The organism is Robertmurraya sp. FSL W8-0741 (assembly GCF_038004005.1).
Classification (GTDB): Bacteria; Bacillota; Bacilli; order Bacillales; family Cytobacillaceae; genus Robertmurraya; species Robertmurraya siralis.
Map to the genome: position 1 here is coordinate 1,573,772 of NZ_JBBOQG010000001.1, position 115,343 is coordinate 1,689,114.

Annotated in this window: 107 protein-coding genes, 1 pseudogene and 2 other annotated features (2 of these 110 running past the window's edge); of the genes and pseudogenes, 78 read left to right on the forward strand and 30 right to left on the reverse strand. The window is 38.5% G+C overall.

What is annotated here, in order from left to right; all coding sequences use genetic code 11:
- From NST02_RS07650 to NST02_RS07675, 6 genes are all read left to right on the forward strand, one after another.
- Positions 1–896, forward strand: the 3' portion of a protein-coding gene (locus NST02_RS07650) for an MDR family MFS transporter (protein WP_137744287.1). 307 nt of this gene lie to the left of the window's left edge; the window shows 896 of its 1,203 coding nt (coding positions 308–1,203); the start codon falls outside the window, past its left edge; it ends in the stop codon at positions 894–896.
- Positions 897–1,188: 292 nt separating this feature from the next.
- Positions 1,189–1,409 (forward strand) — a binding site (T-box leader).
- Positions 1,410–1,583: 174 nt separating this feature from the next.
- On the forward strand, positions 1,584–3,998 hold the full coding sequence (leuS, locus tag NST02_RS07655; RefSeq protein ID WP_137744288.1) for a leucine--tRNA ligase: 2,415 nt from the start codon (positions 1,584–1,586) through the stop codon (positions 3,996–3,998).
- A gap of 467 nt (positions 3,999–4,465) precedes the next feature.
- The gene (locus NST02_RS07660; protein WP_212933089.1) at positions 4,466–5,365 is read left to right on the forward strand and encodes an ABC transporter ATP-binding protein; all 900 of its coding nucleotides are present in this window, start codon (positions 4,466–4,468) and stop codon (positions 5,363–5,365) included.
- Complete coding sequence (locus NST02_RS07665) at positions 5,366–6,106, forward strand: ABC transporter permease (RefSeq protein WP_095312701.1); 741 nt, start codon at positions 5,366–5,368, stop codon at positions 6,104–6,106.
- 6 nt (positions 6,107–6,112) lie between these two features.
- On the forward strand, positions 6,113–7,252 hold the full coding sequence (locus tag NST02_RS07670; RefSeq protein ID WP_095312702.1) for a sensor histidine kinase: 1,140 nt from the start codon (positions 6,113–6,115) through the stop codon (positions 7,250–7,252).
- On the forward strand, positions 7,249–7,851 hold the full coding sequence (locus NST02_RS07675; protein WP_095312704.1) for a response regulator transcription factor: 603 nt from the start codon (positions 7,249–7,251) through the stop codon (positions 7,849–7,851). Before NST02_RS07670 ends, NST02_RS07675 begins: the two co-directional genes overlap by 4 nt.
- A gap of 221 nt (positions 7,852–8,072) precedes the next feature.
- Here the strand turns inward: NST02_RS07675 and NST02_RS07680 are convergent, their stop codons facing one another.
- Complete coding sequence (locus tag NST02_RS07680) at positions 8,073–8,477, reverse strand: hypothetical protein (protein WP_095312706.1); 405 nt, start codon at positions 8,475–8,477, stop codon at positions 8,073–8,075.
- A 418-nt stretch (positions 8,478–8,895) separates the two neighbouring features.
- Between NST02_RS07680 and NST02_RS07685 the strand changes: the two genes are divergently transcribed.
- Complete coding sequence (locus NST02_RS07685; protein ID WP_095312708.1) at positions 8,896–9,204, forward strand: rhodanese-like domain-containing protein; 309 nt, start codon at positions 8,896–8,898, stop codon at positions 9,202–9,204.
- Positions 9,205–9,264: 60 nt separating this feature from the next.
- Entirely contained in the window at positions 9,265–9,453 is a 189-nt protein-coding gene (locus NST02_RS07690; RefSeq protein WP_095312709.1) for a sporulation protein Cse60, read from the forward strand.
- 26 nt (positions 9,454–9,479) lie between these two features.
- On the opposite strand, the gene NST02_RS07695 is transcribed toward NST02_RS07690, so the two are convergent.
- The gene (locus NST02_RS07695; RefSeq protein WP_095312710.1) at positions 9,480–10,754 is read right to left on the reverse strand and encodes a BaiN/RdsA family NAD(P)/FAD-dependent oxidoreductase; all 1,275 of its coding nucleotides are present in this window, start codon (positions 10,752–10,754) and stop codon (positions 9,480–9,482) included.
- A gap of 215 nt (positions 10,755–10,969) precedes the next feature.
- On the opposite strand from NST02_RS07695, the gene NST02_RS07700 reads away from it, so the two are divergent.
- Both NST02_RS07700 and NST02_RS07705 read left to right on the forward strand, forming a co-directional pair.
- Positions 10,970–12,589 (forward strand): putative polysaccharide biosynthesis protein, encoded by a 1,620-nt coding sequence (locus NST02_RS07700; RefSeq protein WP_095312712.1) that lies wholly within the window; start codon positions 10,970–10,972, stop codon positions 12,587–12,589.
- Positions 12,590–12,827: 238 nt separating this feature from the next.
- Positions 12,828–13,547 carry a pseudouridine synthase gene (locus tag NST02_RS07705; protein WP_137744291.1) on the forward strand — a complete coding sequence of 240 codons (720 nt, stop codon included), beginning with the start codon at positions 12,828–12,830 and terminating at the stop codon, positions 13,545–13,547.
- Positions 13,548–13,612: 65 nt separating this feature from the next.
- Here the strand turns inward: NST02_RS07705 and NST02_RS07710 are convergent, their stop codons facing one another.
- The gene (locus tag NST02_RS07710; RefSeq protein ID WP_095312716.1) at positions 13,613–13,834 is read right to left on the reverse strand and encodes a DeoR family transcriptional regulator; all 222 of its coding nucleotides are present in this window, start codon (positions 13,832–13,834) and stop codon (positions 13,613–13,615) included.
- A gap of 621 nt (positions 13,835–14,455) precedes the next feature.
- Here NST02_RS07710 and NST02_RS07715 point away from each other — a divergent pair.
- The 4 genes from NST02_RS07715 (at position 14,456) to pepV (ending at position 19,247) form a co-directional block, all read left to right on the forward strand.
- Positions 14,456–15,730 carry a M48 family metallopeptidase gene (locus tag NST02_RS07715; protein ID WP_095312718.1) on the forward strand — a complete coding sequence of 425 codons (1,275 nt, stop codon included), beginning with the start codon at positions 14,456–14,458 and terminating at the stop codon, positions 15,728–15,730.
- Between the two features lie 224 nt (positions 15,731–15,954).
- A complete protein-coding gene (locus NST02_RS07720) occupies positions 15,955–16,662 on the forward strand; it encodes an ABC transporter ATP-binding protein (RefSeq protein WP_095312720.1) in 708 nt (235 codons plus the stop codon).
- Complete coding sequence (locus NST02_RS07725) at positions 16,659–17,831, forward strand: ABC transporter permease (RefSeq protein ID WP_095312722.1); 1,173 nt, start codon at positions 16,659–16,661, stop codon at positions 17,829–17,831. The genes NST02_RS07720 and NST02_RS07725 overlap by 4 nt, the downstream gene beginning before the upstream one ends.
- A gap of 21 nt (positions 17,832–17,852) precedes the next feature.
- Positions 17,853–19,247 carry a dipeptidase PepV gene (gene pepV, locus NST02_RS07730; protein WP_095312795.1) on the forward strand — a complete coding sequence of 465 codons (1,395 nt, stop codon included), beginning with the start codon at positions 17,853–17,855 and terminating at the stop codon, positions 19,245–19,247.
- A 368-nt stretch (positions 19,248–19,615) separates the two neighbouring features.
- Here pepV and cysK read toward each other — a convergent pair whose 3' ends face one another.
- The gene (gene cysK, locus NST02_RS07735) at positions 19,616–20,551 is read right to left on the reverse strand and encodes a cysteine synthase A (protein WP_095312797.1); all 936 of its coding nucleotides are present in this window, start codon (positions 20,549–20,551) and stop codon (positions 19,616–19,618) included.
- Between the two features lie 176 nt (positions 20,552–20,727).
- Between cysK and thpR the strand changes: the two genes are divergently transcribed.
- From thpR to NST02_RS07755, 4 genes are all read left to right on the forward strand, one after another.
- Complete coding sequence (gene thpR, locus NST02_RS07740) at positions 20,728–21,288, forward strand: RNA 2',3'-cyclic phosphodiesterase (RefSeq protein ID WP_095312798.1); 561 nt, start codon at positions 20,728–20,730, stop codon at positions 21,286–21,288.
- A gap of 147 nt (positions 21,289–21,435) precedes the next feature.
- The gene (locus NST02_RS07745) at positions 21,436–22,395 is read left to right on the forward strand and encodes a nuclease-related domain-containing protein (RefSeq protein ID WP_095312724.1); all 960 of its coding nucleotides are present in this window, start codon (positions 21,436–21,438) and stop codon (positions 22,393–22,395) included.
- 23 nt (positions 22,396–22,418) lie between these two features.
- Positions 22,419–23,363, forward strand: coding sequence for a diacylglycerol/lipid kinase family protein (locus NST02_RS07750; RefSeq protein ID WP_095312726.1), 945 nt, complete (start codon positions 22,419–22,421; stop codon positions 23,361–23,363).
- A 324-nt stretch (positions 23,364–23,687) separates the two neighbouring features.
- On the forward strand, positions 23,688–24,473 hold the full coding sequence (locus NST02_RS07755; protein ID WP_095312729.1) for a phosphotransferase family protein: 786 nt from the start codon (positions 23,688–23,690) through the stop codon (positions 24,471–24,473).
- A 360-nt stretch (positions 24,474–24,833) separates the two neighbouring features.
- Here NST02_RS07755 and NST02_RS07760 read toward each other — a convergent pair whose 3' ends face one another.
- A complete protein-coding gene (locus NST02_RS07760) occupies positions 24,834–25,103 on the reverse strand; it encodes a YtzH-like family protein (protein ID WP_095312731.1) in 270 nt (89 codons plus the stop codon).
- Between the two features lie 175 nt (positions 25,104–25,278).
- Here NST02_RS07760 and trmB point away from each other — a divergent pair, with 175 nt between their 5' ends.
- Entirely contained in the window at positions 25,279–25,917 is a 639-nt protein-coding gene (trmB, locus tag NST02_RS07765; protein WP_095312733.1) for a tRNA (guanosine(46)-N7)-methyltransferase TrmB, read from the forward strand.
- A 404-nt stretch (positions 25,918–26,321) separates the two neighbouring features.
- Complete coding sequence (locus NST02_RS07770; RefSeq protein WP_095312735.1) at positions 26,322–27,161, forward strand: YtnP family quorum-quenching lactonase; 840 nt, start codon at positions 26,322–26,324, stop codon at positions 27,159–27,161.
- A 155-nt stretch (positions 27,162–27,316) separates the two neighbouring features.
- On the opposite strand, the gene NST02_RS07775 is transcribed toward NST02_RS07770, so the two are convergent.
- Complete coding sequence (locus tag NST02_RS07775) at positions 27,317–27,631, reverse strand: PepSY domain-containing protein (protein ID WP_095312737.1); 315 nt, start codon at positions 27,629–27,631, stop codon at positions 27,317–27,319.
- Between the two features lie 242 nt (positions 27,632–27,873).
- On the opposite strand from NST02_RS07775, the gene NST02_RS07780 reads away from it, so the two are divergent.
- The 8 genes from NST02_RS07780 (at position 27,874) to murC (ending at position 37,165) form a co-directional block, all read left to right on the forward strand.
- A complete protein-coding gene (locus tag NST02_RS07780) occupies positions 27,874–28,941 on the forward strand; it encodes a M42 family metallopeptidase (protein ID WP_137744292.1) in 1,068 nt (355 codons plus the stop codon).
- A 44-nt stretch (positions 28,942–28,985) separates the two neighbouring features.
- The gene (locus tag NST02_RS07785; RefSeq protein ID WP_095312800.1) at positions 28,986–29,504 is read left to right on the forward strand and encodes a DUF84 family protein; all 519 of its coding nucleotides are present in this window, start codon (positions 28,986–28,988) and stop codon (positions 29,502–29,504) included.
- A 67-nt stretch (positions 29,505–29,571) separates the two neighbouring features.
- Positions 29,572–30,081 (forward strand): hypothetical protein, encoded by a 510-nt coding sequence (locus tag NST02_RS07790; RefSeq protein ID WP_340948623.1) that lies wholly within the window; start codon positions 29,572–29,574, stop codon positions 30,079–30,081.
- 251 nt (positions 30,082–30,332) lie between these two features.
- A complete protein-coding gene (locus NST02_RS07795; protein ID WP_137744293.1) occupies positions 30,333–31,358 on the forward strand; it encodes a PTS transporter subunit IIC in 1,026 nt (341 codons plus the stop codon).
- Entirely contained in the window at positions 31,355–31,669 is a 315-nt protein-coding gene (locus NST02_RS07800) for a thioredoxin family protein (RefSeq protein ID WP_095312745.1), read from the forward strand. The genes NST02_RS07795 and NST02_RS07800 overlap by 4 nt, the downstream gene beginning before the upstream one ends.
- Before the next feature lie 122 nt (positions 31,670–31,791).
- A complete protein-coding gene (locus NST02_RS07805; protein ID WP_137744316.1) occupies positions 31,792–32,589 on the forward strand; it encodes a DUF1444 domain-containing protein in 798 nt (265 codons plus the stop codon).
- 271 nt (positions 32,590–32,860) lie between these two features.
- Positions 32,861–35,275, forward strand: coding sequence for a DNA translocase FtsK (locus NST02_RS07810; RefSeq protein WP_137744294.1), 2,415 nt, complete (start codon positions 32,861–32,863; stop codon positions 35,273–35,275).
- A 591-nt stretch (positions 35,276–35,866) separates the two neighbouring features.
- The gene (murC, locus tag NST02_RS07815; protein WP_137744295.1) at positions 35,867–37,165 is read left to right on the forward strand and encodes a UDP-N-acetylmuramate--L-alanine ligase; all 1,299 of its coding nucleotides are present in this window, start codon (positions 35,867–35,869) and stop codon (positions 37,163–37,165) included.
- 240 nt (positions 37,166–37,405) lie between these two features.
- Here murC and NST02_RS07820 read toward each other — a convergent pair whose 3' ends face one another.
- On the reverse strand, positions 37,406–38,521 hold the full coding sequence (locus NST02_RS07820) for an aminopeptidase (RefSeq protein WP_095312751.1): 1,116 nt from the start codon (positions 38,519–38,521) through the stop codon (positions 37,406–37,408).
- A gap of 225 nt (positions 38,522–38,746) precedes the next feature.
- Here NST02_RS07820 and NST02_RS07825 point away from each other — a divergent pair, with 225 nt between their 5' ends.
- The 3 genes from NST02_RS07825 to ytxJ are packed head-to-tail and all read left to right on the forward strand — an operon-like array spanning position 38,747 to position 40,036.
- Positions 38,747–39,214 (forward strand): DUF948 domain-containing protein, encoded by a 468-nt coding sequence (locus NST02_RS07825; protein ID WP_095312753.1) that lies wholly within the window; start codon positions 38,747–38,749, stop codon positions 39,212–39,214.
- 17 nt (positions 39,215–39,231) lie between these two features.
- Complete coding sequence (locus NST02_RS07830; protein WP_328592010.1) at positions 39,232–39,678, forward strand: YtxH domain-containing protein; 447 nt, start codon at positions 39,232–39,234, stop codon at positions 39,676–39,678.
- A gap of 28 nt (positions 39,679–39,706) precedes the next feature.
- On the forward strand, positions 39,707–40,036 hold the full coding sequence (ytxJ, locus tag NST02_RS07835; RefSeq protein WP_095312755.1) for a bacillithiol system redox-active protein YtxJ: 330 nt from the start codon (positions 39,707–39,709) through the stop codon (positions 40,034–40,036).
- A 273-nt stretch (positions 40,037–40,309) separates the two neighbouring features.
- On the opposite strand, the gene NST02_RS07840 is transcribed toward ytxJ, so the two are convergent.
- On the reverse strand, positions 40,310–42,472 hold the full coding sequence (locus tag NST02_RS07840; RefSeq protein ID WP_340948628.1) for a cell division protein FtsA: 2,163 nt from the start codon (positions 42,470–42,472) through the stop codon (positions 40,310–40,312).
- A gap of 228 nt (positions 42,473–42,700) precedes the next feature.
- On the opposite strand from NST02_RS07840, the gene NST02_RS07845 reads away from it, so the two are divergent.
- Together NST02_RS07845 and ccpA are read left to right on the forward strand one after the other, a co-directional pair.
- Positions 42,701–43,777, forward strand: coding sequence for a bifunctional 3-deoxy-7-phosphoheptulonate synthase/chorismate mutase (locus tag NST02_RS07845; RefSeq protein WP_095312757.1), 1,077 nt, complete (start codon positions 42,701–42,703; stop codon positions 43,775–43,777).
- A 506-nt stretch (positions 43,778–44,283) separates the two neighbouring features.
- Positions 44,284–45,282 carry a catabolite control protein A gene (ccpA, locus tag NST02_RS07850; RefSeq protein WP_095312759.1) on the forward strand — a complete coding sequence of 333 codons (999 nt, stop codon included), beginning with the start codon at positions 44,284–44,286 and terminating at the stop codon, positions 45,280–45,282.
- 104 nt (positions 45,283–45,386) lie between these two features.
- Here the strand turns inward: ccpA and acsA are convergent, their stop codons facing one another.
- Positions 45,387–47,105 carry an acetate--CoA ligase gene (acsA, locus tag NST02_RS07855; RefSeq protein ID WP_095312761.1) on the reverse strand — a complete coding sequence of 573 codons (1,719 nt, stop codon included), beginning with the start codon at positions 47,103–47,105 and terminating at the stop codon, positions 45,387–45,389.
- A gap of 287 nt (positions 47,106–47,392) precedes the next feature.
- Between acsA and NST02_RS07860 the strand changes: the two genes are divergently transcribed.
- The 3 genes from NST02_RS07860 to NST02_RS07870 are packed head-to-tail and all read left to right on the forward strand — an operon-like array spanning position 47,393 to position 49,891.
- Positions 47,393–48,025: a GNAT family N-acetyltransferase gene (locus NST02_RS07860; protein WP_095312763.1), complete on the forward strand. Its 633-nt coding sequence runs from the start codon at positions 47,393–47,395 to the stop codon at positions 48,023–48,025.
- A gap of 49 nt (positions 48,026–48,074) precedes the next feature.
- Positions 48,075–48,722, forward strand: a complete 648-nt coding sequence (locus NST02_RS07865; protein ID WP_137744297.1) for an acetoin utilization AcuB family protein — start codon at positions 48,075–48,077, stop codon at positions 48,720–48,722.
- Positions 48,719–49,891 (forward strand): acetoin utilization protein AcuC, encoded by a 1,173-nt coding sequence (locus NST02_RS07870; RefSeq protein ID WP_137744298.1) that lies wholly within the window; start codon positions 48,719–48,721, stop codon positions 49,889–49,891. Before NST02_RS07865 ends, NST02_RS07870 begins: the two co-directional genes overlap by 4 nt.
- Before the next feature lie 121 nt (positions 49,892–50,012).
- On the opposite strand, the gene NST02_RS07875 is transcribed toward NST02_RS07870, so the two are convergent.
- Both NST02_RS07875 and NST02_RS07880 read right to left on the reverse strand, forming a co-directional pair.
- On the reverse strand, positions 50,013–52,118 hold the full coding sequence (locus tag NST02_RS07875) for a methyl-accepting chemotaxis protein (RefSeq protein ID WP_340948632.1): 2,106 nt from the start codon (positions 52,116–52,118) through the stop codon (positions 50,013–50,015).
- Positions 52,119–52,522: 404 nt separating this feature from the next.
- Complete coding sequence (locus NST02_RS07880; RefSeq protein WP_340948634.1) at positions 52,523–55,432, reverse strand: transglycosylase domain-containing protein; 2,910 nt, start codon at positions 55,430–55,432, stop codon at positions 52,523–52,525.
- 216 nt (positions 55,433–55,648) lie between these two features.
- Positions 55,649–55,867: a binding site (T-box leader), on the forward strand.
- A 136-nt stretch (positions 55,868–56,003) separates the two neighbouring features.
- Here NST02_RS07880 and tyrS point away from each other — a divergent pair.
- From tyrS to NST02_RS07905, 5 genes are all read left to right on the forward strand, one after another.
- Entirely contained in the window at positions 56,004–57,260 is a 1,257-nt protein-coding gene (tyrS, locus tag NST02_RS07885; RefSeq protein WP_095312769.1) for a tyrosine--tRNA ligase, read from the forward strand.
- 418 nt (positions 57,261–57,678) lie between these two features.
- Positions 57,679–58,218: an NfeD family protein gene (locus NST02_RS07890; RefSeq protein WP_137744300.1), complete on the forward strand. Its 540-nt coding sequence runs from the start codon at positions 57,679–57,681 to the stop codon at positions 58,216–58,218.
- Positions 58,219–58,237: 19 nt separating this feature from the next.
- Positions 58,238–59,764: a flotillin family protein gene (locus NST02_RS07895; RefSeq protein ID WP_095312773.1), complete on the forward strand. Its 1,527-nt coding sequence runs from the start codon at positions 58,238–58,240 to the stop codon at positions 59,762–59,764.
- Between the two features lie 155 nt (positions 59,765–59,919).
- Complete coding sequence (locus tag NST02_RS07900; protein WP_340948636.1) at positions 59,920–60,810, forward strand: helix-turn-helix domain-containing protein; 891 nt, start codon at positions 59,920–59,922, stop codon at positions 60,808–60,810.
- Positions 60,811–60,846: 36 nt separating this feature from the next.
- A complete protein-coding gene (locus NST02_RS07905; protein ID WP_340948637.1) occupies positions 60,847–61,092 on the forward strand; it encodes a hypothetical protein in 246 nt (81 codons plus the stop codon).
- A gap of 296 nt (positions 61,093–61,388) precedes the next feature.
- On the opposite strand, the gene NST02_RS07910 is transcribed toward NST02_RS07905, so the two are convergent.
- The 5 genes from NST02_RS07910 to rpsD form a co-directional block, all read right to left on the reverse strand.
- Positions 61,389–61,637 (reverse strand): hypothetical protein, encoded by a 249-nt coding sequence (locus tag NST02_RS07910; RefSeq protein ID WP_137744303.1) that lies wholly within the window; start codon positions 61,635–61,637, stop codon positions 61,389–61,391.
- 235 nt (positions 61,638–61,872) lie between these two features.
- On the reverse strand, positions 61,873–62,076 hold the full coding sequence (locus tag NST02_RS07915) for a hypothetical protein (RefSeq protein ID WP_137744304.1): 204 nt from the start codon (positions 62,074–62,076) through the stop codon (positions 61,873–61,875).
- A 358-nt stretch (positions 62,077–62,434) separates the two neighbouring features.
- Entirely contained in the window at positions 62,435–62,647 is a 213-nt protein-coding gene (locus tag NST02_RS07920) for a hypothetical protein (RefSeq protein ID WP_137744305.1), read from the reverse strand.
- Positions 62,648–62,763: 116 nt separating this feature from the next.
- A complete protein-coding gene (locus tag NST02_RS07925; protein WP_212933098.1) occupies positions 62,764–63,369 on the reverse strand; it encodes a hypothetical protein in 606 nt (201 codons plus the stop codon).
- Positions 63,370–63,672: 303 nt separating this feature from the next.
- Positions 63,673–64,275, reverse strand: coding sequence for a 30S ribosomal protein S4 (gene rpsD / locus NST02_RS07930; RefSeq protein ID WP_095314731.1), 603 nt, complete (start codon positions 64,273–64,275; stop codon positions 63,673–63,675).
- Positions 64,276–64,851: 576 nt separating this feature from the next.
- Between rpsD and NST02_RS07935 the strand changes: the two genes are divergently transcribed.
- From NST02_RS07935 to NST02_RS07945, 3 genes are all read left to right on the forward strand, one after another.
- Positions 64,852–66,729 carry a sensor domain-containing diguanylate cyclase gene (locus tag NST02_RS07935; RefSeq protein WP_095314730.1) on the forward strand — a complete coding sequence of 626 codons (1,878 nt, stop codon included), beginning with the start codon at positions 64,852–64,854 and terminating at the stop codon, positions 66,727–66,729.
- Positions 66,730–66,822: 93 nt separating this feature from the next.
- Positions 66,823–67,008 (forward strand): hypothetical protein, encoded by a 186-nt coding sequence (locus NST02_RS07940; protein ID WP_095314729.1) that lies wholly within the window; start codon positions 66,823–66,825, stop codon positions 67,006–67,008.
- Between the two features lie 137 nt (positions 67,009–67,145).
- Positions 67,146–67,535, forward strand: a complete 390-nt coding sequence (locus NST02_RS07945) for a hypothetical protein (RefSeq protein ID WP_235879534.1) — start codon at positions 67,146–67,148, stop codon at positions 67,533–67,535.
- A 70-nt stretch (positions 67,536–67,605) separates the two neighbouring features.
- Here the strand turns inward: NST02_RS07945 and NST02_RS07950 are convergent, their stop codons facing one another.
- A complete protein-coding gene (locus NST02_RS07950) occupies positions 67,606–68,085 on the reverse strand; it encodes a GAF domain-containing protein (protein WP_095314727.1) in 480 nt (159 codons plus the stop codon).
- 221 nt (positions 68,086–68,306) lie between these two features.
- Between NST02_RS07950 and refZ the strand changes: the two genes are divergently transcribed.
- Positions 68,307–68,942: a forespore capture DNA-binding protein RefZ gene (gene refZ / locus NST02_RS07955; RefSeq protein ID WP_095314726.1), complete on the forward strand. Its 636-nt coding sequence runs from the start codon at positions 68,307–68,309 to the stop codon at positions 68,940–68,942.
- A 251-nt stretch (positions 68,943–69,193) separates the two neighbouring features.
- Here the strand turns inward: refZ and NST02_RS07960 are convergent, their stop codons facing one another.
- A complete protein-coding gene (locus tag NST02_RS07960; protein WP_095314725.1) occupies positions 69,194–69,391 on the reverse strand; it encodes a hypothetical protein in 198 nt (65 codons plus the stop codon).
- 196 nt (positions 69,392–69,587) lie between these two features.
- A complete protein-coding gene (gene hisJ / locus NST02_RS07965) occupies positions 69,588–70,388 on the reverse strand; it encodes a histidinol-phosphatase HisJ (protein ID WP_095314724.1) in 801 nt (266 codons plus the stop codon).
- A 285-nt stretch (positions 70,389–70,673) separates the two neighbouring features.
- On the opposite strand from hisJ, the gene ezrA reads away from it, so the two are divergent.
- The 7 genes from ezrA to rarD all read left to right on the forward strand — a co-directional run bounded on the left by ezrA (position 70,674) and on the right by rarD (position 80,544).
- Entirely contained in the window at positions 70,674–72,368 is a 1,695-nt protein-coding gene (ezrA, locus tag NST02_RS07970; RefSeq protein ID WP_137744308.1) for a septation ring formation regulator EzrA, read from the forward strand.
- Positions 72,369–72,599: 231 nt separating this feature from the next.
- Positions 72,600–73,742: a cysteine desulfurase family protein gene (locus NST02_RS07975; protein WP_137744309.1), complete on the forward strand. Its 1,143-nt coding sequence runs from the start codon at positions 72,600–72,602 to the stop codon at positions 73,740–73,742.
- A 1-nt stretch (position 73,743) separates the two neighbouring features.
- Positions 73,744–74,946 (forward strand): tRNA uracil 4-sulfurtransferase ThiI, encoded by a 1,203-nt coding sequence (gene thiI / locus NST02_RS07980; protein ID WP_137744310.1) that lies wholly within the window; start codon positions 73,744–73,746, stop codon positions 74,944–74,946.
- A 223-nt stretch (positions 74,947–75,169) separates the two neighbouring features.
- Positions 75,170–75,373, forward strand: coding sequence for an alpha/beta-type small acid-soluble spore protein (locus NST02_RS07985; RefSeq protein WP_095314720.1), 204 nt, complete (start codon positions 75,170–75,172; stop codon positions 75,371–75,373).
- A 284-nt stretch (positions 75,374–75,657) separates the two neighbouring features.
- Positions 75,658–77,244: an acyl-CoA synthetase MbcS gene (mbcS, locus tag NST02_RS07990; protein ID WP_137744311.1), complete on the forward strand. Its 1,587-nt coding sequence runs from the start codon at positions 75,658–75,660 to the stop codon at positions 77,242–77,244.
- Positions 77,245–77,898: 654 nt separating this feature from the next.
- Positions 77,899–79,500: an amidohydrolase gene (locus NST02_RS07995; RefSeq protein WP_095314718.1), complete on the forward strand. Its 1,602-nt coding sequence runs from the start codon at positions 77,899–77,901 to the stop codon at positions 79,498–79,500.
- 114 nt (positions 79,501–79,614) lie between these two features.
- On the forward strand, positions 79,615–80,544 hold the full coding sequence (gene rarD, locus NST02_RS08000; RefSeq protein WP_340948650.1) for an EamA family transporter RarD: 930 nt from the start codon (positions 79,615–79,617) through the stop codon (positions 80,542–80,544).
- 55 nt (positions 80,545–80,599) lie between these two features.
- On the opposite strand, the gene NST02_RS08005 is transcribed toward rarD, so the two are convergent.
- Complete coding sequence (locus NST02_RS08005) at positions 80,600–81,400, reverse strand: NAD kinase (protein WP_095314716.1); 801 nt, start codon at positions 81,398–81,400, stop codon at positions 80,600–80,602.
- Between the two features lie 269 nt (positions 81,401–81,669).
- On the opposite strand from NST02_RS08005, the gene sppA reads away from it, so the two are divergent.
- The 7 genes from sppA to NST02_RS08040 all read left to right on the forward strand — a co-directional run bounded on the left by sppA (position 81,670) and on the right by NST02_RS08040 (position 88,088).
- A complete protein-coding gene (gene sppA / locus NST02_RS08010) occupies positions 81,670–82,680 on the forward strand; it encodes a signal peptide peptidase SppA (protein WP_095314715.1) in 1,011 nt (336 codons plus the stop codon).
- A gap of 46 nt (positions 82,681–82,726) precedes the next feature.
- Entirely contained in the window at positions 82,727–83,191 is a 465-nt protein-coding gene (locus NST02_RS08015; protein WP_235879535.1) for an RDD family protein, read from the forward strand.
- Positions 83,192–83,281: 90 nt separating this feature from the next.
- Positions 83,282–83,977 carry a DUF2953 domain-containing protein gene (locus tag NST02_RS08020; RefSeq protein ID WP_095314714.1) on the forward strand — a complete coding sequence of 232 codons (696 nt, stop codon included), beginning with the start codon at positions 83,282–83,284 and terminating at the stop codon, positions 83,975–83,977.
- A 15-nt stretch (positions 83,978–83,992) separates the two neighbouring features.
- A complete protein-coding gene (gene ytfJ / locus NST02_RS08025; RefSeq protein WP_340948653.1) occupies positions 83,993–84,460 on the forward strand; it encodes a GerW family sporulation protein in 468 nt (155 codons plus the stop codon).
- Between the two features lie 319 nt (positions 84,461–84,779).
- Entirely contained in the window at positions 84,780–85,280 is a 501-nt protein-coding gene (gene tpx / locus NST02_RS08030; protein ID WP_095314712.1) for a thiol peroxidase, read from the forward strand.
- 149 nt (positions 85,281–85,429) lie between these two features.
- On the forward strand, positions 85,430–86,413 hold the full coding sequence (locus NST02_RS08035) for a class I SAM-dependent methyltransferase (RefSeq protein WP_095314710.1): 984 nt from the start codon (positions 85,430–85,432) through the stop codon (positions 86,411–86,413).
- 487 nt (positions 86,414–86,900) lie between these two features.
- Positions 86,901–88,088, forward strand: coding sequence for an acetate kinase (locus NST02_RS08040; protein ID WP_095314709.1), 1,188 nt, complete (start codon positions 86,901–86,903; stop codon positions 88,086–88,088).
- Positions 88,089–88,116: 28 nt separating this feature from the next.
- Here NST02_RS08040 and NST02_RS08045 read toward each other — a convergent pair whose 3' ends face one another.
- From NST02_RS08045 to modA, 3 genes are all read right to left on the reverse strand, one after another.
- Positions 88,117–88,758: an ATP-binding cassette domain-containing protein gene (locus tag NST02_RS08045; protein ID WP_137744313.1), complete on the reverse strand. Its 642-nt coding sequence runs from the start codon at positions 88,756–88,758 to the stop codon at positions 88,117–88,119.
- Between the two features lie 5 nt (positions 88,759–88,763).
- Complete coding sequence (gene modB, locus NST02_RS08050) at positions 88,764–89,450, reverse strand: molybdate ABC transporter permease subunit (RefSeq protein WP_095314707.1); 687 nt, start codon at positions 89,448–89,450, stop codon at positions 88,764–88,766.
- An 83-nt stretch (positions 89,451–89,533) separates the two neighbouring features.
- Positions 89,534–90,343, reverse strand: coding sequence for a molybdate ABC transporter substrate-binding protein (modA, locus tag NST02_RS08055; RefSeq protein ID WP_095314706.1), 810 nt, complete (start codon positions 90,341–90,343; stop codon positions 89,534–89,536).
- 196 nt (positions 90,344–90,539) lie between these two features.
- Between modA and NST02_RS08060 the strand changes: the two genes are divergently transcribed.
- The 3 genes from NST02_RS08060 (at position 90,540) to NST02_RS08070 (ending at position 92,882) form a co-directional block, all read left to right on the forward strand.
- A complete protein-coding gene (locus NST02_RS08060; RefSeq protein ID WP_095314705.1) occupies positions 90,540–91,472 on the forward strand; it encodes a helix-turn-helix transcriptional regulator in 933 nt (310 codons plus the stop codon).
- A gap of 64 nt (positions 91,473–91,536) precedes the next feature.
- Positions 91,537–92,373, forward strand: coding sequence for an EcsC family protein (locus NST02_RS08065; RefSeq protein WP_137744314.1), 837 nt, complete (start codon positions 91,537–91,539; stop codon positions 92,371–92,373).
- Positions 92,370–92,882 carry a MogA/MoaB family molybdenum cofactor biosynthesis protein gene (locus NST02_RS08070; RefSeq protein ID WP_095314703.1) on the forward strand — a complete coding sequence of 171 codons (513 nt, stop codon included), beginning with the start codon at positions 92,370–92,372 and terminating at the stop codon, positions 92,880–92,882. Before NST02_RS08065 ends, NST02_RS08070 begins: the two co-directional genes overlap by 4 nt.
- 253 nt (positions 92,883–93,135) lie before the next feature.
- Here NST02_RS08070 and NST02_RS08075 read toward each other — a convergent pair whose 3' ends face one another.
- Both NST02_RS08075 and NST02_RS08080 read right to left on the reverse strand, forming a co-directional pair.
- A complete protein-coding gene (locus tag NST02_RS08075) occupies positions 93,136–93,612 on the reverse strand; it encodes a GNAT family N-acetyltransferase (protein WP_340948657.1) in 477 nt (158 codons plus the stop codon).
- A gap of 29 nt (positions 93,613–93,641) precedes the next feature.
- Positions 93,642–93,956: a hypothetical protein gene (locus NST02_RS08080; RefSeq protein WP_095307943.1), complete on the reverse strand. Its 315-nt coding sequence runs from the start codon at positions 93,954–93,956 to the stop codon at positions 93,642–93,644.
- Positions 93,957–94,200: 244 nt separating this feature from the next.
- On the opposite strand from NST02_RS08080, the gene NST02_RS08085 reads away from it, so the two are divergent.
- Positions 94,201–95,406, forward strand: a complete 1,206-nt coding sequence (locus NST02_RS08085) for an argininosuccinate synthase (RefSeq protein ID WP_095307942.1) — start codon at positions 94,201–94,203, stop codon at positions 95,404–95,406.
- A complete protein-coding gene (argH, locus tag NST02_RS08090) occupies positions 95,403–96,782 on the forward strand; it encodes an argininosuccinate lyase (RefSeq protein WP_095307941.1) in 1,380 nt (459 codons plus the stop codon). Before NST02_RS08085 ends, argH begins: the two co-directional genes overlap by 4 nt.
- Before the next feature lie 110 nt (positions 96,783–96,892).
- On the opposite strand, the gene NST02_RS08095 is transcribed toward argH, so the two are convergent.
- Positions 96,893–97,342 (reverse strand): universal stress protein, encoded by a 450-nt coding sequence (locus NST02_RS08095; protein WP_095307940.1) that lies wholly within the window; start codon positions 97,340–97,342, stop codon positions 96,893–96,895.
- Between the two features lie 110 nt (positions 97,343–97,452).
- On the opposite strand from NST02_RS08095, the gene NST02_RS08100 reads away from it, so the two are divergent.
- The 3 genes from NST02_RS08100 (at position 97,453) to NST02_RS08110 (ending at position 99,632) form a co-directional block, all read left to right on the forward strand.
- The gene (locus NST02_RS08100; protein WP_170211313.1) at positions 97,453–97,620 is read left to right on the forward strand and encodes a hypothetical protein; all 168 of its coding nucleotides are present in this window, start codon (positions 97,453–97,455) and stop codon (positions 97,618–97,620) included.
- A 319-nt stretch (positions 97,621–97,939) separates the two neighbouring features.
- The gene (gene ald / locus NST02_RS08105; protein WP_095307939.1) at positions 97,940–99,058 is read left to right on the forward strand and encodes an alanine dehydrogenase; all 1,119 of its coding nucleotides are present in this window, start codon (positions 97,940–97,942) and stop codon (positions 99,056–99,058) included.
- Between the two features lie 19 nt (positions 99,059–99,077).
- Positions 99,078–99,632 (forward strand): GNAT family N-acetyltransferase, encoded by a 555-nt coding sequence (locus NST02_RS08110; RefSeq protein WP_340948659.1) that lies wholly within the window; start codon positions 99,078–99,080, stop codon positions 99,630–99,632.
- Positions 99,633–99,891: 259 nt separating this feature from the next.
- On the opposite strand, the gene NST02_RS08115 is transcribed toward NST02_RS08110, so the two are convergent.
- Positions 99,892–100,986 (reverse strand): M24 family metallopeptidase, encoded by a 1,095-nt coding sequence (locus tag NST02_RS08115; protein ID WP_340948661.1) that lies wholly within the window; start codon positions 100,984–100,986, stop codon positions 99,892–99,894.
- Between the two features lie 318 nt (positions 100,987–101,304).
- On the opposite strand from NST02_RS08115, the pseudogene NST02_RS08120 reads away from it, so the two are divergent.
- The 4 genes and pseudogenes from NST02_RS08120 to NST02_RS08135 form a co-directional block, all read left to right on the forward strand.
- Positions 101,305–101,552 (forward strand): annotated as a pseudogene (locus NST02_RS08120) (transposase); the annotation flags it as partial.
- Positions 101,553–101,905: 353 nt separating this feature from the next.
- Complete coding sequence (locus NST02_RS08125) at positions 101,906–102,586, forward strand: metal-dependent hydrolase (RefSeq protein ID WP_095307936.1); 681 nt, start codon at positions 101,906–101,908, stop codon at positions 102,584–102,586.
- A 188-nt stretch (positions 102,587–102,774) separates the two neighbouring features.
- The gene (locus tag NST02_RS08130; RefSeq protein ID WP_095307935.1) at positions 102,775–103,017 is read left to right on the forward strand and encodes a hypothetical protein; all 243 of its coding nucleotides are present in this window, start codon (positions 102,775–102,777) and stop codon (positions 103,015–103,017) included.
- A 128-nt stretch (positions 103,018–103,145) separates the two neighbouring features.
- The gene (locus tag NST02_RS08135) at positions 103,146–104,465 is read left to right on the forward strand and encodes a CBS domain-containing protein (protein WP_095307933.1); all 1,320 of its coding nucleotides are present in this window, start codon (positions 103,146–103,148) and stop codon (positions 104,463–104,465) included.
- A gap of 245 nt (positions 104,466–104,710) precedes the next feature.
- Here NST02_RS08135 and NST02_RS08140 read toward each other — a convergent pair whose 3' ends face one another.
- Positions 104,711–105,013 carry a YtpI family protein gene (locus tag NST02_RS08140; protein ID WP_095307931.1) on the reverse strand — a complete coding sequence of 101 codons (303 nt, stop codon included), beginning with the start codon at positions 105,011–105,013 and terminating at the stop codon, positions 104,711–104,713.
- Positions 105,014–105,225: 212 nt separating this feature from the next.
- Between NST02_RS08140 and NST02_RS08145 the strand changes: the two genes are divergently transcribed.
- Positions 105,226–106,176 carry a DHH family phosphoesterase gene (locus NST02_RS08145; protein ID WP_095307929.1) on the forward strand — a complete coding sequence of 317 codons (951 nt, stop codon included), beginning with the start codon at positions 105,226–105,228 and terminating at the stop codon, positions 106,174–106,176.
- A gap of 41 nt (positions 106,177–106,217) precedes the next feature.
- Here NST02_RS08145 and ytrI read toward each other — a convergent pair whose 3' ends face one another.
- Together ytrI and NST02_RS08155 are read right to left on the reverse strand one after the other, a co-directional pair.
- A complete protein-coding gene (gene ytrI, locus NST02_RS08150) occupies positions 106,218–106,721 on the reverse strand; it encodes a sporulation membrane protein YtrI (RefSeq protein WP_095307927.1) in 504 nt (167 codons plus the stop codon).
- On the reverse strand, positions 106,718–107,056 hold the full coding sequence (locus NST02_RS08155; protein ID WP_095307925.1) for a YtrH family sporulation protein: 339 nt from the start codon (positions 107,054–107,056) through the stop codon (positions 106,718–106,720). Before NST02_RS08155 ends, ytrI begins: the two co-directional genes overlap by 4 nt.
- Positions 107,057–107,450: 394 nt before the next feature.
- On the opposite strand from NST02_RS08155, the gene dnaE reads away from it, so the two are divergent.
- From dnaE to pfkA, 6 genes are all read left to right on the forward strand, one after another.
- Positions 107,451–110,822, forward strand: a complete 3,372-nt coding sequence (gene dnaE / locus NST02_RS08160) for a DNA polymerase III subunit alpha (RefSeq protein ID WP_095307922.1) — start codon at positions 107,451–107,453, stop codon at positions 110,820–110,822.
- A gap of 137 nt (positions 110,823–110,959) precedes the next feature.
- Positions 110,960–112,198, forward strand: a complete 1,239-nt coding sequence (locus NST02_RS08165; RefSeq protein ID WP_095307920.1) for an NAD(P)-dependent malic enzyme — start codon at positions 110,960–110,962, stop codon at positions 112,196–112,198.
- 9 nt (positions 112,199–112,207) lie between these two features.
- A complete protein-coding gene (locus NST02_RS08170; protein ID WP_137743975.1) occupies positions 112,208–112,828 on the forward strand; it encodes a FadR/GntR family transcriptional regulator in 621 nt (206 codons plus the stop codon).
- A gap of 276 nt (positions 112,829–113,104) precedes the next feature.
- Positions 113,105–113,983 carry an acetyl-CoA carboxylase, carboxyltransferase subunit beta gene (accD, locus tag NST02_RS08175; protein WP_095307917.1) on the forward strand — a complete coding sequence of 293 codons (879 nt, stop codon included), beginning with the start codon at positions 113,105–113,107 and terminating at the stop codon, positions 113,981–113,983.
- Positions 113,968–114,957, forward strand: a complete 990-nt coding sequence (gene accA / locus NST02_RS08180) for an acetyl-CoA carboxylase carboxyl transferase subunit alpha (RefSeq protein WP_137743974.1) — start codon at positions 113,968–113,970, stop codon at positions 114,955–114,957. Before accD ends, accA begins: the two co-directional genes overlap by 16 nt.
- A 314-nt stretch (positions 114,958–115,271) precedes the next feature.
- Positions 115,272–115,343, forward strand: partial view of a 6-phosphofructokinase gene (gene pfkA / locus NST02_RS08185; protein ID WP_095307951.1) — the 5' end (the start) only. Its footprint extends 891 nt past the window's final position; 72 of the gene's 963 nt are visible here — the first part of the coding sequence; it begins with the start codon at positions 115,272–115,274; its stop codon lies beyond the right edge, outside the window.

Consider the following 115,343-nt stretch of genomic DNA (forward strand, 5'->3'; position numbering starts at 1 on the left):
GTTTTGGTTCAGGAATCATTTTTCCATCCATGTATGCAATGGCTGGCGCTGTTTGGAAAGAAGGGGGCAGAAGAGCCTTTAATGCCATATATGTCGCGCAAAATCTCGGAGTGGCGATCGGTGCCTCATTGGGTGGAATTGTTGCTTCTTATTCATTCCAATTTATTTTCATTGCAAACACATTGATGTATGTTATCTTTTTAGCTATTGCTTTAATGGGGTATCGTACGATTCAAACGACAACAAATTTGCAATCAGTGGCACGATTAGAACCAAAACCTGATAAAGATTATACAAAATTATATGCACTGCTGATTTTATGTATCGGCTATCTTCTCTGTTGGGTAGGCTATGTACAGTGGCAGGCGACAATCTCCACTTATACACAGCAATTAAATATATCATTAAAGCAATACAGTTTTTTGTGGACAATTAACGGTGCGTTAATTGTGTTAGGGCAGCCATTTTTAAATAGAGCACTGAGAATAAAAGCAATTGAAAAAAATGTTAAGACGCAAATTGTTATCGGAATGTTGATCTTTATTATTTCTTTTTTAATTGCAGCAAAGGCGGAGGCATTTTTTGGCTTTTTAACCGCGATGATTATTTTAACCGTGGGAGAAATGCTAGTTTGGCCAGCAGTGCCAACGATTGCTGATAAGCTTGCTCCGAAAGGAAGAGAAGGCTTTTATCAAGGGATTGTCAACAGTACAGCAACTGGCGGAAGAATGATTGGACCCATTCTCGGAGGTTTATTGGTTGATTTATATGGGATGTCGATGCTTTTTACCGTTTTGATTTTCTTATTTGTGATCGCCATCTTCACAACGATTTTCTATGATCGGAAATTGGCAATGAAAGCTGAGCAAAAGGTTGTTTCGGAAGTTAGTCATTAAATCACCATGTATAAATTTTGAAAAAAGATGGTAAAATCGAATATGAGATGGTACATTTTAAGAAGATGAACGTATACTAGTTATTACTTTTTCGCCATTTTAACAACTTGCAACTCGTTCGGAAATTTTATACAATGTTTGTATCTATAAAGCTTTGTTGTATGTCGATTCGCTCATGGAATCAGAAAACCTTTCAGTTATCGTAAAAAGACGTGTCGAATCAAGTTTTCACATGAAATGGGCCCAAAATCGCTTTTATCAGTAATTTTTTTTAACAAAGCCATTTATAAAAATAATGACTGGGATAAGGAATAGTAATGATGTTCACCCGTATTTAGAGAGTTGACGGCAGGTGAAAGTCAACCGGGATCATCACGAACTCGCCTTTGAGTCGCAAGCGTGAAAATAAGTAGCGTTTGCCGTTAACCGCGTTACGGATGGTTGAGCGAGTGACTTTGTCACTAATGTGGGTGGTACCGCGGGAGAGTTAATGATAATCCTCTCGTCCCTTTTCGGGATGAGGGGTTTTTTATTATGTTCTCGCAACTGCTATTTGTTTTGATAGAGCCTTCTAACCCTTTCGTATGTATGCTGCTAGCTAATGAATTATCATTGAAAAGAGTGCCCCAAAATATCGCAATAATCAACTACATATTCACACAATATTTTTATTAGGAGGAAAGAAAGATGAGCTATAATCATCAGGAAATTGAAAAAAAGTGGCAAAGCTACTGGGAAAAAAATAAAACATATAAAACGAGTGAGAATAAAGGGAAAAGAAAATTTTATGCTCTTGATATGTTCCCATACCCATCAGGTGCAGGACTTCATGTAGGGCATCCTGAAGGCTATACAGCAACAGACATCCTTTCAAGAATGAAACGTGCGCAAGGCTATAACGTTCTTCATCCAATGGGATGGGATGCTTTTGGTCTTCCTGCTGAGCAATACGCGTTGGATACAGGAAATGATCCAGCAGAGTTCACAAAGCATAATGTCGAAACATTTAAACGCCAAATCAAGGCACTAGGGTTTTCCTATGATTGGGATAGAGAAATTAACACGACAGATCCGAGCTACTATAAGTGGACGCAATGGATCTTTTTAAAGCTATATGAAAAAGGCTTGGCATATATTGATGAGGTAGCAGTTAACTGGTGTCCTGCACTTGGAACGGTACTTGCAAATGAAGAGGTTATCGATGGCAAAAGTGAGCGTGGAGGGCATCCGGTTGAGCGCCGTCCGATGAAGCAATGGATGTTAAAAATTACAGCTTATGCTGATCGTCTTCTTGAAGATTTAGAGGAATTGGATTGGCCGGAGAGCCTTAAAGAAATGCAGCGGAACTGGATTGGACGCTCAGAAGGTGCGGAAGTGACATTTGCCATTGATGGGCATGATGAAACGTTTACTGTCTTTACGACACGCCCGGATACGCTGTTTGGCGCAAGCTATGCGGTATTGGCTCCTGAACACGCCCTTGTAGAAAAAATCACGACCTTTGAACAAAAAGAGGCAGTAACCGCTTATTTAGAGCAGGTAAAAACAAAAAGCGACCTAGAACGTACCGATTTAGCAAAAGAGAAAACAGGTGTATTTACTGGTGCATATGCGATTAATCCAGTCAATAATGAAAAAATGCCTATTTGGATTGCTGACTATGTACTTGTCAGCTATGGTACCGGCGCAATAATGGCTGTTCCTGCACATGATGAAAGAGACTTTGAATTTGCGCAAAAATTTGCCTTGCCAATCCGCGAGGTTGTTGCTGGCGGGGATGTTTCGAAAGAAGCATATACAGGTGATGGTGAGCATGTGAATTCTGGATTCTTGAACGGGATGGGCAAAGAAGAAGCCATTGCAAAAATGATTGCTTGGCTTGAAGAGAAAGGGATCGGAACAAAAAAAGTTACTTATCGTCTTCGCGATTGGTTGTTTAGCCGCCAACGCTACTGGGGTGAACCTATCCCAATTATTCATTGGGAAGATGGGACGATGACAGCAGTACCTGAGGAAGAACTTCCATTAATTCTTCCTGTTACAAAGGAGATTAAACCTTCTGGAACGGGAGAATCTCCGTTAGCGAACATTGAAGATTGGGTCAATGTTGTCGATCCAGTAACAGGGAAGAAAGGCCGTAGAGAAACGAATACAATGCCGCAATGGGCAGGGAGCTGCTGGTATTTCTTGCGTTACATCGATCCAAATAATGATAAGGCATTAGCGGATAAAGAAAAATTAGCAGAATGGCTGCCAGTGGATATTTATATTGGAGGGGCAGAGCACGCGGTACTTCATTTGCTTTATGCCCGCTTCTGGCACAAATTCCTTTATGATATCGGCGTTGTTACGACAAAAGAGCCATTCCAAAAGCTATTCAATCAAGGGATGATTCTTGGAGAAGGCAATGAAAAAATGAGTAAATCAAAAGGAAATGTTGTAAATCCAGATGATATTATTGCTAGTCATGGTGCAGATACACTGCGTATGTATGAGATGTTCATGGGACCACTTGATGCATCGATCGCCTGGTCAACAAATGGTTTAGATGGCTCTCGCCGCTTCTTAGATCGAATTTGGCGTCTGTTCGTTGAAGAGGACGGTACGTTAAGTCCGAAGGTGAAGGATCGTGAAGATATTCAATTAGAAAAGGTATATCACCAAACGGTCAAAAAAGTAACAGAGGATTTTGAAGGCTTGCGTTTTAATACGGCGATTTCTCAGCTTATGGTATTCATTAATGAAGCATATAAAGTGGAAGTATTGCCAATTCGCTATGTGGAAGGTTTTGTGAAGATGTTAGCACCTATAGCTCCGCATATAGCAGAAGAGCTGTGGGAAAAGCTAGGACACGATGGAACGATTACGTATGAGGCATGGCCGGCATATGATGAAGCGAAGCTTGTAGATGATGAGGTTGAGATTGTCGTGCAAATTAACGGCAAGGTCAAGGCGAAGCTAATGGTACCGGCTGATGCAAATAGAGAGGTGCTTGAAGAAATTGCTATGAGAGATGTAAAGGTAAAGGAACAAATTGACGGCAAAACTGTACGGAAAGTCATTGCTGTTCCAGGTAAGCTAGTGAACATTGTTGCTAACTAAATAAAAGGATTGAATGAATTTTTGATATGCTCCCCATTAAGTGGCCAGATTAATATGTAATCTGCTATTTAATGGGGAGTTTTTTATATAAAAAATTAAGTGTGATTGGGCCGGAACAAACCCAAAGCCTAACAAACTTCAGATCCCAGTTAAACTCGGTATTTGGATTTTTACAACGAACGATAAGTCAACCGGAGTTGCCAGCACCGTAGGCTTCTTATATTGAAAAAACGGACCCTTTTATGTTTGTGCAGCGATGAGCACTAAGGAATATTTCTGGAATAGCACGCAGGAACTATCTGCTTTCTGATTGTTCCGAAGGCGTCCTGCGCTTGTGTTTTGCAAATTTTAGCTTATGGAAAAGGAACAATTATGACAAATGTCATCACATATTGATGACACAATCCACTAATCTCAACATTTGTTCCGACGTTATACTGAATATAGAAACGATGGAGGTGGATGAGGTGGAAGAAGTGGTTTCAATCGAAAAAGCAACAAAGAAATTTAAAGATAAAACAGCTGTCGATGAACTCTCCTGCTCGATTCAGAGAGGTGAGGTAGTCGCTATTTTAGGTCCCAATGGTGCTGGGAAATCGACGACCATCCTGATGATGTTAGGATTATTAGAGCCAACAGAGGGGAAAGTTGAAATTTTTCGAATGGACCCAAAGGAAAAGGCCGTGCGTGAAAAGATTGGGGCCATGCTTCAGGAAGTAAGCGTAATTGATACCTTAACAGTGAAAGAAATAATTCAATTATTTAGGAGCTACTATGCAACACCGATGGATTTTGAGGAGCTTGTGGCATTAACAGGCCTGAAGAAAGAAGAGATGAAAAAAAGGGCTGATAAGCTTTCAGGTGGGCAAAAAAGAAGGCTGGGGTTTGCACTAGCACTCGCCGGTGATCCGGATCTATTATTTTTTGATGAGCCAACAGTTGGAATGGATATTACAGCCCGAAAACGATTTTGGGATACTGTTAAAGCATTAAAAGAAAAGGGAAAAACGATTATCTTCACGACTCATTATTTGCAGGAGGCAGATGATGTTGCAGAGAGAATTCTCCTTTTCCATAAGGGCAAGGTTGTCGCAGATGGAACTCCACATGCGATAAAAAACAGGCTTACAAAACAGTCTGTTTCCTTTATTGAAAATAGTGAAGTGCCGTTGGATGAAATTAGAAGCTTAGCGATCGTCTCTGATGTTTATGTAAAGAATAATCGCGTCATTGTTGTAACCGAGCAAACGGATGACGTACTTGCTTACTTATTTGAAAAAAGGCTTGGAGTCAAAGGGATTGAGATTGAAAAGGGAAGACTGGATGAAGCGTTTGAGCAACTAACGAAAAATAAGGAGGCCATATAAATGAAAGGGTTATTGATGCAGTGTAGAATGGAAATAATCAAGATTTTGCGAAACCCCTATTATGTTTTTTGGTCTCTGCTTATGCCAATTGTCTTTTATGTGATTTTTACAAGAATTTTTAATAATGCTTTCGACAATGATCAGGAATGGCAAGCCCATTATTTGATGTCTATGACGACCTTTAGTGTAATGGGTTCTGCTATTATGACGCTCGGGATTCGACTTGTCGAGGAGAGAACGCAAGGCTGGTCACTGTTCATGAGAATTACACCGATATCAACTAGCGCTTACTTTTTCGCAAAAATGGTTGGCCAAACGGTCATTCATATTCTCTCGATCATCGTTATTTTTACGGCAGGAGGCTTTATAAATCGTGTTACTTTATCACCTCTAGAATGGTTGCTCAGTGGGCTATGGATTTTGCTCGCATCTGCTCCTTTTTTAGCTCTCGGCGTACTATTTGGGACTATGAAACGGGTCGACACGGTTTCAGGTGTCAGCAATCTCGTTTATCTATTATTAGCTCTATCCGGAGGGATGTGGATGCCATTGGAAATTATGCCAACGATCGTTCAAAAAATTGCCCAGTGGCTCCCTTCCTATAATTTCGGAAATGGAGCATGGCAAATTGTCCGTGGAAATGGGCCAGACGTTTCGAATGTTCTTGTTTTAATCGGATATCTCATCATTTTCATGGTATTATCAAGCTATATCAGGAGAAAACAAGAAGCGGCGGTGTAAGATTTTATGAGTGAGAAAAAAAGATTTGCGCTCTTTCCTAGACAGTATGGTCTGTTCCCATATATTTTTTTAGTGTATTTATTAATGCCAGGCTATTATGTGAGTCAGGAGAGCAGCTTTAAACAAATATTTGGATACTTATTGCTATTTCTTTTTCTTTTCACGTACCGACAGCTTTATGTGTCAAGTGAAGCCAAAAACATGTTTAGTTTTTGGCTCTTCATGCAAATTGGGATTATTTTGATTCTTTCTCTTTTTTATAATGTAAATAATGTATTTCTTGGCTTTTTTTCTGCTCATTTTATTGGCTGGTATCAACAGAAAAAAATATTTTTTTATATGTTGATGTTTCTTGCAGGTGCGATTATTTTGCCATTGCTCATTCATATGGCAGCGCATGACTTTGAGAGGAGCATTTTTTATTTTACCCCTTTTATTATTATTATGCTTGTGGCGCCATTTGGAATACGCTCCATGGTCAGCAGGATGGAGCTTGAAAGAAAATTGGATGAAGCAAACGAACAAATTAAAGAACTTGTAAAGCGAGAGGAAAGAATGAGAATTGCCCGTGATCTTCATGATACCCTCGGTCATACATTATCGTTGTTGGCGCTAAAAAGCCAGCTTGTAGGTAAGCTGGCAGTTAAGGACCCGGAAAGAGCGCATAAAGAGGCGCAGGAGATGGAAAGAACGGCTAGATCTGCATTATCTCAGGTCCGCGAACTTGTATCAGATATGAGAACCATTACGGTGGCGGAAGAAATTATAGAAGTCCAAGCATTGCTCCAAACAGCAGGAATTGCCTTACATTTAAATGGTGATTCGGATGTAAGCGATATCCCATACTTGACTCAAAATATTTTAAGCTTGTGCTTAAAAGAAGCAGTTACTAATGTGGTTAAACATAGTGAAGCAAAAAATTGTTATGTTTCCATCTGCTCTCTTGAAGGAGAGGTCGTGATCGCAATCGAAGATGATGGTGTGGGGATTTCGGATCCTACTAGGTTGGGGAATGGCTTAAAAGGAATGGAAGAACGGTTAGAGCTTATTGATGGAGCCCTGCAATTAACATCTAAACAAGGAACAAGACTGGAAATAACAGTCCCGATTATTATCAAGGAAAGGGAGGCTGAAGATGTATCATGATTCGCATTATTATAGCTGAAGATCAGCGGATGTTAAGAGGTGCATTAGGTTCTCTTTTAAATATGGAAGATGATATCGAAGTGATAGAAGAAGTGGGAAATGGGGAGGAAGCTTATAACACTGTTATCAATCTGGAACCAGATGTCTGTCTTCTCGATATAGAAATGCCGATTAAATCCGGATTAGAGGTGGCTGAGGATTTGATGAGAATAGGTTCTCCTAGTAAAATCATTATCCTCACGACCTTTGCCCGGCCAGGCTATTTTAAAAGAGCCGTAAATGCAGGAGTTCATGGCTATGTATTAAAGGATGGCTCCAGTGATGAATTGGCGGAAGCGATTCGAAATGTGATGAAGGGAAAAAGAGAATATGCGCCAGAGTTGGTATTCGGAAGCTTACAGGGAGATAATCCACTAACAGAAAGAGAAAAAGAAGTATTAAGATTAGTGGCAGAGGGAAAGACGGCAAAGGAAATATCGCAGGAGCTGTACTTGTCTTCTGGCACCGTAAGAAACTATATTTCTGAAGCAATTAATAAGTTAAACGTTAAAAATAGAATTGAGGCCATTGCTGTGGCTAAAGAAAAAGGGTGGATGTAAAAATCCGATAAAGGAAGAAAAATTGAAAAACTCCTCCTGAAACTTTACAGGAAAATTGAAAGGGAGTGTTATTCGACTTGGTATTTATTGACCGGTTCGAAGAGCTTTAGGCATTGCTTCCGGCCAATCAGTCTCCGGCAGGAGCGGCTGCTCAGAGGATGCTCACCGCCTTCCCTCAGAAAAGCAAGTGCCTGCGCAAAATTTAGAACTACCATTTTCGGTTAGTTCTCATTTGCTTTCATTAGCTCTTGGATTTTTTGTGTAGCTTCTGAAGAAAGCGTATAAAGAGATTCAGTGTTATCTATTTCAGAAATTGCACTTGTTTCTTCCTTATTTCCTACCCATAGATGATATTTATCCTCTCGATTGTCCTTATAAATAGCAGATACGATATAATCTGGAGCAGTCATATTAATGATTCCCTCCATTTTCTTGTTACTGTTCAAAAATGCTTGGAGTTTATATACGTCTGGCTTGTTCACGGTGACTTCGTGGCTTTTATCTGAAAAAGAAGTTAAAATAATTTTATCAATTTCTTTATTTTCATTTTGAGTAGATGAACTTGCACAACCATTTAATACCGGAAATATTAAAAGCATAGCGAAAAGGATTTCCCATTTCCTCATTTGTGAAAAACCTCCTGTAAAACGATTTAATATATACAACGAGTTTAAAACTTATAAAATTACAGTGATAAATAGTTTATCCACTTAAAAGTAAAGGAAATAAAGATAAACTTATTTATAAACAGATAATAAGGAATGTAGTTCCGTTGTTTCATATCCAAATATGCTGGTGGTTGGGAGAGTAATTATAGCTACGAAAGATTTTAAATCTGAAAAGTAATATTTTGAAGCAAAGCTTAAATAATATATGCTGGTCTCTTTTCGAAAAAAATCTCCTGCTTTATTGAAACAGTGAATGAACATCACTTATAACAAGCGTAAAAAACCTATAGCATGACAACTGGAGCCTTTTTCATTTATAGTATTATAATAAAATGTTTTTACTGTTTAAATAGTGATAAATGTGAGGTGTTGTGTGATGGAAGCGATTAAGACCATAACAACGGAAGAATTAGAGCAGAAAATTGAAAATGGTGAAGAATTACTTCTTATTGATGTGAGAGAAGATGAGGAAGTCGCACAAGGGATGATTCAAGGAGCGAAACATATTCCAATGGGACAGATCCCCAATCATTTAGATGAGCTTGATAAGGACAAGGAATATATTTTTATTTGCCGTTCGGGTAGAAGAAGTGAAAATGTGTGTTATTATTTACAGGATCAAGGCTATAAAGTGCGGAATATGGTCGGCGGAATGCTGGAATGGAACGGTGAAGTAATCGTCTAATCGTTATAAAATCCTTCCAATTTGTCAATAATGGATAAAAAAGATTGGGAGAGAAGAACGGTGATCCAGGTTAAGTTATTTGATCAGGAGCATGAAAAAGATTTAGAAAGAGAAATGAATCGTTTTTTGGAACGATTGGATGAAAAAAAGCTACTTGATATTAAATACAATATTGCTGCATTTCCAGAGGATGAAGAAGAGCAGGAACAGGTTTATTGTTTTTCTGCAATGATTGTTTACCGTAAATAAAAAGTGAAGCCCTTAACAAGGAGGCTTCACTTTTTATTTTCTTGAACGAAGAGCGCTGCATTCATTCCTGCCAGTCTCCCTGTTACGAGAGCAGAGGTAATGTTATAGCCACCAGTGTAGCCATGGATATCGAGAATTTCCCCACAGAAGTAGAGTCCATTCTTTTTCTTTGAGGCCATTGTCTGCGGCTCGATTTCTTTTACGGAAACACCTCCGCCAGTAACGAAGGCTTTTTCTAAAGAAAGCGTCCCGTTTACTTTAAATTGAAATTGTTTGCAGCTATGTGTGAATGCACGGAGCTTATCAGAAGAAAGATTGGCTCCTTGGATGGCTGGATCAATTTCATTATAGGCGAGAAGGAAAAGTAAATAACGTTCAGGGAGCAATCCTTTTAAAATATTTTTCACACTTTTTTTCGGTTCCGTTTTGATTAATTTATGTAATTCTTGAAAAAGAGGCTCTTCTTTTTTATCAGGAAGTGCATCTAAGCTCATCGTTACCTCGGGGAGATTCCACTTTTTCATTGCTTTCACTACAAACTGGCTGCATCTAAGAACAGCAGGACCGCTGATGCCAAAGTGGGTAAAGATCATATCCATCTGATGTGTAATGATCGCTTTGCCTTTAGGATTAAGTACGCTTAACGAAACGTCTCGTAAAGATAACCCTTGTAGCTCCTTTTGTTTAATAAACGGCTCTGTTGAAGTTAATGGGACTTCAGTCGGGTAAAGCTCGGTGATTGTATGGCCGACCTTTTCAGCCCATGCATAGCCATCACCCGTTGAACCGGTGTGAGGAACTGATTTACCGCCAACCGCAATAATGACTGCTGCAGTGGTGTAGCTCTGTCCATTTTCCGAATGAACAGTAATGGGACCTTCCTCATTAAAGTCAATATCAGAGACAGGCGAGTTGGTTTTTATTTGTACATGCAAATGTTCCAACCTGCTTAAAAGAGCATTCACAACGGATTGTGCCTTATTTGAGGCAGGGAACATTCTCCCGTGATCTTCCTCTTTTAATTCAATGCCAAGTTTTTCGAAAAAGTTGATAATATCTTCATTATTAAAAATTGAAAATGCGCTGTACAAAAAGCGCCCATTCCCCGGGATATGCTTAATGATTTCATCAATCGGAAGACGATTCGTCACATTGCATCTTCCGCCGCCTGAAATCGCTAATTTTCTCCCAAGCCTGTCCCCTTTGTCGATTAATAAAACATTTGCTCCTTGTTCACCAGCAGCTATGGCTGCCATCAGACCAGATGGACCACCACCGATGACAATTACATCATTTTGCATCCATTCATTCTCCTTAACGGCTCCATGTAATTGGAGGATATTTATTCTAAAAACGGGGCTTTTACTTTTGAAAAGTATCTAATCAGTATATTATAGAACATGAACGATTGTCATGAAAAGGATACATATAAAGGTAGAAGTTATTTTTAAAGAAGTGTAAACTGTTAAATTGGAAGATTTTTTTGCTCGCTGATTTTTGATTAGGATGGGATGTTATGTCTTCAAAGCTGTTAAGAGGGACATTTGTGTTAACCTCTGGTACGTTTATTTCGAAATTTCTTGGCTTGTTTTATGTCATTCCTTTTTTTGCCTTAGTAGGGAATGAAGGAACGGTTCTTTACAATTATGCCTATGTTCCCTATACGATTTTCATCAGTATTGCGACGGCAGGGATTCCTGCATCTGTTTCTAAATTTATTTCAAAATATAATGCCATAGAAGAATATGCCGTAGGAAGGAAATTATTTAAGACAGGTCTCGTGTTAATGGCGATTACAGGAATTATTTCCTTTCTGATTTTATATATGGCTGCCCCTACTTTAGCAGCTATGGTTATTACCGATCCAGATTTTATCGATCATATGGCAGATGTCACAACTGTTATTCGAGCAGTTAGTTTTGCTTTAATCATTATTCCATTTATGTCTATTATAAGAGGTTTTTTCCAAGGCCATCAATCAATGGAACCGACAGCGGTTTCTCAAGTAGTCGAACAAATTGTCCGGATTGCCTTCGTATTAGCCGGTGCCTTTATTGTTTTGGAGGTAATGAAAGGGAGCTTAGTAACGGCAGTTAGCTTTTCTGTTTTTGCGGCTTTTATCGGTGGTCTTGGAGGACTTGCGGTTCTATTTTGGTATTGGGTTAAGAAAAAGCCGATGTTTGATGAACTGCTGCTTCGTGATCGAAAAACGATAGATATTTCTGTTAAAGACATTTACAAGGAAATCCTTCTTTATTCCATTCCCTTTGTATTAGTCGGAATTGCCAATCCATTGTTTCAGTTTATTGATCAGCTAACTTTTAATCCAACGATGGTCTCGATGGGTTATGCTTTCAATGATGCTGAGCATGCTTTTTCAATTCTTAATTTCCAGGCGCAAAAGCTTGTCATTATTCCAGTTTCACTGGCAACAGCTTTTTCGTTAACATTAGTCCCAGCAGTCACTAAATCCTATACAGAGCAAGATCAGCTCGGATTAAATCGTCAATTGAATCAAACGTTTCAAGTGCTTACCTATTTAACATTACCAGCCGCTCTTGGTTTATCCCTATTAGCAGAGCCTTTTTATACGGTGTTTTATGAGCCAGATGCTCTGGGAGCAGAAGTATTAGAAGCGTATGCGCCAATAGGGATGCTCTTTGCCCTTTATGCCGTGACAGCAGCTATTTTACAAGGAATTGATGCGCAGAAATTTAATATTCTTAGTTTATTGGTGGGCATTTTAATTAAGCTCAGCTTGAATATCCCGTTGATAAAATTGATGGAAACAAAGGGCGCGATTCTAGCAACGGCACTTGGTTATAGTGTGGCAATTTTAATCAATTTATTTGTGATTAAAGCATTCTCTAAATATCGCTTTCGTCTTGTTTTTAGAAGAGGGATCTTAATCGTGATCTTTACGGCGATTATGTATTTCGTTACAAAGCTTGTGTATTATTTACTGACGATGTTCCTTTCACCAGACGTCAAGCTTGAAGCGCTTATCATTGTCGCGATTTGTGCAATAGCAGGTGCGGGAGTGTATTTCTATTTAGGTTTAAAATCGAAACTTGTTAATTTTCTTTTTGGTGCTAGGGTTGACAGCATTAAAGAAAAACTGAGGCTAAAAATTTAACGATATGGAAATTGCGGATTCCCGTATACGTGAAATAGAGGCACAGCTGTTCAAATTATACATCACCCTTGTTGATGCAAGGGTGTTTGTGTTAGAACAGAGTAGCAGCAAGAAAAGCAAAATACAGGTTACCATTTGCTGCGTCTTGTTTATTATCCATAAATTTAGTCGTTGTAGCTGCTTAGTCTGTTTTCGATGCGATTTGCCCAGTGAGTAATGTGGAAATGAGGATAGGAAAATGAGAATTGATAAAATGCTTGCAAATCTTGGCTATGGCAGCCGTAAAGATGTAAAAAAACTGCTGAAAGACGGAGTCGTTAAGGTAAATGATAAATTGGTTAAAGACGCAAAGGAACATGTTAATCCTGAAGAGGATGTTGTGACTCTTTTTGGTGAGGTAGTGGAGTATAAAGAATTTATCTATTTAATGATGAATAAGCCGCCTGGCGTTGTTTCTGCAACGGAGGATCATTACGAAAAAACCGTTGTTGACCTGTTAGAAATGGAAGATGCTATTTTCTCTCCATTTCCAGTTGGAAGATTGGATAAGGATACAGAAGGGCTTTTACTTTTAACGAATGACGGACAGCTTTCCCATCGTTTATTATCCCCTAAGAAGCATGTGCCAAAGACCTACTTTGCGGTTATCGATCAGGAAGTATCAGAAGAGGATGTGACCGCTTTTAAAAAGGGTGTTATGTTAGATGATGGTTATGTTACGAAGCCAGGGGAGCTGACAATTTTAAAAACAGGACTACGTTCGGACATTGAATTAACGATTACTGAAGGTAAATTTCATCAAGTAAAAAGAATGTTTGAGGCAGTAGGGAAAAAAGTGCTCTATTTGAAACGAATATCGATGGGGCCGTTGGAACTCGATGAAACGCTTGAACTCGGAGAGTATAGAGAGTTAACGGAACAGGAAATAAAGAGTTTGCTTGAATATGAAGTAAAGTGAAATATCTGCATAAAGAAGTCGCCCCAATTGAGGCGACTTCTAATTTCTTAAAGTTAATTTTTCAGTTACGAGGTCATTTTTACTTTTTTTTGTGTTGTTGTCCACTTACCGCGACTTGGGCTTTCAACTAAGTCGTTATAAGCTAGAACATTTAAATCTCGTTGGATCGTCCGAGGAGTTGTACCAAATTCTTCTACAAGCTCTTGAGTTGTTACAGTTCCTTGTTGATTAATAAACATGTAGACGGATTTGATTCGGTTTATCATCCGGTTAGTCGAAGGTTTCAAAAAACCACTCCCTATCCTTTTTTCAAACCTGTGGCATAATCCTACAACTGACAGCTTCTATGAGAATCTTCTCATACATATGTACGCTTCTTTTCCCAAGACAACCCCTTTATCGATTTCTTTCAAATATATTTTCATATTAAACCTTATAACATAATTCTAAACTTATTTTTTAATAATTTCTACTTTAATGAATTAATTTGTTGATATTCTTCTCCCCTTTCTTGTCTTACTCAGTAATACATATGGGAAAAGACAAGCTATTTATGTACGAAATTTGAAAATTCTTATAACTTATCATACAGTTCTTTTTAGTTATGTAGATAAGAGCGGACGCTGACTCTAGATTGACTGACCGTGTTTGACACTTCATAATCGAGTTTTTACAGAATGACTAGTAGTATTGCTAGCTTTTAACATCCTGTAGTTGACTTCAACAATTGCTTGATTTGAATTTGGCAATGACTCTCGGAATGAGGCAAAACAATAAGTATTGAGCATCTATATGGAGGGAACGGGATGCTCATTCTTTGGTCGAGGAAACTAAAATTTCCCTCTATTCGATTTTTTCTCAATCGGTTATAATTCATAACAGACTATCAAGAAAGGAAGATTTTGTTTTTGGATACAACAATTGAAAATCAACTGGTTCATCGAAAGGAAAACATTTATTTTGGGCTTGTTCTCATTTTTAGTATTTTGATTTACATTCTTTTGACTTTTTCTATCTTTGGAGTGTTTGTCATCGCATTTATTTTACTTCTTTCTCTTGTTCTCAATGGTCTTTATGTTGGTGGAATTCGTCGCAATGGGGTAAAGCTAAGTGAAGAACAATTTCCTGAGATTTATGAAAAAGCCGTGATGGTAGCTAAAGATATGGGTTTATCGAAAATACCCGATCTTTATGTCGTCGAATCTGAAGGAATGTTAAACGCTTTTGCAACGCGTTTTTTTCAAAAAGATATGGTTGTTCTTTATTCAGGTATCTTTGATCTGATTGAAAAAGAAGGAGAAAAGGAAGTCCTGTTTGTTTTAGCGCATGAGTTTGCCCATTTAAAAAGAAAGCATGTGTTAATAAGCTTGTTGATTTTGCCGGCAATGTGGGTACCTTTCCTTGGCAATGCATACTTGCGGGCATGTGAGTATACATGTGATCGTTATGCAACCTACTATATTCAATCATTAGAAGCATCTACAAATGCATTGCTGATGCTTGCAATTGGAAAAGAGCTTTACGCGAAAGTAAATCATGAAATTTATATGAGGCAGCTTCAAACAGAATCAGGATTTTTTGTTTGGTTGAATGAAAAACTCTCGACACATCCTCATTTACCTAAGAGAATTTATGAATTATCAGCCTGCTATGAGCCTGAAGCGACAGAACCATTAAAAGAACCGAAGGGACGCGTTTGGATAGGGCTGATCATTGCAATATTTTCTATTACCATTGTGATTTCAGGCATTACTTATACTATTATTGCCCTTGGAAAAACAGATTTCTTTTCGGAGGTTATTTCAGAAATCGATGATACAACTCCTTTAATAAATGCTGCGATTGAAAATGATGTGGCAAAAATAGAATCTCTTCTTGATGAAGGAATGGATATCAATGAAATGGATTTCGAAGGGTCTACCGCTCTTCATTGGGCCGTGTATTATTCTTCTTACGAAGCAGCAAAGGCTCTTCTAAAGGCTGGAGCAGATCCAAATACGGTTGATGAATACGAGACAACGCCATTATTTTCAGCAGTGCTTGCGGAAGACATTGAGATGGTCAAACTTCTATTGGAATATGGAGTTGATGTTGACTACAAGGATTCTACAGGCTCAACAGCATATGATTATGCTGTCGATTACGAGTATAATGAACTTGCTACATTGCTAAGTGAAAATTAAAAATGAGAGAATGGATTGAAGCATCAGAGAGCAAGTGAAGACAATGGCCTTGCTCTTTCGTTGATAAGAGGGAATCTGTAAACTAGTGAGGAAGTCAAAAGATTACTAATTTCGGTTATTGGAAAGTGAACAGGGCTCCGTTGTCAGCTTTGCTTTCTTAATTTCTTAATTCATGCAAACTTTTTCAAGACTCATTCGTATGTATTGATAGGAGGTGCAGCATTTTGAGTCTATTGACTGTTGATATTGTTCAAGCTGGATACGAAAAAGAGCAAGCAATTATTAAAGATATTAAATTTTCACTGGAAAAAGGTGAGCTAATCGGGCTCATCGGTCCGAATGGAGCTGGAAAAAGCACTACGATAAAGTCGATTCTTGGCCTTATGGAATACTTGCAAGGGGAAGCGACCTTTCAACTACCAGAAAAATATTCCTATATTCCCGAGCGACCGATTTTTTATGATGAAATGACTTTGTGGGAGCATCTGGATTTTGTTGCAGCAGTTGAAGAACTAGCTGAGCAAGAATATCAAATGAAAGTGAACGAGCTCCTTCGTTTGTATAAATTACATGAGGCCGCCCATCAATTGCCGGCAACTTTTTCAAAAGGAATGCAGCAAAAAGCGATGCTTATTCTCGCTCAAGTTACGAAGCCTGCTGTTTACATAATCGATGAACCATTTATTGGTTTAGATCCAAGTGCAGTGAAGCTCCTCCTCGCCTCTCTTGAGGAAGAAAGACAACGTGGGGCTGGGATTATAATGTCTACACATGTATTGGACACGGCGGAAAAGGTTTGTGATCGCTTTCTCCTCATTAATAACGGGAGACTCGAAGCATCAGGGACATTAGTGGAAATACAGGAGCAGTGCGGACTTGTAGGTGGCTCACTATTTGACTGCTTTCATAAAATTGCAGAGGAAACAGAATGATGAACAGCTTCAAAATTTTCCGTCACCGCTTATTTCAAAATTGGTATTATCAGATTAAAATCTTTCGTCAAATAGCTGATTGGACAATTTGGCTCTATCTCATCATTCCTGCTATTGTCGCGTTCATCGTTATTTATCGCTCTTGGTGGATAGAAGGAGCCCCTACGTGGATTCAATGGATGCCAATAGAGTTATTTTTTGTAGCAGGTTATTTATTTACTTGGCTAGGTACATACCGAACTTATGTTGATGGTGCAGATAAGGTTTTTTTAGTAAAGAAAAGGGAATTGTTTTACGGATTAAAAAAATGGGGATTTCGTTATTCAGTGCTGTTTCAGGCACTTTCTACTTTACTTACAATTGCTCTTTTGCTTCCTTTTATCATTCAACATTATCAGTTAACATCGATTCATGTCGGTTCATATTTTTTGTTTTTATTATCGATCAAGTACATGATCATGTATATTAAGTTTCATATTAAAAAGATTGAAGGAAAATGGGTTAGAATCTTTTTAACAATTGGATTTTTTATCGTTGTAAGTTGGGGAGCTCAGGCACTTTCTCGCCTTTGGGAAAATCATTCATTAATGATGATGTTGTTCGCTGTTGTGATTGGGAGTGCGGCCCTTCTTCTTTACTTTCCGTTATTAAAGAAGAATTCCGCGTTGGAAGCCGAATTATTAATTGAAAATGAAGAGAAGCAGAAGCTTGTTAATATGATCTTTCAAATGTCCTATGATATTGAAAAAACGAAGGTGATCACAAGAAAACGACCATGGTTGTTTCGAAATTCACGACGTATTTTTAAGAACAGAACGGCAGTTAATGGGTTTGTTGAATTGTTTGTCAAAGTGTTTATCCGCAATAGCTCCCATATTATGACTTATTTTCAAATTTGTTCAGTTACGATAGCGGCTGTTCTAATTATTCCACCATTATGGATTAAGTGTATCATCTTAGGTGGATTTTTATTGATGATGTGGAGTTGGTTGGCTGGTCTTTGGGAGAGAATTATTTTATCTCATCCCTTTACAAAAAAATATCAAGAGCATGATGCGTATTTTGCTGCTAGAAAGCGAACAATTACGGTATTGTATGTAGTAGCGATCATAATCGTTGCGATTCCCATTACTATAGGCTTGCTCGCATTTAACTTTTTAGGAACTTGAGGAGGGATTAAATTGGATTGGATGAAAGAAGTGCAAGCACGAAAACAGTCACTTATTGAGGATACACAAAATTTATTGAAAATCAAAAGTTTATTAGATGAGGACAGTGCAACGGAAGATGCACCGCTTGGTCAAGGGGTTAAGGAAGCATTGCAGTTCATGCTTGAGCTTGGGGAGAAAGATGGGTTCATTGCTAAAAATGTGGATAATTTAGCAGGACATCTTGAGTTTGGACAGGGGGATGAGCTAATCGGAATCCTTTGCCATGTCGATGTTGTTCCAGAAGGAGACGGATGGACGAGTGATCCATTTGGTGCTGACATTCGAGATGGAAAGATTTTCGCCCGTGGAGCAATTGACGATAAAGGCCCAACAATGGCTGCTTACTATGCCATGAAAATTGTGAAAGAATTAAAATTGCCGCTAACCAAAAGGATACGTATGATTATTGGAACTGATGAAGAAAGCAATTGGCGCTGTGTTGATCATTATTTTAAGCATGAGGAAATGCCGACATGTGGATTTGCTCCAGATGCTGATTTTCCAATCATTTATGCTGAGAAAGGAATTGCTGACTATGATCTCGTACAAAAGCCACTCTCAACAAATGAGAAAGTAGGAAATGAATTGCTTTCTTTTGAATCAGGGAGACGATACAATATGGTTCCTGATTATGCCAAAGCGGTTATTACTATTTCTGGAAATCCTGCACCAATAATCAGTTCCTTTGAAGATTTTTTAAAGGACAACGATGTGACAGGTAAGCATACGAATACAAAGGAAGGTTTGCTGTTTGAATTGGAAGGAATTTCTGCTCACGGGATGGAACCAGATAAAGGGAAAAACGCAGGTCTTATGTTAGCAAAATTTCTTTCAAGTCTCGAGCTCGATAAGCAAGCTGCTGCTTTTGTTCATTTTGTTTCTGCTTATTTTTATCAAGATTCTCGTGGACGTGCATTGGGAATTGCCTATTCTGATGACATTACGGGAGATTTAACGATCAATGTCGGCAAATTAAGTTATGATCTAGAAAATGGCGGCAGATTGGGTCTTAATATGCGCTATCCAGTTACAACAAACTTGGAAGAAACCATCGTTAAGTTGGAAGCGAAGTTGACTGTTGAAGGATTCAAGATCGATAATTTTTCCGATTCGAAGCCGCATCATGTGGACGAGCAGGACTTCTTAGTACATACATTAAAAAAGGTTTATGAGGAACAGACAGGAGAGAAAGCAGAGCTTCTTGCGATCGGTGGTGGTACCTATGCCCGGTCGTTGAAATCGGGTGTTGCATTTGGTCCGCTTTTTCCGGGAAGACCGGATATTGCGCACCAAAAGGACGAGTACATGATTATCGAAGATTTACTTAAGGCAACCGCTATTTATGCGCACGCCATTTATGAGCTTGCCAAATAAAAAGAAGCTGATAGAACCTTAAGATGCACAGGGGCTATCCAATAAGCTTCTAAAATAAAGGAAGTGGGGTAAAACGGTTCACTTACTCCACTTCCTTTTATATTTTTTCATGAATACTTAAAATATGCTGACGGACAGCTGCTACGTTTAGGACAACTCATGACAAAACCTAAACTCGGGCCTACGTCTTGTTGACACTCGAAATGGAAATGGGTCAGTTTCGGAGCAAGCGGCTTCCCATAATTTTGGCTCGGAACCTCCCCAAAGCTCATCTAATGAAGAATATTTTGGGGGAGTTCCGAAGCTCGTTGTTATCTGTATGCTCTCTCAAAAATTTGTGGGAAATGGATTTTGAGAAGTCGATTTTTTTATTGTTCAAAACGGAATAAATCGCTTGATAAATATCTTTCTCCTGTGTCACAGGCAATACAGACGATTGCAGTACCAGGCTCTAAAGTTTTTGCTACTTCTAGGGCTGCAAAGCAGGCGGCGCCAGATGATGGTCCAACAAGAATACCTTCCTTGCTTGCAAGGAGACGGGTAATTTTATAAGCATCATCATCGGTAATTTGGTGAATCTTATCATATACCTCTTGATTCAATGTGTTTGGAATGAAGCCAGGGCTTGTTCCAACAAGCTTATGTCTTCCCGGTTTTCCACCCGATAGTACGGGTGAACCCGCTGGTTCGACGACATGTACCTGCATATTTTTATAATGCTCTTTGAGAACTTCTCCTGTTCCCGTAATTGTACCACCTGTTCCTGCGGTGGCAACAAATGCTTTGAGCGGTTTTCCAATCTCTTTCATCGCATCAATGATTTCCAAAGCAGTTGAATGTCGATGGGCATCAGGGTTTGCTTCATTGTCAAATTGCATGGGAATGAAGCTGTTTGGAATTTCTGCTGCCAATTCCTCCGCTTTTTTTATCGAGCCTGGCATCTTTTCATCACCAGGAGTAAGCACAACCTCCGCACCATATGCTTTTAAAATATTGATCCGTTCTTTGGTCATTGTATCAGGCATGACGAGAATCGCTTTATAACCTTTTGCGGCAGCATTCATTGCTAAGCCAATGCCTGTATTCCCACTCGTTGGCTCAATAATAGTTGCTCCTTTTTTCAGCAACCCTTTTTTCTCTGCCGCAACTATCATATTATAAGCAGCTCTATCTTTTACACTACGACTGGGGTTATAAAACTCCAATTTTAAATACACATCTACCCCATTTTCAGGAGCAAGGCGATTTAATTTTACCATTGGGGTATCGCCGATTAAATCAGCAATATTTTCTACGAATTTCATCAAATCTTCCTCTCTCAAATCGATCATGATTCCATCACTGTCTATTATGAACGAATTTCTCCCTTATCATATCGAAAACATACTATTCCGGGCAACTGGGTTGATTATCATTTTTTAGGTGGTTATGATGAAAAGAATAGAAAATACATTTAATGTTTCAAAGAAAGGACGATATAATGGAAAGAACCCCACATTTTTTTTACGCTTTAAAGCTTCCGCAAGATGCGAAGGCATTTTTGATGCGAACTTCTGATCGGTTACGGAATGAACTGCCTTTTAATCGCTGGGTGCACGAAGAGGACTATCACATTACTTTAGCCTTTTTAGGAAGCGCCACTAAGGAACAGCTTGAAGCATCGTTAACTAATGTTGCAAGGGAACTTACCATACATTCCCCTTTTTCCTTAACGATTCAAGACTTTGGAGTGTTTGGTAAGGGCGATTCTCCGAGAATTTTCTGGGCGCGGTTAGAAAAAGAAGAAAAGCTGCTGCAACTGCGAAATTCAGTATATCAATCATGTATACAGGCGGGATTCAAACTTGAAACAAGAGAGTTTCAACCACATATAACTCTCGCGCGAAAATGGCAGGGTGAACAACCTTTTTCGAAAGTATTTTTAACAGGAAACGTCCCTTTTACATTTCAAGCAAATGAAATCGTTTTATACGAAACACATGTAGAACAGACTCCTAAATATGAAATAAAGGAATCTTTCTTTTTAAATAAGCTTTGTTAAATAGAATCGTTGGTAAAACGATTTTTGGCTTATTTCGTATGAAACTTTGGTTTCATGGAATCAGAGAAAATGAGCCAAAAATCAACACCGACATATAACAAAAACTTAAAATAGGATAATATTGCTTTAGAAGTAAGGATGGTAAAAATGGGTCAGTTAATAAAGTTACAAGACTATGTTTCAAGATATGAGCAAGATATTTTCTTATACCCCTCCCGGTTTGTCAGCTTGAAAACGCAGCAATGGGATAAATTGAAGAACGCATGGGAGAATGGTGAAATTCCGCTGGAACGCGAGGAAGAGCCGTTAGTTCCGGAATGGTATGAAGAGGAGAAAGAACCTTTTTTTAATCGGATAAAAGGCTTTTTAAAGAGAGAAAAAGAAGTGGAAAAGGAAGTGCTTGAGGAGCAAGAGACTCCGGTCAGCTCATTTTCATTTACGCCAACACTGGCGATACAACCAGGTACATTGGAGGATTTAAAAAGAAGCTTTTTGGAACAGCTTTTTACCTTCCAATTAAAATGGGCCAGCACAACGTTAGCGGAGCAATCGTTTGTAAGCAAGAGCTATTATCATAATGAGCGCTTGAAGTATTTTTTACAAAGGTTTCCGGATACAGTCCTTGTCTTGTTTCATCCTATTTTTCTTTTAAAAACCGCACCAGTGGAAGTGGAAATTATTCTCATAACCCCAACGGATGTTTGGTGTATCACTTTTTTAGAGGAAGAAGAGCGGGCGGTCTTTGTCGGTTCCAATGATCACTTCTGGATTAAACGTAATCAGGAGCAAGAACAAAAAGTTTTGAATCCTTTACTAGCACTAAACCGAACTGAAAAAGTAACGAAAAACATTTTAAGTCGATATGGAATTGAGTTGCCGATTCATAAGGTGGTTTTAACCCGCAATGGCTATATCGATTATCCATCTGCCCCGTATGATACGAAGTTTATTGAGAGAAGAAATTATGAAAAATGGTTTCAGACGATGAGAAAGCAGCGTTCACCATTAAAGCATATTCAATTAAAAGCAGCCCAGGCATTGCTAAATTATTGTCAAACCACTAGTGTTCGCAGGCCGGAGTGGGAAATAGAATCAGAACAAGAATAATCAGGAAAATGTAGGTTGAGTAAATGAACAGCATCCATTTTATCATTAATCCTCAAGCAAAGAATGGTTACTCCATGAAAGTGTGGAAAAAGGTTCAGAAACAGCTTACTTTAGAGCAAATTCCTTTTCATGCAGCGTTTACAGAATATCGAGGGCATGCTGCAGAAATTGTCGGAGCGTTGCTTAATGGTACAGATGCTGAAGATTTGGTTATGATTGTTACAATTGGTGGTGACGGCACCTTACATGAGGTTATTAATGGTGCCGCTAATGCTCGTAATGCCATGATTGGCATGATCCCAGCAGGTTCGGGCAATGATTTTAGAAGAGGATACGGTATTCCTAAAAATCCGCTTGCGGCATTGCAGTTTATTTCAGAACGGGCCAAAACCCGACCTTTCCTTGCTGATATCGGTGAAATCAAAAATGAACAGGGCGATGTCACGTACTTTATCAATAATATGGGTGTCGGATTTGATGCTTTAATAACGAAGGTGGCCAACTCTTCACGTCTTAAAAGATTTTTAAATCAATTTCATTTAGGCAATTTAGTGTATGCATACTTTGTTATGAAAAAAATATTTTCTTTTCAATGCAGTGATGTGAATATTGTGATTGATGGAAAAAAGCTCCATTATAAGAAAGCTTGGTTTGTGACCGTTTCAAATCAGCCTTATTATGGAGGGGGGATGAAAATCTCTCCGCAGGCTGATGTTGGCGATGGTCTGTTGAATGTAACGATTGTACAAAACCTCTCTAGGCTGAAGTTTTTCCTTGTTTTTATTACCGTGTTTTGGGGAGGACATACAAAGTTTAAAGAAGTAAAAGAATTGGTTGGTAAACAACTTACAGTTCAATCGAGATCCCCGTTTTATGCCCATGCAGATGGAGAATACATTGGGGAAAGCCCCATGCAGATTACTGTTCATCATCAAGCAATGCCATTGCTAACAAAAAAAGTAGATTGAGAGAGTTATAGATTGCTTTGGTAATGAAGAGTAACAAAAATAGGAATGGTTGAATTTTCACAGGGGACTTGACGGAAATTGGTATTTGGAGATAAAATTTAAAGGATTAATGATTTATGCTAAATTGAAATGAATGGTGTAAAGTTAAAAACAATTGTTTTTCAATTAGCTTTCATTTATGATGAAGCTTGCACAAGATAGCTATTGTAGATTCGTATCAGTAGCTGTCTTTTTTATTCGTACTGAACTTGTAATACGTTTTATTACTTAATTAATTTCATAATGATCGGCATTATGAAGTCAATTTACTGAAGGTGAACAATTTTGGAACACTTATTTGGACAAGAATGGGAAATTGTCCCTGCTGGAGGGGCAACGGGTGAAGCGTTTTTTGCACAACATGAAGAACAGCGGCTTTTCTTAAAGCGAAACTCCTCACCGTTTCTGGCCGTCTTATCAGCAGAAGGAATTGTTCCAAAGCTTATTTGGACAAAGAGATTGGAGAGCGGGGATGTTATAACTGCTCAGCAATGGTTAGAGGGTAGAGAATTGAAGCCGCCCGAAATGATCGGGGAGAGAGTTGCAAAGTTACTGCAAAAAATACATGGTTCTGATCCTCTTCTTGGCATGCTGCGACGAATGGGGAAAAACCCGTTGCAGCCAAGTTATCTTCTGGAATCAGTAGAAAAAGCTTTGGATCAAGAGCTTCTTTGGCATCCTGTCGTTCATTCATCATTGCAATTTTTGCAGAAGGAGCTTCCTAATATTCCATCTAATCTTCAGGTTGTTTGTCATGGCGATGTCAACCACAACAACTGGTTGTTGACAAAAGACAATCAATTATATTTAATCGATTGGGATGGAGCGATGATTGGTGATCCTGCTCTTGATTTAAGCATGCTTCTTTATTGGTATATTCCGGAGAAGCAATGGCAGGATTGGGTTCGTCTTTATGGAATTACACTCAATGATCACTTGCGCTTACGGTTGAAATGGTATTTTATTGCTCAAACCTTGTCGACTGTTCAGTGGTCAAAAAACAAGGAAAGAACGGAAGAAGTTGAAAAATGGCTTGCGGTTATTCATGATATATTAGGCAATGTTGTCTAATAAGTTCATTTTTCAGTAAATATCGCGACATTAAAAACCCAAGAATGTTGATTTTCGAGCATTCTTGGGTTTAACTGTTTTTCTGGCTGAACATGATACGGACTTTTCACTATATGAGTTGGTCCAACCTACTCTGCCGCTTTAAGAAATGCACGGTCGGTGAATGAGACAGAATCAATTAATAATTTTTTGGCTTTAAGCTTTGTTATATATCCGTGTTGATTTTTGCTCATTTTCACCTTTCATTTCATGGAATCAGAGGACCTTTCAACATAGCTGAAAAGGATGTGAAACCTTGATTTCATACGAAATTAGCGCATACAATATTGGTTCATAATGCCTTTTTTAGAAAGAAACTGCTTACGAAAAAGTTTCGACTTCGTTTACCCACTGGGATAATTGCTGTTGATGCGATTCGATATGGTTATCTAAATTGCTTGCGTTAATTCCATTTTGGCTGTAGTGGTAAATTTGTTCAAGCACTTCGTTGTCCACATTTGAAGCGGTCATTAATGATTTTACTAGTCGTTCTAATTGTTCGAGCTCTGCGATAGACCCGCAGCAATCAACTTGATGATTGCTTAATATATCTTTCAGTAATTGAAGCTGATCTTGTTGATTTAATGGCACCTTGTCCACCCTTTCGACAAATCCAAATTTATTAAGGAATTCACATCTAGCATGTGAATTCCTTTTCTTGTTTATTCACTGTAGCGGCTTGTTGCATACTATTTTTACTTGCGTGAAGTCCTTCTTAATGATATTGTTTGTACGAATATTTATTTTAGATTTTAGGGGTGTCCAAATGCGTTTACGAAATAAACCATGGGCGAGAGAAATGTTGGATTCACATCCACAGCATGTTATCTCTTCACCAGAACAATATAAAGGAAATTGGAAGGCGGTATTTGAAAAGGAACAACCGCTTCATATTGAAGTTGGAACTGGAAAGGGTCGTTTTATTACGGAAATGGCAAAGGCTCATCCAGATATTAATTATATTGGGATTGAGCTATATGAGAGTGTCATTGTTTCTGCACTTGATCGTTTAATTGCAGCTGATATCCCGAACCTTAAGCTTTTAAATGTTAATGGTGAAAAATTAACCGAGTACTTTGCGAAGGGTGATGTTAGTCGCGTGTATTTAAATTTTTCTGATCCTTGGCCCAAAACTCGTCATGCAAAGAGACGTTTAACGTATAAAAGCTTTTTAAAGCTCTATGAAGAAATTCTTGTCGACAATGGCGAGATTCATTTTAAAACAGATAATCAAGGACTGTTTGAATTTTCGCTGATGAGCTTTTCAGAGTATGGATTATTATTAAAATATGTAAGTCTTGATCTTCATAATAGTGATTTTGAGGGTAATATTATGACCGAGTACGAAGAGAAGTTCTCACAAAAAGGCAGTCGTATATATAGATGTGAGGTTCAATATCGCTAAGTCATGTTGTTTCTTTGGTTATAGACGATTGCAATAGCGTACAAAATTTATCATATATATGGGGGCCGTCCCTTTGAAGCTGTTCCCATTGGAAGGAACAGCTTTTTCTTCTATTTGGCTTTGTGATATGACCGTGTTGATTTTAGGTTCATTTTCTTTCTGAAACCAAGGTTTCAAACGAAATGGACCTGAATTCGCCATTCCGGATATTTGATAATACTCTCTTTCACGGTTGTGGGTAAATTGTTGCCACCCGCCGCGAAAAAGTCTGTACCTTGATGGGTATGATTGCTAGCAGATGACTCTCTTAGGAACAATTCGAAGGGGCTGGAATAGCTTGTCTAAGGTTGAAGTTTTCTAAATATTAAACAAATGGTAAGATATTTTGTAAGGGAGGGAATTAAATGGAAACGTTACAAATTGGAGAATATACATTGACATGGCTTCGTGGAGGAGTTACGCATCTTGACGGTGGTGCAATGTTTGGCGTAGTTCCGAAACCGTTATGGGCTAAGAAGTATCCCCATAATGAAAATAACCAAATTCCATTGAGAACAGATCCGATTTTAATTCAAGGAAATGGTGAAACCTTTTTAATTGAATCAGGAATTGGTGTAGGAAAGTTAACAGATAAACAAAAAAGGAATTTTGGCGTTACGGAAGAATCATCAATAGAGTGGTCATTAAAGAAACTGGGGATGACAACAGCAGATATTGATTATGTGCTCATGACCCATATGCATTATGATCATGCCAATGGATTAACGAAACGGAATGATGAAGAATTTGTTTCTGTTTTTCCAAACAGTAAGATTATTACATCTAAAGTCGAATGGGATGAAATGAGGGCACCGAATATCCGTTCAAGGAATACATATTGGAAAGAAAACTGGCAACCAATTCAAGAACAAGTACAAACATTTGAGAACGAGTGGAAGTACGGTCCAATCAGAATGGTTCATACGGGCGGACATAGTGACGGCCATTCGATTATCATCCTTCAAGATGGGGGAGAGACGGCACTGCATATGGCTGATATTATGCCAACCCATGCTCATCAAAATGTTCTATGGGTCATGGCTTATGATGATTATCCAATGATTTCCATACATGCAAAAGAAAAATGGCTTGAATTTGGCTTATCACAAAAGGCTTGGTTTACTTTTTATCATGATGCTATTTATCGGGCAGTAAAATGGAATGGAGAAAATGAATTAGTTGCAACAGTCAAAAGAGCAGAGTAAGCGCATTTTAAAAAGGTTGTTATGTCCCCGCTGGCGAGAAGCTTGCATCTATTTGTGGGAATAATACTTTTGTTCATCGTAATAAAAAAAGATCAGAGACAAGTGAAGAAATGGCGCATTATTTCACTTGTCTTTTTGTATCGGAATAGTTAAGTCTAAACGAGTTGTACCGTCTCAATAATACTCCCAGTTGCAGCGTCAGCAATGAATTCATATTGCTCCATGCTCTCCTCTGTAAATCGGGAGATTCCACCTTTGTAGACGGTATAACTTAAATTTTGTTTTTCATAAGGCTCTGTTTTCATTTGAATCCATGAGCCGCTAATCGGCCCAGATTGTTTAAATAGTTCCTTGGCATTGGCTAATGCCTTTTCAGGAGATACATAGGCATTTGCATCTAAAATTTGCTTTGCAGCGAATCCACTTACAACTCCCACGCTAAGTCCTAAGAAGAAAGATTTCCAATTCAATGATAGGCCTCCTCTCAAAAAAGTGCTCTTTAACCATCATATCATCAACACAGATAAATTAAAAAGCATTCCCTTTAGAGATTTTCATCCCTTTTTTTATTAAACGAAGTACGGGAGGTGGTAAGTCGAAAGAAACTTCTGTAAAATAAAAGGTATACACTCAATTTCACGATGGCGAAAAAGTGATATCAAGGTGATTGTTATTGCGTGAATTTACATAACATGGAGAAGAGGTCGAAACGATGAACGAAAACACGAAGGCTTTATTTAAAACATTAACCGAATTGCCAGGTGCTCCTGGTAATGAGCATATGGTACGCAAATTTATGAAAGAACAGTTGTCTAAATACAGTGATGCAATAGTTCAAGACAAGCTAGGTGGAGTATTCGGGGTAAGAAAAGGGAACGGTCCTACTGTTATGGTAGCAGGACATATGGATGAAGTTGGTTTTATGGTAACGGCTATTACTGACAATGGAATGCTTCGTTTTCAAACATTAGGAGGTTGGTGGAGCCAAGTTTTATTAGCACAGCGTGTGCAGATTATCACGGATCACGGACCTGTTATCGGTGTTATCGGTTCTATTCCTCCCCATCTGTTAGATGAAGCGAAGCGAAATAAGCCGATGGAAATGAATAATATGCTGATTGATATTGGTGCAGATGATAAAGAAGATGCAATCAAAATCGGCATTAAGCCGGGACAACAAATTGTGCCAATTTGTCCTTTTACTCCAATGGCAAATGAGAAAAAGATTATGGCAAAATCTTGGGATAATCGCTATGGCTGTGGATTGTCCATTGAGTTACTTGAAGCGCTTAAGGACGAAGAACTGCCCAACACGCTTTATTCTGGGGCAACTGTTCAAGAAGAGGTCGGCCTCAGAGGGGCGCAAACAGCCGCAACGATGATTAAACCGGATATCTTCTTTGCATTAGATGCAAGTCCGGCAAATGATATGACAGGTGATAAAAAGGAATTTGGCCAATTAGGGAAGGGAACGTTATTAAGAATTTTGGATCGTTCCATGGTTACCCACCGCGGGATGAGAGAATTTATTCTTGATACTGCTGAGCAAAACAAGATTCCTTATCAATATTTCGTGTCTCCAGGAGGAACGGATGCAGGTCGTGTTCATTTGACAAATGAAGGGGTTCCAAGTGCAGTAGTGGGAATTTGTTCACGTTATATTCATACCCACGCCTCCATTATTCATGTGGATGACTATGCAGCGGCAAAGGAATTATTGATTAAGTTAGTGATATCATGCGATCAAACGACAGTAGCTACCATAAAAGAAAATAGTTAACCTTCACAGGTGAAGACGATTTTTTGAAAGAAGGACGAACAGCTATGAAAGTAGTAATCGGTACAAAAAATCCAGCAAAAATAAAGGCGGTGCAATCTGCTTTTGCAGGGTACGAGGTACAGTTTGAAATGCTGGACACAGATTCAGGCGTTAAGGCTCAGCCTTTTTCAGATGAAGAAACGATTAGAGGTGCAATAAATCGTGCTTCAGCAGCCTTGAAAGAGGGGAAAGGGGATATTGGCATTGGTCTCGAAGGAGGCGTACAAGAGCATGGAGATCAACTTTTTCTGTGCAATTGGGGGGCGTTAGCTGTTCATGGACAGTCCCCTTTTATTGCTGGTGGGGCAAGAATCCCGCTTCCTAAAGAGGTTGCTGCGCGCTTAAGAAATGGTGAGGAACTGGGGCCTGTTATGGACGAGTACACAAAAAAAGAGAATATTCGCAAGCAAGAAGGAGCAATAGGTATTTTTTCGAGTGGTAGAGTCAATCGCTCAGAAATGTTTTCCCATGTTATGATGCTTCTGCTAGGTCAATACGAGTTTAGCAAAAAGAAAAAGGGTTGAGTTCGTGTCGCTAAGCATTTAATATGGCTATTCTTGTGCTGTGCTTTAATCAAGGAGGAAAAAAGGTATGAAAAATCACGATAAAGCATTGTTGCTTTTTGTGATGGCGCTCATTTTTCTTGCAGGCTGCTCCGCTTCTTTTGAAGAAGAGCAGACAAAAGCGAGTGAAGCAGTTGAGGAAGCATTTAAAGGGGCAGCGAACAAAAGAAATCAAGAAAATAAAGAAATTCAATATCATTTGCCATTTGGCTTCGAGGTGAAAGAGGAATCGGCCAATAATATCATTTTAAAAAACGGGGAAAAGACCTATATTTTATTTTATAATCTTCAAGAAGATGCGAGCAGTGAGGTAGTTTTAAACGCTACATTGCAACAAAAGGAATTTGATTTGGACGAGCGTTTTACAGAAGAAGGAAAATTGGGTTATTTGCTTGTAAAAAGATTGAATGAAAAAGAAAATGAAGTGACCGTCGGAATTGGCGGAGTAAAGATTACAAGTGAAGTTAAGACAAAGAATCTAGCTGCTGAAGCAGAAGCGATGATGCACATCGCTAACTCTGTTCACTTTAAAAGTTAGAAAAAGCCATGCCATCGTCAGCACCCAAGCTGAAAATGGCACGGCTTTTTTTGTGTAAGAAATAAGGATTTCGTAGTTCGTGTTTACATTTACTGTTGGGAGAACAGGAATCGGCAATTTGTAAGATTCATAATAGCTCTCTCGTATGGAATAATAAAAAAGTAGTTCCCTTTTATTTCAGTAAAGGCTAAAATAGGTATCATATACAAGTGTCTTGACAGGTGTGTATGATAGGAGAGGGGACAGGAAGAATGAGAGAACATTTATATAAAAAAGGAATCAGTCTATCACCGAAAGTTTATTTTATTGATGCTTTGAGCTACATGGCTCTTGGGCTTTTCTCATCGCTGATCATTGGTTTAATAATCCATACTGTTGGAGAGCAGCTCCATATAACTTTTTTGACCGATATGGGAGCATTAGCTATGGGTCTTATGGGACCGGCTATTGGAGTAGCTGTCGCATATGGTTTAGGCGCTCCTCCACTCGTCATTTTTGCAGCAATTGTGAGCGGAGCAGCAGGGGCTTCTTTAGGAGGAGGACCAGCAGGAAGCTTTGTAGCAGCTGTCATTTCAACAGAAGTTGGTAAATTAGTGAGTAAGGAAACAAAAATTGATATTATCGTCACTCCACTAGTGACAATAGTAGCGGGCTATATTACCGCTTATTTTGTTGGGCCAGTAGTCGATTCGTTTATGAAGGGTTTAGGAAATTTAATTATGTGGGGAACGGAGCAAAGACCTGTTATGATGGGGGTCATTGTTGCTGTTTTGATGGGGCTAGCTCTGACAGCACCGATCTCTAGTGCTGCAATTGCTTTAATGCTTGATTTAAATGGACTGGCAGCAGGAGCAGCGACGATTGGTTGTGCAGCGCAAATGATTGGTTTTGCAGTAAGTGGCTATCGTGAGAACAAATGGAGTGGTCTGGTCGCAGTTGGAATAGGCACCTCAATGCTGTTGGTTCCCAATATTATAAGAAATCCAAGGATTTTAATTCCTCCAACGATCGCAGGAGCGATTTTAGCCCCCATTGGGACGACTGTTCTGATATTACATAATAATGCAGCAGGAGCGGGAATGGGGACTAGTGGCTTCGTCGGTCAAATTATGACCTTTACAACGATGGGCTTCGGTGCTGATGTGATTATGAAAGTCCTCTTGCTGCATATAATTGGACCTGCAATCATTAGCTTGTTAATATCAGAGTATATGAGAAAAAAAGGTTGGATAAAAGCAGGTGACCTGTTTATCCAAACAGAAGGAGCAAAAAGATGAAAAAGCTAGAAAGTTTAGAGCAATTTGAACAATTCCGTAATGAAGGAAAACATATTTTCATGTTTTCAGCTGATTGGTGTCCTGATTGTCGATTCATTGACCCATTTTTGCCAGAAATTGAGGAAAAGTACAAGGATTACACGTTTATTTATGTGGATCGCGATCAGTTTATTGATTTATGCGCACAAGTGGATGTTTTCGGCATCCCAAGTTTTATCGCCTATGGGGACGGAAAAGAACTTGGCCGTTTTGTCAGTAAAGATCGAAAAACAAAAGAAGAAATTGAACAGTTTATCGAAGAGCTTGCGTAAATTGAACGTGAGCATTGGATAACTTGAAACCTCCATCTTTGAGATGGAGGCCTTTTTATTGTAAAATAAATGAGATTGGGATTTAAAAGACTCCTAAATCTGGGGAGGAATAGAAGTTGAAAATGGACAGTATTAAAATGAAAAGAGAACTAGAAAAAAGACTGCAAAGTCCTGAACGGACGTTTACTTATGATAAAAAGAATGACCAATTAAGAATCGAAAATAAAAAAACAGGAAAAGGGATTACAATTTCCCTTCCTGGAATCGTCGGAAAGTGGGAAGAACAGAAAGAGAAAGCAATTGATGCTGTCGTTTATTATGTTGAAGAAGGACTTTCTGCGATGGTTGAACCGCTTTCACTTGAAGGCCATGAAAAACGAATTTTCCCTGTGATTCGCTCAACATCGTTTCCTACCGTTTCTGCAGACGACGTGGAACTGTTGTATGATGAACATACTGCAGAAACGAGAATCTATTATGCCCTTGATTTAGATAAGACGTACCGTTTAATTGATCAGAAGCTAATTGACAAAGAAGGCTGGGAGAAAAATCGCCTAAAAGAGATTGCGTTATTTAATGTGCGGTCATTACCAACTGATTTGAAACGAGATGTAGTAGCTGGAAATATTTATTATTTTTTAAATAAAAATGATGGATATGATGCCAGCCGCATTTTAAATGAATCATTTTTGAAAGAAATGGAGCAGCAAGTGTCAGGGACGATGGCGGTAGCAGTGCCCCATCAAGACGTGCTCATTATTGCCGATATTCAAAATGATACAGGCTATGATATTTTAGCGCAGATGACGATGAGCTTTTTTGCAAGTGGCAGGGTTCCGATTACAGCTCTTTCCTTTTTATATGAAAATGGGGAATTAGAACCGATTTTTATTTTAGGGAAAAATAAGGAGAAAGAATAATGGTTAAAAAGGGTTCGACTGAGGAGACAGCGACCCTTTTTTCTTTATTTAGTGTGCGCGTGAGGGCTCTGAAAAATTTAAAGGAAATTTTAAACATTAAGCAGGTAATTCGAACCTTTCCTTCATATTTGTCTCGAATTTTTTATTTTTATTGCTAAAATAAAAATAGGAGTTATACTAAGATGTTGATATTTCGATTCTGATACTTAAGAAAATCAACAAATCTTCCAAACTATTTTTTTGATATTAGGATTAGAAAGAGTGATTTATTTTGAGTTGGTTTAAAAAACTATTTCATTTTTTTAAAAGTGAGGAAGATGAATACATAGATGAACACGTCCCCACTAAAAATGAGGGAAATCGAGAAGTGGATGCTAAAGTAATTTATCAATATCCTAAGGGCCAATTTCGCTTTCCTTTAATTCCAGATGAGGAACGGAAAGAAATAAGAAAAAGCGATGGAAAGAGAAATGCTCCCCGCAAACCAGCGGGTACACGAAGGGAAACACGGCGAAATTCAGCGGTTGGAAATGTTGAAACTACTCGGGTGAACCATGATCGAGTGCAAAAGAAAAGCTCACCTTCAAATCGGCCGTTTCGTCCAACCGAAATCCCTTCACCCATTTATGGTTTCGAAAAGCATCCGAAAAGGACCGCTCCAGTTGAATTTGAATTAGAAGGCTTTTCAGCACCTCAACGGATAGAAGCGGGAGCGATTGCAGCAAAACAAGAGGACGCGAAAAAAGAATCAAGAGAGTCAATAGAAAAACCGATTGAAAATAATGAAGAAGTGAATGATCAACAAAAACGGGAAGCCAGTTTAAAGCGGGAAGAGACTGTCGACATAAATACCGAAATATTTAAAGATGAGGAAATAAGCATACAAGAAAAAGTCCAGCAGTTTGCGGACAATGAGTTAGCTGAACAATCGGAGCTTTCTCCAAGCAGCGCTGATGAAGAGAGTGAGGAGCTTTCTTTTACAGAGGAAGTTGAAACGGACGACGAGTTCGCCGAAGAAGAAATAGAAAAAGCAATCGAAGTAGAAATCGAAGAGGAAACGGAAAAAGAAACCGAAGAAGATTCTTGCAAGGAAGCAAAAGCACCTGAACCCAAGAGAAGATCTCATCTTCCTTTCAATGTCATTATGTTAAAAGAGGATAAGCGAAAGCTTGCGGAACGGGCTGCGATAGCAGAGGAAGCAGCAAGCTCAATTCGTGAGGTTAGCGCAAGCGTTGAGCAAGAAATACATGAGAAAGAGGATATGAATGAAGAGTATTATGTCTTCCCTTCATTTGAGCTGTTAAAGCCTCCTGTTTTTAAAAACATTGATCGGGAATGGCTGGAACTTCAGGAACAACAGTTAAATGAAACGCTTTTTCATTTTAATGTAAGAGCAAGTGTGGTCAACGTCACTCAAGGTCCATCAGTGACGAGGTTTGAGGTTCACCCCGAGCCGGGGGTGAAAGTAAATAAAATCACCAATCTTGCTGATGATATTAAGCTTAGTTTGGCAGCGAAAGATATTCGGATGGAAGCGCCGATCCCTGGAACGCATATGATCGGAGTGGAGGTGCCAAATGAAACGAGCCGCCCTGTGTTCATTAGTGAGATTATTGGAAGTGATGAATTTGCAGCTTCCACATCACCTTTAACAGCAGTGTTAGGTCTTGATATATCAGGGAAACCAATTGTTACAGATTTAAGGAAAATGCCTCATGGATTAATTGCTGGGGCAACGGGTTCAGGGAAAAGTGTTTGTATCAACTCGATTCTCGTTAGTTTATTATATAAAGCGAATCCTAATGAAGTGAAACTATTGCTAATTGATCCAAAAATGGTTGAGCTTGCGCCATATAATCAAATTCCGCATCTTGTAAGTCCTGTTATCACGGATGTGAAGGCAGCTACAGCCGCGCTTAAATGGGCTGTTGAGGAGATGGAGAGACGTTATGAGCTATTCGCTCATGCTGGGGTTCGTGATATTACCCGATTTAATGAGATAGCTGAGGAAGAACAAAATTATGCTGTAAAGCTTCCTTATATCGTCATTATTATAGATGAACTAGCAGATTTAATGATGATGTCCCCAGCAGAAGTTGAGGAAGCGATTTGCCGTATTGCACAAAAGGCCCGGGCGTGTGGGATCCATTTAATCATTGCGACACAGCGACCATCGGTTGATGTTATTACAGGGTTAATAAAGGCAAATGTTCCAACAAGAATCGCTTTTTCTGTTTCTTCGCAAATTGATTCTAGAACAATCATTGATATTAGCGGGGCGGAAAGGTTGCTTGGTCGTGGAGATATGCTATTTTTAGAAAATGGTTCATCTAAACCAGTCCGTCTGCAAGGGACTTATGTTTCCGACGCAGAAATCGACTCGATCGTTGCCCATGTACGAAGAGAGCAAAAGCCGCAATATTTGTTCGAACAAGAGGAATTATTGCGAAAAGCAGTTGTCACCGAGGAAGAGGATGAGCTGTTTTACGAAGCATGTGAATTCATTGTTGAACAAGGTGGAGCATCGACTTCAAGCCTCCAGCGTAAATTTAAGATCGGTTATAACCGCGCAGCAAGGCTGATTGATATGATGGAGGAACAGGGATTGATATCAGAAGCACGTGGAAGTAAACCGAGAGATGTATTAATTACCGAATCTGAGCTTGAATTACTGCAAGAGGAATAGTTGAAAAACAATGGCTCTTTTCTGCAGGTACTTTCTATCTTTGTCTATGTTTGAGAATAGAGCCTTTGTTTTATAATAAAGAAAAAAGCTCCTGTCGGATAGACGACGAAAAGAATTCCCTTTTGTTCCATAGTTTTTATGAACAATTGGTGCTATAATATTCAACATGAGTTTGTTGAATATACATAAATACTAGCATGATTCTATATGGACAGATTGGGATATTTTCAGGTACACCCTAATAAATGAAGCAAAATTTAGTCATACTCATATACTGATTTACAGAATGGTTCTTTTTAACAATTGTGTTGTTACATGATGATGGTTCACTCCGACTAAAAGGGTAGGTGCTTCCGTCTTCGTTCATGCCATTCCAGCAGAAAGGTCGCTGGTTTATGGACGATATTGTACAGCATGACGGTGAATAAAGAGGAACAATCTCATAGCGATTAAAGCGAACCAAGTTTAGAAAATGATAGGTTCGTTTATCATTTTGAAGTAAATTCCTGAGTATATATTAATGGCAACTTTGTAACTGCTGTTTAAACAATTGAACAGCCTTACAGGTAGAAGATGGTTGGAGGTTCTTATATGACAATTTACCACTTTGTAGGGATAAAGGGATCAGGAATGAGTGCTCTTGCACAAATTCTCCATGATATGAATTTAGAAGTTCAAGGTTCAGATTATGAAAAGCGATTTTTTACACAAAAAGCACTTGAGGATGCCGGGATCAAAATTCTTCCTTTTCAAGAGGATAATATTAAGCCGGGTATGACGATTATTGCCGGAAATGCTTTTCCAGATACGCATGAGGAAATTGTCAGAGCAATGGAATTAGGTTTGCCGGTGATACGTTATCACCGTTTCTTAGGACAATTTATGCAAAGCTTTACGAGCGTTGGTGTTACAGGCGCCCATGGCAAAACATCCACAACTGGATTACTTGCCCATGTGATGAGTGGCGCAAAACCAACATCGTTTTTGATTGGAGATGGAACAGGGAAAGGCAATAAAGAAGCTGAATTCTTCGTATTTGAGGCTTGTGAATATCGCCGCCATTTCTTATCTTATTTTCCTGACTACTGCATCATGACAAATATTGATTTTGATCATCCTGACTATTTCGCCAATATCGAGGATGTTTTTTCTGCGTTTCAAGAAATGGCGGTTCAAGTCAAAAAAGGAATCATTGCTTGCGGTGATGATGAACAGTTGCAAAAAATACAAGCAAAGGTACCAGTGCTTTTCTACGGATTTGGAGAAGAAAACGATTTTCAAGCTAGAAATGTGGAAACAACAAAAGAGGGCACTACTTTCGATGTTTTTATTCGCAACACCTTTTATGATACTTTTTCCATCCCCACCTTTGGTGATCACAATATTTTGAATGCACTTGCTGTTATTACCTTATGTCACTATGAAGAAATTGATGCGGATGTTGTGAAGGAGCAATTGCTTACATTCAAAGGTGTGAAGCGTCGCTTTACAGAAAAAACAATTGGTACGCAAATATTAATTGATGATTACGCCCATCATCCAACGGAAATCAGAGCAACCATTAATTCAGCGAGGAAAAAATATCCAGATAAAAAAATAGTAGCTGTCTTCCAGCCACATACATTTACAAGAACACAAACGTTTTTAAATGAATTTGCGGAAAGCTTAAATTTGTCGGACAAAACCTTTTTATGTGAAATCTTCGGTTCGGCGAGGGAAAATCATGGTCAGCTATCCATTGAAGACTTAAGAGGAATTATTCCAGACGCTGAAATTATTAATGAGGATGAAACAGCCGTTTTGAGTGAATATGACGATAGCGTCATTATCTTTATGGGTGCTGGTGATATTCAAAAATTCCAAAGTGCTTATGAAAAAAGTTTAGTTTAGGAAAAAGGAAAGCTGATTTAAGAAATTCTAAATCAGCTTTTTATTGCGTTAATATCGGTGTTTTGGTTTATTTTGTGTAAACCCTGGTTTCACACAGGATAATCGTTTGAGCGACAATTTTTTTACGAAGCGATTATAGAGGAAGGTAAAGTTCTACTTCCGAAATGGTTTACTTGAAAAGCTTTGAGCTTCTTGATCGCTTAGGTTTGATCCTAATGTTAGTCGATCTGTGGCGTTAAGCTATTTCAAGTTTTCTGGATTTAATGATTCAAGTTCAGGGAGAACAAAGCGACCGTCTTTTCGAACTAAGACGTCGTCAAAGTATATTTCTCCGCCGCCATACTCCTGTCTTTGGATATTGACCATATCCCAGTGAATATTAGAATGATTGCCATTAAAGGCATCATCATAGCATTGACCTGGGGTAAAATGGAAGCTTCCGTCTATTTTTTCATCAAATAAAATATCTTGCATTGGATGTAAAATATACGGATTTACACCAATGGCAAATTCCCCAATATATCGGGCTCCTTCATCTGTATCAAAAATTTGGTTAATTCGATTTGTATCATTGGATGTAGCCTCAATAATTTTTCCGTCTTTAAATGTAAGCTTCACGTTTTCAAATGTGAAGCCTTGGTAAGGGGAAGGAGTATTATACGTGATAACTCCATTAACAGAGTCGCGCACAGGTGCTGTATAGACTTCTCCATCTGGAATATTCATTTGCCCAGAACATTTAATCGCTGGAATATCCTTAATTGAGAAGGTCAGGTCTGTGCCTGGTCCAGTAATGCGAACCTTATCGGTTTTATTCATTAGTTCCACAAGATTGTCCATCGCTTGATCCATTTTTCCATAATCCAAGTTGCACACTTTAAAGTAGAAATCTTCAAACCCTTCTGTACTCATTTTGGCAAGCTGAGCCATTGAAGATGTTGGATAACGAAGAACAACCCATTTTGTTTTAGGAACACGAATATCACTATGAACCTTTTTTCCAATCGTAGAGCCAAAGATTTTCTTTTTGCCATCTGGAACATCGACTAATTCATTGATGTTGTCACCTGATCGTAATCCTATGTATGCATCCATTTTGCTCATGACATTTGCTTCAAAATCTGCGATCAGATTAAATTGATCTTCGCTGGCACCGAGAAGAAGAGAGCGATCAACAATATAGTCTTTTAATAATACAAAAGGGTAGCCACCAGCTTTATATGCTTCATCTACGAGAGCTGTAACGAGCTCGCGTTGTAATCCAAAATTTTCGATCAGTACCTTTTCGCCTTTTTGTAATTTTATAGAGTAGTTAATCAGATTTTTAGCTAATGTTCCAATTCGTGGATCTTTCAAAGTTAATCCCCCCGTTTTGTTTTGGTATTTGCCGGCGTTTAATTTAAACGCTGGGAAATCATATCTATTTTACCCTTTTTTATCCCTTTTGTTATAACAATTAGCAAATTCCTAAATAAATTCCATTCATCATACCTGAAACAAGCTCACTTTTATGTTAAGATTTTCTTATAGAGGGAATAGATAGAACAGAAGACAGATGGATGCTAGTGGAGGTGCTCCTTTTTGGAAATTATTCTTTACTTAAGTGCAGCAATCGCTGCAATTGCTTTTTTAATTTTAGTCCTTTTTATTGGGAGGACATTGAAATCGTTGCAAGTAACGTTGGATAGTGTATCTAAAACGTTGACAGGTTTAGAGCAACAGTTAGAAGGGGTAACAAGGGAAACAACGGAATTATTAACGAAGACGAATGGGCTGGCCGAGGATCTCCAGAAAAAATCAGAGAGCCTTAATGGGGTTGTTGATGCGGTCAAAGATGTGGGGAGCTCGATAAAAAAATTTGGTGGATCATTACAAAATGTCACTTCATCTTTTGACAGGCAAGTTGAGCAAAATAAAGATAAGGTTTCACAAGTTATTCAGTGGGGACAAGTACTTCTTGAATTAAGGGAGAAATGGGCGGCAAAGAAAGCAAAGTCTGAACCGATTTCTGAAGAGAAGCTGGTGAGGGTAAGGGAAAGGGACAACTAAACTCTAGGAGGTTTTTAATGATGTCAAGCAACGAAAATCAACAAAATGAGAAGATGGATAACGGGATAAATACAAAAGATTTTCTAATCGGGGCTTTCATCGGAGGAATTGTTGGCGCTGCAGCTGCGCTATTCCTCACTCCAAAGTCTGGGAAAGAGATAAGAAGTAATTTATCAGAACAAGCCCACACAATTAAAGTAAAAACAGATCAGTTTCGAGAAACAGCGGTAACGAAAGGATCAGAATTAGCTGAGGCTGCAAAAGAAAAGACGAGTGCGATTGGACAATCGGTGTCCAAACAATCAAATCAATTCATCAGTAAGGTGAAAGGATTAAAAATTGCGAACACTAATGAAACAAATCAAAGTGAAATGGTTTCTGAAGGTGGGCAAACTGATATTCAAATGAAATTAGAAGAAACAAAAAAAGCGTTTGATGAAACGGAACATCAATTAAATCATTAAAATGGTTGCTTATGTTGGAGGAAAGGAAATGGAAAAATTGGAATCTGTTGCACAATTCGCTCGATTATTGGAAGAAAACCGTCGTTTTTTCCTATTAAAGCATTCATTAACATGCCCAATTAGCCAGGCGGCGTTCGAGGAATATGAAAGCTTTGCAAATGACTATGGAGAGATAGACTATTATTATTTGGCGGTGCAAGAGGCACGTCCATTATCGGATCATATTGCTGAAACATTTCATGTAAAACACGAGTCTCCGCAAGCGATTTTATTTAATCAAGAGAATGTTGCATGGCATGCATCACATTGGAAAATTACCGCGGAAACCTTAGCGAAAGCAGTAGAAAGCGAAATTTAGTCATTAACAAACTAAGTTTCACTAACAACAAGGAGAGGAAGAACAATGACTCATGTTTCTTCCCCTCTTTTATTTTTGGGCTATGTTTAGATGATTCTGATGATTTTTGGCTCAGTTCGTGAAAAACCTTTGTTTTTTCACTTTTGTGTTTGAAGCTATGCAAAAAGATCGTTCTGATAAATAGAAAGGCTTGTTTTCCCCTTCGGCTTATCGAGCAAAATGGCTTGAAGAACAATTATGTTTAACACAACCTATTTTAAAGGACGCCGGATCCTAATTTTGCTTCAACATTTTTGGCCAGACAATTTCTAGTTTGTCACCAGGCTCAATATTTTCAAAGAAAGTAGTTTCGACGCCGTTTTTAAGTAATTGAAAGCTTCCATTTGCTTGGGAAGGCATTTCGATTTCTACAAAATTAAATAAATCTTGGAAAATAAAGGGCTTTAGCTGTTTTTGATGCGCTATAAGATGATCGCCATCTTTGATTAAATCCTCAGCATGGAGAGCTTGCCCATTTCTTTGAATTTCAGTGACTGTTTTCGTTAGCTGAATTTCTTTTCCGTTAAAGTAGACCGGAATTGAGTGTGAGAGCATGAACTGTTTTTTATCAGCAAGCTCTTGAATGGTAACGGTTTTTTTTGCTTCAACCATAATCTGATCTTGATGTTCGATGGTATGATTTAATTTTGTTTCTAAGCCATTTTTGTAAAGCTTCCCGGAAAAGGAAGGAATAATGGTATCCTTTTGATTCAAAGTGACCCGGAAAGGCTTTAGCTGCAGGAAAAAATGTTCTAGATCAAGGGCGTTGAATGCCTCCTCAATTGTTTCTGGTATTTTATATTCGATCTTGTCACGATCCTCAATAATTACTTCAGGAGATACCTCTATACCATTGCGTGTAATAATGGGTTCAAGCTCATAGTTTTTGCCATTGATTGTTATCTTTTTAGTAGGGATTTCATCAAGCAATTCGTGAATTTTTAAGCTTGTTTTTTCCCCATCTCTTCCTCTTTCAAGAGTTAAGATATCTCCATTTTTTACAACATCATCAAAAGAGCAAGCCTCGCCATTAATGAATAATTTTGGAGGGCTCCCGTGTTGTCCCGGGATTGTGATTTGCTGTCCATTTAATGAGACGATCATGGCTAATCCAGGTTTACCATAAAGTTTATTCATCTTGATCCCCGCTGCAAGGAGACAATCTCCAACCGTTAATTTCTTTACTTCGAACAGGCGGACAGGCTGTTCATTCACATATACCGTTACATAATGTACAGGTGTTTTTTGTGCGGCAATGGCGATCCCAATAGGGGTTACAAGCTCTGGACCTTTTGTAATGCTTTCATCAAGCGTTAACGATGTAATGGCATCAATACCGCGAATGGCAACGCGATTAACAGGTAAATTTAGTCTTTCAGCAATTCGCTGCGATAAATCAGGGGTCTGGCTACCTCCACCTACGAGCATTACCGCCTTCGGTGACTTTTGCCCGTTTAATCGGTAAATTTCATCACAAATGGCTGTAGCTAGTCGATCGATGGCAGGGCCAATTTGTGCAATCATTTCTTGTTTTGGAACTTCCGATTCAAATCCCAATATATCCGTGATCGTCACGCTGTCCTTTGTATTAATTTCCCGTTTCGCTCTTTCTGCTAAAGGAAAATCTAATAAAAATTGATCGCTGATGGCCTCCGTAATTTCGTCGCCAGCAATTGGCACCATTCCATATGCAATAACCGTACCGGAATCAGTTAAGGCAATATCTGAGGTGCCGGCTCCAATATCGACAAGAGCAACGTTTAATCTTCTCATGCTCGGAGGAATCAAGACGTTAATAGCAGCGATTGGCTCAAGCGTCAAAGCTTCCATTTCTAAACCCGCTCGATGAAGGGCTGAGATTAAAGATTCGACCACAACTTTTGGCAAAAAAGTGGCAATAATCTCTACGGATGCCTCGTTTCCCTGCTGATCAATCAAGCTTCCAATTTCTTCTCCATCTAAGCGATAATAGAGAACGGAGTAGCCGACACAATAATAATAATGGCTTGAATCTTCTTCGTGTTTTTCAGCTACAAGGCTTTGTGCCTTTTGAACCGTGCTTAATTCAAGGTGAAGAATGTCTTCTTTCTGAATCATGGGCTTCCCTTTAATATCAATAGATACCATTGCTCTCTCGGTTTTTAGAGCTCTTCCCGCTGCGGCGACACTGACTTTTTTTAGCGACCCATGTTTTTCTTCTAGCTGTACCTTGATTTCAGTTATAATTTTGGATACGGATAGTACATCATGAATTTGGCCGTCCAGCATGGCACGTTCTGAATGTTCGATCGCGAGCATATCGACAACATGATAATTTTGCTCATTCTCTTCCAAAATGATTCCGACAACGGAACGAGTACCAATATCTAAGGCAAACAATTTTTTCTTTTCTAGCAAAACGATACACCTTCTTTAACTATTAATCATACGATTAATCATATACTCCATAAATACTTTAATGCTTAAAAGCGTTTAATTATTAAAGAAAAGTACGTGACATTGATAATAAATTCATATATAATAACTCTAATTATACAGAAATGTCTCTCATTTAAACAGGGCATGCAACAATATTTCTGAATGTGTAAAAGTAAAGGCAAAAAAGATTCGAAAGGACGGGAAATAATGAGCAATATGAAACTTGAAGAATTGCGAGATCGTGTTGACGAACTGAACGTTCAACTACTTAATCTAATTAATGAAAGAGCACGACTTGTGCAAGAAATCGGACGTGTTAAAGAGACTCAAGGTGTTAATCGCTACGATCCGGTTCGTGAACGCAAAATGCTAGACTCCATACTTGAGAAGAACGACGGTCCTTTTGAAAAATCGACATTACAGCATCTGTTTAAAGAGATTTTTAAAGCAGGCTTAGAATTGCAGGAGGATGATCATCGTAAAGCTTTGCTTGTTTCGCGTAAGAAGCAGCCAGAAAACACAATTGTTGAGGTAAAGGGAGCACAGATTGGTGCTGGTGCACAGCAATTGATTTTCGGACCGTGCGCAGTGGAATCTTATGAGCAAGTGGCAACTGTTGCTGAAGCGGTGAAAGCAAAAGGGTTGAAGCTATTGCGCGGAGGTGCCTATAAGCCAAGGACATCTCCATACGACTTCCAAGGTTTAGGTGTTGAAGGGCTGAAAATATTAAAAAGAGTAGCCGATGAGTATGACTTGGCTGTTATAAGCGAAATTGTGAACCCGGCTGATATTGAAATGGCAGCTCAATATATAGATGTTATTCAAATTGGTGCCCGCAATATGCAAAACTTTGAGCTATTGAAAGCAGCCGGGGCTGTCAATAAGCCAGTCCTGTTAAAAAGAGGCTTAGCGGCAACTATTGAAGAATTCATCAATGCTGCAGAATATATTATGGCGCAAGGAAACGGACAGATCATTCTTTGTGAGCGCGGCATTCGCACATATGAAAAGGCAACAAGAAATACGTTAGATATTTCTGCGGTCCCAATTTTGAAGCAGGAAACGCATCTGCCAGTTCTTGTAGATGTGACACATTCAACTGGTAGAAGAGATCTCCTTCTTCCAACAGCAAAGGCTGCATTAGCGATTGGCGCTGATGGTGTAATGGCAGAAGTACATCCGGACCCAGCGGTTGCTCTTTCAGACTCTGCACAGCAAATGGATCTAAAGCAATTTGATCAATTTATGGAGCAGCTTGTCGCTTCTTCGTTAGTACGAGTATAATCTCTTCTTCATACACAAGAAACAGTCTTCTGCTTTTGGCAGAAGGCTGTTTCATTTTGGCTTAAATGGCTCCTTGAGTGTTAGACACACCACTCCACATCTTTACGGGTGTTTTTTGAAGCACTAAATAGAAGCAAAATTTTTAAGGTAGGGGATGGAAAAAAACAATGGAAGAAATAGATGCTCTCAAAAATAATTTCAGCATGATCTCGATTTTATGAACATCAAGGAGAAAATACTTTTATAAAATCCGATCCTGATCGCAAGCTTCGTCTAATTTTTATTAGCTAAAGGATTGTCGACAACCTGCAATGCTTATTCAGAGCAATTCTATGAAAAATAAGGGATTTTGTTATCGATTTTCGACTTTTTTGTAAAAAAATTAGTCTTGACATTGCGAGAGATAGCGGAGTGAAGTATTATTAAGTACATAATTACGCACTAAAGCGTGTTAATATAGGTTAAAATAAAAATAAATCATTGTTTTGAATAAGGAGTCGATTGTGATGAATATAACGATATACGATGTGGCAAGAGAAGCTAACGTATCGATGGCTACAGTTTCGCGTGTTGTAAACGGGAATCCTAATGTAAAGCCTGCTACAAGAAAAAAGGTATTAGAAGTCATAAGCCGATTAGGCTACAGACCCAATGCAGTGGCGAGAGGACTGGCAAGTAAGAAAACAACTACTGTCGGAGTGGTTATTCCGGATATCTCAAGTACTTTTTTCGCAGAGCTAGCCCGAGGGATTGAGGATATCGCGACCATGTACAAGTACAATATTATTTTGAGTAACTCGGATCAAAACAAAGAAAAGGAACTTCACTTATTAAATACCATGCTTGGAAAACAGGTAGATGGAATCGTGTTTATGGGCGGAAATATCACTCAGGAGCATGTGGAGGAATTTGAAAAATCTCCTGTACCAATTGTATTGGCTGGTTCTATTGAAGAAACAGAACAGGTTCCATCTGTTAACATTGATCATGAGCAAGCGACATATGATGCAGTTTCCTCTTTTGTAGAAAAAGGTCATAAGAAGATTGCTTTCGTGATTGGACCATTTCATGAGCCTATTAATGAAAAGAAAAAATTAACCGGGTACAAGCGTGCTCTTCATGAAGCCGGTATTGATTACAAGGAAGAATTGGTCGTTGAGGGAGACTATACGTACGATTCTGGAATTGAAGCCTTTGAAAAACTAATGGAGCTTGAGGACAAGCCTACTGCCATATTTGTTGGCTCAGATGAAATGGCGTTAGGAGTTGTTCATGGAGCAGAAGATCAAGGCTATAGTGTTCCGGCTGATTTTGAAGTGATTTCATCAGATAATACCAGACTAGCGTTAATGGTGCGTCCACAGCTTACAACCGTTGTTCAGCCGTTGTATGATATCGGAGCGGTAGCCATGCGCTTATTGACAAAATTAATGAATAAAGAGAAAGTGTCAGAGCAAACGGTAATTCTGCCACACCGCATTGAACTGCGTAGCTCTACAAAGTAAGGAGCGATAATAAAAATGAGGACGTCCTGACAATGGACGTCCTCGTTTTTTTATGGTAAAGTCTACGGAATTGATGGAATTTAGGAGAAATAGTCTTTCATGCTTTAATCTTCCATTGTTGATAAATCACCGGTTGGTAAGTCGAGCTCCCATGCTTTAAGGACACGGCGCATAATTTTTCCGCTTCGAGTTTTTGGAAGTTTATCACGGAATTCAATTTCACGTGGCGCTGCATGTGCTGCAAGTCCTTTCTTCACAAATTGACGAATATCTTCCTTTAAATCATCGTTTACTTCGTAACCATCACGGAGGGCAATAAAGGCTTTGATAATTTCACCGCGAACTGGATCAGGCTTACCGATCACGCCTGCCTCAGCTACTGCAGGGTGTTCAACCAGTTTGCTTTCCACCTCAAATGGACCGACTCGTTCTCCTGAAGTCATAATGACATCATCAACACGACCTTGGAACCAAAAATATCCGTCCTCATCCATATAGGCTGAATCTCCAGATACATACCAATCACCTGGCATAAAGTAGGATTGATATTTTTCCTCATTGTTCCAAATGGTTTTCATCATCGATGGCCAACCTTTTTTGATCGCTAAATTTCCCATACGATTTGGTGGCAGTTCATTTCCTTGGTTATCTACGATAGCAGCTTTCACACCTGGAATTGGTTTTCCCATAGAACCTGGGCGTATTTCCATACAAGGGTAGTTGGAAATTAACTGTGCGCCTGTTTCCGTCATCCACCAGTTGTCATGGATGCGACGATTAAATACTTTCATTCCCCATCTAACAACTTCAGGATTAAGTGGTTCTCCCACACTAAGTATATGGCGAAGCTGGCTCAAATCATAATTTTTAATAATCTCATCTCCAGCCCCCATCAGCATGCGAAAAGCAGTAGGAGCGCTGTACCATACGGTTACGCCATACTCTTCAAGCATTTTGTACCATGTATTTGGATCAAATCTTCCTCCAACGATGAGATTGGACGTTCCTGTTAACCAAGGGCCGAATATCCCATATGATGTGCCAGTTACCCAGCCTGGATCAGCCGTACACCAATAAACATCATCATCCCGCAGATCAAGCACCCATTTAGCTGTTTGATAATGCTGGAGCATCGCGTTATGAACATGTAAAACACCCTTTGGTTTGCCAGTTGAGCCTGAAGTGTAGTGAAGAATTAATCCGTCCGTTTTTTCCACCCATTCGATTTCCAGCTTATTGCTTGCCTCTTGAAGATGCTTATTAAAATCAATATATTGTTCGCTCTCTTCAATTTCATGACCAACGAGAAAAATATGCTTTAAAGCGGGTAATTCATCCACTGGAACGCGTTCAAGCAATTCAGGTGTTGTTACCAGCACCTTTGCTTCACTATCTTCGAGTCGGTCACGAACCGCTCCTTCCATAAATGCTTCAAATAAAGGACCAACGATCGCTCCCAGCTTAATGGCGCCTAGTACAGTGAAATATAGTTCAGGTGAGCGGGGCATAAAAATAAATACTCGATCCCCTTTTTCAACATCTCCATAAGTTTTCAGTACATTTCCAGCTTTATTAGTAAGATCTTTCATTTCTTGAAAGGTATACTTTTCATTTCGATTAGCATCACGGTAATATAGGGCGACTTTATTTTTTCGATAGGAGTTTGCATGTTTATCGATCGCCTCATGAGCCATGTTAACCAGCCCAGTCTCGGCCCAAGAAAATTGCTTTTCGACTTCCTTCCAATCGAAGTTTTCATATGTTTCGCGATAGTTTTGTAAGTTATATTCCCCTTGTATAACTGGTAGCGTTTCCAATTTCATTGTAAAAAGTATCCCCCTTTTTTGATATCGTTGTAATTATTATATTACAAATAATTACTTTTCACAATTTTAAAAATATTCATTTATAAAATAATGATAAAAGTCACTAAAATAATAAAAATACTGAAAATTTTGTGAAAGCGCTTTATTGCAAATGAATTCATGTATAATAATAGTAATTATTCATATTGAGGGAATCCCATTATCGGTTTAGGTAGTTAGACTTTGACTGGATCACGTTTAAAAAAGTCTTTTATAAACCAATTAAAATATTAGGTGGTGGAGCCGTGGAACATAAGAAAACATATAATGCGAAAGAACTAAAGACTCCTCATGGAGATTTGATTATCGAAGGTCCGATTTCCTCAGAGACGCTATCACAATTGGAGTTTCATGAGGATTTGGTGGCCTTTCGCCCTGCCGTTCAGCAGCATAAAGCATTGATTGGAATTGCGGATTTGCCTGAAGGGAGAATTATTATCGCTAGGCATAAGCAACTGATTGTTGGCTATGTCACGTATTTATACCCTGATCCATTGGAAAGATGGTCAGAAGGAAAAATGGATAATTTGATCGAATTAGGAGCTATTGAGGTCATTCCGAAATTTCGAGGCTGTCAGGTGGGAAAAAATCTTCTCATCGTTTCAATGATGGATGATGCGATGGAAGACTATATAACGATCACAACGGAATATTACTGGCATTGGGATTTAAAAGGGACAGGATTAAATGTATGGGAATATCGTAAAGTAATGGAAAAGATGATGAATGCAGGCGGACTTGAATGGTTTGCAACAGATGATCCGGAAATCAGCTCCCATCCAGCGAATTGCTTAATGGTGAAAATTGGAAAACGAGTCGATAACGAATCAATCCAAAGATTTGATCAGCTTCGTTTTATGAATCGGTTTATGTACTAAAATCGTTGTCTTTGCCTAAGGAAGTAAAGAGTGTTTAGGAGGTTTCATGATGATTGTCGAAGAAATTATGATTTCGAAGCTGTATACATTAGAAAAAGAAAATACGATTGAAGAAGCGATTCATGTAATGAAAGAAAATCGAATAAAGCATATCCCCATCGTCGATCGTGACATGCATTTAATCGGAATCGTGACGGATCGAGATATAAAGGAGGCAATCCCCTCGATTTTTTTCTTTGATGATAATCGAGAAATTTTACAAAAACCTTTGGAATCGATTATGACTACGGAAGTGATTACAGGTCATCCATTGGATTTCGTCGAAGAGGTCGCTGCCATTTTTTATGAAAGTAAAATTGGATGCCTTCCAATTTTGAAAGATAAAAGATTAGTAGGAATTATAACACAAACCGATTTACTTCATACTTTAGTAGAATTGACCGGAGCTCATCAGCCTGGCTCACAAATAGAAATTCGCGTGCGTAATAAAATGGGGATGCTCTTCCGCCTTTTTTCAGATATTCAAGACTGCAAGGTGAACATATTAAGTGTGCTCGTATACCCTGATAAAAGAGATGAGGATTTTAAAATTATTGTATTAAGGATCCAAACGATGAATCCGCTCCGCTTAATTGAAGAGCTTGAGAAATCTGGGCATGAGGTACTTTGGCCGAATCTTCCGGGGATGGAAGTATGATGGGGGACTCTATTTTTATTTTTTCTGAAGAACAATTGAACTATAAATTTAATAAGGAACACCCCTTTAATCAACTAAGATTAAAGCTCACTTTAGATTTATTAAAGGAAATGAAGGCGATCTCAAGTCAAGATATTGTTGCTCCTCGACGGGCTACTGACGAGGAACTGCAGCTTATTCATGATCCCAATTATGTAATCGCTGTCAAGAAAGCGGGAAATGGGGAGCTGTCGGAGGAGGCAGCAGAAAGTTATGGATTGGGAACAGAGGACACACCTATCTTTCCAGGTATGCATGAGGCAAGTGCATTGCTCGTTGGCGGGACCTTGACGGCGGTTGACTATGTTATGGAAGGTAAGAGCAAGCATGCAGTGAATCTAGGAGGAGGCCTTCATCACGGTTTTCGGGGAAAGGCTTCAGGATTTTGTATCTATAATGACAGCTCTGTAGCAATCAAGTATATTCAGGAAAAATATGGTGCCCGAGTTCTATATATCGATACAGATGCTCATCATGGAGATGGTGTTCAATGGGCTTTTTATGAAGATCCGAACGTTTGCACCTTATCAATTCATGAGACAGGAAGATATCTTTTTCCGGGGACAGGAAATGTCAATGAACGGGGGCAAGGAAAAGGATATGGTTATTCCTTTAATGTACCACTCGATGCCTTTACTGAGGATGATTCTTGGCTGCATGCTTATACAAACTCTGTTCGGGAGGTAGCTGAATTTTTTAAACCGGACGTTATTGTGACGCAAAATGGGGCAGATGCCCATTATTTAGATCCGCTGACACATTTATCGGCTACAATGCGAATTTACCGAGAAATTCCGAAGCTTGCTCATGAAATTGCCCATCAATATTGTGATGGTAAATGGATCGCTGTAGGCGGGGGTGGCTACGATATTTGGCGCGTTGTACCGAGGGCATGGAGCTTGATTTGGATGGAGATGACAGGAAATCAGAATTGCTACGGCGAGATCCCGAAGGAGTGGATTGAGCGTTGGCAGGCAAAAGCTCCCGTCACTCTTCCATCTGAATGGGACGATCCGCAAGGGATGTATCGACCGATTCCGAGAAAAAATGAAATTACTGAAAAAAATGCCCAAACAGTAACGAATGCACTCTATTCAATACGGAGCCGGAAAAAAAGCGAATCGACTTAAGGAAAAAACAAATGTTCAGTTTTCGTTTAAAATAAAGCAGTTGTAGGAGTTAAGAATTCATTCTACAACCGCTTTTTTCTTTTTAGCTGTTAAAGTTTAGTAAAGTGGCGGTGATGAGCATCTATAGTTTAAAATCTTCAATCATTTCCTGCAATTGTTGCGCTCTCATACTTAATGAATCGACTGAGGAAGTGACCTCTTCCATAGAGGCAAGCTGTTCTTCAGTAGCAGCAGCTACAGATTGGATAGTATCTTCTGTCATTTCTGTTTGCTTGGCTACATTTTCAATCGAATTTCTTAATTGGTTTGCTTGTGTCAGCATGCTGTTGATTGAACTGACGATCTTTTGAACCTCATGAGCAACATTTTTTGTGCTATCTGCAATAGTGGAAAAAGTTTCACCTGTTTTGCTTATGAGGTTCATCCCTGCTGCTGTCTCTGTTGTTACTTTTTCCATAGATTCAATTGAGTTAAGAGTGTCTGTTTGAATCGCTCTAACCAATGTGCGAATTTGTTCAACAGATTTTGAAGAATCATCCGCCAGCTGCCTCACTTCATTGGCCACTACCGCAAATCCCTTTCCATGTTCACCAGCTCTTGCCGCTTCAATAGCGGCGTTCAAGCTTAAGAGATTCGTTTGCTCAGCTATTGCTGTTATCGCGTTTAAAATTCCTTCAATTTGCTTTGAACGTGTTCCAAGCTGTTCAATAACATTTGCAGTTAACCGAACAGATTGATGAATGACTTCCATTTGTTTAATGGTATCTTCTACGATACCGTTTCCGTTTTCAGCTTCTTCACTTGACAATGAAGTGGTTGTCCCAACCTCGTGACTAATGCTTGAAATATGAGAAAGCTTTTGGGTAAAGTCTTCCATTAACACCATGTTTGCTTTTGCCTCATCGGCTTGTGTACCTACAATGGAGGTTACGGTTTCAACGGAATTGGTTATCTGGAAAGTTGCTTTTGTTGTTTCTTCAGTGATGGCGAGTAATTGTTCACTTGCAGCTGCAACCTCCTGAGAGACCTCTTGGCTGTTATGAAGGACTTTTTTAAAGGAAGCGAGCATTTTGTTGATTGCCTCTCCAATAATACCGAATTCATCCTTTGATGTGATTGGCACGGTCTTGAGCAGATCACCTTCCGATATTTTGGCAGTGATGCTTTGGATACTTGCTACTTGTTCTTTAATGGCAAGATAGAAGCTGATAAGTAAGTATCCTAATGCGATAATAATAGCGAAGACGAGTGTAACAGTTAAATATAATTGGTTTGTTAATTGCTTGATTTGCGCCGTTAGTAATTTATCCAATTCGTCTGTTTGGTAGGTCAATAACTCGAATATACTATTAATGGTGTCAGTTGTTTTGTCAAAATATAACTCGGGCTCAATGGAGATGGTTGCCGCTAATAAGTCATTCTCAATTATTTGGGTAATTTGTTTTGCTTCAGCAATAGAGTTCGTCGCAAAAGTACCGATGGTGTTTTCCAAGGATGGCTCAAGATTAAAGACAATTTCATATGTGCGCTCTCCTTGGGTGATATATTCTTCCATCATTTTTAACAAGTAGGTTAAATCGTTGTGTTCCCCATCAGTTACCTCCCTCTTAGTAGCAACGCCAACGCCGATAGCTCGTGATTTACCCATGAACTCTGTGATATGTGGAAGAGTCTGTTTTAATAAATTGATTAAATGATTATTTATTAGGGTAGAATCTAATGACAGATTTGTTTCATCAGAAATATTTAATAGAGTTCTAAACATGGCGTCAATGAACTGATTATGTAATTCAATTGATTCAGGGATAGTTAGCGAAAGGGCATCTCGTTTCACCGTTTCCCAATCTGATAGCAGTGCTGTAACATCCTCTTGCACTGTTGAAAGATGCCCCAATTCTTTCAAGGTTTCTGATAGTGAATGTAAATCATTATTGAGCTTTTCTTCTACTTCCTCAAGAGAACTATTTGCTGATCGCTCACCACTTAATACGTTTACTGACAATCCTCGATGCTGTTGAGCAGATTGAATAAGCGGATAAATTTTTTGGAATAGTTCGACTCCAGTTCGTTCTTCTTTTGTAAATGCGATTTCGCTGTAAATGTTGGAGACGATCGTCGAGATTAAGAAGCTGAGCGTAAAGAATACTACGACAAACAGTACAAGGAACTTTTTAAAAAATGAAAACTTGTTTAATAAAACTTTTGCTGGTTTAAACAGTAGTTGCATATTATTTTCTCCTTATTATCCAATGTTTTTACTAAATATAACCAAATGAGAGATATATTTCCGTGACTTTTATCACTTATTCAATGTGAGTATATAGGAAAATAGTCATGTTTTTTTAGGAGGATTCAAAAAAATAGGGGAAATATACATCGGTTTGCGTGACATTTCTCTTGATCGAGACTGATAGGAGTTCATTTGATGAGAAGTATGATTGCGGTTTGGCTTTAACGGGGAAATAGGGATTAAAGCAAGGCAGCGAAATGAGCCAAGCTTTTTACAAAACCTAAAAAACGCTATGATTTTTTGTAAACAGGCCCTTCATTAGTTAGAAGTAATGAAGGGCTTGCTTAACATCCATAGCGTTTTTTTGAAACTTGCTCTGTATCTTAATGAAAGTAAATACTTTAACCTTCGCTTCCAGCATCAGGTGGATTAGGAGGTTCTTTATCGCCGCCATTTCCATCCGGGTCCCCATTGCCTGGAGGGGTTACAGGTGGAGTTGTAGGCGGTTTTTCTGGTTTCTCTGGTTTTTGCGGTTTTTCTCCTTCAACAGGATCTGTAGGGTCCTCTTTATCTTCAGGACCGATTCGAATCTCATCTGAAGGTGCTGACTCTTGCCCAGCAATATCTACGGCGGTCACATAATACATACCATTATCACCTTTATAAGCAAGGGTTTCACCCGCTTTTATTGAAGCAACTTTCTTGCCGTCTTTGTATACACGGTACCCTATCACATCATTCTCAGGGTGTTTGCTCCAAGTGATCGTTGTGCCAGCAACCTTTGCCGCCATCTTCGCTGGAACTTTCCCATTTTCCTGTATTTTATCATCTGGAAGCAATATTTTCGCCCAGCGTTCTTTATTCTTCGGAATAAGCTGTTGTGGGTTTACCCTAATACCAAAGATCTTTTCGATATAGTCAGGGTTAAGAATAACGCCCATTTCCGCAAATTCATCTGGTGTGGAGTCTAAAGCTAAATATTTTTTGTCACCAATTTGAACATATTTGCCTTCGATTAAACTATCATCAACCTTACTTGGAACAAATTTTGCATTGAACAAATCTGTTTCCACTAAACCAGCCCTTGCACAAGCATCAGAAGGGAGCAAGCCAGAAATAGCACAGAAGGAACGTCGTACAATTCCACCTGGCATTTTAATCGTTTCTGCTGGATCGACTAATTCAGGGGCAACATCGTATGCAGCATTCATTAGCTTAGCCCATAAATAAATATTCCGATTTGAATAAGACATCCCTTTATATGTTACCTGTAATGGCTTAGGTGTATCGTAGCCCATCCATGTTCCAAAGGAAACATTCGGATTAATTCCAACAAACCAAGCATCTTTATAATCTTGACTCGTTCCGGTTTTTCCAGCCCAATCAGCACTGAATTTTAGGCGACTGTTCAACGAACCAGCAGTTCCTGAACGAATAACATCGCGCATCATATCATACGTTAAATAAGCCGTTTGCGGACTAAATACTTCTACTGGTTGTGCTTCATGCTGATAAATGCTATTCCCATCTTTATCGACGATTTTTTCAATCATATAAGCATCAACAAATTGACCGTTGTTGGCAAAAGTACCATAGGCATTCACATTTTCTTCCACAGTGACTCCGTTTGTTAAGCCTCCGATTGCAGTGGAACGGTTTGAGTAATCTTCTTCTGTAAGGGAAGTGAAGCCCATTTTCGTTAAGTATTCCGCAGGACGCTTACCTAAAATATCGATGTATGCTTTTACAGCAGGGACATTATATGATCTTGCTAATGCGTAGCGGGCAGTTACAAGTCCGCTATATCCTCCCCCATAGTTGCTAGGCCATGGATTGTTGGAAGCAGGATTTAATTTTAATGGCAGGTCAGGTAAAATCGTACCCGGTGCCAAGCTCCCCAGTTCCATTGCTGGTGCATACACGAGCAGTGGTTTCATCGTTGAACCATTGGAACGTTTGCCACTGGTTGCATGGTTTAATTGTTGTTGAGAGAAATCCCTGCCGCCGACAAAGCTAATAATTTTTCCTGTTTTGTTTTCGATCAGCATAGCTCCAACTTCAACAGGTTTATTTACGGTAACCTTTTCGCCCGTTTCCGGGTCTGTTTCAACAACTTGAATATCATTGCCGTAATATTCAAATTCATCTTTTACCTTTTGCATTGCGTCGTAAATGTCTTTATTTATTGTTGAATGAATTTCATAGCCGTTTTGACGTAGGTCACGGTCGGCCAGTGTCAAATATTCCTTTTTTAATTCTTCATCCTTTTGCAAATCCTCTTCTGTATATCCATCTTTTTCAGCGAGAATCACTGATAGTACATCAACAGCTCTTTTTTCAAGCTCGAATGTTAAATATGGATATTCCTCTTGAGGATTTGTTGAATGGGAGATGAAATCTTGTGTAATATCATAGTTTAAGGCTTTTTCATATTCCTCTTGTGTAATTGAACCGTTGTCAAACATTCTTTGTAAAACAGTTTTCATTCGTGTCAATCCAGGCTCTAGATTGCTTTTGATTTCCCCTTTATTTGTAAAAGGTGTATAACCAAACGGACTTTGAGGAAGCCCGGCGATAAAGGCGGCTTGCGGCAAGGTAAGCTCCTTGGCAGTTACGCCAAATATTCCTTTAGCGGCTGCCTGAACTCCCCCGATGTTTCTGCCTGAGGAATTTCTCCCGAAAGTAGAAACATTTAAGTAAGCTTCCAAAATTTCATCTTTGTCAAAGAACTTTTCAAGTCGAAGGGCAAGAAGGATTTCCTTCGCTTTACGTTCAAACGAAATTTCATTGGTAAGAATTTGATTTTTAATTAACTGCTGTGTTAACGTACTACCACCAGTCTGCACAGAAGAGTTTGTCACTTCCTGAAATACAGCGCGCATGAGCGCTTTCGGGACGACACCGTGATGCTCATAAAAATACTCGTCCTCTGTCGCGACAATCGCTTTGATTAGAAATTCCGACACATCTTCTAATTGTACTTCTTCCCGTTCAAGGTCAGTCCGAAGCTTTCCTAAATAAACGTTATCAGCAAAGTATAAATTGGAGGTCTCCTCATAGTTGTATATATCCTTTTTCATACTATCGTAGGAGCGGAGCGGTTCATTTTTGACCAATGAGGCAAAATATCCAGCACCAACTCCTCCGGCAAACGCACCGCCAAGGATAATTAAAACGAGAAATACAAGGACCAAGTTCCATACTACCTGATAGGTAATGCTTGCCCCTTTTTTTGTTTTTTTATTTGTAAAAAAATCTTGGCAAGACTTCAGAATTTGTTTGAAATTAAATTTTTCTTTCAATCTTATCATTCCCCCTAAAATCACATACATTATAGCATAAAGAGCAAAACAAGTATTGCCGATAAAGATAATTTTCATATATTACTTAAATTCTATTTGACAAACGCATCCTTTTTATGATAAAAATTCTTTATCTCATATATGAAATAAGCTATGATGGGTTTGAATTTTTTAAAGTCTTTGTTAGATGTCGGTGTTGATTTTTGGCTATCAACAAATTTGTTTAACAAAGTCTTATCAAAAGTAGTGCTCCTATCTCTGGATCAGAAAGCTGACGGTTGCTGCGAGTCAGTACATGTAGAGAGCATGAATTACCTCCCTGAGCTTTTGCTGTGAACCGTCAAGTATTAGCAGTAAACGGAAATTCCGTTATCTTAATTAAGTGGAGAAGCCTTTATTTTGGTGTTCTCAAGTTGGGTGGTACCGCGTATTAACGTCCCTTCGATCGAATCGAAGGGACTTTTTTATTGGACTTTTATCTTGCCTATTATGATTTTATGATACGAAGGCTCTGGATGAAAAGACGCTAGCATGATTTAGCAGCATATGCACTTACAAATCAAAGTTGGAGGAAAAGAAGATGGAATTATTACAGGATTTACAGTGGCGTGGCATCATTTATCAGCAAACAGATGAAGAAGGGTTAAAGGAACTGTTAAATAAAGAAAAAATTTCTTTGTACTGCGGTATGGATCCAACAGGCGACAGCATGCATATTGGTCATTTGCTTCCGTTTTTAACATTAAGACGATTTCAAAATGCTGGTCATCGGCCAATTGTTCTTGTCGGTGGGGCTACTGGATTAATAGGCGATCCAAAGGCAACAGAGGAAAGAGTGCTGCAAACCGTTGAAACGGTACAAAAAAATGTTGCAGCATTAACGGAACAATTAAAAATGATCTTTGATTTTGAAGGTGAAAATGGAGCTGTCATGGTCAACAATTACGATTGGACAGCACCGATGAATATTATTACATTTTTAAGAGATTACGGAAAGCATATTGGCATCAATTACATGCTTGCCAAGGATACAATTGCCACTCGTTTGGAAACTGGAATTTCTTTCACAGAATTTACGTATACGATTCTTCAAGGCATGGATTTTAAACATTTGTATGAAAATCATAATTGTAAGCTGCAAATTGGTGGCAGTGATCAATGGGGCAATATCACAACAGGCTTAGAGTTGATTCGCAAAATGACTGATGAGAATTCAAAAGCATTCGGATTAACGATTCCACTAGTGACAAAAGCGGATGGTACAAAATTCGGAAAAACGGAGGGTGGTGCCGTTTGGTTAGATCCGAAGAGGACATCTCCTTATGAATTCTACCAATTTTGGATTAATACAGCTGATGCCGATGTCGTCAAATACTTAAAGTACTTCACATTCCTGTCTAAAGAAGAGATTGAATCATTGGAACAATCGGTTCAGGAGGAAGCACATTTACGCAGAGCACAAAAGGCGCTTGCCGAGGAAATGACCCGTTTAATTCATGGGGAAGAAGCGCTGAAACAAGCAATTAAAATTACCGAATCGTTGTTTAGCGGAGACATTAAGAGCCTAACAGCTGCTGAAATAAAGCAGGGCTTCAAAGATGTTCCTTCTTACAAATTAGAAACAAAAGAAGACGTTGGAATCGTTGACTTATTGGTGAATGCTAAAATTTCTCCATCGAAACGTCAAGCTCGTGAGGATGTTGCAAACGGAGCTATTTATGTAAACGGAGAAAGAATTGTTGAATTGGATTATGTTCTTTCAGATAAGGATCGGATCGAGGGGCAATTCACCGTCATTCGCCGTGGAAAGAAGAAGTATTTCTTAATTGAGGTATAACACCGTGGTAACGAGCGCTTCAGAGTGCAGTAAAAAGGTATCGAGAGCATTATCTCGGTATCTTTTTTTATAGGGGAAGGATTTCATTCTCTTGTGCCAAGCAGCAATATGGCTCATGCTACTTCATTCGAGATAAAAGATGGTTCAAACTGTGAGAAAAGCAGAAACTCGGGGTGGGCTAAAAATTTAGCGTTAATCCACTCCAAAGTAAAAATACCTATTTAAGATTTCTATTTTTAATGCGAAGATAGAGATAGAATGAGATTCGTGAAAAGGAATTTTCAAAATAATTTCGTAAAAATTGAAACTTTTTTCCAAATAAGCCGTACTAAAGGTATAGCAATTTGATTAAGGATTTCATTGAAAGGGGGCTATTTGTAGATAATGGTAACTTATTTTTAGAAAGAGGGTGATACATATGGAACTGTTCGGAACGTCCATTCAGTCTGTTTACTTAATAACATTAATCATAGCCGGCGCCTTAACATTGCTATATATTTTATTTAGTGACTTACTTGAAGGACTTACTGAGCTTATCCCGTTCATTAATCCAGCTCTTATTCTCGCCTTTATTACGTTTTTCTCCGCTAGTGGCTATTTATTTGAATTGCTGACTTCATTAAATAGCATTATAGTCATTATCATTTCGATCCTTATAGCTTTATTATTAGATACATTGCTTAATATTTTTGTTCTTATTCCCTTATCCTCTGCTGAAGAATCGTTGGTGTATTCTACAAATTCCTTGAGAGGGAGAATTGGGAAAGTGATTATACCAATTCCTGAAGATGGGTTTGGTGAAGTAATGTTGAAAAATGCAAGTGGAACGGTTGCGAAATCTGCCGTTAGCTTTAAAGGCGAAAGTATTGAAGAAGGACAGCATGTTCTCGTTATTGAAGTCAAAAACGGAGTGCTTCATGTGGTGCCCCATGAAACACAAGAGGATTTCTCATTTTAAAAGCATAGGAGGAAGTTAAATGTTACCGATCTTAGTCGTTATTGGAATTGTCGCTTTTTTATTAATTGCATTAATTGCAGTATTTGTAACAAAGTATCGTACTGCAGGACCAGATGAAGCATTAATCGTAACCGGAAGCTATTTAGGCAGTAAAAATGTCCATGTGGATGAATCCGGCAATAAAATCAAGATTATTCGCGGTGGTGGAGCTTTCATTCTCCCAGTTTTTCAACAAGCAGAACCGTTAAGTCTATTGTCTAGTAAACTGGAAGTGACAACACCTGAAGTTTATACGGAGCAAGGTGTTCCTGTTATGGCGGATGGTACAGCAATTATTAAAATTGGCGGTTCAATAGAAGAAATTGCAACAGCAGCGGAACAATTTTTAGGGAAACCGAAGGAAGATCGCGAAAATGAGGCAAGAGAAGTTCTTGAAGGTCATCTTCGTTCCATTTTAGGTTCAATGACAGTGGAAGAAATTTATAAAAATCGAGACAAGTTCTCACAAGAAGTGCAAAGGGTTGCTTCGCAGGATTTAGCGAAAATGGGACTTGTGATCGTTTCCTTTACAATCAAGGATGTTAGAGATAAAAATGGCTATTTAGAATCATTAGGGAAGCCGAGAATTGCTCAGGTCAAAAGAGATGCAGACATTGCGACAGCGGAAGCGGAAAAAGAAACGAGAATTAAACGGGCAGAAGCTGATAAGGACGCGAAAAAAGCTGAATTTGAAAGAGCGACAGAAATTGCCGAAGCAGAAAAAGAAAATCAAATGAAAATGGCTGATTATCGCCGTGAACAGGATATTGCCAAAGCTCGTGCCGACCAAGCGTATGATTTAGAAACAGCGCGGTCGAAGCAAGAAGTTACTGAGCAGGAAATGCAAATCCGCATTATTGAGCGTCAAAAGCAAATTGAGCTTGAAGAGAAGGAAATATTGCGTCGTGAACGCCAATATGACTCAGAAGTGAAAAAGAAAGCTGATGCGGATCGTTATGCAGTTGAGCAAGCAGCTGCTGCGGATAAGGCGAAGCAATTAGCGGAAGCAGATGCGAATCAGTACCGGATTGAATCATTGGCAAAAGCGGAAGCGGAAAAGATTCGTTTGGATGGTTTGGCAAAGGCCGAAGCCGAAAGAGCACAAGGGGAATCGGAAGCAGATGTCATCCGTCTAAAAGGTCTTGCCGAAGCCGAGGCGAAACGCAAAATTGCCGAGGCATTCGAACAGTATGGTCAGGCTGCGGTTATCGATATGATTGTCCGTATGCTCCCTGAATATGCAAAACAAGTGGCAGGTCCATTGGGCAATATTGATAAGATAACGGTGGTGGACACTGGTGGAAATGGAGAAAATGGTGGTGCGAACAAGGTAACGGGCTATGCGACAAGTTTAATGTCATCCCTTCAAGAAACGCTCAAGGCCTCTTCGGGTATTGATGTTAAAAATTTGCTTGAGAATTTTTCTGGCAAGGGCAATATCCGTGAAAGCATTGAGCAGTTAACAGATGAGTTAGGAAAAGCTGATAAGAATAACGAAACTGAATAAGAAATAAGAAACCTGTCGAAAATTGCGACAGGTTTCTTTGTGAAAAGGCCCCTGAAAATATGTACTTTTCAGAACTTTTTAGTAGAATGATATTAAAGGATTAAAGTGAAAATGGCAAACGAGTAATTTAAATTATCTGTAATGAGGGATAAAAAATGAATAGTTTGAACACATATCTAATAGGAGACACATTAAGGTCATTTCGTGAATACAAAAGATTATCGATTGAAGAACTTTCAGAAGGTGTGTGTACAGAAGAGGAACTAAGTTCATTTGAAAAACAAGTCTCATACCCAGATCTCGAAACTTTGAATTCACTATTGAGAAAATTAAATGTAGATTTAGCCTATTTTTTTAATGTTGCCTCAAAATCCTCTATCAATTATTCAAATGCGGTTATTCGATTGATTAATCGTTTAAAACGAGCATGGAATTATGAACGGATACAGGAAATAATCCGGAATGAACTAGAAAATCCAATATTTCAAACGGATCAATTGCGGCAGTATCTAAAATGGCATCAGGGCATTTGTACGTTTTATTTAGAGGGTGATCTGAGTAAGGCTTTGGAGCAATTATATGAGGCTATTGATATTACGAATAAAAAAAGAGAAGATTATAATGAAAGAGAAATTGAAATATTAACAAGTATTGCACTTTTGCATAAAGAATCTGGTAATTTTGAAGAGGCATTGCAACTCTTTAAAAACTCTTTACATTCATTAGAAAATCTCCCAGATATACTCGAGCCAAGAGGAAAAATTAGAGTATATTTTGGGTTGGCACAAACATTTACGGAAATAGAGGAATATGAAGAATCATTACAATATTCAAAGAAAGGAATAGAGTTCTGTATAACGCAAGACCTAATGTTTCTTTTAGCGCATCTATACTATCAATGTGGTGAAAATCTTATAAAAATGTATAGAAAAGAAGAGGGTATCGCCTATATAGAAAAGGCGGTTTATCTATCAAAATTACAAGAAAATGAAAAAATTATAGAAATAATAGAAAATGAAAAAGACAAACTGCTCAGTCAATGGTAATATATAGTAGAAGAACAAATTAGGAGGTAGAGTATTTTGAAAAAACTATTAACTAAAACATTATTAGCTGTATCGTTATTAGGATTTGGTTTTGTTTTTGCAAGTTCTAACGCTTCCGATTATGCAGGTCTTCCTTCTGAATTATCAGGTCTTCCATCAGAACTAGCGGGTCTTCCTTCTGAACTAGCAGGACTTCCATCAGAACATTCTACAATCAAGCTGATGGGACTTCCATCAGAACATTCTACAATCAAGTTGACAGGACTTCCTTCAGAACATTAATAAAGGGAAAAGCGAGGTATGAATTAAGTTCATCCTCGCTTTTTTGTTTGCATTTTTATCTCCTCTATGCAGGGTTTCTCAATAGAAGTTTGGAACTTCTTTACGATAATAATCAAGTTAATGATTTGTTAAGCAACCCTTAATTGAGACAAATATTTTATGTTTTTCTTTCTCTCGATTTGAAAGCAAACATCACAGTCTTTTTTAAACCAGCAAGTTTCACCACTAAATGATCTATATTCTTTTATTTATCGTTCCACTCAAATCAAAATGTGGGTGGGCGACATTGTTACTGTTTAAGCTAAGTATGATCTAGTGACGAGTGAGTTCGCTCCAACAGGTTCACTCTCTTGATTTTCTGATTCTGTGGTTGGGTCAATTTCCGGATCGGCCATAAACAGTCCTACTAGCATTAAAATAAAACCAGAGGCAATCAGAGTGAAAAATCTTTTTGTTACAAAGGTTTTTTTTAGCAGTGATACAACAAGATAGATTAATGATCCGATGAATAAAACAGTTCCTGAAATAAATATAAGCAAATCCATTTTTGTTCCCCCTTCATTAACCGTAGCTCCGCTTCGTTGTCCAAGCATGTGTTTAATGATATTCATCCTACGAATAATAATAACAAATTATTTCTAAGTCAGCTTACTTTGTCGATCACAATGTGGATTGAGTATTTTAACGATGGCCGTGCGTTGAATTAAATACTGAATAGGCACATAAGAATTGATTCCATATAATAAAGCCCTTCTGATTGGAGGGGCTTTTTGTTTGTCTTTATTTAGTTTGATGTTTCATTGTAGTTATCTTAAAAGTCGCTTCAACGCCTATGAAGACGACAAAGAATATAAAAACCCAGCTGATTAGATCTGTCCAAATATTGGATATATTAATAACACCAAAGTTATTTAATCCCGATTGAATCACAAACGAAATTAATGCAGTGATAAACACAGATAAGACCCAGTTTGTTTTCTTCAAGAACCATACCTCCTTTACATCGCCCATGCACTTGGAAGAGCCCTATTAATTATTTGTTACCAATTTAAAAAGTTTAGAAACACCCCATAGTACTAAACCTACGCTAGCAAACAATGCAAGAAACAAGCAACCAAAGAAATAAAATCCGCCCATATTTATCACCTCGTCATTATGTCTTCATTTTATCATTTCAAGAATAAAAGAGAAAGGGTCCAAAAAACGTACCAAGTTTATCAATGGCGAGTTAATTGGAGCAGATGCTATAGGGATACTTTATGTTGCTGTAGATCGCAGTTATATCACTGGTAAGTGAGTAAAATGCTAAAGCCCTTACTCTTATTGAGCAGGGGCTTTACATTCATCGAATTCTTTTATTTTTCGCATATTCCTCTAATCCTGCTCTAAGATATAATCGAGTTTTTCGTCCCTCGCCAAATTCTACAAAAGGCATTATTTTTCCAGTAGCGACAGATTGGTTAAATCCAGTTACGGATTGACCAGTAATTTTGCGAGCTGTATCTTGCATGACTAAATTTTCTTCGATCCATTGTTTGATTTCTTGGTTATTCAATTCCTTTCATCCTCCGATGTAATTATATGGTGATAAGTGAAATGTCACATATTATTCAAATATTTGTTCGTGTTTCAAGTATTAAAAAACCGCCTCGTAATGAGACGGTAAGAAAGTTATTTTAAATCGAGTTTAACTTCCGTTTCTTCGTATTTGTCGTTTTCGTAGTTACCATCAGGATCTGAATAATCGCTACTCCAAGTTAACTTAATCCATTCGATTGACTCTGCTTCTCCACGATCTAAATAGAAGATTATATCCCCTTCTTTAATTACACCTTCATGTATTTCTCCACCAAGATGATCAGAATAAATCATATCCGCATCTACTTGTTCGCCAGTGCTAGTCACCAAGGTAGCTTGGTCTGGATAAGTATTATAAACTTTATCAGTAGTTGTGTTTTCAACCACCATTTTCACTCCAACAGCACTTGTAGTAATTTCGTTCCCGTCATCATCTAACCCTGGTGCTTCGTCAGAAACAACAACTTTTTGTATGTTAAATTTTAAACCTTCCCACGTACCTTCCCAAGTAGCATCTTCGTAGTAAGTCCAAATATCTTCTTCTTTTGCTTGTTCTTCTTGACTATTGTCGTCTGTATTCTCTGTCTTAGCTTTAGTTTTCTCATCTTCAGATTGTTGGATGTTATCAACGTCGTTTCCGCAGGCAGCTAAAAATCCGATTAACAATAATACTAAGAAGCTTGCAATTACTTTTTTCATTTGTTTCCCCCCAGTAAAATAATACTAATTTATCATAATTTACATATTAACATAATTTTAAATAGTTTCATTCAATTTTTGTCTATTTTTTCTCAATTATGAAAGAAATTCCCATGTGATATTAGGTCGTTTTATGAGTTGTAATTAAATTGAGCGCCTGTCCACTTAGTAAAAGTAGTCCCCCAAAAGTCCCCCCAAATAAGTGAGGGAGATTATAAGCAGAAAATAAATAAAAACCCCAGAATCATTGAAATATTCAAGGATTCTAGGGTTTTTACGATTGCTTTTCGGAAAGCAGTTAAATTAACGAGAATAGTACTCGACGATTAGAGATTCGTTCACTTCAGCTGGAAGTTCAGAACGCTCTGGAAGACGAGTATATGTGCCTTCTAGTTTATCAGCATCAAAAGTTAAGAAGTCAGGTACGAAGTTGTTTACTTCGATTGCTTCTTTAATGATGTCTAGGTTACGTGATTTTTCGCGAACGCCAATTGTTTGACCAGCAACTACGCGGTAAGATGGGATATCTACACGCTTCCCATCAACTAGAATATGACCATGGTTTACAAGCTGACGAGCTTGACGACGAGTACGGGCTAAACCTAAACGGTAAACGACGTTATCTAAACGAGACTCAAGTAGAGCCATGAAGTTTTCACCGTGTACACCAGCCATTTTACCAGCTTTGTCGAATAGGTTACGGAACTGACGCTCGTTCACACCATACATATGACGAAGCTTTTGCTTCTCTTGTAATTGTAAACCGTATTCTGATAATTTTTTACGTTGGTTTGGACCATGTTGTCCAGGAGCGTATGGACGCTTTTCTAATTCTTTACCTGTACCGCTTAATGAAATACCAAGACGGCGAGATAATTTCCAGCTTGGACCTGTATAACGAGCCATGAAAGACTCCTCCTTATGTTTTTATTTGGGTAAAATAAAAACAGACGTGACAGCAACAATTATGCTCATTTTGTTTTCAAGTACCTTCGCCCTCGCAGCAGAGGGTTACGCAGTACCCCATCATTGAAATACGTTTAGGAGCCGATGGCCCCCGAAGCTAGACTTCAGATTGAGGAACAAAATGAAAACATAAAAGGTGTTCACATAGGCTGCGATATTTTACACAAAGAATATTATATCTATAATTGGGAAGGGAAGTCAAGGAAATAATAAAAAAAGAATAATAACATTAATAATCCATAAGACTTATATGATATAATAGGAATTGTTGTCTTAAATAGAAGTACGAGTGTCTATGACAAATGTACAAGCACGATCTTGATTTTTGCCTTTTGTTAGGATACTTTTAGGTGGATGAAATAGGAGTTTAGACTCAGTTTGCTTTGTTTTTGCTGTGACAAATATCAATTCTTGATACTAAATTGACAAAAAAATGACAAAAATCCACTGCGCATTATTATATAATAAAAGTATAGCGATCGTTTAAGAAAACGGATGATAATAGGTGATGATAGAATGAAAGTGCTTGAAAAAGAGATAATAATGAACCTAAAAAGTCGCTTCTTCGATTTAATACAAGAGGACAAAGGTATTCTTTCCTATGAAGAAATACTAAGAGAGATGCTGTTTGTCATCCAAAATTTTATTCAATCTAAAGAATTAACTTTTTTCAACCTTCATGACTGCAATAAAGAAATGTATGTTGTCGCCTCAACAAGTGAAGAGGCAGAAGCTGTGGAGTTTTCTCCCCATTTTAACAGTGAAGAATTTTATGAATATGTTTTGGATAAATCTATCATTCGCCAACCGATTCCTTTTTCAAATTTTGAGAAGTATGATCTGCTTTTACCGATGAGAAGAGGAAATGAACAGCTTGGTTACATTGCTATAAAAGATGTATCGAAAGAGATTCCTTTTTCTGATCCGATTTTGGAGAAAATCGGGGAGGAGTGCTCTAAATTCCTTCTTAAGGCAAAAGGAATTTGTGAAGTGATCTTTGAAGAAAAACGATATAAACAATTGTTTAGGGTAACGGAAAAATTTCATTCGTCAATGGACATGGATGCGGTGCTAGGGGAAATTATTTTTACTCTGCAGGAGGTCTATCCTAGCTTTACGTACTATTTAATGTTGTCCCATGATAATAATAATCATGCCAACTTGCCTATTAAGGATTTAGAATATGATAGTGAAAACATTTCTGCCATGCAGGCATATGTTACAGGTGCAATTCAATTGGAGGATTCCGTTCAGGAACAAAAATCAATTCTTTATGCACCTTTAAAGGGTAAGCAAGGAGTGTATGGTGTTCTTCAAGTGATTGCCCCAAATACGAGGGCCTTTCCTAATAATGAGGTGGAGTTTATTACACTGCTTGCTAATACTGCAGGTTCTGCTCTCGAAAATGCTCAGTTATATCAGCAATCGAGAAAGCTAATTGCTGATTTGCAGTTGATTAATGAAACAACCCGCAGATTAAACTCTGATTTGCGCCTTACTGAGACGATTAATTTTATGACTGGGCAGATTTTGACATCCTTTGAAGCGGAAGAAGTAGGCTTTGTTCTTGTTTCTGAGAATTTTGAGCAGATAAAAGTTCTCAAAGGAAGCACTGATTTCTTTTTTTCTAAAGATGCTGAACAGTATCTTCAATATATCGCAAAGAAAATAAAGAATGAAAAAGATTCGCTCTTTTTAGGTGACTTAATTTTAGAGAATGTATCGAGTGTTTATCGTTCAGTAATGGCTGTTCCAATGGTACAAACAGATGTAATTATGGGCTTTGCGTTAGTTTTGCACCGGTTGCCGTACCATTTTTCTTTTGAAACATTTAAATTAATGCAATCCTTGATTCATCATTCTACACTAGCATTTTCCAATTCCATGCTGCGAGAGGAGTTGGAAAAAATGGTTATTACCGATCATCTTACAAAGCTTCATTCCCGCAACTTTTTAAATGAGAACATTCATCGTTCAATGTCCGAGGATGCCTTTGGAACTTTTATTTTGATCGATATTGATAATTTTAAACAGATTAATGACACATATGGTCATCAAGTTGGGGATGAAGTGCTCATTCAAGTGGCGTCAATCATCCATGACAATATTAGAGACACTGATATCGGGGCAAGATGGGGTGGAGAAGAGCTGGCGATCTATTTGCCAAGAATCCCACTTCATGTAGCCGTAACGATTGCAGAAAGATTGGTGGCTAAAGTAAACGAGTTAACAGCTCCTCGCATTACAATATCTTGTGGAGTTTCCTACTGGACAAAGGAAAGCGATGATAATTTCACAAAATTATTTAAAAGAGCTGACCAAGCTTTGTATTTGGCTAAGGAAACAGGAAAAAATAAAGTAGTGGTGCAGGAAGATGAGGAATTAATTAGCTAATATATTCGTATTATTCACATAAGGCTATTCTTTAATGAATAGTCTTTTTATCTATGTTCTTGTTCCGCTTACTTCAATCATAGAGGTTAGAAAATGAAGAAATACAAATTAAAGAATAAATTTAAAGGGTACAAGAAAGGAACCCGGTTTTACGTAATTGTGGAATCGGAATTCATTGGAGTGAAAGAGTATGTATTGCGAACAGAAGACCTTTTGGAGAGATTAAGTATTTCAGAGAGCGAGCTAGAGAAACACTTTCTCTTTTTAGGCTATAAATAATTTTTTGCATTCAAGTCTCAGTCTGAAGCTATGCTCCATATCAGTCTCAAGTCTCTAGCAGCTTCTTAAAAGTTTAGATAGGTTGGAGAGTGTGGGATGTTTATCTGCTTTGCAAAAAATAACGAAAAGAAGGTGAGATGAAATTGGATTATATTTTTATTTCAGGATTTGTTTTAGCATTCCTCTTTTTCGTGATCGCTTTGTTTCAGGTCCTGCTTTCACTTGGTTATCCATTGGGAGAATATGCGATGGGAGGATATTATAAGGTTTTGCCTCATAAATTACGGATTGTAAGTGTGTTCAATGCTCTAATCCTTTTGTTCATGAGCATCGTGATTCTTGAGCATGTAGAAGTCCTCACTGTTTTCCATTTATCCTTTACAAACACAATTGTCTGGGTCTTCACGCTCTTTTTAGGACTCAATACAATCGCTAATTTGCTCTCAACCAGCCGGAAAGAGAAATATACGATGACGCCGTTATCGAGTATTGCCTTTGTATTATCTCTTGTCATTGCAATATCGTGACAACTGCCGATGAGAAAGGATAGACAGAGTCTTTTATCTCGAATCTATCCTTCATCAGCTTTCATGGAATTTAGATATAACGTACAAGCTCTTCAACGAAAGCTTCCAAATTTTCTTGGTCGACTTCATCAAAGCGATTCTTTTCTGGAGAATCGATGTCTAAGACCCCGATTACTTGCCCGTCTTTAATCAGTGGGATAACGATTTCAGATTGCGAAGCTGCATCACAAGCAATATGTCCTGGAAATTGATGAACATCCTCAACACGGAGCGTTTTCTTTTGGCTTGCACTTGTGCCGCAAACCCCTTTTCCAAATGGGATTCTTACACACGCGGGCAAACCTTGAAAAGGTCCTAAAACAAGTTCCTGATCCTCTGTTAAATAAAATCCAACCCAATTAATTCTATCTAGAAATTGATTCAAAAGTGCTGAAGCATTGCTTAAATTGGCAATTTGATTTGATTCTCCTTCTAATAAAGCACTAAGCTGCTTCTTAAGGAGATTGTATTGATCTTGGCGATTGCCATCATATGATTGGACTTTAAACATGATTTTCCCCCTAATTACTGAAAAATGATTTATTCATTATGCCACATATTATGATAAAAAACGAATAATAATGACTGAGAAATTGCCTTTATTGTATCAAAACGGGTAGAAAAATAGGAGACTTTGTCTATTTTTTTATAGAGGAAAATGATAGAAAGAAAAGAAGTCTATACAAGAGGGAAATAGATGTGCGTAAATTGGTGGATAAGGCGGTGGTATAAATGGTCCAAAATACGAAAAATGACATTCTTGAAGCAGCGATCCTTCTTTTTAACACAAAAGGATTTACCGGGACTTCGATAAGAGATATTGCAGGCAAGGCAAGAGTGAATGTTTCCAATATTTCATACTATTTTCAAAGCAAGGAGGGGCTTTTAGAGCATTGCTTGACCACTTATTTTGAACAGTATTTGCAGCTGATTGAAGAGGGATATTATGAGGGGATGAAAGAAGGGGCATTAAGCCAGCTCCAGCATATAACTGAGAAAATTCTTCATTTTCACTGTCAGCATATTCATTTGACAAGACTCGTACTTAGAGAAATATCGATTGATTCACAGATGGTGAGAGAGGTAATGGCAACCTATATTTTGAAGGAGAGGTATTACTTGAAACTTGTATTCGAAGAGGGAATTCGCTCAAAAGAGTTTCAATCCTTTTCGGTCAATTATATGCTGATTCAATATAAAAGCCTTATTACAATGCCGTTTTTAAATAGTTACTATTTGACGGAAGTTCTGCAAGTTCTTCCAAATGAAAGATATTTTGTCAAAAGATACTTAAAGGATCTCAACGGATGGTTTCAAGGTGTCATTTGCCGGCGACCAAGTCCTAATTTATCTGCGGCCAATAACTAATTTATTGTCTCGGCGCTGTCAGCCGAGCTTTAGGAGGCTGCTTTGACAAGAGAATGTTTGGAGCTAAATAAGAAAGAAAACATTAACTTTTACAAGCATTCACTCAAAGCTTGCAGAGTATGAAGCCAAGAAAAAAACTCCCGACAGCACTTAATGATTCGTTAGCGGTCAGAAGAGCTTCCTGGGAGATTTTGTTTGGCTTGCAACGAGTTTAACGTGAGCAAGAAGGCAGGATAAAGATGATTAAGCCATTAAAGTGAGTAAAAGCTAATAGCCCCTATTACCATGAAAAATATAAGAATACCTGAAATGCCCAGTAGAATCCTTTGCCATTTTTTCTTCAAATTATCACCTGCATTTAAGTTTAATCTCTCCAAAACGGCTCTGATTTTTGCTCCTTCAGCACTTGTAATCGTATATAGTACCATCAAGTTGGAATTCGCAAACATTTGTAATCTTCCTCATCCTCTGGTGGAGAGAATAACTTTCCGGTGAATCAAAAGGAGGATGTCATGTTTGCGCACTGTCCTTCAGATTGAAATTAGAACAAGAGCAAATAAAAGAATTGAAACGAAAACAAAAAAATCCCTTTTTTACAATGATATAATCATGTAATGCTTTAAGTTATTCTTCAATCAAGCTGCATTAGGCGAAGCCGTTAATTAATTTATCATAGCCTTGCTTAAGCTCTTTTACCTGATGGGCGTCTGACCCGTATATTAAAGGGATTCCACGTTTAAGAGCCTCCTTGGCAACCCATTCAGGTGGATAGGTTTCACGACACAATGGTTTTGCTGTCCCTGCTCCATTATAATCGAGTTCATAGCCTTTTTCTTTGACAGCATCAAGAATATCGAGCAATTCTTGTTTTGGCTCGTCCGTATATGGAAATTTTCGTTGAAATTTTTTCACTAATGTCATATGGCCAATACGCCTTGGTTTATACGGTCCAAGGTCGGCCTCAATAGACTGCCGCAAAGTTCGATAATAATTTTGATAGACCGCATGGAGAGACCCGTATTTTTCAACTATGTCTGCGAAAGCATCAGGACTGTAATCTAAACAATCATAGCTGGGGCCGTATTTTAAGAAGTGAACCGAAAGGATGGCATCATCAAGCTTGTGACCATAAAGGTTGAGAAAAGCGGCAGTTTCCTTTTCAAATCCTTCGATATAATCTACTTCTAAACCACAATTGATGCGGATTGAACTTTTATAAGCGAGCTTCAAGGTATTGACGCTTTGAATATACTCTTCTATTTCTTCCAGCTTCATCGCACTGTCTTGAGTTGGTGTAGGATCGGCAAACCCATCGGGAAGAGGAGCATGCTCCGTAAAAGAAATTTCCGTAAAACCTAATTGAATCGCTTTTTCGATATAATCCTGCAGAGCATCCTTTGTTCCGTGAGGACAAAAAGGAGTGTGGATATGCCCGTTTTTTACCATTTTTATTAAGCCTCCTCAAACCTATTTACCAATTTAATAGTCGAAATAAGGTGTTATTCATCTCAAGTAATGAATTTTTCTCGGTTTTAATACAAAAATTTTGAAATTAATAGTCAAAAAATGTCGTTTACATGGTATCATAAAAACATTGAAATGCACACCAGACTTAGCTAAAGAAATAATAAATTAAGTTTGAGATTTTTAACATAAACACTCCCGTTTTAGGGACTATTGTGAAAACAGATTTTTTCGGGCCCAGTTATTGAGCTGGACAGGAGGCTTAAGATGGAATATATTATCGGCGCACTAGTTTTGATTCTTATTTTATATATAACAGGTTATTTTATAAAAAAGAGATTTTATAAAGAAATCGATCGCTTGGAAGCTTGGAAAATTGATATTATGAATCGCCCCGTATTGGAGGAAATGTCGAAAGTAAAGAAGCTGAACATGACGGGTCAAACAGAAGAGTTCTTTGAAAAATGGAGAAAAGAATGGGATGAGATTGTTACGTCTGGCCTGCCTGATGTAGAAGATTATCTGTTTGATGCCGAGGATTACATAGACAAGTATCGTTTTAACAAGGCAAAAAAGTTCATGATTGCGATTGAAAATGACTTAAAAGAAACAGAAAATAATATTCAAGTATTAATTGATGAAATTACAGAATTGGTTGGAAGCGAAGAAAAAAGCAGACTGGAAATGGAAGAGCTAAAAGAAACGTATCGCTTAAGTAAAAAAACGCTCTTAGCTCATAATCTAAACTATGGGATTGCGGAAAAGAATTTAGAAACTCAGCTTGATGACCTTCAATTAAATTTTCAAGAGTTCGATGAGCTTACGGATAGTGGGAATTATTTGCAAGCCCATGAAATTGTCCAATCTATTAAAATAAAGCTTGAAGCTGTGACCATTAAGTTAGAGAAAATCCCCAATTTGCTCGTAGAGTGTCAGTCAAAGGTTCCTGCTCAACTTGAGGAGTTAAAAGACGGATTTCGTGAAATGATGGAGCAAGGCTATATTTTAGAGCATGTTCAATTAGATAAAGAGGTTGAAAAAATCGAGAAGGAACTTACTGCCTTTAAACAGTTTCTTGAAAAAACAGAAACAGAAGAGGTTGAGAAGGGGCTAGATGATATTAAAGAACGAATCGAATTTCTGTATGATTTACTCGAAGCGGAAGTCGCTGCCAAGCAATTCATTAAGGAGACAGAAGTAAAAACGAAGGAATTGCTGCAAACGACCATCGATGCAAGTGATGAACTACGAAATGAAATCGAGCTCATTAAACACAGCTACCATCTTCCAGAAAACAAACTTGAGGAACATGGACAGATGGAGAAATTGCTGCATCAATTGCAGAAACGATATGAATTAATGGAGCATAAAATCCTCAAGGATGAAACGGCCTTTTCGCTTTTAAAAGAGGAATTATCGGCTATAAACAGTGAGTTGGAAACTGTCAATGCTGAATATGTAACATTTAAAGAAAATCTGCAAATGTTGAGAAAAGATGAACTTTCAGCGAGGGAAAAGGTTCAAGAGTTATCACGGAAAATGGCTGAGTCAATTAAGCTTGTTTCGCAAAATAATATTCCTGGTTTACCGGACGATTATTTAGCGCTTTTTGAAGATGCTAAAGAAAGCATCAATGACGTGAAAGAGAAGCTCGAAGAAAAGCCATTGGACATCCCTACCGTCCTTAAGGTTCTCGATGCTGCTGTAATCAATGTTGAAAAAACATATGATATGACAAATGAAATTGTGGAAACAGTGATGCTAGTGGAGAAAGTGATTCAGTATGGAAATCGATATAGAAGCAGATATCCTTCTGTTGATCAAGGATTAAAAGACGCTGAAAGATCATTCCGTGGTTATAACTATCAAGCAGCATTGGAACAGGCAGCTACAGCGATTGAAGAAATCGAACCAGGTGCTTTGAAAAAAATTGAAGCTTTGATTGAGGAACATGCTTATTGATTTTAAAAAGCTGATTTAAAAGGTCGTGTAAAACCTTTTAAGTCAGCTTTTTTATCGTTCCTATTTTGCGGTTTAATCACGTTTATTTTCAAATGAATCCATCTATGTTAACATTTACTGTTAGCGAAATAGTTCAATATCATAATGCAGATGTAAAGTCGTTAAAAATTTATAAATAATTTGATTAGGCAACGCTTGATTTAAAATTGGTACCTATTTAGGGGGAAAGTGATGATATATTTCGATAATAGTGCGACAACAAAACCGTATAAAGAAGTCATCGATTCGTTTATGAAAGTAACGACTGAATATTTCGGGAATCCATCTTCGTTACATCGGATGGGCGGTGAAGCAGAAAAGCTCTTAAATATAGCTAGAAAGCAAGTTGCCGAGTTACTTGAGGTAAGACCATCAGAATTAATCTTTACATCCGGTGGAACCGAAAGCAATAATTTAGCAGTAAAAGGTGCAGCATTAATGCATCGAAATCGGGGCAAACATATTGTAACGACAGTGATTGAACATGCTTCGATAAAAGAGACCTTTCACCAGTTGGAGGAGCTCGGATTTCATGTAACCTACCTGCCAGTTGACAGAGAGGGCAGGGTTCAGGTGAAGGATGTTGAACAGGCTCTTTCAGGGGATACGATTCTGGTATCTGTCATGCATGTCAATAATGAAGTGGGTACGATTCAACCGATAGAAAAGATTGGCAATCTGTTAAAAAACTATCCGAAAATTTTATTCCATGTGGACAATATTCAAGGAATTGGAAAGGTTCCATTGAATTTACAAACAAGCTCGATTGATCTTTGTTCCTTTTCAGCTCATAAATTTCATGGCTTAAAAGGAACGGGATTTCTATATGTCCGTGATGGCGTGAAAATTTCGCCGTTATTAACTGGAGGCGATCAGGAGCGGAAACATCGAAGTGGGACAGAAAATGTCGCTGGAATCGTTGCCTTAGCAAAAGCGCTAAGGCTGACGTTAGAAAATGAAAAGAAGCTGCTGACTCGTCTTCAGCAAGTTAAGGAAACGATTGTTCATGGGATTTCAGAGCTGGAAGAGGTTATTATTCATACCCCAGCACAAGGGTCTGCACCACATATCATTAATTTTTCTATAAAAGGCTTTAAAGCTGAAGTGTTTGTCCATGCTTTAGGGGAGAAAGATATCTTTGTATCGACGACCAGTGCTTGTTCTTCAAAAAAACAGTCTGCCAGCAGTACATTAATGGCAATGGGGGTAAATGAACAGATTGCAAAGAGTGCAATCCGCATTAGTTTATCCTATGACAATACAACGGAAGAGGCATTATTTGTGGTTAAGGCGATAAAAGAAATGGTAAATCAATTGAAAGAGGTTATGAACTAAGATGAACTATGATCGAATTTTAATACGATATGGTGAAATATCTACAAAAGGAAGAAATCGCCATAAATTTGTAGAAAAACTCAAAAAAAGTATTCAACTTGCCATAAGTGATTTTCCTAATGCAAAGGTTCAAGGTCAGAGAGAACGGATGTATATTGTTTTAAATGGGGAAAACGGCGATGAAATCATTGAACGGATACGTGGTATTTTCGGCATTCAATCCTTCAGTCCAGCAGTTAAAACAACTAAAGATATAGAAGAAATGAAAAGCGCGGCTTTGACTCTTTTTCGGGAAGTTTATAAAGAAGAAAAAAGCTTTAAGATTACCGCGAAGAGGGCAGACAAAACGTATGAACTTGATACGAATGAATTGAATCAGGAATTCGGAGCTCATTTGTTGAAAAATATTCCGAATTTGAGAGTTGATGTGAAAAATCCAGATATCGATCTACGAGTGGAAGTACGTCCGGAAGCAACTTATTTATCATGTGAAAATATTCAAGGTGCAGGAGGTTTGCCTATCGGTTCAAGCGGAAAAGCGATGCTCATGCTATCCGGGGGAATTGATAGTCCAGTGGCGGGGTATTTATCGATGAAGCGTGGTTTAGAGGTTGAGGCTGTACATTTTTTTAGCCCCCCTTTCACAAGTGAACGTTCTAAGCAAAAAGTGATCGAACTTACAGAAAAGCTTGCAAAGGCAAACGGTGGATATTTTACTTTGCATATTGTGCCGTTCACAGCTATCCAGCAAGCAATTCAAAAACAAATTCCAGAAAATTATACGATGACAACTACGCGCAGAATGATGCTGAAAATAACCGATCATTTACGGGCCAAACACGATGGGCTAGCTATTGTAACTGGTGAGAGTTTGGGTCAGGTCGCCAGCCAAACATTGGAGAGCATGTATGCGATTAATGATGTGACATCAACTCCGATTCTTCGACCACTGGTCATGATGGATAAGACAGATATTATTAACATGGCTAAAGAGATTGATACCCATGATATTTCCATCCAGCCGTATGAAGACTGTTGCACTGTTTTTGTACCTGCTTCACCGAAAACGAAGCCAAAGAAGGATAAGGTTGAGTATTATGAGAGCTTTTTTGACTTTGAACCATTGATTCAAAAAGCTGTGCAGAACACGGAAACGATTCGGATTAGCCCGCAGGAGAAGGCAGAAATAGAAGAACTCTTTTAAACGGATTTTCTTTTAATTTGGCAATCGTTTTCGCGTAAGTCACCTTTCATCAACAATTGCTAGCTTTTTTTGATAATTGGAAATGCCTCCTTTATCAAAAAAAATAATCCTTTACGTTTGCAAGGCACTGGCGCTTTACTAATTTGTGAACAATTACCAACAGTAAAATTGAATGAAGGTCATCAGGATAACACATTCTATATTCACAAGGAGGTGATATTCTATGGCAAACAACAGCAGCTCAAATCAATTACTAGTATCAGGTGCTCAGCAAGCTTTAGACCAAATGAAGTATGAGATTGCTACTGAATTTGGCGTAAATCTTGGAGCTGACACTACTTCTCGCGCTAACGGGTCAGTTGGTGGAGAAATCACTAAACGCCTTGTATCTATGGCAGAATCACAATTAGGCGGAGGCTTCAAATAAAAATTAAATAAAAAATGGCTACGAGGAGCAAGCTTCAGCTTGCTCCTTTTTGTATTTCTTTCTCGGTTATACCTATTGTTAACGGTTCATAAAATTATATTGAAAGTAAATTTTGAAAATTCCATCTAGTAATTTGAAGTGAGACAAGGTAAAATATGATTGACACTAACTATTATGACTAGATAATAATATAGAATTGAATCTTTGATCCTTCCAGTGTCTGGTGATCGCAATGGTTTTTTATTACAACCATTGTGAAAGATAAATTTTTAGGGGGAGTTAGGATGAAACGAGAAGATCTTTTGGCACCAAATAACTATAATTTAGTTTCAGAAATGGAAAAATATGCAGAGGATCCGAACAGGCTTGCTCTTAAATGGGAATCAGAGGAAGGTGCTACAAAGGAAATTACTTATCGTCAATTACTGAGGAACGCTAATAAGATTGGAAACGTTTTTCTGGGAAGTGGCTTAGAAAAGGGTGATGTCGTCTTAATCATGGTTCCAAGATTGATTGAGGCATATCAAGTTTATATTGCTGCATTAAAGACAGGGCTTGTTGTCATACCAAGTTCAGAGATGTTAAGAACAAAGGATTTGCAATATCGAGTCAATCATGGAGATGTAAAAGCACTCATCAGTTATTACCAATATGTCGATCAATTTGAAGGTATTAATGAAATAGAGCAGCTTCCGAAATTTGTTGTAGGTGATGAGGCAAAAGGTTGGATTCATCTTGATAAGGAAATGGAATTTGCTTCAGAGGAGCTTTCATTGGCAAATACGAATAAAGAAGACATGGCCTTTCTTTCTTACACGTCGGGAACAACTGGAAATCCAAAAGGCGTCGTACATACACATGGGTGGGCTTATGCTCATTTGCGTGCTGCCGCGCCAAATTGGTTAAGTATTGAAGACGGTGATACTGTTTGGGCCACTGCAGGTCCTGGATGGCAAAAGTGGATTTGGAGTCCATTCCTGTCCGTATTAGGAACTGGTGCGACGGGGATCGTCTATAGCGGTAAATTCGATCCACAAAAATACTTGAGTCTTCTCGATAAATACGAGGTGAATGTCCTTTGCTGTACACCGACGGAGTATCGTCTAATGGCAAAGGTAGAAAATCTGCAGGATTATTCTCTTACCCATTTGCGCAGTGCGGTTTCAGCAGGAGAACCGTTGAATAGAAATGTAATAGATACATTTAAAGAATACTTCAATGTGGAAGTCCGCGATGGATACGGACAGACGGAAAACACTTTGCTAGTGGGGATCACAAAAGGAATGGAATTAAAGGCTGGTTCAATGGGGAAACCCATTCCAGGAAATCGAGTGGAAATTGTTAATGAGGAAGGAGAACCATGTGAACCTGGTGAAGTGGGAGATATTGCCGTTCATATCGATACACCAGCATTATTTAAGCATTATTATAAAGATCCTGAAAGAACAGCGATGCAATTCCGTGGCGATTATTATATTACCGGGGACAGAGCAAAAAAAGATGAAGATGGATATTTTTGGTTTGAGGGTCGAGGTGATGACATTATCATTAGCTCCGGCTATACAATAGGGCCATTTGAAGTGGAGGATGCCCTTGTGAAGCATCCTTCGGTAAAGGAATGTGCTGTTGTCGCCAGTCCTGATGAAACTAGAGGTCATGTTGTTAAGGCCTTCATCGTATTAAAAAATGAGGCAGAGAGCGAAAATTCTAATTTGATTAAAGAACTTCAAGACCATGTAAAAAGTTTGACAGCACCTTATAAATATCCACGAAAGATTGAATTTGTTGCAGAGCTTCCGAAGACAACTTCTGGGAAAATTAGAAGAATTGAATTGAGACAAAAAGAATTGGAGCAGGCAGCGCAAAAATAAATATGGATAAAATCATAATTGGCAGGCGAATTTTTTCGCTTCAGAGTGTAGACAACTCGAAGATTTTCGAGTTTGTCTACACTCTTTTTTCTTTTAAAATAGAATTAAATAAATAGCGTAGGTTGATTTCCACTCGTTTCTACACTCGTCCCAAAATTCTGTCCGAATACACCTCTTATTCGGACAAATGTCTTTCTCTCTTTCCCCATTCTGTCCGAATACACCTCTTATTCGGACAAATGTCTTTCTCTCTTTCCTTGTTCTGTCCGAATACACCTCTCCAGTAATACTACTGAAAAAGTCAGTAGATGACCAACTCCCCCCATTTTTACTAAGTTTTTCAGTGGCCTCGCATCCGCTCGAGGAGGAGGCTTGGCGCAAGCCCCCCGGAAAGCAAGCGTCTAGAGTGGAAATCAACGTTTTTAGCGCAATTCCAATCCAAAAATGACAAAATCCATCGATAGGGAGCTCTTTCGCTGGATTTTGTCGGCAGTCTGAGGCGAATTTTTTCGCCTGTTTTCTTTCGTCGCGATTTTATTAGATTGCAGGAGGGCATTTCGTACACTAGCATCTTACAATGGTTGAAGAAATGTGAGACGAGCAATAGAGCAGATGGTAAAATGGATGAAATGGTAGGGAAAAGGAGAATGGATAATGGGAATTCTTTGGCATGGAGGCTCTATATATACCCTTCAAAAGGAAGGACATATTGTAGAAGCGGTTTTAACTGAAAATGACCGCATTATTGCGATGGGTGATGTGAAAAAACTAGAGCGGCAATATCATCATATGATTGAGGAAAGCTGTCATTTAAATGGCAGGACGATGATTCCAGGATTTGTTGACAGTCACATCCATTTAATTGGTCATGGTGAAAAGCTTATGCGATTAGATCTGTCTTCTTATACTTCAAAAGCTGCTGTCCTAAAGGCGCTTCAAACTTATGCGAAAACGGTTCAAACTGGAGAATGGATCATTGGGGAAGGATGGAACGAAAATTTATGGGAGGATGCCGAAACGGTTGAGCGTAACGATATTGACGAGGTGGTGCCCGACCATCCGGTATTACTAAAAAGAATTTGCAGACATGTCCTCGTTGTGAATTCCTTGGCCCTAGAGAAAGTGTCTGTTCAAGAAGACGTCAACAACCCGCTTCAGGGAGGCGTGATTGAAAAGGATAAAGAGGGAAATCTAAATGGAGTATTTAAAGAAAAAGCGCAAGACATGGTCTTAAATGCAGTCCCAAATCGCTCAAAAGAGCAATTAAAAGAAGTGTTAAAACGCGCGATTAAGGATGCTTACACAAAAGGGCTGACCGGAGTCCATACAGAAGACTTGTCCTATTATAATGGTTTCGAGGAAACGTACCAAATCTATAAAGAGGTGATTGAAGAGGAAGGACTATCTTTTCGTGCTCACTTGCTCGTTCATTATGCCGTATTAGAAGATTTTAAACGAACGGCAGGGTATTTTTTGCAGGGAAGTCCATGGCTTGAATTTGGTGCAATTAAGATCTTTGCAGACGGCTCACTAGGAGGGAGAACCGCTTTATTAAGTCATCCATATGCTGATGACCCGACAACATCTGGAGTAGCGATATTTTCACAAGAACAATTGAATCAACTGGTGGTTAAAGCAAGAGAGATAGAAATGCCAGTTGCCATTCATGCGATTGGCGATAAGGCTTTTGAAATGGTTGTTCAGTCCATTGAAGAGCATCCGTTAAAAGGAAGAGGACTGGATCGGATTATCCATGCCCAAATTTTAAGGAAAGATTTGATAGATAGAGTTAAGAAGCTGCCAGTTATTTTAGATATCCAGCCAGGCTTTTTAGCATCTGATTTCCCTTGGGTAATCGAAAGAATTGGTGAAGATAAGCTAGACTATTGTTATGCTTGGAAAACACTTCTTGAAGAGCAAATTCCTTGTGCAGGTGGTTCAGACGCACCAATTGAAGAAATAAGTCCATTGCTGGGAATTCATGCTGCTGTTGCCCGTGTAAGTCAACAAACGAATGCGGTGTATCAACGTGAAGAAGCATTATCGATCTATGAGGCAGTGTCTTTATATACAAAGGGAAGTGCCAAGGCAGCTTGTCATGAAACGGAGCGCGGGCTCATTAAAGAAGGATATCTTGCTGACTTTACCATTTTGGATCAGGACATTTTCCGTTGTGATTGTGATGAAATTCTAAATATTAACGTGGAGAGAACAGTGATAGGCGGTCATACCGTGTATAGACGGGGGAAGCTATAAAATCACTAAAACAAAAATGATTGGAGTCAATAATAAGTAAATAATCTGGAAGAATTTCGAGATTGCCCTTATAATGGAATTATTTCGAAACTAGAAGAATTGAGGCAAAAAGAAATGAAAGAAAACGAAGTAAAAGTTGGAGTCTTACAGGCGGCTTTTTCTTATTTATTATGGGGACTTTTACCGATTTATTGGAAGCTTCTTGAGCACGTCAATGCGGATGAGATTCTGGCAAACAGGGTAATCTGGTCTTTTATCTTAATGGTATTATTACTCCTTGTGACAAAAAAGTGGCCGCTTTTTGTGGAGACGCTAAAGGGGCTAAAGAATAATCAAAAAAGACTTTGGGCATTAATAACGGCTTCTCTGCTCGTGAGCGGGAATTGGTTCGTCTATATTTGGGCCGTCAATCATGACCAAATGATTCAAGCTAGTTTAGGTTATTATATTAATCCTCTGGTCAGTGTTTTGCTGGGCGTTATATTTTTACATGAAAGGCTTTCCCCACTGCAATATATATCCTTTGCCATGGCGACAGCAGGAGTCTTAATTTTAAGCATTTCATACGGTCAAATACCTTGGATTGCCTTAGCGTTGGCATTTTCTTTCGGATTATACGGGTTAGCTAAAAAGCTTATTAAGGTTGATTCATCAATTGGTCTGACACTTGAAACGATGGTGGTAACTCCGCTGGCGCTCGGTTATGTCATTTATTTGTTTGTGAAAAAGCAAAATATGTTTTTATCGGTGGCTGTTACTACAGATATTTTGCTCATTGGCGCTGGAGCAGCCACTGCTTTACCTCTTTTGTATTTTGCCAAAGGGGCACAAAAAATCCCGTTATCGATGCTGGGCTTTATTCAATATATTGCCCCAACTTTAACGCTGATTTTGGGAGTCTTTTTTTATGGGGAACATTTTACAAAAATCCATCTATTATCCTTTATTTTCATTTGGGGGGCATTAACCATTTATTCATTGTCGAAGACAAAAATATGGAGCAGACAATTAAAATGGAAAAAGGGTAGCGGTTTAGGCGTGTAGAAGAAAACCTCGAGCGAGTGGCTCGAGGTTTTTATCGTTATCATTGACTTTTATTTTACAGGAACGTCCTTTGAACTTTTTCCCAGAAGGAGTTATCCTTTAATTTAACCGTTTTAATTCTTTTATCGCTTAGTTGAACCATGATTTCCTCGACATGCTGGATGCTGAGTGCTTCATTGTCCATTCCCATTGTTGGGTAATCATTGCCATCTTGAACAATTTTAATCGTTAGCTTCCTATCACCGCTTAATATAAATGGGGAGCCAAGTGTTCGATAAAGATTATTATTTAATGAGGCGATTTCACTTACTTGCATAGATGGCAGCAGGGGATCCACTACAGCACCGTTCACGGATTTATTATAGGCGGTACTTCCAGTTGGTGTAGCAACAATAATCCCATCTCCGCGAAAAGTCTCAAAATGCAATTGATCAATAAATACTTCCATTACGATTGTTTGAATAATGGAGGAACGTACACTAAATTCATTCAGGCATTGAAAAGAAAATTGATTGTCAATGGTAACATCAATTGTTGGGTAACGCCGGATTTCGATTTGAGCAGTGGAGATTGCCTCAACAATTTTTGCTGTATCTTCAATATAGAAGTCACAGTAAATATTTAGCTTTTCCCTTGTAGAAATTCCTGCATACAGGCAGTCTTCTCGAAAACCTGTTTTTCGAACTGCCTGTAAAAAGGCACCATCATCACCAAAGCTGACAATAATATTAGCTTTTTTATGATCAGTAACAATTTTAAAACCGTAGTCTTTGGCACGTTCATAAAATGGTTGAACTTTCTTGACCATTTCAGCATCTTTCTTATGAAAAAAATAAACATTATTGCGATTTTCCATGCGGGACCCTCCATCTAAAAAATATGTATACCTATTGATAGTATCGCAAATCATTCCTAATATGAGCCTGGATTTTAGTGTCTTTTTTTGTCATAATTGGAAAGGTATCGACTTTTTCAGGTGAAACTTGAGCGCAAGGTTGTTTATCTAATTTAAGTCTACATATTTTTGAAACATTTTTGAAGTGATTACGTAAATAAATTATGAGAAATACGTCCATTTTGTGGCAAGGCTTTTTTAGTGACAACGATGAATAAGGAGGAGAAATTATGACAGGAAAGCGTTGGGCTGCACTGGCAATTGCTGGTGTGCTACTGTTCTTTTCGATTGCGATAAATGCATTTTCAGCTTTTGCATTTAGTAATTTCGGAAGTAATTTTGAAGAAATATTAGGTGTTTCAGAGGAAATGTTTGCAGAAGAGATTATTGAGTCTGGAGATGCTTTAAATCAAATTGCCGTTCTCGATTTAAATGGTACGATTCAGGATACGGGGGGAGCAACTTCTATTTTAACAACAGAAGGATATAATCACAGAAGTTTTATGGAGAAGCTTGATTTTGCGAAAGATAATAAGTCAGTTAAGGCTATTATTATTCGTGTTAATACTCCAGGGGGCGGCGTTGTAGAGAGCGCAGAAATCCACGATAAAATAGTGGAGATTCAATCTGAAGCCAAAAAGCCTGTGTATATTTCAATGGGATCGATGGCTGCATCAGGCGGATATTACATATCAGCTCCGGCTCACAAAATATTCGCAAGTCCTGAAACATTGACAGGTTCTTTAGGAGTGATAATGCAAGGCTACAATTTTGCAGGTCTTGCTGAAAAATATGGGGTTGAGTTTGTCACCATTAAGAGTGGACCTTACAAGGATATTATGAGTTCAACAAGAGAAATGTCAGAAGAAGAGCGAGAAATTCTCCAATCGATGATCGATAACTCGTACGAAGGCTTTGTTAAGGTTATTGCTGAAGGAAGAGGAATGACAGAAGCTGAAGTTAAGAAAATTGCGGATGGACGAATTTATGATGGCAGACAAGCAAAAGAAGTCGGATTAATAGATGATTTTGGTTATTTTGCGGATGTTGTCGAAGCCGTTAAAAAAGAACAAAAATTAAAGAATGCTCAAGTAGTGAAGTATACTGAAAGCTTTGGATTCGGTTCATTATTTAGTTTCGGGGCACAAAAATTAATAGGGGGAGAACACGAGTTAACTGGCTTGCTCAATCTTTTAGGTCAAACTCATTCCCCACGCCTAATGTATTTATATGCGGAATAAGGGGGGCTGAACATTGGAATCTAAAGACATTCAGGTAGAAAAACAAATCACTGAGGACAAAGAAGAACGTGTTGTACCTCATGAGGCGATAAATGGAAATGTTCGCTATGCCGGATTTTGGATGCGATTTTGGGCATATCTCATTGATTTATTAGTGATTGGCAGTATTAATCGTATTCTCATTTACCCAGTATTCCGCAGTCTCGATCTTAGTCTGCATGATTCGAGCATGTTTGCACCTATCTCTATTTTAACAGCCATTACGTTTTATGCTTATTTTGTCCTAATGACGAAATTTTTAGGTCAAACATTAGGAAAAATGATCTTTGGGCTAAAAGTTGTCGACTTGAATGGAAAGAAATTAAGCTGGGGTGCGATCCTGTTTAGAGAATGGATCGGTCGCTTCATTTCAACAACAGTGTGGATTTCATATGCGGTTGTAGCTTTCTTGCCCAAAAAACAAGGCTTGCATGACTTATTCGCTGATACTTCGGTTGTTCATGAACGATAGTTTAATGATTAATCTTAAAATAAACCTGCTGATGCAGGTTTATTTTTTGTTTCTTCGTCGATAATGATAGGCTGAAAGGTTGTGAAGGTGATGATGTGGTTTTTCATTGCTTTAGCGGTCATTATGGTGCTAATCATTGCTATATTTTTTTTAAAGTTAATGGTCATAATCGATTATTACCATAATAAGGATGACGATCGTTTGAAAATTACGTTTAAAACATTTTTTGGACTTATAAAGTATAAAATCAATGTCCCAGTTATAAAAATAGCTGATGACTCTCCTGCTCTAGTGGTAAAGGAAAAAATTGAAACGGGTCCAAAGGAAAATGATCAAAACAAGGATACAAAGCAATTTTCAGCAGAAGATATGTTACATAGCATCCAGGACATGGAACATTTGGTTAAGCATGTCATAGGACTTCATAGTATTATCCGTTCCTTTTTCAAGAAAATCACAATGTCAAAATTGGAATGGAAAACGACAGTCGGTGTAAGTGATGCCGCCTATACAGGCATGCTTACGGGCTTATTTTGGACTGTTAAAGGCGGTCTTGTTGGGTTCCTCACCTCACTTCTCAAAGTGAAAACATTGCCAAATTTAATGATTACACCGGATTTTAATCGAACGATAAATGAAACTTCATTTAGATGTATGATTCATTTTCGGATCGGGCATGCTATTTTTGCAGGAATTAAACTACTTAAATTTTGGAAAGGCGGAAAACCGCATTTCAAAACGAAGCCATTAAACATTTTGTCTGGTAATAAGACAAAATCCGTATAAAAGGGAGGAAATAAAATGTCCGATCATCCAATTCAAGGCTTAATGACTACTGCAATGGAAAACCTCAAAGAAATGATTGATGTGAACACCATTATCGGTGACCCTGTTGAAACTCCTGATGGAAGTGTAATTTTAACAGTTTCGAAAGTTGGGTTTGGCTTTGCTGCTGGAGGTAGTGAGTTTATTATAGACAGCAGTTCAAAAGATGATAGCGAGTCGCAGCACCCGTTTGGTGGAGGTAGTGGTGGTGGTGTTTCCATTACGCCGATTGCATTCTTAATTGTCAATGCTAAAGAAGTAAAAATGGTCCATTTGGATGAAAGCACACATTTATACGAGAAAATTCTCGATTTGGCGCCACAAGCTGTAGATAAAATACAGCAAATGTTCTCTAATAAAAATGATTCTGGTCAAAAATCAGGACAATATGGAGAATATCAAAACCCAGAGTATGGTGGGCCGAAAAAAGACCTAGAGCTTTAAAAAATTCAGATTGTCGACAAAAGGTAGTAAGAAGCCCTTCTCGCTACCTTTTGTCATTTTTTGTTTAGGAATGGTGGGAAAAAGCTGATTTCCGCTCGAGTGCTTGCTTTCCGGGGGCGGTAGCCCGCGAAAAAGCGCTTCACCCGGAGTGGAAATCGAACCACATTGGTATTCTATCTATATTTTAAAATAAAATGGACCGTACTTGAATTGGATGAAAAAACAAGTAAAAAATTCTTTCAATAGTTAATATTTGCAAAATAGATCATGAATCGTTATGATTTACACTGTACATATGATGTTAAGGAGGATGAGCCATATGGCAGCGGTCACTTTTAAAGGAAACCCAGTTACACTTGTTGGTACAGAAGTAAAGGTTGGCGACAAAGCACCGAATTTTACTGTTTTAGCGAATGATTTATCCCCTGTTACACTTGACGATTCGAAAGGTCATGTTCGATTAATCAGTGTAGTGCCTTCAATTGACACCGGAGTTTGCGACGCTCAAACTCGTCGTTTCAACGAAGAGGCAGCAAAGCTTGACAATGTTAAAGTATTAACAGTAAGTGTAGATTTACCTTTCGCGCAAAAGCGCTGGTGCGCAGCAGCAGGAATTGATAACGTTCAAACTGTTTCTGACCATCGTGATCTTTCTTTTGGAGAAGCATACGGTGCAGTCATGCAGGAGCTAAGATTATTAGCGCGTTCTGTTTTTGTTATTGATTCTAATGATACTGTTACTTATGTCGAGTATGTAAGTGAAGGTACAGATCATCCAAACTATGAAGCAGCGATTGAAGCAGCTAAAGCAGCGAAATAATTTACTGACAAGACCTCGAATTTTTTAACGAGGTCTTGCTTCTTTTTCTTCGATTTTTAATGCCCCCTTCCCACATTTTCCACATCTCTTGTACAAGTAGTATAATCCCGGGTAGAATAGAGAAATAAGATGACGAGGAGGAATGCATCATGAAAATCTCTCCCGTAGAGGATTTGTTTTCAGTCATTAACGATACGGCCGTGATTTTGCAGGAAGAATTATCACTCACTTTTTTAGAAGCTTTAGCAGAGACGGGTGAGAATATTTTTCAAGAGGCCATTTTACAAGAAGAAATCAGTGAATTAAGCAGAAAAAGATTGAAAAAAAGTTATGAGTCTTTAACATTAGCTCGATTTTCGGTTGAAGAAATACGAAAATCTTTTCAATTAGCGATTTTAAAGGGAATGAAGGAAAGTGTCCAGCCGAATCACCAAATGACGCCAGATGCGGTAGGAATGCTTGTCGGATATTTAGTCAATAAGTTTGTAACAAAACCTTCTTATCTTTTACTCGATCCAGCGATAGGAACAGGAAATCTTCTTACTACTGTCATTAATCAGCAGGAGGGGAAAGCGATTGAAAGTATAGGGATTGAAATAGATGATTTGCTGATTAAATTAGCGTATATTAATGCCAATTTACAGCAACATCCAATTCAACTTTATAATCAAGACAGCCTCGAACCGCTCTTTATTGAACTTGCTGATGCAGTCGTTAGTGATCTGCCGGTAGGATACTATCCAAATGATGTGCGCGCCAATGATTTTCAATTGAAATCAGAAAAAGGACATTCCTATGCTCATCACCTTTTTATTGAACAAAGCATCAAATATACGAAGGAGGGCGGCTATTTATTTTTCTTGATCCCGAATGGTTTATTTGAAAGTGAAGAAGCTCCGAAGCTACATGAGTTTTTAAAGGAGCATGTCTATATACAGGCGATCTTACAGCTTCCCTTAACGATGTTTCGCCATGAAAATGCAGCGAAAAGCGTATTAATTTTACAGAAAAAAGGCGAGCAGGCAAAAGCGCCTAAACAAGTGCTTTTAGCCACTCTTCCAAGTCTCTCAAATGGTCACCAAGTTGAAAAAACGTTACAAAAAATTGACCAATGGATTACCGAAAATAAATAAATGCAATAAACAGACCGCTGACACAATACTTTTCAGTGGTCTGTTTAGATCCGAACGATTACATTTGATATTCGAGTGGAGAAAACAGGGGAATGATTCCAAATGGCTATTGGATTGGACCAGTTAAAATGAGAGGAACCTGAAGAGGGAGAGTTAGTTGCTGCTGTATTGGGCGGAAGTGAAAGGAGAAGCCTGAAGACTGTCGGTAACGCAGTTGTATTAGATCGGAAGCGCAAGGAGTGGAGAATCCGAAATGACGAATATTCGGATCGTAAAGAGATGACAATCATACATTGTGAAACGTTCACAGAGTAGTTTTTATAATCAGAATATATTTACTTTAACTTGAAAACGATACCATTTTATTCTTGACCTTGAATTGTTCAAATGACAATGATTAAATGGGAAATTGAGAGATATAAATAAGCTTACTTGAACAAAATAAGTAAGAAATACATATTGAAGTTAGGTTAAAGGAGCGGAAACGATGGCTAAAGTAATCGCAATTAATGCAGGCAGTTCATCTTTAAAATTTCAATTATTTGAAATGCCTTCTGAAGAAGTCATTACAAAAGGGTTAATTGAACGAATCGGGTTAAAGGATTCAATTTTCAATATAACTGTTAATGGTGAAAAACAAACGGAAACAACGGATATTCCTAATCACAGTGTTGCTGTTAAAATGTTATTAAATAAATTAACAGAAACAGGCATCATTCAATCATTAGATGAAATCGAAGGAATTGGTCATCGTGTTGTGCATGGTGGGGAAGAATTTACAGATTCGGTTCTAATTACAGAAGAAATACTACAAATAATTGAAAAACTTTCAGAATTAGCTCCTCTTCATAATCCAGCTAATGTTACAGGTATTCGTGCATTTAAAGAAGTGCTTCCGAATGTTCCGGCAGTAGCGGTTTTTGATACTGCTTTTCATCAAACGATGCCAGAAAACTCGTTTCTTTACAGCTTACCATATGAATACTACGAGAAGTATGGTATTCGTAAATACGGTTTCCATGGTACTTCACATAAGTATGTTTCAGAACGTGCGGCAGAAATGTTAGGACGTCCGCTTGAGCAATTACGTTTGCTTTCTTGTCATTTAGGTAATGGTGCGAGTATTGCAGCAATCGAAGGCGGAAAATCAATCGATACATCAATGGGATTCACTCCACTAGCAGGTGTGACAATGGGAACTCGTTCAGGTAATATTGACCCTGCCCTAATCCCTTATATTATGGAAAAAACAGGCAAAACAGCAGAGGAAGTATTGGATGTTTTAAATAAAAAAAGTGGCATGCTAGCTGTTTCTGGCTTCTCTAGTGATTTACGTGATATTGAACTAGAAGCAGAGAAAGGAAATGAGCGTGCTGAGTTAGCACTAAAGGTTTTTGCTGACCGTATTCATAAATACATTGGTTCTTATGCGGCTAAAATGTATGGAGTAGATGCGATTATCTTTACTGCAGGAATCGGTGAAAATAGTGCAGCTATTCGTGAAAGAGTATTACAAGGTCTAGAATTCATGGGTGTATACTTCGATCCGGCTTTAAATAAAGTGCGTGGAGAAGAAGCCTTTATTAGTTATCCACATTCTCCTGTAAAAGTAATGATCATCCCAACGAATGAAGAAGTCATGATTGCAAGAGACGTTGTAAGATTAACTCATTAAAATAAACAAATGAGAAAAGCAACTTTTCCTATTGTGAAAAGTTGCTTTTTATTTCTTCTGAAACTTGCCCCTTATTGATTTTATAGATGCGATCGGCCATTTTTTGAGCTTCTTGATAATCATGGGTGACCATGATCACAGGAATATTCCAAGTTTGGTGAAGCCGTAAAAGCTCATCCTGGCATTCCTGACGAATATGTTGATCCAAGGCAGAAAAAGGCTCGTCTAATAAGAGCAACTGTGGTTTCGTAGCCAATGCCCGTGCAAGGGCAACTCTTTGTTTCTCTCCACCGGAAATCTGTCTTGGATATTTTTCCATGAGGTGTCCAATTTCCAATACTTGAACTAATTGGTGGACGAATTCTTGTTCTCTCGCACCATAGTAAATATTCTTTTTTACTGTCATATGTGGAAACAGGGCATAATCCTGGAACAAGTATCCGATATTTCTTTTTTGAATCGGAACACATTCTTTTTTGCTTTTAAAGAGCGGTATATTATTTAAAGTGATGGTGCCGCTGTCAGGAGTTGCAAGCCCTGCAATACAATTTAATATGGTCGTTTTTCCAGAACCGGATGGACCGAATAAAATGACGATTTCATTTTTTGCTTTTAATTGCACATTTAGTTCAAAAGAAGTTAATTTTTTTCTGATTTCTAAAAAAAGCATATTCATTACCTCTTGTCATTTATTTCTGAAAATCGTAAAATGTTTCGTTTTGTCCACCAATTCAGCCACATAATCGAGCTAAAACCGAGGAGAACGATAATGACAACCCAAAAAGTAGCAGCTTCCATATTGCCTGATTCCACAGCAAAATAAATCGCCAGTGGAATTGTTTCTGTTTTATTTGGAATATATCCAGCAATCATTAACGTTGCCCCAAACTCACCTAGTGCTCTGGCAAATGTTAAAACGGTTCCTGCTAAGAGGCCAGGGAATGCAAGAGGAAATGAAATCGTCCAAAATACTTTCCATTTTGATGCCCCCATGGTTAAGGCAGCATTTTCGATATTGAGATCAAAGTTTTGAAAAGCAGCCGAAGCACTTTGATACATTAATGGGAAAGAAACAACAACGGATGCGATTACGGCCCCAATCCATGTGAAAACGATTTGAAAGTTAAACCACTCGAGCAATAGACTGCCAATTATGCCATTTTTGCCGAATAAATAGAGCAAGCCGAACCCGACGACAGTCGGAGGCAATACCATCGGTAGGAGGATGATCGATTCCACCACATTCTTTCCCGGAAACGAATTTCGAGCAATGATTCTTGCTAAAAAAATACCGACGATGAAGACGATGATGGTCGCAATGCTGGCAATCTTTAAAGATAATAATAAGGGTGTATAGTTCATTTCATGCATTCCTTTTAAATTTTGATACATAAAACCATATTGTTGTTGAGAAACGATCCAGACATTCTATGCTGTAAAAATACTTATTTGATAAATCCAAATTGATTGAGGATGCTTTGTGCTTCTTCAGTTTGTAAAAATTCAATAAATCGTTTTGCGCTGTCGGCATTTTTGCTGTCTGCGGTTACGGCTGCTGGATAAATGACAGGTGTATGCCAATCTGATGAAGCTTCAGCAATGATTTTAACTTGATCGGAAATGAAGGCATCACTCGAGTAAACAATGCCTAGTTCGGTATTGCCAGACTCTACATAAGTTAACACTTGGCGAACATCCTTGGCAAGAATGAGATGTTTTTCTAAACCTTCCCATTTATTCAATTTGGTCAGAACTTCTTTAGCGTATGTACCTGCAGGCACGCTTTCAGGGTTTCCAATGGCCAGATCTCCGATTTCTGCGGGATTCAAATCTTCGAAAGATGAAATCTCCAAGCTATGATCTTTTTGACTAATTAGCACAAGTTTGTTTCCAGTAAAATCGATTCTTGTCTCTGGGAGAATAAGGTTTTCTTCTTCCAGTGTATCCATCCACTTTTGATCAGCTGAAAGAAAGGCATCAGCAGGAGCCCCTTGTTGAATTTGCTGTGCAAGAGTTCCGGAACTTCCATAATTGAAAGAGACATCAATGTCTGAATACTCATCTTCAAAAGCTTTTTCAATTTCTGTCATGGCATCTGTTAAGCTTGCGGCAGTTGAAATTAATAATTCAGTATTTTCTACTTGCTGATTCGTATCTTCTGTTGGTGTGCCATCACTTGCTTCTTGATTATTACATCCCACACCAACAATAAGAATTAGTATAAAAATCATACCAATCTTCCATTTGTTTTTCATCTAAAAATCCTCCCTGGTAAGTTATCGGTAAGATAGCGATATCTAAATAGATTAAATTATAGGAAAGTCTATTTAGAATGCTACTTAATATATCTAATTATAAATAGTTATAATTAGATATATTAAGTATAATTCTGAAAGTTGCTTCCGTAAATGATAAAATAAGAACAAAAGATGAATTCTCGGAGGAAATATCATGCCATTAGAAGAATCTTATACAACGGAACAAATTGCGCAAATATTAAAAGTCTCTAAATTAACGGTCTATGATTTGATTAAGAAAGGAAAACTTCCTGCCTACAGAGTGGGCAGACAAATGCGAGTGGATGCATCAGATTTAGAGAAGTATAAGAATAAAGAGAAGGGAATTCCTTTACCTGAGCAAACTTCTGGAGCAGTGACAAATGCTAATCTTGGTCAATCTTCCGTTCGCTCTATTATTATTAGCGGCCAAGACAACAGCTTGGATTTGTTGACGAAATACATTGAGAGGGAATCCGCACAGTTTCGTCCGCTCCGGTCCTATGTGGGGAGTTTGGAAAGTTTAATTTCTATGTATAAAGGTGAAGCAGATATTGTAAGCACCCATTTGTTTGACGGTGATACAGGTGAGTACAATATCCCTTATATTAGGAGAATTCTAGTAAGTAATTCTTTTATCGTCGTTAATTTGATTTGCCGTAATGCCGGATTTTATGTTGCAAAGGGCAATCCAAAAAACATAAGAGATTTTCATGATTTACTTCGAAGTGATGTGAAGATCATTAACAGGGAGAAAGGTTCTGGTGCGAGGATTTTACTTGATGAAAAATTAAGAGGTGCCGGAATAAGCAGGGAGCAGATTCGAGGTTATGGAGACGTAGAAACGAGCCATCTAGGGGTTGCTGGTGTTGTTTCAAAGCAGTATGCAGATGTTGGAGTAGGAATTGAAAAGGTAGCCCATTTTGTTGGCCTTGATTTCGTACCTCTTACTAAAGAAAGATATGATCTCGTTCTGCTGAAAACAGAAGCTAATCATCCATTAATTACAGCGATATTAAATATTCTGCAATCGTCTAATTTGAAGGAGGAACTGCAATCGATTGGTTATGATGTGTCGTGTACAGGGAAAATTATCTATGAACAGTAGGAGGGCTATTTTAGCGTAATGCTATGCTATACTAAACTGGAAGCTGCTCCAAGGAGGTTAATAAATGTTATCGGATAGAGAACAAACGCTATTAAACAGTATAAAAGACTGGGAACAAAGTTTGTATCAATATGAAACAAATGATTTCGTTTTAGCCTATGAAAAATATGTTGAGCGGGCGTTTGCACTCCTTCCTGAGCAAACGCAGCAGGAATTCTTTTCCGTTGTCGATACATGGCTTTTTCATTTACATGCCCTCATCCAAGGTAGTCAGATCCAGCACGATGCGAAGGAAAGAATTTTATCTGCAGGGCGCGTATTCAATGAAAACATTCAGCAGCTTGAAGATTTGAAGCAGTTATCCATCGCTCAATTGCAATACATAGCGCAGCAGCAAATTGCACGTCACCGATTATATTCCTTTGCACAAGGGGGATTAGCAGGAACTGGAGGACCTGTTCTCCTTGGTACAGATATTCCCGCGATAGCGGTCATTAATATTCGTTCTGTCCAGCTAATTGCCATGACCTATGGTTATGAGGTAAATCATCCGTTTGAATTGATGACATCATTAAAAGTCTTTCATGCAGCTACTCTCCCGGCAAGATTGCAGGGACAGGGGTGGGATAAATTGATGAATGAACTTCAATCGACAAACGAGTATTATTTTTATGAAGGCGAGGAGAATTTAACTGATTTTGCATGGCTTGAGCAGCCGTTAAGGCAAATCCTTAAAACCGTAACGATTCTCCTGTTTAAAAATAAAAAAGTTCAGGGAATTCCTATTATTAGTATGGCGATTGGTGCAGGTACGAACTATCAGTTAACAAGAAAAGTCACGGATTTTACACATAAATATTATCAAATGCGGTTTTTAATGGAGAAGGAGAAAAACAGATGAGTACGATTGAACATAAGAAAGAAGCGCCGGACAAAGTTAGATGTAAAGTTATAACGGTTAGTGATACGCGGACAAAGGAGACCGATAAGAGCGGGCAAACGATGATTCAACTACTGGAGGCCGCAGGTCATATTATCGTTGATTATGCGATTGTCAAAGATGAGAGAAAGCCCATTCGCGATGCAGTTCTACAGGGCTGTGAGACAGCAAACATTGATGTGATTTTAACAAATGGCGGGACGGGAATTGCCAAAAGAGATGTGACAATTGAAACGGTTCAAGAATTGTTTACAAAAGAAATCAGTGGCTTTGGTGAGCTTTTTAGAATGTTGAGCTATCAAGAGGATATTGGGTCCGCAGCGATTTTATCCCGTGCTATTGCTGGTGTAGTTCAGAACAAGGCTGTCTTTTCTACACCTGGCTCTACCGGAGCTGTTAAACTGGCGATGAGCCGTTTAATTCTTCCTGAGATTGGTCATGTTGTTCGTGAACTTCATAAGGATCTCTAAAAAGGACAGCGTAAAGCCGCTGTCTTTTTTTACAGGAGAGGATTTAATTTTAAGGTCTTTCCAACTTCTTGTCACCTTTCCAAAGATAAGTCAACCGGAGTGGCTGCACCGCAGGTTGACTTTATCGAAAGAACAGGCTTTGTTTAGTTTGTACGGCGATAAATTCTTAGGAAATCTGCTTCGAATTATCCTCGCAGGAACCATTTGAGCTTTATTTGTTCCTCATGCATCTGTTACTTGAATAGGCAGTTTTTTAATTATCTACTAACATCAACTCCCATTTCTCTTCGATAAGTTCTTTATTGGAAAGTATTCGCATTTGAGTTTTCTTTAATTTAAACCCAAATCTCTCATAAATTCTTCTTGCTGATTTTAGTTCACTATTTGTCCAAAGAATAAGATTTTCAAATCCTTTTTCTCTGCTAAAGTTAATAGCTGTTTCGACTAACTTTTGGCCGTACCCTGTACCGCGAACAATGGGTTCAACTAGAAATAAACCCAGTTGTGCAATAGTGTCATTAACCTTTTTAATACTGATGGAACCACTTTGTTTCCCATCAATTTCTAAAATGAAAATATTTTCGTAAGAATCTGCCCGTTCAATAAAGCCACTAACATTTTTTTCTATAAACTTTCGAAAAGAAAAGTCGTATCCAAATTCGCTTTTATATAAATCATAATGAGAATTTACAATGTAGTCTTTATCTTCTAATCTATATTTACGTATCATTTTTTGCCTTTTGTCCCCATTTTTACATATTATTGATGTACCTTGCTGCCAATATCCTGATGGGTTCGGTACCATAGCCAAAGATCATTGATAATTGATGCAAGCTCCGCAATTTCACTATTTAACTGGCAGGAACGTTCAAAATCCCCCTCATCAGAGAGTTCTGTTTGTTTTTGATTGATGATTTTTTCAAGTTCAGCGATTCTGTCCGGAATTTTCCCGCGTATTTTTTCCCAATCAAAAAGAATTGATTGTTGATTTTCGACGGAGTAATTTTCCCAAGAATGACTGAGATGAGGGATCGGTATTCCTAAGCGGTTGTCCTGCCTAAAAAATTCATTCATACAATGCATGCCCCCAAAATGCTACATAGTTTTACTCATTATTCTACACCACTTAAATAAAATCTTCCATCGGCTTAACATGTAGCGAAAACATTAATTTTTATACAAAATGAAGAATAAGTATTGAAATGTATCATGAATCTTGGTAAATTGGTTAACAAGGAAAAGAATAAAAATATAAACAGATGAATATTTATTCGTTTTTTGACGTTATAAATTCGTTTTTTAAGGGAGGACATCTTACATGACAAATCAAAAAGTGGTATTAGCATACTCTGGAGGATTAGATACCTCTGTTGCGATTAAATGGTTGCAGGATCAAGGATATTCAGTTGTTGCCTGCTGTTTGGATGTGGGGGAAGGCAAAGACTTAGATTTTATTAAGGAAAAAGCACTGCAAGTCGGAGCAGTAAGCTCCTATGTTCTTGACGTAAAAGAAGAGTTTGCTATTGAGTATGCACTGGTTGCTCTTCAAGCGCACGCGCTTTATGAAGGCAAATATCCGTTGGTTTCCGCTTTATCACGTCCGCTTATCGCGAAAAAACTCGTTGAGATAGCAGAAAAGGAAGCGGCAGTTGCCGTCGCTCACGGCTGTACTGGAAAAGGGAACGATCAGGTCCGCTTTGAAGTTGCGATTCATGCATTAAATCCGGAACTTAAAGTACTCGCTCCAGTTCGTGAATGGAGATGGTCACGTGAAGAGGAAATTGAATACGCGAAGCAAAACGGGATTCCAATTCCGATCAATCTCGATAGCCCGTATTCGATTGACCAAAATCTTTGGGGAAGAAGTAATGAATGCGGAATTTTGGAAGATCCGTGGGCTGCTCCGCCAGAGGATGCTTATGAGTTAACGACAGGCTTAGAATATACACCAGAGTCACCTGATTATGTTGAAATTGAATTTGAACAAGGAGTGCCGGTTAAATTAAATGGAAAATCTTATCCACTTGCGCAGCTAATATTAGAATTAAATATTCTTGCAGGCAAGCATGGAGTCGGTCGTATTGATCATGTAGAGAACCGTCTGGTGGGAATCAAATCACGCGAGGTTTATGAGTGTCCTGGTGCGATGACATTAATCAAAGCGCATAAGGAGCTGGAAGACTTAACGCTTGTGAAAGAAGTGGCTCATTTTAAGCCAATCATTGAAAAGAAACTAACGGAAGTGATTTATGAGGCATTGTGGTTCTCGCCGTTAACTTCTGCTTTATTGGCGTTTTTAAAGGACACGCAAAAATTTGTGACAGGGACGGTAAGAGTGAAGCTCTTTAAAGGTCATGCGATTGTCGAAGGCAGAAAGTCTCCGTATTCTCTATATGATGAGAAATTGGCCACCTATACGAAAGAGGATGAATTTGACCACAGTGCCGCTGTTGGCTTTATTCAATTATATGGCTTGCCAACAAAAGTACAAAGTATGGTACAAAACAAGAAGGTGACAGTGTGAAGAAGCTTTGGGGTGGGAGATTTACAAAAACAGCAGAAGAATGGGTAGATGAATTTGGAGCTTCTATCTCGTTTGATCAGGAGCTCGTGTTAGAGGATTTGGACGGAAGTCTGGCCCATGTCGCCATGCTTTCGCAATGCGGAATTATTTCCGTTGATGATGCAACCCTTATTACAAAAGGGTTGCATTCCTTGAAGGAAAAAGCAGAGAGCAATCAATTGCAATATTCAGTGAAGCTGGAAGACATCCACTTAAATTTGGAGAGTCAGTTAACTGAAATGATCGGTCCAGTCGGTGGAAAGCTACATACGGGTAGAAGCAGAAATGATCAAGTCGCAACTGATATGCATCTTTATTTACGAAAACAAACAGAGAATATCATGGCTCTCATCGAAGAAATGCAAGGAGCACTTTTAGCTCAAGCAAAAGCTCACGTCGAAACGATCATGCCAGGATATACTCATATGCAGAGAGCCCAGCCCATTTCCTTTGCCCATCATTTAATGGCATATTTTTGGATGCTTGAACGGGACAAAGAGAGATATCAGGAGTCTTTAAAAAGAATTAATCTCTCTCCACTCGGTGCAGGGGCTCTGGCAGGTACAACTTTTCCAATTGATCGGGAGCTTACAGCGGAGCTGTTAGGCTTTAATGAAATATATGAAAACAGTTTAGATGCGGTTAGTGATCGCGATTTCATTTTGGAGTTTTTATCGGCTAGTTCCATTTTAATGATGCATCTCTCCCGCTTAGGGGAAGAAATCATTCTTTGGTCTTCTCAAGAATTTCGTTTCATTGAATTGGATGATGCTTTCTCAACAGGCAGCAGTATCATGCCTCAGAAGAAAAACCCGGATATGGCTGAATTAATTCGCGGCAAAACGGGACGTGTTTACGGAAACTTAATGGGCCTCCTTACCGTTTTAAAAGGACTTCCACTCGCTTATAATAAGGACATGCAAGAGGATAAAGAAGGCATGTTTGATACAGTAAAAACGGTGACAGGTTCGTTGAAGATTTTTGCTGGGATGATTGAAACGATGAAGGTACATCGTGCACAAATGGAATCTGCAACTAAAAATGATTTTTCAAATGCAACGGAATTGGCTGATTATTTATCTGGAAAAGGAATCCCATTTAGGGAAAGCCATGAAATTGTTGGCCAGCTTGTCTTAAGATGTGTAACCAAACAATGCTATTTAGCTGATTTAACATTGTCTGAGTTTAAAGAGGCACACCCTCTGTTCGAAGCTGATATTTATGAAGTATTAAATCCAATAACGGCAGTAAAGCGAAGAAATAGTGCTGGTGGGACTGGATTTGAGCAAATACGGCTGGCATTGCAAAAAGCTGAGGCCAAATTAAAAGCACGCTAAAATGATTTAGCGTGCTTTTAGACTACCATTAAACGTTATTTCACCTGCTCCGGTTGAGGAGACAAACCCTGAAGGTCATTATTTTTGAAATTCTTTACAAGGTTTAAGCTTTATTCGTCTTTTTCAGTGCGGATGATCATGACATCACATGCTGCATGTCTTGCAATATGTTCTGAGACGCTGCCAATTAAAAATCTTTCGACAGCATTAAGCCCTGTCGCTCCGCAAATAATTAAATCAACTTGATATTTTTTGGCAATATCTTTTGGGATTTTAACTTTAGGAGATCCGTACTCAACAGTGAAGGTTACCTCTTTCACTCCAGCATTAAGCGCTGTTTTTTTGTAGTTTTCCATAAGCTCTGTAGCAAATTTGTCTGCTCTTTCGACAATAGTCCGGTCATAAGCTTCTACTGTTGCAAATGTACGTGTGTCGATAATATGTGCCAGAACAATTTTAGCATCGTTTCTTTTTGCGATTTCAATCGCTTTTTTAAATGCCCATTCTGCTTCAGTTGAACCATCAACTGCAACCAATATGTTCTTATAAGTGAGACTCATATTTATCTCCTCCTTTACCTTTATTATACAGCCCTCTTTTATGAATATCTGTAACAAAATTTCGAAAAATAATATTGTCAGTGATTCTTATGAGAGGGAGTTGAACGGAAGTGAAAAAAGAACCGAAAAAGGGTCTTAACTTTGATTACGATGAACAAGGAACCGAACAGGTTAGTGAACAGATTATGAACGCTTATCACAGCGGTGTCATCGATCAAGCAGATGGTCATTACGAGACATTAAAAGATGAATCAGAGCAAGAAGATGAAATGTCATAATTTTTTCTAGAAGGCTTTGTTATATGTCGGTGTTACTCTTTGTTTTTTTCTCAGCTTCGGCGAGCCTTGGTTTCACACTTTGAAGTGAGGCAAAATCGTTTTATTAACAATTTGTTTAACAAAGCCCTCAGAAAAGGAGAGGTGCAAACATTGCACTTCTTCTTTTTAGCTTATTTTAAAAATTGCAATGTTTGAATTTACTTGCCGCTGCAATTGATGCCGTCCCTTTATTAGTATTGTTCTTTGAAAAGAACTTTATTCTTTATCTTCTAAGGTGTATAGTAGAATCGGATTTGTGAAATATCAGGAGGGAAAATGGATGCGAATTGGGGTACCGAAAGAGATTAAAAACAATGAAAATCGTGTTGCTATGACGCCTGCTGGCGTTGTTAATCTAGTAAACTATGGTCATGAGGTATATATTGAAACAGATGCAGGCCTCGGTTCGGGCTTTACTGACTCAGATTATATGAATGCGGGAGCCACCATCGTTAGTACAGCAGAGGAAGCGTGGTCAAAGGAAATGGTCATGAAAGTAAAAGAGCCACTTCCATCTGAGTACACTTTCTTCCGTGAAGGGTTAATATTATTTACATATTTGCATTTAGCAGCTGAACCAGAGTTAACCAATGCTTTATTGGAAAAGAAGGTTGTTGCGATTGCCTATGAAACCGTTCAACTTGCAAACAAGTCATTGCCGCTTTTAACACCAATGAGTGAAGTCGCTGGACGTATGGCCGCTCAAATCGGGGCCCAATATTTAGAGAAGGTGAATGGTGGAAAAGGGATTTTACTTTCTGGAGTGCCTGGAGTAAAGAGAGCGAAAGTTACGGTAATTGGAGGAGGAGTAGCAGGGACGAACGCTGCAAAGGTTGCTGTTGGTCTTGGTGCGAACGTGACGATTATTGACTTAAAACCAGAACGCCTTCGCCAGTTAGATGATATTTTTGGTAGCGATGTGACTACGTTAATCTCGAATCCCTATAATATTGCTGAGGCTGTAAAAGAATCCGATCTTGTTATTGGAGCTGTATTAATTCCTGGGGCTAAAGCTCCTAAACTAGTAACAGAGGAAATGATTGAGTCGATGTCACCGGGTTCAGTTGTAGTAGATATCGCGATTGACCAAGGTGGTATTTTCGAAACAACGGATCGTATTACAACACATGATAATCCTACTTATAATAAATATGGCATCGTTCATTATGCAGTTGCTAATATGCCTGGAGCGGTACCACGCACTTCTACGATTGCTTTGACTAATGTGACCGTCCCTTATGCACTTCAAATTGCAAATAAAGGATATCGTGAAGCATGCTTAAATAATGATGCATTATTAAAAGGAATTAACACATTAGATGGATTTGTTACCTATGAAGCAGTGGCTTCTTCCTTAGAGTTAAATTATGTGCCAGTACAGGAGCTTCTTAATAAGTAACTCCGAGGGGATGATTCAGATGATTAACCTAAGTGAGAAACCGACTATTGAGGGTAGAAAAGTGATTTTAAGGCCTTTTAAAGAGAAGGATTTTCCGCTCATAGAAGAGTGTTTAAAAGATCCAGAAGTCATCAAACTGACGGGAAGCAGTGCAAATTTTGATCGGCAGTTGTTTCATCAATGGTACCGTACAAGAAATGAGCAAAAAGACAGATTGGACCTTGCTGTGGAAGATAAAGTGCAAGCAAATTTAGTTGGTGAAGCAGTCATTAATTTATATGATCAAAAAACCCACAGCATGAATTTCAGAATACTAATAGGTCCAAGGGGAAGAAATCGAGGCCTTGGAACGGAAGCAACGCAGCTGATGATCGATTATATCTTTCAGAACACTGATTTAAACTTTTTAACATTAAGTGTATATGATTTCAATCCGAGGGCTAAACATGTGTACGAAAAAGTTGGCTTTGTCAGTGAGAGTGTTGATCGAGGTGAGTTACAATTTGAAGGGATCGCGATTGACTCTATTAATATGAAGCTGACTAGAGAAAATTGGCTGCTGCGAAGCTCGTAATGATTTCTGTTATATTTGTTCTTATTTGAAGTATAAAATTGGTTGTTTTAGAAAAAATCATGTTTGCGCCACTTTCTTATCAGTGAAGAAGGTTGCACTGATTCTCTCAAAACCAGCAGGACCGTTTTTTTTTGAAAATGTGCCAAAAGCAGCATTCGATAGTCAAAGTAAAAGGATAGATAAACAGGAGAAAAGAGCCCGTTTATCTATCCTTTTATTGCTTTATTTAATTTAAAAACTATTTCCGACTGTTCACAGTCTATGAAATAATTTGCAGCTCTTTTGGGAACTTAGTGAGAATTTCCACTCCGTTTTCTGTGACGACCACATCATCTTCGATGCGCACGCCAGCAACTCCTGGGACATAGATCCCTGGTTCAATCGTATAGACCATTCCTTTTTCTAACAGAAGATCATTGGTTTCTGTTAAAGAAGGATATTCATGTACGCTAATGCCTAATCCATGCCCAAGTCGATGTGGGAAGTAATCACCATACCCAGCCTTTTCAATTGTACTGCGCGCAGCAAAATCAACCTCTGAACATTTAATCCCGGGTTTGCTAGCTGAGATTGCAGCTAATTGTGCTTTTAAGACAGTATCATATATCTCTTTTTGCTTATCATTTATGTCTCCGAAAGCGACCGTTCTGGTGATGTCAGAACAATAGCCATTGACGACAACACCTAAATCAAAGAGAACTAAATCCCCTTTTTTGATTTTCGTGAGTCCTGGATTCCCGTGTGGCGAGGCTCCGTTTGCACCTGTCAGGACCATTGTTGAAAAGGCCATGGCTGTGATGCCTTTTTTCTTTAAGGCAAATTCAATTGCTGCTAGAACGTCTAATTCTGTTTTTCCTTCTTTGATTTCAGAACAGCCAACTTCAATCGCGTAATCGGCCAATGAACAGGCTTCACGAATAGCAGCAAGCTCCTTCTCATCTTTTATTAGTCGTAACGTTCTTAGCTTTTCTTCAGCAGAAATAAATTGAGCGTTTGAAAACAGCTCAGATAAAATTTCAAATCTTTCCACATTGAGATGTTCTTTTTCAATGGCAATTCGGTTGATCTTGGCAATTCTTTTAAAGACAGCGTGTTTAACAAGCTCCCACGGATTTTCAATATCACTGTATCCAATGATTTCATGATTCCAGCCTGTCTTTTTGGCATCCTCTTTTTCCATTGCCGGACAAATTAAGAATGGCTCCGCATCTTGGAAAACAGCGACTCCAAGCAACCTCTCATGAGGATCACTATAAAATTGACTTAAATAAAAAACGCTTTCTGTTGAAGTGAGAAAGGAAAATTGAATATCCTCTTCTTTCATCCACTCAGAAAGTTTATGTATACGCTCCATGAAAACATCTCCCTTATTTTGGTCTAATTTAAAGTTAGCAACTTCGAAGGAGATTGTAAACTTTTTCGAGTAAATAATTGAGCTAACTTAAACACTCTAAATGTGTTTCAGACCGTAGACAAACTCGAGGATTTCGAGTTTATCTACGGTCTATTTTATTTTAAAATGTAGATAGAATAACAATGGGTTAGATTTCCACTCTGGGTGGACGCTTTTTCGCGGGCGGGGCCGAGCTGCTTTTCCCGCGGGAGTCGCCACCTTCCGTTCTCATCAATTTATTACACTTCATCCATTATTTTTATCTAGAGGTGACCAACCATGATGACAAAAAATCAGTTCAATGAACGTGAACAATTTGAAATGCAAGCGATTGATCCATTCGTTCCACAAATTATTTCGTTCGCAAGCTTGAGTCAGCTATTGATTTTTCATGTATCTTTCCATTGGTGAAGGAGCTTTATTCGGAGGTAGGACGTCCAAGTATTGCTCCAGTCGTTTTATTTAAAATGGTGTTTATACGATACATTTTTGGGATTCGTTCCATGCGTCAAACCATAAAAGAGATTGTCCATGCAGGCGATGCTTACTCTTGCTGCGAATGTAAAGATATTGGCAACTTGGACTTGGCAAGGTGCTTGACTTTGACTTTAAATAGATTTTGAGTCAAAGTTTTAAGAATATAATTGCGGATGGGAGCGGAGGGCGCTTGACTCCTGTCTCATTTTTACACATGTCACTCGCTTGCTGCGTTATTAAGTCTTTTTTGAATGATACAATAATGGCATGTTTGTTATTCCTGTCAGCGAGGTTCATTTTTAAAGTTCAAGAATAGCAATATCAATTTTTAAAGAGTAGCAGGAATGAACTGACATAATGTTGAAATTAGAGTAGATGGATAATAAGGAAGGAGAGAGTGTAAATGAAGATATCCTACCACGGACATGCAGTAGTTAAAGTTGAAACGAACGGTAAAACGATTTTAATTGATCCGTTTATTAACGGGAATGGTCTGACTGACTTAAAGGTGGATGAGCTGAACCCGGACTATATTATCATCACACATGGTCATAATGACCATGTAGGGGATACGAAAGCGATCGCGCGAAAGAGTGGTGCTCTTATCATAGGCAGTCCTGAAATAGCAACATATTTTCACTGGAAAGGACTTAACACACATGGAATGAATATTGGCGGGAGTTACGAATTTGATTTTGGCAAAGTTAAATTTACACAAGCTTATCACTCATCTGGGTATGAAACAGCGGGTCAGCAAATTATTTATTTGGGTATGTCGATGGGAGTTCTTTTAACGATTGATGGCAAAACGATTTATCATGCTGGCGATACCGCTCTCTTTTCAGATATGAAGCTTATAGGTGAAAGACACCCAATTGATTTGGCTTTCTTACCAATTGGTGATAATTATACGATGGGACCTGAGGATGCGGCATATGCGGCTCAGTTGCTCGGTGCGAAAACGGTTGTTCCTATTCACTATAATACTTTTCCGGTTATAAAACAGGATCCATATCAATTTGTAAACATGCTACCAAATGGACAAGGCAAGGTGCTTGAGCCTGGAGCAGAGATAAAGTTGTAAAATGAAGCGTAGCTGAAATGCTACGCTTTTTTGTGTTCGAAAAAACGCTATTTCGGTTTTCGCGGATATATGTCATTAAACTCCGATATTTTTGTTTTTTCGCCGATATCAGCATATGGATAAATAAAACGACTTTTTTTTGGCTTGCCCGCATAAATATTAATTAAAGAAATAAAGGAGGAACGCACATGGCTAAAAATCGTTATATTCTTTGCTTATTAGCGAGCGCTGCGATGCTTTATTTTGCTTTACCTAGATTGCCGATCCATGACGGTGGACTTGCTGGTATTTTCGCTATATCCTGGCTTATTCTCTGCCTTATTGTGATCGCTGGCAATCTTTCTGCATTATTATATGAACCGAAAAAAGCAAGAGAAAATGTGAGAAAATCCCCGGTAAAGTCGCAAAAACGCCTTCGTTCATACAATTGATTGAATCTATCGCCTCCTTCATCTTATAATAAGAGAAGAAATCGGAAATTTTATCATGGTAGATAAGACAGGTAAAGGCCATGTTGAAATATAATGAGAAGATAATTTTAATTTAAAGGGTGAAGGTCTTGGCTACAAAGCATGAACAAATTTTAGAGTATATTGATCAACTACCAGTTGGAGAAAAAATATCCGTACGACAAATTGCCAAGGCATTAAATGTGAGTGAAGGTACTGCGTACAGGGCTATTAAAGACGCTGAAAATAAAGGGTATGTGAGTACGATAGAACGTGTTGGCACGATTAGAATTGAACGAAAGAAAAAAGAAAATATTGAAAAATTAACATATGCAGAGGTTGTCAACATTGTTGAAGGACAAGTACTAGGCGGACGAGCTGGCCTGCATAAAACACTTAATAAATTTGTGATTGGTGCCATGAAGCTTGACGCGATGATGCGCTACACAGGGGCAGGCAATTTGTTGATTGTTGGAAATCGGACAAGGGCTCATGAGCATGCTTTAAAAGCAGGAGCCGCTGTATTAATAACAGGGGGTTTTGATACGGAGGAAGAGGTAAAAAAACTCGCTGATGAACTTCAGCTTCCGATTATTTCAACCAGCTATGATACGTTCACAGTAGCGGCAATGATCAATCGCGCGATTTATGATCAGTTAATTAAAAAGGAAATTGTCTTAGTTGAGGATATTTTAACACCTGTTAGTGATACGGTTTATTTAAATACAACAGATACGGTGTCTAAATGGTATGAATACAACCGTGAAACAACGCATGGGCGCTATCCGGTTGTAGATGAGAATATGAAAGTGCAAGGAATGGTTACTTCCAAAGACGTTATTGGGGTAGATCCGGAGCAGTTGATCGAAAAAATTATGACAAAGAATCCGATGACGGTTAGCGGACAAACGAGCGTTGCCTCATCTGCCCATATGATGGTTTGGGAAGGAATCGAGCTTTTACCAGTTACAGACAACAATAACAAGCTCATAGGAATTATAAGTCGTCAGGACGTATTGAAAGCCCTGCAAATGATTCAACGCCAACCACAAGTTGGGGAAACGATTGATGATATTGTTACGAGCCAGTTAGTGCTGTCAAAAGGAAAAATGAAGAATGATGAAACTTATCGCTGTGAGGTTACGCCACAAATGACGAACCATCTTGGCACCATTTCTTATGGCGTCTTTACAACAATCGTAACGGAGGCGGCGAACGGTGTTTTACGAGGTTTTAAAAAAGGAGATTTAGTGGTTGAGAATATGACCATTTATTTTTTAAAGCCGGTACAAATTGATAGCACTTTAGAAATTTATCCAAGGGTGCTAGAGTTAGGGCGTAAGTTTGGAAAGGTTGATGTAGAGGTATTTAATGATGGGATTCTCGTAGGCAAAGCAATGATGATGTGCCAGTTGTTAGACAGACAATAAAGTGTGACTGTGCAATGGTTCCAGTATAAAGCAAATGCAGAAAGCAATCGCTTATCTACATTTGCTTTTTGGTTTAATTTTGGAAGCACTGGCTCCTTCTCGCCTACCAAACTTCACCGATAAGCTGTATAATGGGCCCCTTTACTTCATTCGTGCTGAGACCATTCCGAATGGATGTAAAAAATGTCCAAAAAAGCGAGACTTTTTTCGGACATTCTCTTACGCGCATTATTTAGAAAAGCCTATTATTTTTCCAACTGCTCAGCTTCTTCAATCGCATGAGGTAAATAAAATTTATATGACTTCACTCCACCCCATACATTAACAGCGCCTAACAGGAGAAATACACTTCCAACGATATACGCGACCGCGGTTTGATTGATGAAGAATTGATTCAATCCAAAAAGGGCAACAAATAAGCCAAGTGCAACAGTAGCTTTTGCTGAAACCCACTTTTTTTCTGCAGGTCTTTGTGTGCGAAAATACTTCACCTTATAAAAAATATAGAAAGAGAAAGCGAACACAAATAAGATAACGAGTATTTTCATTTGATATTTCCTCCAAGCTTGAACAACTTCACTCTTTATCTTAACGACTTTTATGAGAAAATTCCACTGTCATCATTTTTATGTAGTGAAACCGCCACCATCTAAAGAAGGAATTTGTATAAATTATCTTTTCTTTTCATTTATTTATGGTAAAAATGGAGATAGATAAGTTTTTTGAGGACTACACTACAAAAACGGATAAGGAGTAAAAAATGAGAGAAAAGATATTTGAAACCATTCAAAAATATGACACCATTATTATCCATCGTCATGTTCGCCCTGATCCGGATGCTTATGGGTCACAAGGGGGATTAGCCGAGCTGCTCAAAGCCTCCTTTCCGAAAAAATCAATTTATATGGTAGGTAAGGAAGAACCGTCATTACATTATTTATCACGACTTGATCACATAGCTGATGAGACCTATAAGGGAGCATTGGTAATTGTGACAGACACAGCGAATGAAGCGAGAATTTGTGATCAACGTTATCAGCTTGGAGATTACCTTATTAAAATTGATCATCATCCGAATGAAGAGCCGTATGGAGATTTGAGCTGGGTTGATACTGAGGCAAGCTCTTGCAGTGAGATGATTTATGAATTTTACCTTGCAGGGCAGGCTTCAGGTTTGAAAATGTCTGATGCTGCTGCCCGTCTTTTGTATGCTGGAATCGTTGGAGATACTGGTCGTTTTCTTTACCCAAGTACAACAGAGAAAACCTTTGCTTATGCAAGCGAACTAATTAAATATAATTTTGACAGAACAGAGCTGTTTGATCGGATGTATGAACTAGAGCCTAATCTTGTTAAATTAAACGGTTATGTACTGCAAAATTTTAATATGAATGAACACGGTGTTGCTTCGATCATTTTAAATAAGGAGCTTTTAGAAGATTTTGCTGCGATTCCTTCAGAAGCTTCACTTCTTGTTAGTACATTGGGGAATGTGAAAGGACTCCTTGCTTGGGTATTCTTTATTGAAGAAGAGGATCAAATTCGTGTTCGATTACGTTCGAAAGGACCTGTTATTAACAGTATTGCGAGAAAATTTAATGGGGGTGGGCATCCGCTTGCGGCAGGGGCTTCCATTTATTCATGGGATGAGGTTGAGCATGTCATGAAAGAGTTAGAAGAAGCGTGTATCAATTATCAGCAGGAGTTTTAATGGGGAATGAGGGAATGGCGCATTTGCAAATTCCCTCTCTGTTATTTATCAAATTGTAGTTCAACTTGAACTGTTAAAGTTGTATAAAAGACTATTTCCTTGATCTTAAGGCGGTATCGCTTTTCATGGGCTTTAAAGGTCCGATTTTCAATCGTCCTTTTTATGAGATCCCTGCTTTTAAAAGCAGTTTCAATATTTTGTGTTAACAACGTGCGAATATCTTCCTTTGCTGACTCCTCGATTTCATGAACGCTATAAGAATCAAGCTTGTATCTTTCGTGGTTTAAAATTTTTACTTCAATTTTTTGAATCGTCAGTTTTTCTTCATTTTCTTTATTAATTTTTTCAACATCCTCTTGCCATATTTCTTTTTCTTTTTTCAGATCTTGAATTTCTTCTTCTTGAAGCTTGATTTCCATGCTGTAGTCCTCCATCCACTCACCAAAGATAAAAAGGAAGATAAGCCAACTGATGAGTGCGCCAATGGCCATTCCTGCCAATAATCTTCGCCATTCTTGAAATTGATGATAGGATGGGATTCTCATTCGGACACATGCTCCCCGGTTAATAGCGTAATTAAGAAGGAGCCTGTTTGTGCACCGCCAAGAGCACTTAATATAAGCAGGAAGGTTTTAAAGATATCCTTCGTATCACCGGCAAATAGTCCCCGCTCAAAGCTATAGACTGCATCAAATGTACCACCAATTGCAGCGACGATGGCCCAAATTCTGATTTGTGAGGAAATGCGGAAAATTTCTGTCATCAGTGGTTTTCCGGTTAAAAAGGCACCGATGCCACCAATTAACGCTCCTCCAAGCAACACACCTAATGCAATAAAATAGCTATCAATTAATAGAGAAAAAAAAGGCTGCTCTTTCATGTACGTTCATCCTCACTACAGTAATTTGGAGTATATTCAATGAGAATTGCTCCCTGCTATTTTTTTGGTCTGTCTCTATTTTGCATCGATTTTATCAACGACAGCTCTAGCCAATGTGAATCAACTCAATGGTCAATTAATGCATACATATTACATTCATATGGACAAACTTCTGAAAATATGATTTTTCATCCGGAGTTCTTGGAGGAGTTTTTCCTAAATAAAGAGAACATCTTTTCTTTTTTTTATTTGAGGTTCTATAATAAGAACTGAAGATACTTCTAAGAAATCGACATGGAACTATAGGCAGCTAGAAAAAACAAAAGACAAAAAATATGCTTTTAATCTAGTTTGCGAAATTGATCAAAGCAGCATATGGAAAGGTGGGATCGTATTGTCATTTGTTCACCTTCATGTATATAGCTCATATAGTCTTTTAAAAAGTACGACGAGGATCGCAGAGCTTGTTCAGACAGCAAAGCAAAAAGGGTTCTCAAGCATTGCACTTACTGATCAAAATGTTATGTATGGAACGATTGCCTTTTATAAGGAATGTTTGAAGGCGAAGATTAAACCGATTATCGGTCTGACAGTCATGGTTCAGAGTGAAAGAAACGAAAGCTCTTACCCCCTCGTGCTGTTAGCGAAAAATCAAAAAGGGTTTCATCATCTCCTCAAAATATCGAGCGTTGTCCAGACTAATTCACCGACAGGAATTCCGATGAAGTGGCTAAGGGGTTATGCGGACGGCATTATTGCAATTTCTCCAGGGACGAAAGGTGAAATAGAAGAGAGCCTTGCAGCAGGAAATTATGATGAAGCTGTAAAGAGTGCCACAGTCTACAAAAAAATCTTTGCAAACGGACATTTTTATTTAGGGATTCAAAATCATGGTATCGCCATTGAAGAAACTATTAATAGAGGCATCGTTGATTTATCTAAAGATTTACAGCTTCAATTGGTGGCTACGAATGAGGTATATTACATCAATAAAGAAGATTCTTTTGCTCATGAATGTCTTCTTGCCATCAAAAATGGGGAGAAATTACAAGATGAGGCAAGAGAAAAGTTAGAAAATAATCACTATTATTTAAAAACAGCGAATGAGATGGGGGAGCTTTTCTCACATCTTCCCGACGCTTTAGAAAATTCCCTTCGAATTGCAGAAGCATGTAATGTCATGATCGAATTAAACCAAATGAGTTTGCCAAAATTCCCAACGAATGGAGAAAAAAGCTCAGAGCAATTATTAGAGGAACTTTGCTATAAAGGCTTTCAAGAGAGGTATCGAGAAAGCACGGATGAACACAGAGAGAGATTAGAGTATGAATTAAGCATTATTAAGAACATGAAATTTGCTGATTATTTTTTAATTGTTTGGGATTTTATGAGGTTTTCAAGAGAAAATGGTATTTTAACTGGACCTGGAAGAGGATCTGCAGCAGGATCGATGGTTGCTTATGTTCTGTATATAACTGATGTTGACCCGATTAGCCACCAGTTATTATTTGAACGCTTTTTAAACCCTGAGAGGATTTCAATGCCAGATATCGATATCGATTTTCCGGATCATCGCAGAGATGAAGTGATTGAATATGTTGCGAATAAATATGGAAAGATTCATGTCGCACAAATCATTACATTCGGAACGCTTGCAGCAAAAGCTGTTATGAGGGATGTCGGGAGAGTTTTTGGCCTTCAAGGGAAAGAGCTTGATCAAGTATCAAAGTTGATTCCATCTCGCCCGGGGACGACTTTGACATCTGCGGTGAAAGAATCAGAAGGGTTACGGAAGTTTGTTCAAGAGTCTGTTCTTAATCAACGATTATTTGCCGTGGCAACAAAATTAGAAGGTCTGCCGCGACATACTTCCACCCATGCAGCTGGTGTCGTATTAACGGAAAAGCCGTTGGTAGAGTCGATTCCCATTCAGGAAGGCCATAATGATATTTACTTAACTCAGTATACGATGGATCATCTTGAAGAGCTTGGACTACTCAAAATGGATTTCTTAGGACTGAGAAATTTATCATTGCTGGAGACGATACTCGATTCCATCAATCGAAAAACTGGCAAACGCATGCAGATAAAAGAAATTCCACTGGAAGATGAGGCGACTTTCAAACTCCTCTCGCTAGGGGAAACAACAGGCGTATTTCAGTTGGAATCAGATGGAATGAGAAGTGTCCTGAAAAGATTGCAACCAAGCCGCTTTGAGGATATCGTAGCTGTCAATGCTTTATATCGACCAGGACCAATGGAGAATATACCGCTGTACATTAATCGAAAGCATGGAAAAGAAGCGGTTACCTATCCTCATCCTGATTTGATTCCTATTTTAGAGCGTACATACGGTGTCATTGTATATCAGGAGCAAATCATGCAAATCGCTGCGAAAATGGCTGGTTTTTCTTTAGGTGAAGCGGACCTGTTAAGAAGGGCAGTTTCAAAGAAGAAAAAAGAGGTCCTTAATAAAGAAAGGGAACACTTTGTTCAAGGTGCTCTTGCAAAAGGCTATGACCAAAATACAGCTGACGAAATTTATGATTTAATTGTTAAGTTCGCCAATTATGGTTTTAACAGGAGTCATGCTGTCGCCTACAGTGTGATTGCTTACCAATTAGCTTACTTAAAGGCACATTATCCGGTGCATTTTATGGCAGCTCTCCTATCATCGGTGAGCAACAGTGAAACAAAGATTGCACAATATATACGAGAAATCAAACAGATGGGGATTGGGCTTCTGCCGCCATCGATCAACCAAAGTGGTTATTCATTCCTTGTTGAGCAAAATGGAATTCGTTTTAGTTTAGCAGCCATTAAAGGGGTAGGGGTTGCAGCTCTTAAAGAAATTTTTCAAGCAAGAAAGAATAGAAAGTTTGTTGATTTATTCGATTTTTGTCTTAGAGTTTCTACACGAGCGGTGAATCGCAAGGTGCTTGAAGCTCTAGTTCATTCAGGGAGCTTTGATGAATTTGGGAAAGATAGGGCGGTTTTGCTGGCGAGCATTGATGTTGCGATTGAGCACGCCCAGTTAGTAAACCCGAATGAAGAAGGAGTAGGGGATTTATTTGCGGATGAAGAGACGTTTTTTTTAAAGCCCAAGTATGTTGAGGTCAGCCCGATTGAAGTGGAACTAAAGCTTCAATTTGAAAAAGCTGTTCTTGGTTTTTATTTATCAGATCATCCCGTCTCCATTTTTAATGAGTACCTGGAGCGACTAGCGATTACAGAAATTGAATTTGCTCAACCAAATCAAAAATGGGTAAAGTCGCTCATTAATATAACGGAACTTAAAAAAATTCGTACGAGAAAAGGAGAAGAGATGGCGTTTTTAGCTATTTCGGATCAAAGTGGCGATATGGATGCCGTTGTATTTCCAACTGTTTTTAAACGTTTCGCAGGTGTTTTGCAAAAAGGCAATATTGTCATTATTGAAGGGAAAATAGAGATTCGTGAGGAAAATAAACAATTTATTATCCAGTCCGTCTTTGATGCTAGAAAGGTAATCGAGGATATGAAAAAACCGGCGGCTACCTTATATTTAAAAATTGAAAAAGAAAAGGAGACAGCCCCTCTTTTAGCAAAATTAAAAGAGCTTATTAAGGAGCATAAAGGATCAACTGCTGTCGTATTATTTTATGAAAGCAAAGAGCGGACGATTCGATTAGGACAAGATAGTATGGTTGAACCGAGCGATTCATATCTGCATACATTGAAGCTGTTGCTAGGAGAAAAAAATGTAATTTTGAAAAGTGAATCATGAACGCTATTATTAAACAATGATTCAAAATATTAATCTTTACAATTTAAGTGAATATGGTATATTGTTCTAATATACAGCGTGGTCAGACCACTTGCGGATTTTAGAGGGGTATAATCGGAAAAGGGAGTGAATTTGGCTTGACTTTACGTGAAGAAGCATTGCATATGCATAAAATCAACAAAGGGAAATTGGAATCAAAATCAAAAATACCGGTAAGAAATGCAAAGGATTTAAGCTTAGCCTACTCACCAGGAGTGGCAGAACCATGTAAAGCGATTTATGATAAGCCTGAAAGTGTTTATGATTATACGATGAAGGGTAATATGGTAGCAGTTGTCTCAGATGGGACAGCTGTGCTTGGTTTGGGGAATATTGGCCCTGCCGCTGCCTTGCCGGTTATGGAGGGGAAGGCTGTCTTATTTAAAAGTTTTGCTGGCGTAGATGCTTTTCCTATTTGTTTAAATACCTCAGATGTGGACAAAATCGTAGAAACAGTCAAGCTTCTCGAGCCGACATTCGGTGGTGTAAATTTAGAAGATATTGCTGCACCTAAATGCTTTGAAATAGAAGAAAGACTAAAAAAGGAAACTTCTATTCCCGTATTTCATGATGATCAACACGGGACAGCGATTGTTACGGTCGCTGGGTTAGTAAATGCTCTTAAGCTAGTTGGAAAGAAAATGACTGAAATTAAAGTTGTTGCTAGTGGAGCAGGAGCAGCAGGAATTGCTATTATAAAATTATTATATCATTACGGAGTTCGCGATCTTATTATGTGCGACACGAAAGGCGCTATTTATGAAGGGCGCTCTTTCGGTATGAACGCGATCAAAGATGAAGTATCAAAATTCACGAATCGCAATAATGAGGAAGGTAGTCTCGCCGACATTATAAAAGGTGCGGATGTTTTTATTGGCGTTTCTGTGGAAGGTGCTTTAACTACAGAAATGATTCGCTCTATGAATCCGGATCCGATTATTTTTGCGATGGCAAACCCGAACCCTGAGATTATGCCAGATGATGCGAAAGAGGCAGGAGCCAAAGTGGTTGGTACTGGTCGCTCGGATTTCCCTAACCAGGTTAATAATGTACTAGCTTTTCCAGGGATTTTTCGAGGGGCATTAGATGTGCGTGCGACACATATAAATGAAAAGATGAAGGTCGCTGCTGTAGAAGCAATTGCTAACCTCATAGGAGCAGACGAGCTATCAGCAGATTATGTTATTCCCGCACCATTTGATCCGAGAGTCGCTCCGGAAGTTGCTGCGGCTGTTGCCAAGACAGCAATGGAAACAGGTGTTGCTCGTATTAAAGTCGATCCAGAAGAAGTGAAGCGGAAGACGAGCCGGCTTGCTATCATTGGTAAAAGTGAGTGATGAAGAAATTTGAATTCTGAAGCTGTAAGCAAAAAAATTTACATTGAAATTGTGAAAAAGATTAGAATGATGATTGATGAGGACGGGCTTAAGCCTGGTGATAAAATCCCTTCAGAACGGGAACTTTCGGAGCGCCTCCAAGTTGGGCGCTCCTCCGTTCGAGAAGCATTGCGAGCAATTGAATTATTGGGTTTAATAGAAACACGAAGAGGGGAAGGCACCTTCCTCCGAGATGCCCGCGGTAATCAAATGGTTCAGCTGCTGAGCACCTTCATCCTACAGGATCAAAAAGCAGTCAAAGATCTAAAAGATACCATTCAGTTTATTGAAATGGACTGTTTAAGAGTGATTCTGCAAAGAAATAATGATCATAAGATTGCTCATTATCGGCAGACGGTCGAAGTGCTGGATGACGTGTCAGATGACGAGTTTTTTTTGAAGATGATGGAATTGGCGAATAATCATTTGCTCTATCGCATCTGGGTCGTTTTAAACGACTTTTATCGCTCTGTAGATTTGAAAAAAGAGGCGAGTTCCAAACCTGCTTATTTAGCAGTATTAGATGCCTTAATGGCTGGAGAAGAAAAAGAAGTTATAGAAAAGTACAAGAGATTAAGAAAATTATTGTGAAAATAGGCTCTTTTCGCGAACATCATTGTCTCATTGTTGCAGATAAGAGCGAAAAGTGCTGTGTAATAATAACACATTACGCTTATAAAGATGCCCACGTCTGTTTTAGGACATGGACAAAAAGAGTGAAAAATCACATATCGACAACAAATGAGAAACATTCACACATGGAAAGTTAGAATTTTTTGCCCTGAAGTAGGCATTTCTTTATCCGTTAGTGGCCAGACCACTAAGGAAGAGAATCAAAATGTGTGACATGGGGAGGTTAGAGAGACCGTGATCAAGGATTTATTTACAAAACCAAAAAAGAAAAAGTATGCAACAATCCCTTCTGAAGCTGCAAAACATGATGTACCTGAAGGTATTATGACAAAATGTCCAAACTGTAAAAAAATCATGTATTCAAAGGAATTAACCAAAAATCTTAAAGTCTGTTTTCACTGTCAATATCATCATCCAATGAATGCAAATGAGAGAATTGCCAGTTTTTTAGATCAAGGGAGTTTTGCGGAAATGGATCAGCAGTTGACTTCTAGTAATCCACTGCAATTCCCGGAATACATTGAAAAACTGGAAAAGGATCAGAAGAAAACGAAGTTAAATGAAGCGGTTGTAACTGGTACGGGACGTGTTAATGGGCATGAGGTTGTCATTGCTATTATGGACTCTACTTTTCGAATGGGCAGCATGGGCTCGGTTGTCGGTGAAAAAATTACGAGGGCGATTGAAAAGGCAGACGAGCTTTCCGTACCCTTTATTATTTTCACTGCTTCTGGTGGGGCAAGAATGCAAGAAGGGGTCTTAAGTCTCATGCAAATGGCTAAAACAAGTGTAGCTTTGAAACGGTTTAGTGATCACGGCGGCTTAATTGTATCGATTATGACTCATCCAACAACAGGTGGAGTTTCAGCAAGCTTTGCCTCATTAGGAGATTATAATTTTGCAGAACCGGGGGCCCTAATTGGTTTTGCAGGAAGAAGAATCATCGAGCAGACAATCCGTGAGGAATTGCCAGAAGACTTTCAAACAGCAGAATTTCTTTTAGAAAAGGGCCAGTTAGATGCGGTTATCTCTAGGCTCGATTTAAAGGAAAAAATGACTACAATACTCGATATTCATCAGCCTGGAGGTGACTTCGAATGGTTGGAGAACTAGAATTTGAAAAACCGGTTGTCGAGCTAAGAAAAAAAATCTCGGAATTAAGAGAGATTACGAAAGAGGCGGATGTCGATCTAACAGATGAGATTGAAAAGCTGGAAGTCCGTCTTGAAAAATTAGAAAAAGAGATTTATGAAAATATGAAACCTTGGGATCGGGTTCAAATTGCTCGCCATCCTAATCGTCCGACTACTTTAGATTATATTTCTCTTCTTTTCACGGATTTCTTTGAATGTCATGGCGATCGTAACTTTGGCGATGATGAAGCAATTGTTGCCGGGATCGCAAAATTCCAGGGGCTTCCCGTCACAATCATTGGGCATCAACGGGGGAAAGATACAAAGGAAAATATTCGCAGAAATTTTGGAATGCCTCATCCAGAGGGATATCGCAAAGCGCTTCGAATCATGAAGCAGGCGGATAAATTTCGTAGACCAATCATTTGCTTTATTGACACAAAAGGTGCTTATCCCGGAAAAGCGGCTGAAGAAAGAGGGCAAAGTGAGGCGATCGCACGAAATCTTTTTGAAATGGCAGGACTTCGTGTCCCCATTATTTGTATTGTCATTGGTGAAGGCGGTAGTGGCGGGGCGCTGGCGTTAGGCGTAGGCAACCATCTTCATATGCTGGAGAATTCAACATACTCTGTTATTTCTCCTGAAGGTGCTGCTTCTATTTTATGGAAAGATGCGTCAAAGGCAAAGCTTGCTGCTGAGAAAATGAAAATAACTGCACCAGATTTAAAAGAGCTTCATGTAATTGATGAAATTATTCCGGAAGTTAAAGGCGGGGCACATAAGGATATGGCATTGCAAGCAGAAGCCATTCATCACGCCCTTGTTCAATCACTAAAAGAATTATTGCCACTAACTGAAGAGGAGCTCATCGCAAATAGATACGAAAAATATAAACAGATTGGCGAGTATGCCGTTCAAACCGATAATGAATATATAAGTACAACTTACAAATAGGGATATGCAAAAAGACGTACTTTAATGAAAAAAGTACGTTTTTTTGCTTAAAATACCATTATGAAGCGTTTGCATTTTACCGACTATTCTGCCATATTGATGTAAGCATTTCCATAAGTTGTGAACCTATATGCTTCATGGTATTTTAGAAGTAAATAATACAGGACATTCTGTTCATAATAAGAAGGTGAATTGAAAATACTAGCAAAGCTTTTGTAATAGCTAGCAGATTATTTAGGTAGATATTTGTATTTTTATAGGTGATAGAGTGATTCTTTATCATGTCAAAAGTCATTATGCTTGAGGTGATTAATGTGAAGAAGATAGGCGTATTAACAAGTGGGGGAGATGCTCCAGGAATGAACGCAGCTATTCGCGCTGTTGTT

Bases quoted from the DNA above. Each gene is read 5' to 3' on its own strand.
- leuS (WP_137744288.1), top strand. From the start codon at position 1,584: ATGAGCTATAATCATCAGGAAATTGAAAAAAAGTGGCAAAGCTACTGG.
- NST02_RS07665 (WP_095312701.1), top strand. From the start codon at position 5,366: ATGAAAGGGTTATTGATGCAGTGTAGAATGGAAATAATCAAGATTTTG.
- NST02_RS07670 (WP_095312702.1), top strand. From the start codon at position 6,113: ATGAGTGAGAAAAAAAGATTTGCGCTCTTTCCTAGACAGTATGGTCTG.
- NST02_RS07675 (WP_095312704.1), top strand. From the start codon at position 7,249: ATGATTCGCATTATTATAGCTGAAGATCAGCGGATGTTAAGAGGTGCA.
- NST02_RS07680 (WP_095312706.1), bottom strand. From the start codon at position 8,477: ATGAGGAAATGGGAAATCCTTTTCGCTATGCTTTTAATATTTCCGGTA.
- NST02_RS07685 (WP_095312708.1), top strand. From the start codon at position 8,896: ATGGAAGCGATTAAGACCATAACAACGGAAGAATTAGAGCAGAAAATT.
- NST02_RS07695 (WP_095312710.1), bottom strand. From the start codon at position 10,754: ATGCAAAATGATGTAATTGTCATCGGTGGTGGTCCATCTGGTCTGATG.
- NST02_RS07700 (WP_095312712.1), top strand. From the start codon at position 10,970: ATGTCTTCAAAGCTGTTAAGAGGGACATTTGTGTTAACCTCTGGTACG.
- NST02_RS07705 (WP_137744291.1), top strand. From the start codon at position 12,828: ATGAGAATTGATAAAATGCTTGCAAATCTTGGCTATGGCAGCCGTAAA.
- NST02_RS07725 (WP_095312722.1), top strand. From the start codon at position 16,659: ATGATGAACAGCTTCAAAATTTTCCGTCACCGCTTATTTCAAAATTGG.
- pepV (WP_095312795.1), top strand. From the start codon at position 17,853: ATGAAAGAAGTGCAAGCACGAAAACAGTCACTTATTGAGGATACACAA.
- cysK (WP_095312797.1), bottom strand. From the start codon at position 20,551: ATGAAATTCGTAGAAAATATTGCTGATTTAATCGGCGATACCCCAATG.
- thpR (WP_095312798.1), top strand. From the start codon at position 20,728: ATGGAAAGAACCCCACATTTTTTTTACGCTTTAAAGCTTCCGCAAGAT.
- NST02_RS07745 (WP_095312724.1), top strand. From the start codon at position 21,436: ATGGGTCAGTTAATAAAGTTACAAGACTATGTTTCAAGATATGAGCAA.
- NST02_RS07750 (WP_095312726.1), top strand. From the start codon at position 22,419: ATGAACAGCATCCATTTTATCATTAATCCTCAAGCAAAGAATGGTTAC.
- trmB (WP_095312733.1), top strand. From the start codon at position 25,279: ATGCGTTTACGAAATAAACCATGGGCGAGAGAAATGTTGGATTCACAT.
- NST02_RS07770 (WP_095312735.1), top strand. From the start codon at position 26,322: ATGGAAACGTTACAAATTGGAGAATATACATTGACATGGCTTCGTGGA.
- NST02_RS07780 (WP_137744292.1), top strand. From the start codon at position 27,874: ATGAACGAAAACACGAAGGCTTTATTTAAAACATTAACCGAATTGCCA.
- NST02_RS07785 (WP_095312800.1), top strand. From the start codon at position 28,986: ATGAAAGTAGTAATCGGTACAAAAAATCCAGCAAAAATAAAGGCGGTG.
- NST02_RS07790 (WP_340948623.1), top strand. From the start codon at position 29,572: ATGAAAAATCACGATAAAGCATTGTTGCTTTTTGTGATGGCGCTCATT.
- NST02_RS07795 (WP_137744293.1), top strand. From the start codon at position 30,333: ATGAGAGAACATTTATATAAAAAAGGAATCAGTCTATCACCGAAAGTT.
- NST02_RS07800 (WP_095312745.1), top strand. From the start codon at position 31,355: ATGAAAAAGCTAGAAAGTTTAGAGCAATTTGAACAATTCCGTAATGAA.
- NST02_RS07805 (WP_137744316.1), top strand. From the start codon at position 31,792: ATGGACAGTATTAAAATGAAAAGAGAACTAGAAAAAAGACTGCAAAGT.
- murC (WP_137744295.1), top strand. From the start codon at position 35,867: ATGACAATTTACCACTTTGTAGGGATAAAGGGATCAGGAATGAGTGCT.
- NST02_RS07830 (WP_328592010.1), top strand. From the start codon at position 39,232: ATGATGTCAAGCAACGAAAATCAACAAAATGAGAAGATGGATAACGGG.
- ytxJ (WP_095312755.1), top strand. From the start codon at position 39,707: ATGGAAAAATTGGAATCTGTTGCACAATTCGCTCGATTATTGGAAGAA.
- NST02_RS07845 (WP_095312757.1), top strand. From the start codon at position 42,701: ATGAGCAATATGAAACTTGAAGAATTGCGAGATCGTGTTGACGAACTG.
- ccpA (WP_095312759.1), top strand. From the start codon at position 44,284: ATGAATATAACGATATACGATGTGGCAAGAGAAGCTAACGTATCGATG.
- acsA (WP_095312761.1), bottom strand. From the start codon at position 47,105: ATGAAATTGGAAACGCTACCAGTTATACAAGGGGAATATAACTTACAA.
- NST02_RS07865 (WP_137744297.1), top strand. From the start codon at position 48,075: ATGATTGTCGAAGAAATTATGATTTCGAAGCTGTATACATTAGAAAAA.
- NST02_RS07870 (WP_137744298.1), top strand. From the start codon at position 48,719: ATGATGGGGGACTCTATTTTTATTTTTTCTGAAGAACAATTGAACTAT.
- NST02_RS07875 (WP_340948632.1), bottom strand. From the start codon at position 52,118: ATGCAACTACTGTTTAAACCAGCAAAAGTTTTATTAAACAAGTTTTCA.
- NST02_RS07880 (WP_340948634.1), bottom strand. From the start codon at position 55,432: ATGATAAGATTGAAAGAAAAATTTAATTTCAAACAAATTCTGAAGTCT.
- tyrS (WP_095312769.1), top strand. From the start codon at position 56,004: ATGGAATTATTACAGGATTTACAGTGGCGTGGCATCATTTATCAGCAA.
- NST02_RS07890 (WP_137744300.1), top strand. From the start codon at position 57,679: ATGGAACTGTTCGGAACGTCCATTCAGTCTGTTTACTTAATAACATTA.
- NST02_RS07895 (WP_095312773.1), top strand. From the start codon at position 58,238: ATGTTACCGATCTTAGTCGTTATTGGAATTGTCGCTTTTTTATTAATT.
- NST02_RS07900 (WP_340948636.1), top strand. From the start codon at position 59,920: ATGAATAGTTTGAACACATATCTAATAGGAGACACATTAAGGTCATTT.
- NST02_RS07910 (WP_137744303.1), bottom strand. From the start codon at position 61,637: ATGGATTTGCTTATATTTATTTCAGGAACTGTTTTATTCATCGGATCA.
- NST02_RS07925 (WP_212933098.1), bottom strand. From the start codon at position 63,369: ATGAAAAAAGTAATTGCAAGCTTCTTAGTATTATTGTTAATCGGATTT.
- rpsD (WP_095314731.1), bottom strand. From the start codon at position 64,275: ATGGCTCGTTATACAGGTCCAAGCTGGAAATTATCTCGCCGTCTTGGT.
- NST02_RS07935 (WP_095314730.1), top strand. From the start codon at position 64,852: ATGAAAGTGCTTGAAAAAGAGATAATAATGAACCTAAAAAGTCGCTTC.
- NST02_RS07940 (WP_095314729.1), top strand. From the start codon at position 66,823: ATGAAGAAATACAAATTAAAGAATAAATTTAAAGGGTACAAGAAAGGA.
- NST02_RS07945 (WP_235879534.1), top strand. From the start codon at position 67,146: ATGAAATTGGATTATATTTTTATTTCAGGATTTGTTTTAGCATTCCTC.
- NST02_RS07950 (WP_095314727.1), bottom strand. From the start codon at position 68,085: ATGTTTAAAGTCCAATCATATGATGGCAATCGCCAAGATCAATACAAT.
- refZ (WP_095314726.1), top strand. From the start codon at position 68,307: ATGGTCCAAAATACGAAAAATGACATTCTTGAAGCAGCGATCCTTCTT.
- NST02_RS07960 (WP_095314725.1), bottom strand. From the start codon at position 69,391: ATGTTTGCGAATTCCAACTTGATGGTACTATATACGATTACAAGTGCT.
- hisJ (WP_095314724.1), bottom strand. From the start codon at position 70,388: ATGGTAAAAAACGGGCATATCCACACTCCTTTTTGTCCTCACGGAACA.
- ezrA (WP_137744308.1), top strand. From the start codon at position 70,674: ATGGAATATATTATCGGCGCACTAGTTTTGATTCTTATTTTATATATA.
- NST02_RS07975 (WP_137744309.1), top strand. From the start codon at position 72,600: ATGATATATTTCGATAATAGTGCGACAACAAAACCGTATAAAGAAGTC.
- thiI (WP_137744310.1), top strand. From the start codon at position 73,744: ATGAACTATGATCGAATTTTAATACGATATGGTGAAATATCTACAAAA.
- NST02_RS07985 (WP_095314720.1), top strand. From the start codon at position 75,170: ATGGCAAACAACAGCAGCTCAAATCAATTACTAGTATCAGGTGCTCAG.
- mbcS (WP_137744311.1), top strand. From the start codon at position 75,658: ATGAAACGAGAAGATCTTTTGGCACCAAATAACTATAATTTAGTTTCA.
- NST02_RS07995 (WP_095314718.1), top strand. From the start codon at position 77,899: ATGGGAATTCTTTGGCATGGAGGCTCTATATATACCCTTCAAAAGGAA.
- rarD (WP_340948650.1), top strand. From the start codon at position 79,615: ATGAAAGAAAACGAAGTAAAAGTTGGAGTCTTACAGGCGGCTTTTTCT.
- NST02_RS08005 (WP_095314716.1), bottom strand. From the start codon at position 81,400: ATGGAAAATCGCAATAATGTTTATTTTTTTCATAAGAAAGATGCTGAA.
- sppA (WP_095314715.1), top strand. From the start codon at position 81,670: ATGACAGGAAAGCGTTGGGCTGCACTGGCAATTGCTGGTGTGCTACTG.
- NST02_RS08020 (WP_095314714.1), top strand. From the start codon at position 83,282: ATGATGTGGTTTTTCATTGCTTTAGCGGTCATTATGGTGCTAATCATT.
- ytfJ (WP_340948653.1), top strand. From the start codon at position 83,993: ATGTCCGATCATCCAATTCAAGGCTTAATGACTACTGCAATGGAAAAC.
- tpx (WP_095314712.1), top strand. From the start codon at position 84,780: ATGGCAGCGGTCACTTTTAAAGGAAACCCAGTTACACTTGTTGGTACA.
- NST02_RS08035 (WP_095314710.1), top strand. From the start codon at position 85,430: ATGAAAATCTCTCCCGTAGAGGATTTGTTTTCAGTCATTAACGATACG.
- NST02_RS08040 (WP_095314709.1), top strand. From the start codon at position 86,901: ATGGCTAAAGTAATCGCAATTAATGCAGGCAGTTCATCTTTAAAATTT.
- NST02_RS08045 (WP_137744313.1), bottom strand. From the start codon at position 88,758: ATGCTTTTTTTAGAAATCAGAAAAAAATTAACTTCTTTTGAACTAAAT.
- modB (WP_095314707.1), bottom strand. From the start codon at position 89,450: ATGAACTATACACCCTTATTATTATCTTTAAAGATTGCCAGCATTGCG.
- modA (WP_095314706.1), bottom strand. From the start codon at position 90,343: ATGAAAAACAAATGGAAGATTGGTATGATTTTTATACTAATTCTTATT.
- NST02_RS08060 (WP_095314705.1), top strand. From the start codon at position 90,540: ATGCCATTAGAAGAATCTTATACAACGGAACAAATTGCGCAAATATTA.
- NST02_RS08065 (WP_137744314.1), top strand. From the start codon at position 91,537: ATGTTATCGGATAGAGAACAAACGCTATTAAACAGTATAAAAGACTGG.
- NST02_RS08070 (WP_095314703.1), top strand. From the start codon at position 92,370: ATGAGTACGATTGAACATAAGAAAGAAGCGCCGGACAAAGTTAGATGT.
- NST02_RS08075 (WP_340948657.1), bottom strand. From the start codon at position 93,612: ATGATACGTAAATATAGATTAGAAGATAAAGACTACATTGTAAATTCT.
- NST02_RS08080 (WP_095307943.1), bottom strand. From the start codon at position 93,956: ATGAATGAATTTTTTAGGCAGGACAACCGCTTAGGAATACCGATCCCT.
- NST02_RS08085 (WP_095307942.1), top strand. From the start codon at position 94,201: ATGACAAATCAAAAAGTGGTATTAGCATACTCTGGAGGATTAGATACC.
- NST02_RS08095 (WP_095307940.1), bottom strand. From the start codon at position 97,342: ATGAGTCTCACTTATAAGAACATATTGGTTGCAGTTGATGGTTCAACT.
- ald (WP_095307939.1), top strand. From the start codon at position 97,940: ATGCGAATTGGGGTACCGAAAGAGATTAAAAACAATGAAAATCGTGTT.
- NST02_RS08110 (WP_340948659.1), top strand. From the start codon at position 99,078: ATGATTAACCTAAGTGAGAAACCGACTATTGAGGGTAGAAAAGTGATT.
- NST02_RS08115 (WP_340948661.1), bottom strand. From the start codon at position 100,986: ATGGAGCGTATACATAAACTTTCTGAGTGGATGAAAGAAGAGGATATT.
- NST02_RS08125 (WP_095307936.1), top strand. From the start codon at position 101,906: ATGAAGATATCCTACCACGGACATGCAGTAGTTAAAGTTGAAACGAAC.
- NST02_RS08130 (WP_095307935.1), top strand. From the start codon at position 102,775: ATGGCTAAAAATCGTTATATTCTTTGCTTATTAGCGAGCGCTGCGATG.
- NST02_RS08140 (WP_095307931.1), bottom strand. From the start codon at position 105,013: ATGAAAATACTCGTTATCTTATTTGTGTTCGCTTTCTCTTTCTATATT.
- NST02_RS08145 (WP_095307929.1), top strand. From the start codon at position 105,226: ATGAGAGAAAAGATATTTGAAACCATTCAAAAATATGACACCATTATT.
- ytrI (WP_095307927.1), bottom strand. From the start codon at position 106,721: ATGAGAATCCCATCCTATCATCAATTTCAAGAATGGCGAAGATTATTG.
- NST02_RS08155 (WP_095307925.1), bottom strand. From the start codon at position 107,056: ATGAAAGAGCAGCCTTTTTTTTCTCTATTAATTGATAGCTATTTTATT.
- accA (WP_137743974.1), top strand. From the start codon at position 113,968: ATGGTTGGAGAACTAGAATTTGAAAAACCGGTTGTCGAGCTAAGAAAA.